This window comes from Alphaproteobacteria bacterium, assembly GCA_024244705.1.
GTDB lineage: Bacteria > Pseudomonadota > Alphaproteobacteria > JAAEOK01 > JAAEOK01 > JAAEOK01.
The window spans coordinates 115,344-213,596 of the sequence record JAAEOK010000098.1; the positions used below are offsets into that span (position 1 = coordinate 115,344).

Consider the following 98,253-nt stretch of genomic DNA (forward strand, 5'->3'; position numbering starts at 1 on the left):
TGCTTGACCCGCGGCAGGGACTGGGCGGTCATCGACAGATCGCGGATACCGAGACCGAGGAGCAGAGCCGTATAGCGCGCGTCGCCGGCCATCTCACCACACAGACAAACCGGGATTCGGGCCCGCAGCGCGGCCTCGGTGGAGAACTGAATCAGACGCAGCACCGCCGGGTGCAGCGGATTGTAGAGATGGGCCACCTGATCGTCGCCGCGGTCGATTGCCAGCGTGTACATGGTCAGGTCGTTGGTGCCGATGGCGAAGAAATCCGCTTCGTGAGCGAGTGCATCGGCGGCGAGCGCGGCGCCCGGCACCTCGATCATCACGCCCAAGGGCGGCAGCGGATCGGCGAACTTGACGCGGCGGCGGTTGAGCCGCGCGGCCACCCGCTTCATGCGCTCGCGCACCTGTTTGAGCTCGCCCAGGTTGGAGATCATCGGCAGCAGGACACGGATCGGACCGTGGGCTCCGGCGCGCAGCATCGCCGCCAATTGGGCGTCGAGCAGGCGCTCGTCTTTCAGCGACAGCCGAATGGCCCGGAGCCCGAGCGCCGGGTTCACGCTTTCGCCGATATGCCCGCCCAGCGAATAGGCCAGCTTGTCGCCGCCGACGTCGAGGGTGCGCATGGTGATCTCGGGTCCTCCCATTCCGCCGACCACCTCCCGCAACGCTTGATACTGCTCCTCTTCGTCGGGCAGCGTGTCCCGGTTCATATAGAGGAACTCGGTGCGCAACAGACCGACGCCCTCGGCGCCCATGCGGACCGCGTTCTCCATTTCGCGCGGCAGCTCGACGTTGGCCTGCAAACGAATGGCAACATCGTCGAGGGTGATCGCCGGCAACGCGCCGAGCCGCGCCAGGTTGCGCTCCTCGCGGCGCCACGCCCGGCCGCGACTGGTATAGTCCGCCACGGTCTCGTCGCCCGGATCGACGATCACCACGCCGTCCGTACCGTCGACGATGACCGTGGCCCCGGGTTCGACCAGCCCGACCAGCCCGGGGACGCCGAGCACCGCCGGCAGACCTAGTGAACGCGCCATGATCGCGGTATGGCCTTCGACACCGCCGAGGATGGTGGCGAACCCGGCGATCCCGGCGGGGTCGAGGAGCGCGGTGTCGGCCGGCGTTAGTTCCTCGGCGATGATCACCGAACCTTCCGCCACCCGTGAAAATGCCTGGTAGGGCGTATCGGTGAGGTTGCGGATGAGCCGGTTGCCGACCTCGCGGATGTCGTCGATGCGGGCCGCGAGATAGGCATCTTCCATCGCCGCGAAGCCATGGGCGATCTCGGAAATCACCGCCTGCACCGCGGCTTCGGCGTTGAGCGCGTCACGGCTGATGCGCTCGGCCACGCCACGCGTCAGGCGCGAACCCGACAGCATCTGACCGTGGGCATCGAGAAGGAAACCCATCTCTTCGGCCGCCGCCGGTGGCAGGTCTTCGGTCTTCGTTCTGAGCCGATCGACCTGGCGGCGGGAGGTCACGACAGCGGCTTCGAACCTAGCCTGCTCGCCGGCAATGGCGGCTTTTGGAATACGGTATTCCGGCACGTCGGGGGCGCCGATTTCGCGGACATGGGTTCGGCCGATGGCGATACCGGCCGAGACACCGAGGCCGGTCAGGCGGCGCTCCTTCGCCGCCTTCTTGGCGCCGCCCTTGCGGCCCGGATGACGTTTCTCCTTAGCCTTCGCCAAAACGATCACTCACCATCTTCGCCAATGCGGCGACCGCCGCCGCCGCCTCGCGTCCGCGCGCCACGATTTCGATGGCGCACCCCGGTCCGGCCGCCAGCATCATCAGCCCCATGATCGATCCGCCCGAGACTTCGATGCCGCTGCGGATGACCGTGATCTCGGCGTCGAAAGTCTCGGCCAATTTGACGAATCGGGCGGCCGCACGGGCATGCAGACCGCGATCGTTGACGACTTCAACCGACCGCCGCACGGTGGCGATCGCCGGCTCTTGCGTGGCATCCATGGCGCGCCTACGAATCTTCCTGCAACAGGCTGGAGGCGATGTTGATGTATTTGCGGCCGGCTTCCTGGGCTTCGGCCGCCGCCTTCGCCAGATCTCCGGCCTCGCGGGCGCTGGCCAGCTTGATGAGCATTGGTAGATTGATGCCGGCGATGACCTCGACGTTCGCGTTTTCCATAACCGAGATTGCCAAGTTCGACGGCGTGCCGCCAAACATATCGGTAAGCAGCACGACACCGTCGCCGCCGTCGACCGTCTCGATACTGTCGAGGATGTCCTTGCGCCGTTTTTCCATATCGTCGTCGGGACCGATGCAAATTGCCGCGACCCGTTCCTGCGGCCCGACGACATGTTCGAGAGCGGCGATGAATTCTTCCGCTAGGCGGCCGTGGGTAACGAGGACCATTCCTATCATCGGCCAATCCCTTTCAAACTATCGATGGCTCAAGTCGCGGTGGCGCACGGTCACCGGGACACCGGTTTGACGCAAAGTCGCCGCCAGTCGTTCCGCGACATAGACCGACCTATGCCGTCCGCCGGTACATCCCGCCGCGATCGTCAGGTAGCTCTTCCCTTCCCGCTCATAACGCGGCAGCAGAGGCAACAACAACTCGGTCAAGTTGTCAAAAAAAGTTTTGAAGCCCGGCGACTCGGCAATGAACTCGGCGACCCGCTGATCGAGTCCGGTAAGCGGCCGCAAGGCGGAATCGTAGTACGGATTGTCGAGAAACCGCACGTCAAACACCAGATCGGCACCACGCGGCAGGCCCTTGCCATAAGAGAACGAGGTCACGATGACGTTGAGCCCGGGGGTGTAATCGCGTGCAAAACGGTGGGCCAGATCGCTCCGCAGGTCGGCAAGGCTGGAGGTCGTCGTATCGATGACCAGATCGGCTCGCTCACGCACCGCATTGAGCACGATTCGTTCGTCCCGGATCCCGTCGGCGAGCGGCCGGTCCATGGCCAGCGGATGGCGGCGACGGGTCTCGGTGAAGCGTCGGCCGAGCACTTCATCGTCACAGTCGATAAAGATCAGCATGACATCGAGGCCGGGGGTGTTCTTCAGGCGGTCGATCTCGCGGGTAAGCCGGGCGACGCCGAAATCGCGGGTCCGGATGTCAACCCCAATGGCCGCCGGGCGCGACAGCTCTTTTTCGCTGTGGACCAGGGTCTCAAGAAGAGTCAGCGGCAGATTGTCGACCGCTTCATAGCCTTGATCCTCGAGCGCGCGCAGGACCGAGCTTCTGCCGGCGCCCGACATGCCCGTTATCAGCAATACCGGGGTCGTCGCGGCCTCTTTGAGCGCCTCCGCCGCCATCGGCGTGTCATCCGTGGTCGTCATCGCCAGGCACTATACCACGCCCAATTGCCGCTGCCGCGAGCCTAAGCTTGGCCGGCGCCGACGGCTCGAACGGCGCCACCGCGAGCCGCGGCACGGACACGCCCGCGATCACTGCGCTGTCGGGCGACGGCAAACGATCGATCTGTTCCGGCGCCATCAAATCGCAAACCAGCGCGACCCGGACGGAGGCAACCGCCGGCATCCGCATGATGCCGAGACCACGCACCTCGATCCGGCCGGCCAGGGCTTTCGGCGCACTGGCCCGCAGGCCGTCATCCGCCGCCGCCAGGTCGACGCGATCATCGGCGACCAGGCGTCCACCACCGTCGATCAGGCGCAGCGCGAGGTCGCTCTTGCCGCTACCCGGGGCTCCGCGGAGCAGGAGTCCGATCGCCGCGACCTCGATGCATGTGCCGTGGATTTGGGCCACCGCCGTTCCTACCCGCGCCGGTCGCCGCCGGCTCAGACCGCCGGCATCAGCACGGTGAAGCACGCGCCGATGACGACGCCTTCGCGATGCCGGTTGACAGCCTCGATGGTTCCGCCATGGGCCTCGACGATCTGCCGCGAAATGCTGAGGCCGAGGCCCGAGTGAATGCCGAATTTCTCGCCCTCCGGGCGCTCGCTGTAGAAGCGCTCGAAAATGTCGTCCTCCTTTCCTTCGGGGATGCCCAGTCCGTCGTCGGCAATTTCGACGCGAACCTTGTCGCCGGAGCGGGCGGCGGAGACGACGATCTTGCCGTCGGGCGGAGAGAACGAGATCGCGTTTTCGATCAGGTTGCGGAACACCTGAACCATCTGCCCGTCCTGCGCCTCGACCACCAATGCGCCGGGATCGATGTCGAAGACGAGCTCGGGGCCGCTGTCGGCGGTCTCACTGTGGATGTTGGAAAGCGTTTTCAGCATCGACCCGACGTCGACCCGTTCTGACTGCACGCGTGACAGTTCGGCATCCAGGCGCGATGCATTGGAGATGTCCGTGATCAGCCGGTCGAGGCGTTGCACATCCTCGAGGATGATCGTCATCAGCCGCCGCTGCTGGTCCGGGTCCTTGACCCGGGCGGCGGTCTCGACGGCGCTCCGCAAGGAGGACAGCGGGTTCTTGATTTCGTGGGCGACATCGGCGGCGAAGCGTTCGATCGCATCCATCCGCCGCCACAGTGCCTCGGTCATCTCCCGCAACGCGCCCGACAGGTCGCCGACCTCGTCATCGCGGGAGGTGAAATCGGGGATCGTGACCTTGCGGCCGCGGACTCGTTTCATCCGTTCCGCCGCCGAGGCCAGCCGCCGGATCGGGTGGGCGATGGTGCCGGCGAGATAGATCGACAGGATCACGGTAATGGTGAGGGCGACGGCGAACACCTTGAGAATGTCGAGGCGGACCGCGCGCACCGTGCGCTCGATCTCACGGCTATCCATGGTCAGCATGAGGGCGCCCAGAACCCGCCGGTAGCGCTGCACCGGAACGGCAACGCTGAGCACGAGATGGTCTTCCGGATGACGCCGCACCTCGGCGGTGAAATCGCCCGATAGGGCGGATACCACCTCGTGATAGTCGCGGGCCAACGGCACCGGTGTTTCGATATAGAGCGGCGGCACCTCGTCGGGGCCGACCAGGGCCAACAACCGGCCATAGAGATCGACGAAGAACCGTCCTATGCCGTCGCCGCTTTCGGGCGGCGGCAACTCCTCGACGATTACGGCCCGGCTGGCGCCGGCCAGCTGCCGGCTGTCGGCGACCAGATTGCCGCCGGGATCGAACAGTCGCGCCCGAACCCGTCCCGACTCCGTCAGCCGCCGCACGAGCTGTTGCGCGATGACCTGGTCGAGCGCCCTTTGCACCCGGCGATCCTCGCTGAACGCACCTTCGGCTATGGCGCCCGCGATCAGTTCGCCCTGGGTTTTCAGGCCTTCGAGCGAGGTCTGCACCAGACTGCGCTGGTACTCGCCGAGATAGAGCAGCCCGGCGACCAGGATGGCCAGGGCGAGGATATTGACCGCGGTGATGCGGAGCGTGATCGGAGAAAGCCGCCGCCGCTTGCGGCGCGGTCCGGTCGTCCATTCGGCATCGGCCACCCGTTCGGTTCCCATATTCCGGGATCGGCCCGCCGCCGCATCGGGCTGTGACCGATCACCACCGTCGGGTGCCATGCCTGGGTCCTATTCTTCCTTGTAGCGGTAGCCGATCCCGTACAGCGTTTCGATGTGGCCGAAATCGACGTCGACAACTTTGAACTTCTTGCGCAACCGCTTGATGTGACTGTCGATCGTGCGGTCGTCGACATAGATGTGCTCGCCATAGGCGGCGTCCATCAGCTGGTCGCGGCTCTTGACCAGGCCGGGGCGCTTGGCCAGCGCCTGCAGAATGAGGAACTCGGTCACCGTGAGCGTCACCACATCACCCTTCCAGGTGCAGACGTGGCGCGCCGGATCGAGCACGAGCTCGCCCCGGACGATGGCGCTCTCGGCCTTGTCCGGACCTTCGCCGACCGGGTCCGAGCGGCGCAGCAGGGCGCGGATGCGCTCGATCAGCAGGCGCTGTGAGAACGGCTTGCGAATATAATCGTCGGCGCCCATGCGCAGACCGAGCACTTCGTCGACCTCTTCGTCCTTCGAGGTCAGGAAAATCACCGGCATGTTCGACTTGCGCCGCAGCCGGTTCAGCAATTCCATGCCGTCGAGACGCGGCATCTTGATGTCGAGAATGGCGAGGTCCGGCGGCCGCGCCGAAATCCCGTCGAGCGCCTCCGCGCCGTCCTTGTAGGTTCGAACCTTGAAGCCTTCGGCCTCCAGTGCCATGGTCACCGAGGTCAGGATATTCCGGTCGTCATCGACGAGCGCAATGGTCTTAGACATGGTTTGCCCTCTTCCCGGCCGCGCGCGTCACTCCGTCGCATCGACGGTCGAATTGGCCGCACGTTAGCCTAACATAATTTCGTCATAGATATGTCTAGAACCCAGTCATTACGAGGATTTATGGCTTTTTCCGGCGGGTCCGCTATCGCGCCGACCGGGCGCAAGGAGGACAATTGAAGCGGATATTGGACTGTTTTGTGGTGGTCGTTGCCATAATTCTGCCATGGGTGGCGGCGGCCGAGGGTCCCGAGATCATCGTCGAACGGCCATGGTCGCGGGCCTCGGTCTCGAAGACCGGCGCGGTCTACCTCACCATCGTCAACATCGGCAACGCCGCCGATACGCTGATTGGTGTTTCGTCCGCGGCCGCGAAGAAGGCCGAGGTGCATACCACGATCGACGACGGCGGCGTGATGAAGATGCGCCCGGTCGAGCGTATCGAAATCGCCCCCGGCGAACATATTATTCTGGAACCGGGCGGCAAACATATCATGCTGATCGGCCTGACCGGCGCGCTACAGGAAGGCGGCACGGTTCCGCTGGCGCTGATGTTCGAAAAGGCGGGACCGGTGGCGGCCACCGCGGCCGTCCATAAGGCTGGGGCGACCATGCCGGCCGGGATTCATGGGCACGGTGAGGAACATTTGCACGACGCAGGGCACATGAGCGACGATGGGCATATGCAGGATCACGAACATCAACACGGCCATGGCACCACCGAATGACGATCGCGGGGCCGGGCGGGAAGGCCCCGGTCCGGCGGAGATCGGCGCGCACATCCGGCGCCTTATGCGCGGCGCCGAGCGCGCTGCCCTGAGCACGGGTCTGGGCGACCGCGACGGCTGGCCTTACGGTTCCCTCGTGCTCACCGCGAGCGATGTCGACGGAGCGCCGATCCTGCTGATGTCCGCCCTCGCCGTCCATACCATCAATATCAAGACCGACGACCGCGTGTCGCTGCTGTTCGACGGCACCGCCGGCTTCGACGATCCGCTCGCCGGCCCGCGGGTGACGGTGCTGGGCCGCGCCATCGTCAGCGACCTCCCCCATCATCGCGCGCGATTCCTCGCCCGCCATCCGGGCGCCCGGGAATACGCCGATTTCGGCGATTTCGCCTTCTACCGGGTGGACCCGGTGCGCGCCCACAGCGTCGCCGGGTTCGGACACATCCACTGGCTTTCCGAGGAAGATCTGGCGTTCGATGTTGCGGGCTGCGGCAACTTGATCGACGCCGAGGCAGAGATCGTCGACCACATGAACGCCGACCATAGCGACGCCATTGGCCTCTATGCCATGGAATTGCTGGGCCGCGACGGCAGTGGGTGGATCATGACCGGGATCGATCCCGAGGGCTGCGACCTGCGCTGCGGCGGTAACGTCGCGCGGCTAAACTTCGAGGAACCGATATTCGGGCCCGACGATGCCCGCCGCGCGCTCGCGGCGCTGGCCGCACGGGCGCGCGAAAGCCGAGACTCGGCGCCCATTCCAGACTAGAATGCATCAAATTCGGAATTGAGGCCAAAGCCGGTTGCCGGTGCCGATTGGCCCGTATAAGGTGCCGCGTTTTTTGCGCGCGAAATCCGGTCGAATCGTACAGCCAGGGAGGCGAGGGTGCCGCAGGTCGGACCTGTCATCAGCAAATTCGGATTGGACACTTGCGGAGTATCCGATTACCGGACCGCGTATTGGAATCTGACGACACCATTGCTCTATGAGCAGGCGATCCGGCGCGACGAAGGCCATATCGCGGCCGGTGGCGCCTTCGTCGCGTTGACCGGCCAACACACCGGTCGCGCGCCCAAGGACAAGTTCCTCGTCGACGAGCCGTCGAGCCGCGACGACATCTGGTGGGGCGACATCAACCGGCCGATCACGGAAGAGAAATTCGACGCCTTGCTGGCGCTGGTTCTGTCCTATTACGGCGATCGCGACCTGTTCGTGCGCGATTGTTTCGCCGGCGCCGATGCCGATTACCGGCTGCGCGTGCGCGTGGTCACCGTCGAGGCGTGGCACAACATGTTCGCGCGCAATATGTTCCTGCAGCCGCCGGCCGCCGAACTGGCCGAATTCGAGCCCGATTTCACCATCCTGCAAGCACCGAAACTGCAGGCCGATCCGGCGCTGCACGGCACCGATTCGGGGGTCTTCATCGTCGTCCATTTCGCGCGCCGCATGGTCCTGATCGGCGGCAGCGGCTATGCCGGGGAGATCAAGAAGTCGGTCTTCGGGTTGCTCAATTATCTGCTGCCCGAACGCGGCGTACTGCCGATGCATTGTTCGGCCAACATCGGCCGGGGCGGTGACACGGCCATCTTCTTCGGCCTATCCGGCACCGGCAAGACGACGCTTTCGGCCGACGGCACACGAAAACTGATCGGCGACGACGAACATGGCTGGTCGGAGAACGGCATCTTCAACTTCGAGGGCGGATGCTACGCCAAGGTGATCCGGCTGAGCCCCGACGCCGAGCCCGAGATTCACGCCACCACCGGGCGATTCGGCACCATCCTCGAGAACGTCGTCATGGATCCGATAAACGGCGTGCTCGATTTCGACGACGCCTCGCACACCGAAAACACGCGTGCGTCCTACCCCATCGACTATATTCCCGACATCGCCGAGGACGGCCGCGGCGGACACCCCGAGAACATCGTCATGCTGACCGCCGACGCCTTCGGCGTCCTGCCGCCGATATCGCGGCTGACCGCCGCGCAGGCGATGTATCACTTCCTGTCCGGCTACACCGCCCGCGTCGCCGGCACTGAGAAGGGTCTCGGCAGCGAGCCCCAGGCGACCTTTTCGACCTGTTTCGGCGCGCCGTTTATGCCGCGTCATCCGTCGGTCTATGCCCGGTTGCTGGGCGAGAAGATCCAACGCCACGGCGCCCGCTGCTGGCTCGTCAATACCGGCTGGTCGGGCGGCAGCTTCGGCGTTGGCGAGCGCATGAAAATTGCCCACACCCGGGCCATGGTGCGGGCCGCGCTGGACGGGCAGCTCACCGAAGTGGCGACGACGCCGCATCCCGATTTCGGCTTGGCGATGCCCGATTCGTGCCCCGAGGTGCCGGGCGAGGTGCTCAACCCCAAGAACACCTGGGCCGACAAGTCAGCCTACGATACGACGGCGCGCGAGTTGACCAAACGGTTCGAGACCAACTTCAAGCAGTTCGAGCCCTATGTCGATGACGGCGTCAAGGCGGCCGGCATTCACGCCGCGGCCTGAGCGGTCCAACCCCTAACCGGCCAGCAGGCGGCTGCGCTCCTCGAACTCTTCCTTGTCGATTTCGCCGCGCGCGAAGCGTTCGCGCAGGGTCGTCATGGCGGCGTCGTGGCCGCCGGCGCCTTGCCCCGCGATCCCGAGCCAGCGCAGGATCAGGATGACGACGCCGATGATCACCGCCAGGAACAGGATCATCATCAACGGGCCGAAGACCCAGCCGAAACCGCCGCCCCACATATGTTCGCGATAATAGGGGCCGCTCTGCTGGGCCCAGGCCGCGGCTGTGGCGAGCAATACGGTTGTGGTCGCCGACGCCGATGCCCAACCCGCATTCACGTATGCTGATCTCATGGCAAATCTCCCTACGGCCCGCCACCCGAGACGGACCGGCGCATGAACAAAGTTGCCTATATTTTCCAACAATCGGCGCGCGCCCTCGTTGACATGGGTCAACCGCTGCCAACACACTGAGTAACCAATCGAATCTGGGCGGCCGCGGGGGCCTGGCCGTCCCCCAAAGGAACGCGCACGGTGGTGAGGAGGAAGCGATGAGTGACGTCGTTGTCTATGGGTTTCCGCAGAGCACATATGTCCGTACAACGCGAATCTGCCTGCAGGAAAAGGGCGTCGCCTATACGATCGAGAGCGTGGATCTGAGCGCCGACGACTACCCAACCCTGCACCCCTTCCGCAAGGTTCCGGCGTTTCGCCATGACGATTTCCACCTCTACGAAACGGCGGCCATCGCCCGATACGTCGATATGGCCTTCGACGGCCCGGCGCTGACGCCCGCCGATGCGCGGGGGTGGCGCGCATGGCGCAATGGATCAGCGCGATCAACGACTACGTCTATCCGGCCATGATCCGGCGCTGCGTTCTCGAGCGGTTCGCACCGGTGATCAGGGGGCGCGACCCGGACGAGGCGACGATCGCGGCGGCGCTGCCCGACATCGAATACCAGCTCGGCGTGTTCGACGCCGCGCTCGGCGGCAGCCCGATGCTGGTCGGCGATGCGCCGTCGGTCGCCGACTACTTCCTTGCCCCGATCCTGTTCTACATGTCGATCACGCCGGATTCGGCGGGCCTTGTCGAGGCGCGGCCCAACGTCGTCCGCTGGCACGCGGCGATGCAATCCCGCGCCAGCTACCAGGACACGATTCCCGAACTGCCGACCTAGCAGCCCGATCCGGGTCTCGCTCCGCCCACTTGCCGATCGGCTCAATGCGCCTCGGCCCAGTTGTCGCCGACGCCGGCATCGACGACCAGCGGCACGGAGAGCTCGACCGCGGGTAGCGCCGCCCCTTCCATCACCTGCTTCATCGCCGTGATCGTCGCCTCGACCTCGTCGGCGGCGACCTCGAACAGCAATTCGTCGTGGACCTGGAGCAGCATGCTGGCGCCGAGCCCGACTTCGTCGAGCGCGCCGGGCACCCGGATCATCGCCCGCTTGATGATGTCGGCGGCGCCGCCCTGCAGCGGGGCGTTGATCGCCGCGCGCTCCGAAAAGCCGCGCCGCGCCGGGTTCTTGTCGCGGATGCCGGTGATGTGGATGCGGCGCCCGAACGGCGTCTCGACATAGCCGTGCTCGCGGCAGAACACCTTCATCGCGTCCATGTAATCGCGGATGCCGGGGTAGCGTTCGAAATACATCTTGATATAGGCCGCCGCCTCGTCCTGGGGGATGCCGAGATTGTTGGCCAGGCCGTAGGCGCTGATGCCGTAGATGATGCCGAAATTGATCGCCTTGGCGTTGCGCCGGACCATCGGGTCCATGCCCTCGATCGGCAGGCCGAAGATCTCGCTGGCGGTCATGGCGTGGATGTCGAGCCCGGCATGGAAGGCGTCCTTGAGCGACGCCACATCGGCGACATGGGCCAGCAGGCGCAGCTCGATCTGCGAATAGTCGAGCGAGACCAGCTTGTTGCCCTCGGCGGCGACGAACGCCTCGCGGATCTTGCGCCCGGCTTCCGTCCGCACCGGAATGTTCTGCAGGTTGGGGTCGGTCGACGACAGCCGGCCGGTCGAGGCGATGGCCATGCCGTAGGAGGTGTGGACGCGGCCGGTGTCGGGGTTGATGTAGCGCACCAGCGCGTCGGTATACGTGCTCTTGAGCTTGGCCAGTTGGCGGTGATCGAGAATCCGCGCCGGCAAGTCGTGGCCCTGGGCGGCGAGGCCTTCGAGCACGTCGGCGCCGGTGCCGTAGGCGCCGGTCTTGGTCTTGCGGCCGCCGGAAATGCCCATGCGGTCGAACAGGATCTCACCGAGCTGTTTCGGCGAGCCGATGTTGAACTCGCCGTCGGCGAGCTTGTAGATTTCCTTCTCGAGGACGCCGAGACGCTTGGTGAAATCCTTGCTCAGCTTTTCGAGGACCTTACGGTCGACCAGGATGCCGGCGCATTCCATCGCCACCAAGACGTCGATCAGCGGCCGTTCGATGCGCTCATAGACCGCGGTCTTGTGCGCGGTCGCGAGCCGCGGCTTGAGCACCTGGTGGAGGCGGAGCGTGATGTCGGCGTCCTCGGCCGCGTAATCGCAGGCCTTGTCGAGCGGCACGTGATCGAAGGTGACCTGGTCCTTGCCGCTGCCCGCGACTTCCTTGAACTTGATCGTGCGGTGGCCGAGATGGAGCTCGGCGAGTTCATCGAGGCCGTGGCCGTGCATCCCCGCCTCCAACACATAGGACAACACCATCGTGTCGTCGACCGGCGTCACCGGCACGTCGTAGCGGTGCAATAGCTGCATGTCGTATTTCAGATTGTGCCCGACCTTGAGGATCGACGGGTCCGCGAGCAGCGGCCGCAGCAGACCGAGCACGGTGTCGAGGGCGATTTGGGGCGGCCGTTCGGTCTCCGACGCCGGGCCGTCGCCAAGGTCGAGGTTGCCCTGGACGCCGCCGCCCTTGTGGCCCACCGGGATGTAGCAGGCCTCGCCCGGGACCACCGCCATCGAGATGCCGACCAGCTCCGCCTGCATGGCATCGAGCGACGTCGTTTCCGTGTCGACACCGACGATCCCGGCCGCGTATGCGCGATCGATCCACCGCGTGAGCGCGTCCTCGGTCTGGACCAACTCATAGCTCGCATCGCCGGCCGGTGCGCCCGCCGCCGTGCCGCCGGTCGCCTCGACGCCGAGTTCGCTCTCGAGCCGGGCGATGATCGACTTGAAGGCCTGCTCCTCGAGGAACGGCATGAGGAGCTCCGGGTCGAGCGCGCGCTTGGCGAAATCGTCCAAGGTCTCCGCGACCGGGACGTCGTCCCGCAGGCGCACCAACTCCCGCGACATGCGCGCCTGGTCGGCGAACTCGATCAGGTTCTGGCGCCGTTTCGGCTGCTTGATCTCTTCGGCCCGGTCGAGCAACGTATCGAGGTCGTCATATTCGCCGATTAGCTGCGCCGCGGTCTTGACCCCGATGCCCGGCACCCCCGGCACATTGTCCGTCGAATCGCCGGCGAGCGCCTGGACATCGACGACCTTTTCGGGACCGACGCCGAATTTCTCCACCACTTCGTCGGGGCCGATGGCACGGTTGTTGATTGGGTCCATCATGTTGACCCGGCCGTCGACCAGTTGCATCAGGTCCTTGTCCGACGACACGATGGTGACATCGGAGCCAAGGGCGGCCGCCTGGCGGGCATAGGTCGCGATCAAATCGTCGGCCTCGAAGCCTTCCATTTCGACGCAGGGCAGGTTCATCGCCCGGGTGGCATCGCGGATCAGGTCGAATTGCGGAATCAGGTCTTCCGGCGGCGCTTCCCGGTTGGCCTTGTAGTCGGGATAGATGTCGTTGCGGAAATTCTTGCGCGCATGATCGAAGATGACCGCGATGTGGTCGACCTCGGCATCCTTGAGCAGCTTCAGCAGCATGTTGATGAAGCCGTAGACCGCGCCCACCGGCGTCCCGTCGGGCCGGTTCATCGGTGTCTTCAACGCATAGTAGGCACGGAAGATATAACCCGACCCGTCGACCAGGAAGAGGTGCTTGAGCGGCGACTTCTGAGTGGCGGTCACGGGCGTCTCGGCGGCAGTCATCGACGGCCTCAGATTGCCGGATGGAAGGCCGCGAGTCGAGCGACCAGAAACCGCGTGCGGTGCGGTCGGCGGATCAACTGGTCAGCGGCCGGCGGTCGCTCAGAATACCGTCGAGACAGGACTGCACCGTCGGCGGCACCCCGCCATCGACCCGCGACGGTCGCGCCTCGACATATTCGACGTAGTGACGCCTGCCGTTTTCGTAGAGGAACAGGTCGAGGATGCAGGCCTGATCGACGTATTGCCAGATTTGCGCCGGGCCGTCGCGCCGCAGCAGGCCGGGCGTGCCGAGCAGGCGGTTGAGGTTGTCGCTGTCCATGCCCTGCAGCCGGTCCGCGGCGAAGCTCTGCGGCACCGAGGTGATCCGCGGCGCCGCGCTCGTCGGTTCGGGCGCGGTCGCGGTTTTGGCGGCGCAGCCAGCGACCAGGAAAAGACTGCAAGCGAGCCCAATCAGGCGGCCGGCTGGTGCGCGGAGCGATTTCGTCATCGGGTTCCGGAGTTTTGAAAGAGGTGGACCAGAAAGGCGGTGGCGATGATGGGCATGATCAGGTTGAGGACCGGGATTGTCATCAGGAAGGCGATCACGAGCCCGGCGGTGAACCAGCGCAGACGACCGCGCCGCCGCATCTCGATCGCCGATTTTTCGTCGAGGCGGCGCAACGCCACCAGCTCGAAGTACTCGCGGCCGAGAAGATAACCGTTGAGGGTATAGAAGACCACTATGTTGACCACCGGGATGAGGTACAGCGGCAGCACGATCAGGTTGGCGAAGACGAGCACGCCGGCGAACTTGGCCGTGGTGCGGATTATCTCTCCCCAGCCCTGCTCGCGCGGCGGCGGCAGGTCGGGGTAGTCCCGTGCCTCGACCGCCTTGGCGACGCCTTCCAGCAGCACGCCGCTGACCAGCCCGACGACGCCGGGAAACAGCAGCCATGACAGCACCAGGACGGCGACCCCGCCGAGAACGTCGATCGCGGTATCGAGCCACGGGATCGCGGTGATCGCCGACTGGGTCAGGAGAAGCGTGACCAGAACCCAGAGCAAGACGAGGATGGCGATGGCGCCGCCCACGCTATACCAAATGAAGCGGCGGAGACCGCGGTCGCCGAGATTGTCGAAGGCGCGGAAGAGCGCGGTGATCATGTCTTCTGGCCCCCCGTCGGTGCTGCGGCGGCAGGGCCGGAAACGCCCGCCGGCGGCGTGATCGGGCTGGGAATGACGGCCTTCATCATGGGACCTGTTCTGGGTGGACGTGCATCGGTCATCATGTTTAGTCGGCTGTCCGGCGCCGAACAAGGGCCGCGCTTGCCCGCGCCCGGTCGGCGGCTATACTGCGCCGCGCAATCCAGCCCAAAGGAGCTAAATTTTGGCGCCAGCCCCGACCCATGATGTCCTCGGCATCGGCAATGCGATCGTCGACGTCATCGGCCAGACCGACGACGCGTTCCTGTCGTCTTACGGCCTCGTCAAAGGCGCGATGACCCTGGTCGATGCGGCGGGCGCAAAGCGGCTCTACGATGCCATGGGGCCGGCGACGGAGATGTCCGGCGGGTCGGCCGCCAACACCATCGCCGGGCTCGCCTCCCTGGGCGGCCGCGGTGCCTTCATCGGCAAGATTAGCGACGATCAACTGGGCGGCATTTTCCGCCACGACATCACCTCGGTGGGCATCGATTTCGCGACGCCGCCGGCCGCCGCCGACGGCACGCCGACGGGCATGTGCCTGGTCTATGTCACGCCGGACGGCGAACGCACGATGCAAACCTTCCTCGGCGTCTGCGGCGAGCTCGGCCCCGAGGATATCGACGGCGCCCAGGTCGCCGCCGCTTCGGTCACCTATCTCGAGGGCTATTTGTGGGATCCGCCGGACGCCCGCGAAGCCTTTTTCACGGCCGCCACGGCGGCCCACGAAGCCGGCCGGCGGGTCGCGTTGACGCTCTCCGATCCCTTCGTCGTCGATCGTCACCGCACGGGCCTCCGCGAATTCACCGAAAACCATGTCGACATCCTGTTCGCCAACGAAGCCGAGATCACATCGCTTTATGAGGTCGAGAGTTTCGACAGCGCGCTCCAGCACGTGCGCGGTCATTGCGAAATCGCGGCGCTGACCCGCAGCGCCAAGGGCTCGGTGATCGTTTCCGGCGACGAAGTCCACATCGTCGACGCCGAGCCGGTCGCCGCGGTGATCGACACCACCGGCGCCGGTGATCTCTATGCCGCCGGGTTTCTGCACGGCCTGACCCAGGAGCGGCCGCTCGCCGGCTGTGCACGGATCGGCAGCATCGCGGCGGCCGAGATCATCTCCCATATCGGCGCCCGTCCGCAGCGCGGGCTGGCGGAACTGGTGGCCGAAAAACTTGGCTGAGCGGGGCATGGCGACGGGCGCGGCGCCGGCGCGGAGCTGGCGGGCGGCGTTTCTCGTCTACCTCCATCCGCGCGTCGTCGGCATGCTGTTCCTCGGCTTCTCCGCCGGCCTGCCGTTCCTTCTTGTCTTCACCACGCTGCAGTTCTGGCTCGCCGAATCGGGTTACGACCCGGCCACCATCGCGTTCTTCTCGTGGATCGGCCTGACCTATTCGATCAAATTCTTCTGGGCCCCGGTGGTCGACCGCACGCCGCTGCCGGTTCTGACCCGGCGCCTGGGGCGGCGACGCAGCTGGATGCTGCTCGCCATGGTGGGTATCGCTCTCGGCCTCTGCGGGATGGCGCTGACCGATCCGCGCACCGATCTCACCGCGATCGCGCTGTTCGCCCTGCTCGTCGCCTTTTCCTCCGCGACCCAGGATGTCGCCCTCGATGCCTATCGCATCGAGGCGGTCGAACGCACGCTGCAGGGGGCCATGGCCGCGACCTACCAGCTCGGCTACCGGATCGCGATCCTGGTCGCCGGGGCGGGCGCCCTCTACGTCGCCGAGTTCGGCTCGTGGGCCGTCGCCTATCTGACCATGGCCGCCTGCACCCTGGTCGGCATCGTCACCGTGCTGATCGTCCGCGAACCCGACCATGTCCGCGATGCCGACGCCTGGGCCCGCGAGGAGCGGGTCGTCGCCTTCCTCGCCCGCAACGCTGCCATGCCGGCGCGCTGGCGGGCGATCTCGGCGTGGTTCATCGGCGCCGTCGTCTGCCCCTTCGTCGACTTCTTCACCCGCAAGGAGGCGTTGGCGGTGGTCATCCTGATCTTCATCGGATTGTTCCGCATCAGCGATATCACGATGGGCTCGATGGCGACCAAGTTTTACTACGACCTCGGCTTCACCAAGACCGACGTTGCCAACGTGGCCAAGGTTTTCGGGCTCGCGATGACGATCTTCGGCGCCTTCGTCGGCGGCACCCTGGTGGTCCGCTTCGGTATCATGCGGCCGCTGGTTCTCGCCGCCGTGCTGATCGCCGCGACCAACCTGCTGTTCGCGCTGCTAGCGCTGGCCGGCGACAACATCTGGATGCTGACGGTCGTAATCAGCGCCGACAACGTCACCGGCGGGCTCGCCGGTTCGGTCTTCATCGCCTATCTGTCGAGCCTGACCAGCGCCAACTACACCGCCACCCAATACGCCCTGTTCAGCTCGCTGATGACGCTGCCGGGCAAGCTCATCGGCGGCTTCTCGGGTCTCGTCGCCGAAGGCCTGGGCGTGCAGGTGGCCGCCGACGGCAGCGTGCTCAATCCCGACGCCTATGCCTACTTCTTCGTCTATGTCGCGGTGATCGGGGTGCCCTCGGTGCTACTCGCGCTTTATCTGGCCCGGGTCTCCCGCCGCGCGGCACCCGCATGACGGGACCCGGCGGCAGCGATCGAAGGAAGGGATGGCGCCGCCCCCGGTGACCGGCGTACCATTGTTGAACCGGCCCATCGAATCGGGCATGAACGGGGGTACAACCGACATCCGCAGGGGAGTACAAGAACATGCTCATCGGCGTTCCCAAAGAGATCAAGAAGCAGGAAAACCGTGTCGGCCTGACGCCGGCGAGCGTTCGCGAATTGAACGAACACGGGCACAAGATCCTGGTCGAGACAACGGCCGGCGAAGGAATCGGGTTCACCGACGCCGATTACCGCGCCGTCGGGGCCAAGATTTCCAAGACCGCTACCGAGGTTTTCGCCAAGGCCGAGATGGTGGTCAAGGTCAAGGAACCGCAGCCGAGCGAGATCCGGATGCTGCGCGCGGGACAGGTGTTGTTCACCTACCTGCACCTCGCCCCCGACCCGCGTCAGACCAAGGGGTTGGTCAAGTCGGGTTGTATCGCGATCGCCTATGAAACCGTGACCGGACCGGGCGGCAAGGGATTGCCGCTGCTGTCACCGATGAGCGAGGTGGCGGGGCGGATGTCGATCCAGGCCGGCGCCCATTGCCTGGAGAAACAACAGGGCGGGTCCGGCATGCTGCTCGGCGGCGTGCCCGGGGTCGCGGCGGCGAAAGTGGTCATTCTCGGCGGCGGCGTTGCCGGCACCAACGCGGCGCGCATGGCGATGGGCCTCGAGGCCCATGTCACGGTCGTCGACATCAGCTTGCAGCAGCTCTATGCGCTCGATCTCCAATTCGGGCCGATGCTCAACACCATTTACGCGACCCGCGATTCGATCGAGCAGCACGTCCTCGGCGCCGATCTGGTGGTCGGCGCGGTGCTGGTTCCGGGCGCGGCGGCGCCGAGGCTGGTCACCCGCGACATCGTGCGGCGGATGAAGAAGGGATCGGTCCTGGTCGACATCTCGATCGATCAGGGTGGCTGCTTCGAGACCAGCCGGGCGACGACCCACGCCGACCCGACCTACCTGGTCGACGACGTCGTCCACTATTGCGTCGCCAACATGCCGGGTGCCGTCGCCCGCACGTCGTCGATCGCCCTCAACAACGCAACGCTGCCGTTCGCCTTGGCGCTCGCCGACAAGGGCTACCGCCGCGCCTTGGCCGAGGACCACAACCTGATGCGCGGCCTCAACGTCCATAAGGGCCTCGTCACCTACCCGGCCGTGGCCCAGGCGCTGGGCTACGATTTCGTCCACCCCGAGGAGGCCATCGCGGCATGAATCTCGACCACATCGCGACCGGCGAGAACCCGCCCACGGACCTCAATGTCATCATCGAGATCCCGCTCGGCGGCAACCCGGTCAAGTACGAGGTCGACAAAAGATCGGGCGCCATGTACGTCGACCGCTTTCTCCACACGGCGATGTTCTATCCGTCGAATTACGGCTTCCTGCCGCACACGTTGTCGGATGACGGCGATCCTTGCGACGTGATGGTGGTCAGCACGGTTCCGGTGGTCCCCGGTGCGGTCATTCGCTCGCGCCCGATCGGCGTGCTGATGATGGAGGACGAAGCAGGGATGGATGAAAAGATCCTCGCCGTGCCGGTCGACAAGCTCCACCCGTTCTATTCCAATGTCGCCTCCTACCGCCAGCTGCCGCCGATCCTGATCGAGCAGATCGGCCACTTCTTCGAACACTACAAGGACCTCGAGAAAGGCAAGTGGGCCAAGGTCGTGCGCTGGGGCGAAACCGAGGAGGCCTGCCGGCTCATACTGGAAGCGATCGAACGGGCCAACGGCGAAGGCTGAATCCGGTCCGTGATGCGTTGCAAGGCGAAAGGGAGATGACGGCCGACCCGCGGATCACCATCGTCGAAGGCGATATCACGACGCAGGAGGTCGATGCGATCGTCAATGCCGCCAACGAGAGCCTGCTCGGCGGCGGCGGCGACGGCGCCATCCATCGCGCGGCCGGCTCGGACCTGCTCGAAGAATGCGGCGCGATCGGCGGCTGCCCGACCGGTCAGGCACGAATCACCGCGGGCTACCGTTTGCCGGCCCGTCACGTCATCCACACGGTGGGGCCGGTATGGCGCGGCGGCGGCCACGACGAGGACGCGCTGCTCGCCGCGTGTTACCGAGAGAGCCTGCGGCTGGCACAGGAACACGGTCTGCGCCGCATCGCTTTTCCCGGTATCAGCACCGGAATCTACGGCTTTCCCGCCGAGCGGGCGGCGCGGATCGCGATCGCCACGATCACCGCGGAACTCGCGGACGACGCCACGCTAACGGAAGTGCGGCTGGTCTGCTTCGGTGACCAGGCACGGCGGATCGCAGTGGCCGCCCAGGGCGCGCATGGTCTCGATTAAATTCCGAACGACGGTGGGCAGTCAGGCCGCTTCGAGGTCGAGAGCGTAGCCTGCGGAGCGGACCGTGCGGATGGGGTCGGGCGCCTGCTGGTCGTTGAGCGCCCGGCGCAATCGACGGATATGGACATCGACCGTGCGCGGCTCGATATAGGCGTCGCGGCCCCACACCGCATCGAGCAGCTGCTCGCGCGAGAACACCCGGCCCGGGTGTTCGAGGAAATGGCGCAGCAGACGGAATTCGGTCGGGCCGAGGTGGACGCGGCGGCCGCCGCGGATGACGCGGTGAGATCCATCTCGATGTCCTCGAAGCTCAGCATGTCGGCGGCCAGCGCCGGCCGCGACCGGCGCAGCACCGCGCGAATGCGGGCGACCAACTCTTCCGGCGAGAACGGCTTGGTTACATAGTCGTCGGCGCCGCTGTCGAGACCGCGCACGCGGTCGCCCTCCTCGCCCCGCGCGGTCAGCATGATGACCGGGATGTTCCGGGTTTCGGGCCGGCGCCGCAAACGGCGACAGACCTCGATGCCCGAGACCACGGGCAGCATCCAATCGAGCACGATAAGGTCGGGCAGTTCCTCGGCCACGACCATCAAGGCTTCCTCGCCGTCGACCGCCTCGGCGACGCGGAACCCGGCCTTTTCCAGATTGTAGCGCAGCAGGGTGACCAACGAGGCTTCGTCCTCGACCACTAGAATCAGTGGAGTCATTCGCTGTCGCCCTCCAGCTTCTGGACGATCAAATTGTCGTTTTCGCCGGCTTCGACGTAGGCGCCGTCTTCGCGGATCGTGTGGCAGACCGCCTTGTACTGGTTCTTGTCCGATTTCTTCAGCGCGGCGATTGACCCGAAGGTCTTGCAGCCGCCCTCCATCGCCAACTCGACGAAGGCATCGCGGGTGCCCGAGGTCGGCGGCGGGCCGAGGACCTCGATCTTGTGCGCCGGCAGGGCCGGGTCGATCTCGCCCCACGTCTTGTAGGGATTGGGGGCCAGGTTGCCGTCGGCGTCGGGAACATCCTTGGCCAGAGCCTGCCACAGCTGCTGGAGGGTGACGGTCATCTGCGGCGTCGACTTGGCGTTGGCCAGCACGATGCCGTCAAAGCCGATCTTCACTTCGGTGATATCGGTGACGCCGTTCTTGGCGCAGGATTCGATCTCGGAGTCCTTGATCTTACGCGAAGCGTTGGTCATGTCCGGGTGCTGCGTGCCGACGCCGGAGCAAAACAGCTTCAGGCCGCCGCCCGATCCCGTGCTCTCGACGACCGGAGTCTTGAACCCGCTGGTCCGGCCGAACCGCTCGGCGACCGCGGTCGAGAAGGGAAATACCGTCGACGAACCGACGATTCGGATCTGGTCGCGCGCCTCGGTGGCGCCGGCGGCCAGGATAACGCTCGCCATGGCGGCGAAAAGCATGGTTTTCTTCAACACGTCGAGTCCTCCTGCGCGGGAACGGGGAATATCCGGCCGCCCGGCGGCCGTCCGGCGAGCCGCACCCTAATCGTTCCGCGCTTTAGATTTACTACAGTTGGATGACAGTTTCGTGACACCCCGACCGAACCGGCCGCGGTGTCGGCCGCTGGCTAGTCGGGATAGGGCACCGAGAAACTGTAGACGCCGTCCTTGCCGGTGAAGAGGCCGGGGCCGGATTTGATCTCGTCCGGCCCGTCATAGGCGAAATCCTCGCCGCCGACGCAGGCCGAGAGGGCCACAACGAGGGCGGGAATAATCAGGTATCGCATTTTCGATGTCATGGCCGTGTTTCCCCCGTGCTCTAGAATTTCTGCCGCACGCCGAGGAGGCCGACCCAGATGTCCTGGTAGGGATCCTCGGCCGGATCGGTGACCGAAAAATAGTTACCGCCGAAATAGATTTCGGTGCCGCTGGCGTCGACGTTCTGCACCAATTGGACGCCGTAATTGTCGGATTCGCTGCCGTTGTTCAAATAGTCCCAGCCCATCCACACATTGCCGGAGACGGCGGTCTTGCCGAAGCTGAACCATTTCTGCTGGATGCCGCCCTTGACATAGTAGAAAGACGGTTCCGGATCGGTGCCGGTCGCGGTGTCGAGTACCGTGCCGTAGGCGCCGGTGACGAACAGGCCGGTCGGCACGTGCAGCACAGAGGCCGAGCCGCTGATGCCCTCGACGCCTTCGTTGTTGGGGACATCGGTGTCGGTGTACCAGCCCGCGGCGGCGACCACCTTGAGGCCGCCGGCGACGTCGAGCTTTTGCTTGTACTGGCCGCGCGCATCCCACTGTCCGCCATCGCCGTAGCTGGTCGACAGGGAGAAACCGGCGAAGGTCGGCGTGTCGTAGCGCACCCGCTGTTGCCGGCTGAGGCCGTCGAGGTTGTCGAAATAATCGTTGACCGTATTGCCGCTCAGCACGCCGGAGGGGTCCAAGCGGAAGTCCAAACCGCCGCCGATCGTTTCGACCTCGGACTTGCCGGCGACCGTGGTTCCGGAAAGATCCTGCTCGCTGATGCCGTTCGAGGCCATGTCGCCCTGGCCAACGGTGATCTTGCCGTATTCCTTGTTCTTGATGAAAGCCTCGGCCTTGCGCAAATTGAAATCGAAACTCCGCGTCTCGTCGTCGTCCTGGTTGACCTCGTTGCTGGCGTTCTGCTCGACCTCCAGTTCCATCGTGGCGCCGGCGCTCCAGTGGTCGTCAATCGGCGCCCTAACCTTGAAACGGAAGCGCGATGACGAGTTGTCGTTGTCGACGACCCAGACCTTGCGGTCATTGTCGGTGATGCCGGGACCGTCGCCGCTGTCGGCGGCCATGACGCCCATATTGACCTGGCCCGACAATTCGAAGGTCATGCCCTTCTTCCCGCTATTGACCAGGGAGCCCTCGTCCGGAATGCGGTCGGGATTGACCGCGGTTCCCGAAATCTGTTCGACCCGCTGGTTGATATTCTGGGTCTGCCCCTCCTGGAGCCTAAGGTTCTGCGCGTTGTCCTGGACCTGGGACTCGAGCTGGTTGAGCCGCGGCAGGAGATTTTGCAGCGTCTCCCATTGCTCCTTGGTCATGGTCACGGTGACTGTTTCGCCGGCGTCGGCGGCGCCGGCGCATATCAATGCGGCCAGCGATACCGAGCCGAACACCGGGCCGAGCCGCGGTCTCTTGGGTTTCCACCTTGTCATCCTATCCCTCCTTGGCATGGAATAATTGCAATATCGGACGCGCGCTGTTTTGACCTCGTCCGAATCATTCCGGCGCCGGTCCGCTGGACGCTGTGGCGCGTTTTCGGCGGCGACCAGATAAACCGAAAAAGTGGCGCCGCGACCCGGCGAACTTTCGATGGTCAGCGAGCCGCGATGCCGATTGACGATGTGTTTGGCGATGGCCAGGCCGAGGCCGGTGCCGCCGAGTTCCCGCGAGCGTGCCGGATCGATCCGGTAAAACCGCTCGGTGAGCCGCGGCAGATGCTCGGGAGCGATACCGTCGCCGGCGTTGTGGACCGAGACCGAAACGACACTTTCACCGGGCGCGAGCCTGTCGAGCGGGCCGCGGCCGCTGGTGGCGACTGTCACCGTGACCGCGGTGCCGGCAGGGCCATACTTGATCGCATTGTCGACCAGGTTTTGCGCCACTTGCTCGAGTTGGTCGCCGTCACCGATCACCGGAGCCGGATCGAGTTCGAGACGGAGATCGATCGACATCTCCTTCTCCTGCGCTTGCAATTGCAGGCTCTCGGCAGCGCGGCGCATGGCGGCCACAAGATCCACGTGTTGCGTCGGCCGCGCATGCTCGCTGAGTTCGATCCGTGACAGCGACAACAGGTCATTGATCAGGCGCGCCATGCGCCCCGCCTGTTCCTGCATGATGCCGAGGAAACGTGCCCGCGCGCGCGCGTCGCCCGCGGCCGGACCGCGCAGGGTTTCGACGAAGCCGATCAACGCCGACAACGGCGTCCGCAACTCATGGCTGGCGTTGGCGACGAAATCGGCCCGCATGCGGTCGGCGCGCTTGACCTCGGTCAGATCATGAAGCGTTAAAACGAGAACCGCACCGTCCGCCGATTGCTCGCTCAGCCGCCGGACGCGGGCGCTGAAAGCGCGGTCGACGACCCCCGGCAGCGTGAACTCGGCCTCTTGTCCGGTTCCCTCCTCGAGCGTCCGCTGAACGGCGTCGATGACATTCGGGTGACGCAAAGTGGCCAATAGATCCTGCCCGGCGGCGACCCGGCTCAGCACCGACCGCGACGCCGCATTGGCCCGCACCAGCCGCATTTGCTGGTCGAGGGTCAGGATCGGATCGGGCAGACTGTCGATGATGATTTCATCGGCCGCCAATTGCGTCCTCAGGTGTTCGTCCTGGGCGCGCCACTCCCGCCGATGGCGGCGCAGCGATCCATCGAGCCCGGCGACCAACGAACCTTCGGCAACCGCCGGAACCTGTTCGCGTTCGGGGCTCCTGAGCCCATCGGCGACGTGGCGTAAAATCTCGATATCCCGGAGATGACGCCAAACCAACGCGGCGACAACGAGTGCGCAGAACGCCGCCGCCGCCAGTGCCGGCAGCGGCGCCAGCCAGCCGACCACCACGAGCACGCCGAGGGCCGCCGCGACCGGCAGGGTCAACAGCGTGGTGGTGAGCAAAACGTCATTTTTCCGCGGCCGCGGCGCCATCACGAACCCTTGTGTAATCCCTGTCACTGTTCGCCGCCCCAGGGTCCTCTACCATATCGCACTTCTTGCGCAAGAAAACGCGCCATGGCCGATCGAGTAAATTGAGGGAGGCACCGCGATGAGAAACCACCACCCCATGCTCGGCTTGATCGTTGCCGTCGGCGTGTTCGCCGGCGCCGCAGACGCCACGGCCCAGAGCAACCCGCCGTGGCTGTCGCCGGCCAACTCCGACAAGTTGCTGAGCGAATTGAAGGCATTGATCGATAAGGGCGCGAACGAAGGCCTGGCCAAGAAGAAGTACATCAAGGAACTCAGGCAGTTGACCGCGCGCTACGACTGGCCATGGTCCCGATTGCTGATGATCGAGGAGTTCGCCGACGGCAATTACAGCGCCAACCCGCCCTGGACCGTGCGCTCCGGCCGCTTCGAGATGAACCGGGAATTCGGCTTGGTCAGCATTCAAAATCAAGCGCAGCAATCGACCAGTCAGCCGGGTCAGCCCCAAGGCACGGTCGGCCAACAATTGCTAGGCGCCGTATTGCAACAGGTGCTGCCGCCGCAAAATCAGCAGCAGCAACAGCAGCCGGCGGCGACCCGTGGCGACATCTATACCGCACTGGGCATTGCCAACGGATTTGATATCCGCCTCGTCCTCCGCACCCGCAACGAGCCCGGCCGCTTCGAGTTCGGCCCCTATATCGCCGGGCAGAGCGACGAAGGCTATCGCATCGTCTATGCCCCCGGCGGCAATCCGTCACTGGCCCTGGTCCGCTATTCCGCGATCGGCAGCGGCGTCGTCGAGACAGCCAAATCGCAAGTCCAACTCACCGAGGGACAGGACCAATACATCCAATGGTTCCGCCACCCCAACGGCGACATGGCGGTCTATGTCAACGGCAAGGAAACCATCGTCGCCAGCGACCGCACCTTCACCAAGGGCTTCGACGGCATCATCATGAGCAACCTGGGCGGCACCTACGCGGTCGGCGAGGTCGCCGTCTACGGCACCAACTGAGCAAGAAGCCACCTCCGGCGTCGCTGCGACTCCGTCGCCGCGTGGTTAGAAAAGCGTCCCGTCGATCGCGTCATGGGCGGCGACGGCGGCCAGATTGACCACGTCCGAAACGGTCGAGCCGATAGGCACGATCTGCACCGGCTTCGACAGGCCCTGCAGAATCGGCCCGATGACCGTGCCGCCGCCGAGTTTCTGCAACAGTTTGGCGGAAATGTTGGCGCTGTGCAGCCCGGGCATGATGAGAATGTTGGCGGGCCCCGACAGGCGGCAGAACGGGTAGAGTTGCATGATCTCCGGGTCGAGCGCCACGTCGGCGGACATTTCGCCGTCAAATTCGAAATCGACTTGCCGCGAATCGAGATGCCGCACCGCGTCGCGCACGCGCTCGGTGACCTCGCCGATGGGGTTGCCGAAATTGGAGAACGATAGCAAAGCGACCCGCGGCTCGTGCCCCATCTGACGCGCCAAGGCTGCGGTCTGGCTGGCAATATCGCAGAGCTCGACCGCCGTCGGCAGCTCGTGAACCGAGGTGTCGGCGATGAAGACCGTGCGCCCGCGCGCCAACGCGATAGTCACGCCGATGACCCGTTGGCCGAGCTGCGGGTCGAGAACGCGGCGCACCTCGTCGTAGCAAACGGCGAAACGCCGGCTCAGCCCGGTCACCATGGCGTCGGCGTCGCCCATCTGGACCATGCAGGCGGCGAACACGTTGCGGTCGTTGTTGACCATGCGCTGGCAGTCGCGATAGAGCGAGCCCTTGCGCTGCAGGCGCGAATAAAGGAACGCGGTATAGGCCTTGTTGTGCTCCGATAGGCGCGCGTTGTGGATCTCGAACCCGTCGGCCTTACCGAGGCCGATGCGCGCCATGGTCTCGACCACTTGCTCTTCGCGGCCGACCAGAATCGGCGTCCCGTAGCCGCCGCTGTAGAACGCCGCGGCGGCGCGGATCGCGCGTTCGTCCTCGCCCTCGGCGAAAACGATGCGCCGCGGGTGCTGGCGCACCTTGTCGAAGATCGCCTGCAGGCCGGCCGCCGTCGGGTCGAGACGAGCCGACAGCTCCGCCCGGTAACGGTCCATATCGATGATCGGTCGGCGGGCGACGCCGCTGTCCATCGCCGCCTTCGCGACCGCCATCGGCACCGCTTCGATCAACCGCGGGTCGAACGGAGCCGGGATGATATATTCGGGGCCGTATTGCAGGCGCCGGCCGGAATAGGCGGCGGCGACCTCGTCGGGCACGTCCTCCCGGGCGAGGTCGGCCAACGCATTGGCGGCGGCGATCTTCATCTCGTCATTGATGGTCGAGGCGCGGACGTCGAGGGCGCCGCGAAAGATGTAGGGGAACCCGAGCACGTTGTTGATCTGGTTGGGGTAGTCCGACCGCCCGGTGGCGATGATCGCGTCCGTGCGCACGGCGACGATGTCCTCGGGGTCGATCTCGGGTTCGGGATTGGCCATCGGGAAGACCAACGGCCGGTCGGCCATCGATTTGACCATGGCCTGGCTGACCGCGCCGGCCACCGAGAGCCCAAAGAACATATCGGCGCCCTCGATCGCCTCTTCGAGCGTGCGCGCCTTGGTGTCGACGGCATGAGCGGACTTCCACTGGTTCATGCCGTCTTCCCGGCCCTGGTAGATGACGCCGCGCGTATCGCACATGACGACGTGTTCGTGGGGCATGCCCATCGATTTGAGCAACTCGGCGCAGGCGATCGAGGCCGCGCCGGCGCCGTTGATCACTAACTTGGTCTCCGCAATGTCACGGTCGGTGAGATGCAACGCGTTGATCACCCCGGCGGCGGCGATGATGGCGGTGCCGTGCTGATCGTCATGAAACACGGGGATATCGAGCAACTCCCGCAGTTCCTGCTCGATAACGAAACAGTCGGGGGCGCGGATGTCCTCGAGGTTGATGCCGCCGAAGCTCTTGCCGAGGAACCGCGCGCAATCGATAAATTCGCGGACGTTGGAGGTATCGACCTCGAGATCGATGCCGTCGATGTCGGCAAACCGCTTGAACAGGACCGCCTTGCCTTCCATCACCGGTTTCGATGCGAGCGCGCCGAGATCGCCGAGGCCAAGCACCGCGGTGCCGTTCGAGATCACCGCGACCAGATTGCCCTTCGCCGTATAGTCGTAGGCCAGCGCAGGATCGTCATGAATGCGCAGGCACGGCGCAGCGACGCCCGGGGAATAGGCGAGCGACAGATCGCGCTGCGTGGTCAGCGGCTTGGTCGGCGCGATCTCGATCTTGCCGGGACGGCCGGACGCATGCAGCAGCAGGGCCTCTTCTTCGGTGATGCGGTTGGACTTCACGGACATTGTTGGCCTTTCGATCGGGAGCCGCGACAAACGCTCCTAGCTTCTACGAGGTATACGGTATCCGCTTCAGCCGGCGCAGCGGCTGGGAATCTTAGCACCCCGGCCGCGGCGCGCAACGTGTGGCTTGATCAAGCATCCTTGCCGGCATCGCGCTCGTGGAGGTGAATGCGGTCGCCGCCGTTGGCGGCGAGAATTTCCTTCGCGGCCGCGATTTGCGCCTCGTCGCTGACGCGCACCCACAGAATAACGCCACCGGTCTCGAACGCATGGGCGAACGACTCGGCATGCTCGACCGAGGTCAGGTCGTCGAGCAACTCCTTGGCTGCATAACCGCCGACGGCGGCGGCCACCAGCCCGGCGAAGAAAATTCCGGTCGGCCCGGTCGCGACGGCGATCATGCCGGCGGTCGCCAGCGGGCCGATATACTTGACCTCGCCGCCCAGCGAGGACAGCCAACTGCTGAACGGCGACTTGGCCGCGTCCGTGATCTCTAGCGAATCATGCGACCCCAGCACGCTGAGGTCGTTGCGGTCGACGCCGGATTCGACGAGGGCGTCGACCGCCGCCCGAAACGATGGCTCGTCGGCGAAGTGCGCAATCACCTCTTTGATGACTTCCTGGCCCACTAAATTCCTCCTTGAACGGCACCGCCCCACCGGCCGGCGATGGATGTCGGCGCCACGGCTATGCTAATACCATCCATATCACCTGCCGCCGCATATCATGTCAAAGCCCGAGACGCAAAACTCCCCCGATCCGGCCCCCGCCGCAAAACGCGATAATGTGTCGCCGATGATGGTGCAGTATCTGGAGATCAAGGCGGCCCATCCCGACTGCCTGCTGTTCTATCGCATGGGCGACTTCTACGAGCTGTTCTTCGAGGATGCCGCGACCGCCGCCCGCGCACTCGACATAACGCTGACCAAGCGCGGCTCCCACGACGGCAACCCGATCCCGATGTGCGGCGTCCCGGTGCACAGCGCCGATGGCTATTTGCAGCGGTTGATCCGCGATGGATTTCGTGTCGCCGTCTGCGAGCAGACGGAGGATCCCGCCGCCGCCAAGAAACGCGGCAGCAAGTCGGTCGTCCGCCGCGAAGTCGTGCGCCTGGTCACCCCCGGCACGCTGACCGAGGACGCCCTCCTCGACGCCCGCCGCCACAATTACCTGGCCGCCCTGGCCGATGCCCACGGCGCGCTCGGGTTGGCCTGGCTCGACATGTCGACCGGCGACTTTTCGGTCGAGCCCGTCGAGCCCGCGGGGCTTGGTGCCGCGCTCGCCCGGCTCGAGCCCGGCGAGTTGCTGGTGCCGGAACGGCTGGTTCAGCGTCCCGATCTGTTCGAGACCTTCGCCGAGTGGACGGAAATCCTGACCCCGCAGCCGGACAGCCGGTTCGATAGCGAAAACGGACGGCGGCGTTTGGAGGCAACCTATGGCATCAAGGCGCTCGACGCCTTCGGCGCTTTCGGACGCGCCGAGATCGCCGTCGCCGGCGCCCTCCTCGATTATGTCGAGCTGACCCAGAAGGGACGGCTGCCGCGCCTGAATGCGCCACGCCGCACCGGCTCGGGCAGCGTCATGGAGATCGACGCTGCGACGCGGCGCAACCTGGAACTGCTGCGGACCCTGTCAGGCGATCGCAAGGGCAGCCTGCTGTCGGTGGTCGACCGCACCGTAACCGGGGCCGGCGCGCGGTTGCTGGCGGAATGGCTGGCGGCGCCGCTGACCGAGCCCGAACCCATCCACCGGCGGCTCGATATGGTCGGCTACTTCGTCGACGGCGCGGCGGTCCGCGACCGGGTCCGGGCGTTGCTGCGCAAATGCCCCGATATCGAGCGGGCGCTGTCCCGGATCACCATCGGCCGCGGTGGACCGCGCGATTTGCAGGCGATCGCCATCGGACTGGGCCAGGCCCAGGACCTGCGCGCCGCATTCGCCGGCGGCGGCCTCGACACGCCACCGGCGGAGCTTGAGCGCTGCCTGAACGAGATCGGCCACCACGACCCGTTGATCGATCGCCTCGACCGCGCCCTGGCGCCGGAACTGCCGGTGCTCGCCCGCGACGGCGGCTTCATCGCCGCCGGCTACTCCGAAGCGCTCGACGAACAGCGCACGCTGCGCGACGAGAGCCGCAAACTGATCGCCGGCCTCGAGGCGCGCTACCGCGAGGAAACCGGCGTCGCCTCGCTCAAGGTCCGCCACAACAACGTCCTCGGCTATTTCGTCGAGGTCACCGCACTGCACGCCAACAAGCTCGCCGAGCCGTTCATCCACCGTCAAACCATGGCCAATGCGATGCGCTTCACGACGGTCGAGCTGGGAGATCTCGAAGAGCGCATCGGCCGCGCCGCCGACAAGGCATTGGCCATCGAATTGGCATTGTTCGAAGACCTCGTCGGCGACGTCGCCGAGTACGGCGACCCGATCGCCCAGGCGGCGCGGGCGTTGGCCCGCATCGATGCCGTGGCCGGCCTCGCCGAATTGGCGGTCGATGGCCGCTATTGCCGTCCGGTCGTCGATTCCGGGACCGATTTCGAAATCCGCAACGGTCGTCATCCGGTGGTCGAGGCGGCGCTATCGGCGCGTAGCGAGGCCGCCTTTGTCGCCAACCACTGCGACCTCTCCAAAGACGACCGGATTTGGCTTGTGACCGGGCCCAATATGGCGGGCAAGAGCACGTTCCTGCGCCAGAACGCGCTGATCGCGATTCTCGCTCAAATGGGCTCATTCGTGCCCGCCGAAGAAGCCCACATCGGAATCGTCGACCGGCTGTTCAGCCGCGTCGGCGCCGCCGACGACCTGGCGCGCGGCCGCTCGACATTCATGGTCGAGATGGTCGAAACGGCGGCGATTCTCAATCAGGCGGGAAGCCGCGCCCTGGTCATACTCGACGAGATCGGACGCGGTACGGCGACATTCGACGGCCTTTCGATCGCCTGGGCCACGGTCGAGCACCTGCACGGCGTAAACAAATGCCGCGCCCTGTTCGCCACCCACTACCACGAGCTCACCGCGTTGGCGGCCCGCCTCGACGCGCTCTCCTGCCACACCATGAGGGTCAAGGAATGGCAGGGCGACGTCGTCTTCCTGCATGAGGTCGCGCCCGGCGCCGCGGATCGCTCCTACGGTATCCACGTCGCCCAGCTCGCCGGCCTGCCGGCCGCCGTCATCGCGCGCGCCGAGGAGGTGTTGACGACCCTCGAGCAGGGCGAACAGGCCGGGGCGCTGAGCAAGCTCGCCGACGACCTGCCCCTGTTCAGCGCCGCCCCGCGGCCGCGCTCGGGGATTGCGGCCAAGGGCCCATCACCGGTCGAGGAGAAACTCGCCGCCGCCAACCCGGACGCGCTCAGCCCCCGGGACGCCCTCGAATTGCTCTACGAACTGCGACGGCTGCTCAAGCCGTAAAACGGCGCTTTTCTATTCCTTGGTCAGACTGAAGTTGATCTTGTCGAGGGCGGCCACCGGATCGATCTCCGCCAAATCCGAGAGTTCCATCAGGTTGACCGGCGCCGCCGGCGCCAGCTTGAGGGTCAACCGGCCCGGCGACTTGACGAACTCCGCCAAGGCCACTCCCGCCATCTGCAACCGCGTATCGGGGATGTCGGCGGCCGATAGACCGATCATCATCACCGCCTGCTCCCTGACCTCGTCCACCGTGAGGCCGTTCTCGGCCGCCACCAGGCGCAGGACCCGGTCGAAGAAGGCATGATCGTCATAGGTGAAGGTCAGGTGGCCGATGGTGAGGGTATCGAGGTTGGCCATTGCCGCGAACGGCTGGTCCGGGTTGGGCCATACGAAATAACCGCCGAACTTGGCCGAGAATTCGAGGGCGCCGATATTGTCCATGTCGATTTCATAGTAGGGGATATCGACCTCACCGCTTTCCGGATCGGCCGAATAGCGAAGCCGAAGATTGCCGCGAACGGCGGTGTCGCCGAACAGCGTCTCCATTGCCGCTCTTTCCTCGCCGGGAAGAAAATCCGCGAAATCGAAGGTGAAGCCCTGCACTTCTTGGGTCATGAAGAGCGGCGGGTTGTGATCCAGATCGACGTCGGAGATGAGCCAAGTGTCGGCGCTCACCGAAAGGACCATGTCCTCCATCTCGCTGAGCGCTTTCGCGGCTTCCGGGTCGTCGGCCGCCAGCTCCCCGATCTCGGCGCCGTAGGCGGCGACGAATTCGGCGAGATCGACGTCGATGCGAAGCTTGGTCACGGTAAGCTCGCCGCTGATGGCGGACGCCTCGGCGTCGTCGTAGGTCACCGTGTAACCGGGCGGCAATTCGGCAAACAATTGGTCGAGCGTTTCGGTGGCGCGGCGATCGACATACCAGTCGTCAAACAGCCAGACGGCGAGGGCCGCGCCGACGGCGAGCCCGATGATCACGATCAGGATGTTCCGACGGTTCATGGGTCGTCCTCCTAGAGCGAAGCGCCCGTCGTGGTTGCGAGCATGCGCACACAATGACGGCTCGGCGTGGCGAGCGCAATCTCGGACACCCTAAACCAACAGGGTTAAGCCATCGTAAGGCATGCAATCATCGGAGGAACGTCCGCCGTGCTAGGGCGGGATCGGCTCACATCGAAACGAAATGAGCCGTGAATCACGCCCCAACATATTGAGTTAGAGCAAGATTCACGTTTCAGGTCGATTCGATCCGGAACGATCTTGCTCTAGGGCCGGGGAGCGCCGATCACGACGTTGTCAAAGCCGCCATTGGCCCGCGCGATCGTGATCCGAATCTTGTAGAAGCTCCAATTGATATCGTAATCGCGGCTATCCTGGATTTCGATTTCGGCTTCGGTCCGGATTTCCTTGGTGACCGTCTCGGTCGTGGTCGTCGTCCGGCTGCCGCCGCCGAAAATCGGGAAGCCGAAGCCGATCCCGACGCCGCCCCCACTATAACCGCCGGTGCCGAAGCCAAAGCCGACACCGGCCCCCGGGCTTGCGCCGTAATTGTCGCTGGTCACCGTCCTCGTTTCGGTCACGGTGTCGGTGTCGAGGCGTTCGGCGCGAACGCTGCCGCCTTCGGGCAGGACCAGCTCGACATCGCTGATCCGGTCCTCGGGCAGGTCGTGGCTGATCGAGACCTTTACTGCCGGCGGCGGGCCGGCCCAATAGGTCGCGGTGGCGTCGAACCCCGGCGCCATGGTCTGGGCGTAGAGCGTTCCGCCGATCAACGCCGCGGCGCTCGCGGCGGCGAAGCCGGCTACTCGAGAAAGGTTCCTAATCATGCCCAAATCATAACACGGCGGCGGGGCCCAAAATATGACATCTGTCACAACCCGTGGACGATCTGGTCGCCGCCGATGAACCGGGCCAGCAGCAGCAACCCGGCCTGATGGCATTCGGGGCCTCCATGGCTGGCGCAATAATCCGCCATTACCACCGGCTCGATGCCGCGTTCGAACAAATCGACCGCCGTCTTGAGGACACAATTGTCGGTCGCAATACCGCAAAGATGGGCGCGCTCGATACCGCTCGATGTCAGGAATTCCGCGACCTCGGCCGTCAGGCAGGAATATTGCGCCTTGTCGACGATCCGCGCGTCGACCCGCGGCGTGAAGGCCAGGGCGATGTCATCGCTGCCCGGGGCGAACCGATCCCATCCGATCAGGCGGCGATAGAACGAGCCTTCGGGATTGTAGAATCGGGTCGCGACGAGATGGTCGAATCGGTTCTGCAGGGCCTCGACCCGGGCCGGAATGTCGCTGGTCCACCGGTTGATGAATCCGCTTTGCACATCGATGATAAACAGGCAACTGGGCGGCATTGGATTATTGGGATTGGTGGGGCCGGCATAGGATTTACGGCCGATAGGCCGGATCCTGTATTATATGGTATCACGACACGGCCAAGAACGGCGGCAGCGGGAAACGGAGCGTCATGGGCACGATTCCGAAGCAACGCGAGATTATCGACCGGCGCGAGATTATCGCCCGGCTCGATGAGGTGCGTGACCGGTGCCGGGCGCGCCCCGAGGACTCGCGGTCGGCTGTCCTGAATCTCCTCAAGGACGCACTGAAAGGCGGCCGGGACGAGATCCGGCGGCGCTACGAGGATGGCGCCAGCGGGACCGAAAACGTCCGCGCCACCGCGTTCCTGATGGATCAGATCCTGCGTGTTTTGTACGATCACGCCTTCGAGGACGTCTACCCGCGGGCCAACCCGACCGCCGGTGAAAGGCTGTGCGTGACGGCGGTCGGCGGCTATGGACGCGGCGAGCTCGCGCCGTGGTCCGACCTCGATCTGCTTTTTCTCCACCCCTACAAGGCGACCGCTCATACCGAGCAGGTCATCGAATACATTCTCTATATGCTGTGGGATCTGGGTCTCAAGGTCGGCCACGCCAGCCGTTCGGTCGACGACTGCATCCGCCGCGCGCTCAACGACATGACGATTCGCACGTCCGTTCTCGAGGCGCGCTATATCTGGGGCGACCAAAAGCTGCACAACGAGCTCCGCCATCGCTTCGGCACCGAGGTAATCGCCGGCAGCGAAGCGGCGTTTGCCGAGGCCAAGCTCGCCGAGCGCGACGCACGCCACCAGCGGATGGGCGATTCGCGCTACGTGCTCGAGCCCAATATCAAGAACGGCAAAGGCGGTTTGCGCGACCTCCATACCCTGTTCTGGATCGCCAAGTATATCTACCGCGTCGATGACGTTCGCGACCTGGTGGCGAAGGGCGTGTTCACCGAAAAGGAGGCGCAGGACTTCGCCAAGGCGCAGAACCTGCTGTGGACGATTCGCTGCCACCTGCATTACCTGGCGGGACGGCCCGAGGACCGCCTGACCTTCGACCTCCAGCCCGAGATCGCGCAGCGGATGGGCTATACGGATCACGCCGGCACACAGCGTGTCGAGCGTTTCATGAAGCGGTACTACCTGACCGCCAAGGAGGTCGGCGACCTGACCCGCATTTTCTGCGCGGCGCTGGAATCGGAGCAAAAGCGCGAGCGCGTCTCCGGTCTACGCCGGCTGATCACCCGCCACCGCGAGGTCGAGGGCTTTCCCCTGGAAGGCGGGCGGCTGACCGTGAAGAGCGAGGCCGCGCTGGCGGCGGCGCCGGTCGACATCTTGCGCCTGTTCCACGTTGCCCAGGCGCACGACCTCGATATCCATCCGACCGCGCTCAGGGCGATCACCCGAACCCTCGATCGCATCGGGCCCGAATTGCGCCGCGATCCCGAGGCCAACCAACTGTTCCTGGAAATGCTCGCCTCGCGCCACGATCCGGCGACAGCCCTCAAGCGGATGAACGAGGCCGGCGTGTTCGGCAAGTTCGTCACCGATTTCGGCCGCGTCGTCGCCCAGATGCAACACGACATGTACCATGTCTACACGGTCGACGAGCACACCATCCGCGCGATCGGCATCCTCGCCGCGATCGAGGCCGGCGAACTCAAGGAGGACCACCCGCTGTCGACCGACATCATCCACAAGGTGGTGTCGCGGCGGGCGCTCTATGTCGCGGTGCTGCTCCACGATATCGCCAAGGGCCGGGGCGGCGACCATTCCGTACTCGGCGCCGAGATCGCCGAGCGGCTCGGCCCCCGCTTCGGCCTCAGCGAGGAGGAGACCGAGAACGTGGCGTGGCTGGTCCGCCATCACCTGCTGATGAACAACACCGCCCAGAAACGCGACATCAACGACGCCAAGACGATCTCCGACTTCGCCGCGATCGTCCAATCCCCCGAGCGGCTGCGCATGCTGCTGGTGTTGACCGTGGCCGATATGCGCGCCACCGGACCGACGGTTTGGAATGGGTGGAAGGCGGCGCTCCTGCGCGAGCTCTACTGGCGCACCGAAGAGGTGCTGTCGGGACGCTTCGACGACGCCAGCGTGCAATCGCGCGCGCGCGACGTCGTCGATCGCCTGCGGCCCGAGCTTTCGGACTGGTCCGAAGCCGAGTTCGACGCCCATATCGCGCGCGGCAACTCGACCTATTGGCTGGGCCACGAGATCGCCACCCTGGTCCGGCACGCGCGGCAAATCCGCGCCGCGGAGCAGGACGGGCAAGCGATCTCCGTGGCGACCCATATCGACGCGGCGCGGGACGTCACCGAGGTTTCGATCTACGCCCCCGACCATCCGGGGCTGTTCGCCCGCATCGCCGGCGCCCTGGCGATGAGCAACACCAACATCGTCGTCGCCTCGGTCTGCACGCTGACCAACGGCAAGGCGCTCGACACCTTCTGGGTGCAGAACCAGGACGGCGAGGCGGTGGGCCGCGATGACCGGTTGCCGCAACTGCCGCGGCTCATCGCCGACAGCCTGTCGGGCAAGATCAATCCCGAACGGGCGCTCCACGGCTGGGAGCGGCTGCCCGAACGGGCCCAGGTCTTCACCGTGCGGCCGCGCGTGCTGATCGATAACCAGGCCAGTGCGACCCATACCATTATCGAGATCAACGGCCGCGACCGTCCCGGCTTTCTCTATGACGTGACGCGAACGCTGGCGGCACTCAACCTGCAGATCAATACCGCCAAGATCGCCACCTATGGCGAACGCGCGGTCGACGTTTTCTACGTCAAGGACGTCTTTGGCATGAAGGTTCAGCACGACCGCAAATTGGAAGAAATCCGCGAACGGATCGGCGCGGTGATCGGCGATGACGACGGCTCCGCCGGCGATGCCGCCGCGACGGCGGAGGGCGCCAAGATCGCCGCCGCCGAATGACGCCGATGGCGGCCGTTTCAGCTCCCCCCCTGTGACCGGCACCCGATGCGGCTTTTCCGTTCCTTCGCCACCGTCAGCGGCTTCGTCGCCCTCAGCCGGGTTCTTGGATTTACGCGGGATATCCTGATCGCCGACGTGCTCGGCGCCAAGGAAGTCGCCGACGCCTTCTTCGTCGCCTTCCGCTTTCCCAACATGTTCCGCAACTTGTTCGCGGAGGGCGCCTTCAACGTCTCCTTCGTGCCGGTTTTTTCGGCCATCCTCGAGCAGCGCGGACGGGCCGAAGCGCAGGTCTTCGCCGAGCTGGTGCTGGCCGGCCTGCTGTCGATTCTGGTCTTGTTCCTGTTCGCGGTCGAAGCGGCGATGCCGTGGTTCCTCGCAATCGTCGCGCCCGGGTTCATCGACAACCCCGAAACCCTGGCGCTGGCGGTCGAATATACCCGCCTGACGTTTCCCTATCTGTTGTTCGCCGCCCTCGGCGCGATGCTCAGCGGCGTGCTCAATTCGCTCTATCGTTTCGCCGCCGCGGCGGCGGCGCCGATCGCCCTCAACGTGGTTATGATCGCCGTGCTGCTGATCGGCTGGGCGTCGCAGGAAGAGGCCGGGTTTTCGCTTTCGCTCGGTATCGCCTGCGGCGGCGTCTTTCAATTCCTTATCCTGGTCTGGGCCTGCCACCAAGCCGGGATCGACCTCCATCTGCCCCGCCCCCGCCTGTCGCCCGACGTCAAGCGCATGCTGCGGCTGATGGTGCCGGCGGCGATCGGCGCCGGCGCGGCGCAGATCAATCTCCTGGTCGGCACGGCGCTGGCGTCGATCGTCGGCGTCGGCGCCATCTCCCACCTCTATTACGCCGAGCGCGTCACCTGGCTGCCGGTCGGCATCGTTGGCGTCGCCATGGGCACCGCGCTGCTGCCCCGGGTCGCCCGGCTGCTCAAGGCCGGCGAGGCGGACGCCGCGCTCAACGCCCAGAACCGGGCGCTCGAGCTCGGCCTGCTCCTCGGCATGCCGGCGATGGCGGCGCTGATCGTGATTCCGCTGCCGATCCTGACCGTGTTGTTCGTCCGCGGCGCCTTCACGATGACCGACGCGCTGGTCTCGGCGGGCGCGCTCGCCGCCTTCGCCATCGGGGTCCCGGCCTATGTCTCGGTCCGCGTCCTGGCGCCCGGGTTCTTCGCCCGCCAGGACACCAAGACCCCGGTCAAGGTGGCCTTCGTCGCCGTCGCCGTGAACGTGCTCGCCAGTATCGCGCTGATGGGGCCGTTCGGCGTCCTGGGCCTCGCCTTCGCCAACGCCGTGGCGGCCTGGACCAACGCCGCCCTGCTGACCGTCCTGCTGCATCGCCGCGGCTATCTCAGCTTCGATGCCCGCCTCAAACGCCGCGCCCCCCGGATCGTCTTGGCCAGCGCCCTGATGGCGGCGGCGTTGTTCGTCGCGGCCCCGCTGGTGGCGCCGCTGCTCAGCGCGACACTGGTCGTCAAGATCGCCGCCCTGGCCGCGCTCATCGGCGGCGGCGTCGTGGTCTACGGCCTCGCGGTATTGGCGACCCGGGCGGCGACGCTGGCCGACATGCGGGCGGCGCTCAGCCGGTCGTAATCATTCTTCCTCCGGCGCGCGGCAGTAATCGAGATCGAGGTCGGTCCGCGCGGCGGCATGGAACCGCACCGTGACCCGCCGCGGCAGCGAGCTGCGCTTGATGCGCCGGCGTTCATAGGACGGCCGGCGTACGTCGCGCTTGGTATTGGGGTCTTCGGTCAGGATGCCGGGAATGTTCATGTCGATCAGGCCCGCCTGGACCGTCGACCCGGAACCGTTCCAGGTCGCCGCCAGCGTCGCCGTGGCGCCATCGGGAAACGCCGCCTCGACCCTACAGGCCGGTTCGCCGTAGCGCCCGCCGAGGGCATCGACCACCGCCGCCATGACCCGGTCGGGCGCCTCGAGGCGGCGGATATCCAACAGCACCTGGGCCAGCCGCGCGGTCGAGCGGTCCATCTGCAGGAAGGCGGTGAAGCGATAGCCGCCGAGCTCGACACCGCGCCACAGACGGTCGACATACAGCGGCCCGAAATCGAGCGGCGCCGAGAGTCGCGTCAGGTCGGACCCGAAGACGCGGTCGAGCGCCGCCCCATCCATGCCCCATTCGGCGCCGCGCCAGCCGGCTTCGTCCTGGGCCGCGGCCGGGGCGAAGCAAGCGAGAACGAGACCGAACGCGAACCCGCCGGCGGTGCGGCCCAATGCCCGGCGCGTGGTCATCTGTCCCATGCCCCGACCTTTCCACATCGGCGACGCGGTTTCGAGTCCGCCGCGCGCGGGCCGCATTACCGATGATTTCTTGAATTCCATGACCGAGCCGCGCGCGTGGCCAACCCAGCCATCCCCACGCGCGCGGTATTGAACCGCTCCTTGACCCGGGCCGGGGGAGCGGCGATAAAGCCGGCGGAATTCCCGGCCAGTCGAAAGACCCAGCCCATGAATCGCGTCTTCTCCGGCGTCCAGCCGACCGGCAATTTGCATCTCGGCAACTATCTCGGCGCGATCCGCAACTTCGTCGCCTTGCAAGAGACGCACGAATGCATCTATTGCGTCGTCGACCTCCACGCCATCACGGTGTGGCAGGACCCGGCCGAACTGCGCGCCAACACCCGCGAGGTGACCGCCGCCTTCCTCGCCGCCGGCATCGACCCGGCGCGCAGCATCATCTTCAACCAGAGCCAGGTCTCGGCCCATGCCGAGCTGGCCTGGATCTTCAATTGCGTGGCCCGGCTCGGCTGGCTCAACCGGATGACCCAGTTCAAGGAGAAGGCGGGCAAGAACCGCGAGAACGCCTCGGTCGGGCTCTATGCCTATCCCGACCTGATGGCGGCCGACATTCTCGCCTACAAGGCGACCCACGTGCCGGTCGGCGAAGACCAGAAGCAGCACCTCGAGCTGACCCGCGACATCGCGCAAAAATTCAACAGCGATTACGGCGTCGATTTCTTCCCGATCACCGAGCCGTTGATCCTCGGCGAGGCGGCGCGGGTGATGAATTTGCGCGACGGCAGCAAGAAGATGAGCAAGTCCGATGCCTCCGACTACACGCGCATCAACATGACCGACGACGCCGACACGGTGGCGCAAAAGGTCCGAAAGGCGCGCACCGATCCCGACCCGGTGCCCGAGCCCGACACGCTCGACGAGGCCGGGCGGGTGCTCGACGACGCCCGCGCCGCACGCCCCGAAGCCTTCAACCTGGTCGGCATCTATGGCGCGCTGGTCAACCGGCCGGTCGCCGACGTGTTGGACGAGATGGGCGGCAAGCCGTTCTCCGAGTTCAAGGCCGCGCTGACCGAGGTCGCGGTGGCAACGCTCGGCCCGATGGGCGCCGAGATGCAACGCCTGACCGCCGAGCCGGAGCTCGTCGATGCGGTGCTCCGCGACGGCGCCGCCCGGGCCCGCGAACTGGCCGGCCCGATCCTGCGCGAGGTCCATGACATCGTTGGGTTACTGCGCGCTTAAGTCTGCTCCACGAACGTAGATCGGGCGGCACCCAGAGACATTCATAGCTGGGTGGCGCCGACCAAAAAAACTTGCCGAATGGCGGCCTGGCAAAAGGCAGGGGTGAATGCGCTATGATCCGGCGATCAATCCCAGCGGAGATTGGCAATGTTTACGACCCCGGCAATCGTCAGCGACCGGCTCTATTCGCGACACCTGGAAACCATCATCGCCCTGGTCAGCTATCTGGCGATAACGTCCAGCAAAAGTCGAACCGCCGTGTTGATGGCGAACGATTTGGGCCTCGAAGCAGGCGAGGTGAAGACAGTTGTCGAAACGTTTAAAGCACTGTTCCGGGAGGCGCCCGACCCGCAAGGCGGCCCGCCCTATTATACACTGCATTTGCGCTATGCGATGCGGTCTCAGGATGGCAAGGACGTGGAGGGAGAGGCCGAGAAATCTCGCGAGCCCATTAGCGACGCCAAGCTCGATTCGCTGCTCCGTTTCGTTGTCCATAAATCGGAACAGGAAACCGCTCTTGTGGTAGCCCGGCGATCTCAATGGATCAGCGTCACCTGCGCCGTCATCGCGGCCATGGCGGCCCTCGTTGCTACGGTCGGCTAGATTCCCAGGCCGAAATAATCCGCCGCTAAGGCCGCGATGCAACGGAATTCGCTTTCCCGCCGCGAATCGGGGGAGTAAGGTGGGCAGCGAAATTCGTTAAGGAATCCAGGCCTTTGCCGGTCAGTTCCTGCGAAGCTCTGTCCGTGGGCCTTCTCACCTTTCGAAGCGCGTATGCAGATCTACCTGCCGATTGCCGAGATGTCAGTGGATATTTTTCTGCTGCTCGGCATGGGCGGCGCGGTCGGTATTCTGTCCGGCCTGTTCGGCGTCGGCGGCGGTTTTCTGATGACCCCGCTGCTGATCTTCATCGGCGTACCGTCGCCGGTGGCGGTCGCGACCGAGGCCAACCAGATCGTTGCGTCCTCGGTTTCCGGCGCCCTCGCGCATTGGCGCCGCGGCAACGTCGACTTCAAGATGGGGCTGGTGCTGCTGTTCGGCGGCATACTCGGCTCGACCTTCGGCGTCGTCCTGTTTACCTGGCTGCGGTCGCTGGGACAGGTCGATTTGGTTATCAAGCTGTCTTACGTGATCTTCCTCGGCATCATCGGCGCGCTGATGTTCGTCGAAAGCCTGCGCGCGATCTTCCGCCGCCGCCAACAAACCGGCGGCCGGAGGCGGCTTCATGAACACATGTGGGTTCACGGCCTGCCGCTGAAGATGCGCTTTCGCAGGTCCAAGCTCTATATCAGCGCCCTGTTGCCCCTTGGCGTCGGCTTCCTGGTCGGCATCCTGGCCGCGATCATGGGCGTCGGCGGCGGCTTCCTGATGGTCCCGGCGATGATCTATCTGATCGGCATGCCGACCTCGGTCGTCGTCGGCACGTCCCTGTTCCAGATCATTTTCGTCACCGCCAACGTCACCTTCCTGCAGGCGATGAACAACCAGACCGTCGACGTGGTGCTGGCGCTGATCCTGTTGATCGGCGGCGTCGTCGGCGCCCAGATCGGGACCCGGCTGGGCGCCCGCCTGCGCGGCGAGGAATTGCGCGGGCTGCTCGCGCTCATGGTCCTCGGGGTGTGCGGAAAACTGCTCTTCGATTTGGTCACGACGCCGGACGACCTTTATTCGATCGGCGTGGAGATCGGACATTGATGCCCCGCCTGCTGCGCTATATCGCCCTCCTGCTGGTGCTCGCCATCGGTCCCGCGTCGGTCCACGGCAACGGGCTGGTCGCCGACCTTTCGAAACATTTGGTCGCCATCACCACCGGCTTCAGTGGCGCCGATGTGCTGTTGTTCGGAACCACCGAGGAAGAGGGCGACATCGCGGTCGTCGTCCGCGGCCCGGGCGAGGACATCGTGGTCCGGCGCAAGCAGCGGGTCGCCGGCATCTGGATCAACGGGCGCAGCCTCACCTTCGGCCACGTGCCGGCGTTCTACGCCGTGGCGGCGACCGGCGACGTCGAGGGTTTCGCGCCGCCGTCGGTGCTCCACCGCCACCAGATCGGAGCGCAGTATCTGCGCTTCATCAATCCGAAGCGGGCCGAAGACGACGAAATCCAGGAATTTCGCGAGGCTCTGCTGCGCAACAAGGCGGCGCAGGGCCTCTATCCCCATCATGTCGGCGAGGTGCAACTTCTCGGCGGCCGGCTGTTCCGAACGCCGGTCGTGTTTCCGGCCAACGTGCCGACCGGAACCTATGTCGTCGAGGTCTTCGTCCTCAAGGACGGCAACGTCATCGCCGCCCAGACGACCCCGCTTCTCGTCAGCAAGGTGGGCACCGAGGCGGAGATTTTCGACTTCGCCCACGACCAGAGCGCGCTCTATGGCATCGTTGCCATCATCATCGCGCTGGTGGCAGGATGGTTGGCTGGCGCGATCTTCCGAAAGGCTTAGAGGCCTATGTGTTCATATAGAAGCAATTCTGTTGCGGGTTGGGCGCGGCCGCCCGCAAGGCGCCGCCCGAAATGCGATGCCGAAGCATCGGGTGAGGACGGCAACGAAGCGGAGGCCCGCCCAAACGCAACCCTGTCGGGCCGGGGCCTGTTTCGCCATGACCGCGTCAACCACCTCGACCGTATGCCGGATACGCTCCGCGGTGCTTTCCTGGTCATGGCGAAACATGCCTTCGGCAAAATGGTTCTACATGAACACATAGGGCTCTAGCCATGGCAGAACCAGCCACGAGCAGCAGCGATGGTCGTATCTTCCTGGTCGTCGTCGATGACACGCCCGAGCTGCGCGTCGCGCTCCGCTTCGCCTCGCGGCGGGCCAAGAGCACCGGCGGCCGGGTTGCCATGCTCTATGTCATCGAGCCGGCCGATTTCCAGCACTGGGCCGCGGTCGAGAATTTGATGGAACAGGAGCGCCGCCAGGAGGCCGAGGAGATCCTGCAAAAACACTCGGAAATGGTCCAGGAGTGGTCGGGCTCGATGCCGATGCTCTATGTCCGCGACGGCCGCCCGCAGGACGCGTTGCTGGCGTTGCTCGAGGAGGAACCGGGGATCTCCATTCTTGTGCTCGGCGCCGATACCGGTCCGAAAGGTCCCGGGCCCCTGGTCTCCGCCTGTGCCGGCAAGCTGGCGGGGAAACTGCGCACCCCGGTCACCATCGTACCGGGCAGCCTCGACGACGACGAGGTCGACGCCCTGACTTAGGGACCGTCCCGTGAAACAACCTTGCACGCAATAGTCGGCACGACACCGGACACGCCTTTCGCACGGGCGCCGACGAACGCGGCGGTCATTGCCGGACGCCGTCAAGACAACCATATGAACATGCGCGATATAAGCCGCCGGAACCGGCCCCGCGGGCGGCCTTGGGGTGCGAGATAACACAGCGCGTGTGCGGAACGAGGGTGAAAACTGGTTCATCAAAGACTGACCCGTTGAATCGCATGAGCGCCAAATCCCTCGCCCTTCGATTGAGTTATCCGTTGGCGATGTTGGGCGCCTTCACGGCGTTCGGCCTATTGATGTCGCTGACCGACATCGTCTGGATCGCCGCCTATGGCGCCGGATTGTTCGCCGCCATCTGGGTCACCGGGCATGAGTTGAGTTTCCCCCATCGCATCGAATGGACGCCGAGCCGCCAAAGCATCGCGACCGATGCGGCCTATATGATCGGCGTCCAGGTTCTCCTGGCGAAGGGCCTCGCGATTGCCACGGTGGCGGCATTGACGATTTGGTGGACGTCCGACGGCGGCGCGCCGAGCCGGTTATGGCCGCATGACGGACCGATCGTTCTCCAGGTCGTGTTGATGATCTTGGCGGCCGATTTATTCCGCTACTGGCTGCATATCGCCTGCCACCGCCTCGCCCCGCTGTGGCGATTGCACGCGGTCCACCACTCGGTAAAACAATTGTACTGGTTGAACGTCGGGCGATTTCATCCCTTCGAAAAATCGATTCAGTTCGTGTTCGATACCCTGCCCTTCATCGTCCTGGGTGTCGCCGACGAAGTCGTCGCTCTCTATTTTGTCTTCTACGCCGTGAACGGCTTTTTTCAGCATTCCAACTGCGATGTCAGGCTCGGCATTCTCAACCAGATCGTCGCCGGGCCGGAATTGCACCGCTGGCATCATGCGTTGGACCTTGAGAAGGCGAACCACAATTATGGCAACAACCTGATCGTCTGGGATCGATTGTTCGGCACGCGTTACCTACCCGCCGATACGGCGGTCAAAGAACTCGGCTTGGATGAGCCGGCCTATCCGCAATCGTTTCTCGGACAGATGCTCGCACCATTTCGAAACAAGGCGCCGGGAACGCAGCGGTGATCCCCAATTTCTTGTCGGCCGCCGCGCTGGGCCTCGCAATGACCGCCGTCCGGTGGACGAGCTGGCGACGATTGATGGCCGCCAGCAAACAGCCAAGTGACGCACAGGCAGCTGTCCTGCGATCGATCCTAAGACGCCAGGCGGAAACGACGTTCGGCCGCGAACATGGTTTTTCCACGGTCGCCGATCACGCCGATTTCGCCCGCCAGGTCCCGGTCCAGACCTATGAGACCTTGGCCCCGCTAATCGCTCGCCAACGCACGACCGGCGAGCCCGCCCTGACGATGGAGCCGCCGGTACGCTATGCACGGACCAGCGGCACCACGGGCGAGCCCAAACTCCTGCCATTGACCGCCGGCGGCATCGAACAGGCGCGACGGTTGCAGCGCGTCTTCGCATTCCCGCTGTTTCGCGATACCGCCATGTTCGACGGCAGGATCCTGGGTATCGGCGGCGCGGCAATCGAAGACGAAGTCGATCCCGGCCTGCCGATCGGATCGGTCACCGGGCACATCTATGCGACCATGCCATGGCCGGTGCGGCGCAAATATGTGCTCCCGAGCGAAGTCTTCGGGATCGAAGATTACGACCAAGAATACTATACGATTGCCTTGCTGGCCCTCGCCGAGAGAAATTTGACCGGCATCGCCACGGCCAATCCGTCAACGATCGTTCGCGTCATTTCGACAATCGCCGAGAGGTGGGAGGATTTGCTTGCCGACATAGAAGCGGGGACGATTTCGGACAACGCTCTGCTCTCCACCGCCCAGCGCACGGCGATCCTAGGGCGGATGATTTCCGACCCGGAGAGAGCCGATACGCTGTCCGCGCGACGCCGGTCCGGAACCCCGGTCATGATCAAGGATCTGTGGCCCGACCTCAGAGCCGTCGTCACGTGGACGCGGGGAAATTCGGCCATTCCCTTGGCTGCGCTCAGCCGACAATTCCCGGCCGCCACCAAAGTCATAGACGCCGGCTACATCGCCAGCGAACTGCGCGCGACGATCGCGGTCAATCCGTCGGAAGACGGCACGATGCCGCTTTTGAATGAACATTTCTTGGAATTCGTCGAGCGCAACGAGCGCGGATCCGGGGGCGGAGATTTCAAAACCGTCGACCGCCTGGAAGGCGGGCGCCAATATTATGTTTTCGTGACCACCGGTGATGGGCTCTACCGCTACGACATGAATGACATCGTAGAGGTGACGGGCCGGTTCAACGCGACGCCGCTTCTGTCATTCGTGCAAAAGGGGCAGGGCATAACCAACATCACCGGAGAAAAGCTTTCGGAAGCGCAAGTCATCGAAGCGGTGACCGCGGCCGCGAAGCAATTTTCCTTGAGCCCGGCATTTCTCCTGATGCTGGCCGACGCCGAGCATGCGACCTACCGCCTCTATGTCGAGGCGGAGGCCGGCCGGCCGGCGACGGATGAATTCGCCGGGATCGTCGAGGTGCAATTGCAGGCGCTCAATATCGAATATCGCGAGAAGCGCCGAAGCGGCAGACTGTGCCCGGTCGTCTGCCGCTGGCTCCGTGTCGGGACGGCGGCGGACTATCGTCGATTTTGCGTCGCCGGCGGACAGCAGGACGCCCAGTTCAAAATACTGGCATTGCAAAATCGCCGGGATCTGACCTTCGACATAGATCGCCACGTGGCATCGGGAATATGAGACTCGCGGCCCTTGAATTGCGCCGATTCGCGGTCCGGTTTCGCACCCCCGTGGCCCACGCGGCCGCGACCCGCCGGCAGACGAGCAACATTATCGTCATCGCCCGGGGCGCCGACGGATCCGTGGGCTTCGGCGAGGGCTGTCCGCGGCCCTACGTGACCGGGGAGAGCGAGCACAGCGCCGCTTCCTTCGTTGCCGCGGCCGCCGATGATGTGATCGCCAACGTCACCGATCTTGACGATCTCCGCGCGTGGATCGACGCCCATGAAGCGGATATCGATGACAACCCCGCCGCGTTTGCGGCTTTGGAGCTGGCGATACTCGATTTGCTGGCGCGGCAGGATACACAACCCGTTGAGACGCTTCTTGGCCTACTTGGACCAACGCGGGCGTTCCGCTACTCGGCGGTGGTCGGAGACAGCAGCGCGACGAAACTGGTTTTGCGCCTGCTACGATATCGCTTGGCGGGCTTCGCCGATTTCAAGATCAAGATAATCGCCGACGCGACACGCGACCGCAGAAAGGAAGCGCTCCTGCGGCTGATCCATGGAACCGGATGTCGCCTCCGGGCGGATGCCAACAACGCCTGGTCGGACGCCGAAGGCTTTATCCGCGATCTCGGTCCAATGAAGGACCTGTTCGTTGCGATCGAAGAGCCGGTCAAGGCCGGGGACTTGGATGGCTGCCGGTCCATCGCCAAGGCGCTTCGGGTCCGCATCGTCCTCGATGAGAGCCTCTGCAGATTGGCTCAGGCCGAGGCGCTTTCGCGGGATCCCGAAACGTGGATTGCCAACATCCGGGTGTCAAAAATGGGTGGCCTCATTCGTTCGCTGAGGGTCGCCGATCGGCTGGTATCGATGGGCGTGACCCTGATCGTGGGCGCCCAGGTCGGCGAGACGAGCCTGCTGACACGAGCCGGCCTGGCCGTCGCGGCAGCGCATCAAGAGCATCTATTCGCGCAGGAGGGCGCCTTCGGCACCCACTTGCTGGCGCACGACCTTTGCGACCCGCCAGTGATGTTCGGCCGCCGCGGATTGTTGGCCGACGCCGGGGCGATCTTGAAGCGACCGGGATGGGGGGTCGAAGTGCGGCAGGAACGTCTCACCGATTGACCGCGGCGCGGGTCTGTCGCGGTTACTCGTAGAGTCCTTCGCCTAGCCCTCGATGACACCAAAGGCCCGCGCCCGCTCGAGCAGTCGCCTGGCGTTGTGCACCGACGGAACCTCAATCAGATTTCCATCCACTTCGACCCGGTCGACACCGTCGGCGCGAGCCCGTTCGAAAGCGGTGACCATCGCTCCGGCTCGATCGACCTCGGACTGGCTGGGCGTCAGGATTCGGTTGACGACGACGGCATGCGACGCCATGACCGCGCTTTTCGCGGTGTAGCCGAGACGGCGCGCGGTCCTGGCCTCGGCTTCGACACCGGCCTCGTCGGACCAGGTATAGGGACAATCCACCGACACCACACCGGCGGCAACGCATTCGAGATGGAAGCGCGCCCTGACATAGGCCAGCTCCTGTCCGTCGCGGCCGCGCTCGGCGCCGAGGTCGGCGGCCATATCCTCGCTCGCCACCAGACAGGCGGTGACGCGCGGGCTCGACACGGCGATCGCGTGGGTCTGCATCAGGCCCTGGGCCGATTCGATATTGGGCAACAATTCGGTGCTGCCGGAGGGCAAGCCAAAGCGATCCTCGAGGTCGGTCACCGCGCGGTCCAAATCGCGCACCTGTTCCGGTGTCGAAACCTTGGGCAGCGCGACCAGGTGGGGGGCCGCCGCCATCACCGCCTCGAGATCATCACACCCGCCGTCCCAGAACGGATTGATCCGAACGCCGGCGACGGCCTGCGCGGCTTTCCAGGCGGCGACGACTTCGCCGCACAGCGCCCGGGCCTCGCCGCGCCGGCCGCGGGGCACGAAGTCCTCCATCTCCTGTATCAGGACGTCGGCCTGCGAAGCCGGCCCGGAAAGTAGCATTTCCCGCTCGGCGCCGGGCACGAACAGCCAGCTTCGTCGCAGGGCCGGCGGTCGGCGATCACGTTGATTTGCATTTGACATCGGCCTCATTCCCATAATTTGTAGGGCAGTATTTCTCGCCGCCAAGAAGATTGCCCGCGCAGACCAATGTCGCCGCAACCGCGTTCGAAATCCAAGACCCATTCGACCTCGATCCGGCACCGCCGGATGGTGATCGGCGGCGGCATCGTCCTGGTTATCGGCCTGGCCGTCGGTTTCTGGGTTGTCTATCAGGGTCTGAGCGAGGATTTGCGCATCCAATGGGCGCGCACCACGCCGCCTTTTGTCGGCGATCTCGCCGTCGCCAAACCCCGCGGAATAGTCTTGCCGCGCGCCGCCGACGCCGCCGAATTGCTGGCCGTCATCGACCTCGATGCGGTCCGCGAACAGGGCGCCACGGTGCCGACATTTTACCTCGCCAAGATCCCCGATGACCTGCTCGAGTTCGCCGAGAGCAACGACCAGAAGCAATTGTTCTTCAAGTTCATGTTGCCGATCGTGCTCAAGGTCAATGCCGAGATCGCCCGATTGCGGGACCGGCTGCTGTTCATCAAGAATCGCCGCAACGGTGTCCTATTGCCCGAAGACCAGGAATTCATCGATCGCCTGGGCGACTGGTACGGCGTCAAGGACGGCGACCTCGACGAGCTGATCCGCCGCGTCGACGCGGTGCCGCCGTCGCTGGCCCTGGCCCAGGCCTTGGAGGAAAGCGGCTGGGGCATGTCACGCTTTGCGCGGATCGCCAACGCTTTGTTCGGCCAGCATGCGTTTCGGCCCGGCCGGCCGCAAGTGCCGCATCCGGTCGACGGGACGCCGCCGATCCGAGCGTTTCCCGATCTCATCAGCTCGATCAGCGCCTATATGCACAACCTCAATACACACAAGGCCTATGAGGAATTCCGAGCGCTGCGCGGACAGGCGCGGGATGGGGGCCAACCGCTCGACGGCAATATGCTGGCGGCGGCGCTGGTCCGTTATTCCGAGCGCGGCGAAGACTATATAGCGACAATCCAGAACCACATCGCCGCCAACCGGTTGAAACAGTTCGACAAAGCAAGCCTTGCCGAGTAGCTGCCGACGGCCGACGTTTCCCACGCGGCCACCTCCTTGGGGCTTGATCTCGAACCGGCGGCGTCCCAGATTAGAGGCCATGCGCCCACGCGCGGCGCCGAGGAGATTGCCGATGTTCATCCAGACCGAAGCCACGCCGAATCCGGCGACATTGAAGTTCTTGCCGGGACGCGCCGTACTTGAGAATGCGACCGCCGACTTTCCGGATGTGGATTCGGCGGCGCGATCGCCGCTGGCCGAACGTCTGTTTGAAGTCACCGGCGTGACCGGCGTATTCCTGGGCGCCGATTTCATCACCGTTACCAAGCAACATGACAGCGACTGGCAACTCCTCAAGCCCGCCATTCTCGGCGTAATCATGGAGCATTTCACCGCCGGCCGGCCGACCCTTCTCGACGCCGCCGAGGCGGTCGACGAGGCGCTCGACGACGATCCGGTCATCGTTCAGATCAAGGATCTGCTGGACACCCGCGTCCGTCCGGCGGTGGCGATGGACGGCGGCGATATCGTCTTCGATCGCTTTGAGAACGGGGTCGTCTATCTGTACATGCAGGGCGCCTGTGCCGGTTGCCCGAGTTCGACGGCGACCCTGAAGATGGGGATCGAGAACATGTTGCGCCACTACATCCCCGAGGTCATGGAAGTCCGTCCCGTAATGTAGTGTCGCCGATCGGCGCCGCGCCAATCGGCGGCGGTCACTCCATCGGCTGCGCCGGCGCGCTGTCCGAAAGCAGCGGATAGCCGCCGAACGGAATTCGCCGCCATGATGATCCTTGCCTTACACTGTGCCACGGCCTCCTGCTCGGTCGCGCTATGGCGTGACGGGCGGGTGGTGGCCGATCGCTTCGAAGCCATGGCTCGCGGGCAGGCGGAGGCATTGGTGCCGATGATCGTCGCGACGATGGACGCCGCCGGCTGGGACTACGGTGATCTCGATCGGTTGGCCGTGACCATCGGACCGGGGACGTTCACCGGGCTTCGCATCGGATTAGCGACGGCGCGCGGCCTCGCCTTGGCCACCGGGCTGCCGCTGCTCGGCATCACCACATTCGATGCGATCGCCTTCCGCGCCGAGCCGGAAGACACCGTGGACGGCGCTTTACTGGTGGCCATCGAATCGAAGCGCTCGCCAATCTATGTGCAACGCTTCGTCGACGCTCGGACACCGGTTTCGGTGCCGGCCTTGATCGCGCCGCAAGACCTCGCCCGCTGGGTCGACGGCCGCGCCCAAGTTGTCATCGGCGATGCCGCCGTCCGGGCCGCCGCCGCCCTCCGAGCCGATGGCGTGCCGGCGACAGAGTCGGCGGCGCCGTCGGAGCCCACGGCCTCGGCGGTGGCGGCGATCGCGGCAAATCGGGACGTGGCCGCTGACGCTCCCCTGCCGCGGCCGCTCTATCTCGCCGAGCCGCAGACCACACTGCCGCCGCCAGACCCCCGCCGCGCCGTCCGATGACGGTCCGTATCATCGACTTGAACGCCACCGCCGCCGGTCCGATCGCCGACCTGCACCGGCTTTGCTTTGATGACGGGTGGAGCGCCGATGCCGTCGACCGGATACTCGGCCTGCCCGGCGTCGCGGCACGCCTGGCGGTAGACCCCGGCTCGGCCTCGGCGATCGGCTTTGTTATTTGGCGCAACGCGGCAGACGAAGCGGAAATTGTAGCGCTTGGCGTCGCACCGGTTTCGCGCCGCCGGGGCATCGCCGGAAAATTGATCGCGGCGGCCGAATCCGAAGCCGCTGCGGCCGGCGCGCGGCAATTGTTTCTCGAAGTCGCCGACGACAATGTGGCCGCGTGCGCCCTCTATGCCAATCGCGGCTATCGCCAGGTCGGACGACGGTCCGGCTACTATCGCGACGGCGACGGGCGGCCCCGCGATGCCCGGGTCATGATGCGCGCGCTTGATGCGGACGAGCGCGGTGATGTGGGCGGCGGTGAACGCCCACCGACACCATTCGCCGACTGAGAAGAGCGGGGCATGACCGACCGCGACGCGCGGAATCTGGAGGTTCGCGGCGGATACCGTGAGCAGGCGGGGGAATCTGACTTCACCTATGCGCGACCTTGATTATCCTTTATAATCCCAGCCCTTGTCGCCCACCGATTCCAGGAATCAATGCGATCACGAATTGAACAGCTGTGCGTCGATAAAGGCTTGAAGATGACCGAGCAACGACGCGTCATCGCGCGCGTCTTATCCGAATCGGAAGATCATCCGGATGTCGAGCAGGTTTATCGGCGAGCAACCGAGTTCGATTCGAATATCAGTATCGCGACCGTCTACCGGACGGTGAGGTTGTTCGAGGAGGCAAGCATCCTGACGCGTCACGATTTCGGCGATGGACGCGCCCGCTACGAGGAGCTGCCCGAACAACATCACGATCATCTGATCGATCTCAACACCGGTGAGGTTATCGAATTCAGCAGCGTCGAGATCGAGGCGTTGCAGGAGCACATCGCGCGCAACCTGGGCTACGAGCTCGTCGACCACCGGCTCGAGCTTTATGCACGCAAGATGAAGTCGCCATGCGGGGCCGAGTGAGTGGCGCAATGATAGTCGAAGGGGTCACATGACAGCTGCAGAAGAAAGTGGCATTCCTATGGAATCGACTGCCCCATCGGAGACCAAGACCGTTCACGTCCGTTCCGGCAACCTCGAAATGCGGCTCGCCCAGACGACGGATGAAGTCGCGGCGGCGCAAGCCCTGCGTTATCGGGTGTTCTACGACGAAATGAAGGCCCAACCGACGCCCGAGATGGCGGCGCAGCACCGCGATTTTGACCATTTCGACGCTTATTGCGATCATTTGCTGACCATCGACCACGACCGCGGCACGGGGCCCGAATCGGTTGTCGGCACCTATCGGCTGTTGCGTCGCGAGGCGGCCGATCGCGCCGGCGGGTTCTATACGGCGGACGAATTCGACATCGACAAGCTGTTGGCGATGCCGGGTGAAATTATCGAGCCCGGGCGTTCCTGCGTCGATGCCGCCTACCGCAACCGGCCGACTCTTTCACTGCTTTGGAATGGACTCGCCGCCTACTGCCTGCATTACGGCGGCACCTTGTTCTTTGGCTGCGGTAGTCTGCACAGCACCGATCCGGAAAAGCTCGCCGTGCCGTTGAGCTACCTCTACCATTATCATTTGGCGCCGGAATCGATGCGTCCGCGCGCGGTTCAAAGCCGCTATGTCGATATGAACATACTGCCGCGGGAAAAGGTTGATCCGCGCAAGGCGATCGCCGAATTGCCGCCGCTGCTGAAGGGCTATCTGTGGGCCGGTGGATTCGTCGGCGACGGCGCCGTGATCGACGAGCAGTTCAATACCGTTGACGTCTGCATCGTCGTCAAGACCGACCTGGTCACCGATCGGTATCTCAAACGGTTCGCGGGCAACGAATAGAACCTTGTTTGGTCAGACTGAAACACTATCGCATTTAGCCGGCCGCGGTGACGCGCCGCGGGAGCGGCGGCAGAGCGAGGCCGCGCTTCGACCGACCGCGGTCCGCGTCTTGGTAGCGGTTGCGGAGAGCTCGCTCGGAGTGGGCGGAGTGTTCCGCTTTCCGGCGCCGGCGCACTAGGAACGCGATGCCCTCGTTCTTTCTCGCAACCGGACGCCTCACACTCTACGCATCGCTGACCGCGATTCTGGTGCCCATACAATTGGTGGCTATGGCCTTGAACCTGCCGCTGAAGAAGAAGGTTCCGTTCTTCTACCACGGTATGGTTTGTCGAATTCTCGGAATTCGGCGGATTGTCCGCGGCCGGATGTCGACCGTCCGGCCGACCCTATTCGTGTCGAACCACAGTTCCTACATGGACATCGAGGTGCTCGGCGCCGTCATCAACGGTTCATTCGTGGCCAAGAGCGAGGTCGCCGACTGGCCGGTCTTCGGAACCTTGGCGAAACTCCAGAATACGGTCTTCGTCGAACGCCGACCGCGTCAGGTCGGAGCGCAGCGCGAGGTCATGGCCGCGCGCATCGCAGTTAAGGAAAACCTTATCCTTTTCCCCGAAGGAACGAGCAACGACGGCAACCGGACTCTGCCCTTCAAGAGCGCACTGTTCAGCGTCGCCGAACTCGAGCACGAGGGACAGCCGATCACCGTGCAACCAGTCAGTATCGCTTATACCCACCTCGATGGCATACCGTTGGGACGCGATCTGCGCCCGCTCGTCGCCTGGTATGGGGATATGGACCTCGCGCCACACCTATGGACATTGGTCGGGCTTGGGCGGCTGACCGTTCGAATCATCTTCCATGAACCGGTAACGATGGCGGATTTCAGCTCCCGCAAGGCGATGGCGGAATATTGCTACCGGGTCGTTGCCGGCGGCGTCGCGGCGGCACTCTATGGCCGTCGGCAGCCCGAGATCGAGCTTCAAGCGGCGGCATGATCGCGTCATCAATCCGCTTGACTCCGGGTTTCGCCCTGATAGGGTGCGCGCCCTCTCAACAGGACGGTGCGACCGGTAAGTGCGGGGAACGCTCGTGACCAAGCGCGTGTTCATAAAGACCTATGGCTGCCAGATGAACGTCTACGATTCGGCGCGCATGACGGATATCCTGCGCTCGCTCGGCTACCAGCCCGTAGACCGCCCGGACGGCGCCGACATGGTCATCCTCAACACCTGCCACATCCGCGAGAAAGCGGCGGAGAAGGTCTATTCGGAATTGGGCCGACTGCGGCCGCTGAAGGTGGAACGCCGACGTCGGGGTGGCGATATGATCGTCGCCGTCGCGGGGTGCGTGGCGCAAGCCGAAGGTGAGGAACTGCGCCGGCGCGCGCCCTATGTCGACATTGTTTTCGGGCCCCAGACCTATCACCGGCTGCCGGAAATGATCGCCCGCGCCGCCCGCACCGCGGGCGGCGAAGCGGTGCTCGATACGGAGTTTCCGGTCGAGAGCAAATTCGACCTCCTGCCGCGCCAAATCGGCCCACGGGGGCCGAGCGCCTACCTGACCATTCAGGAGGGTTGCGACAAGTTCTGCACATTTTGCGTCGTCCCTTACACCCGCGGCGCCGAATTTTCGCGGCCGGTCGCCGACATCGTCGCCGAGGCTGAACGTCTTGTCGCCGCCGGGGCTCGCGAGGTCACGCTGCTCGGTCAGAACGTCAATGCTTATCACGGCGCCGCGCCGGCCGACGGCGGCCAAAACGAGTGGCGACTCGGGGCGTTGGTCCGCCGCGTCGCGGAGATCGACGGCCTCGACCGTATCCGCTACACGACGTCGCACCCACGTGACATGGATGACGACCTGATTGCCGCCCACGGCGACGTACCGGCGCTGATGCCATTCCTGCACCTTCCGGTCCAGTCGGGCTCCGACCGGATCCTGGCGGCGATGAACAGGCGCCACACGGCGACCGATTACTTGCGGACCGTCGACCGGCTTCGCCGGGCCAACCCCGATCTCGCCCTGTCGAGCGACTTCATCGTCGGCTATCCGGGCGAAACCGACGACGACTTCGCGGCGACGATGGCGCTGATCGAGCGGGTGGGATTCGCGCAGGCCTATTCCTTCAAATACAGTGCGCGGCCCGGAACGCCGGCGGCGCTCGATGTTCAGGTTCCCGAACACGTCAAATCGGCGCGGCTCGACGCCTTGCAAAGCCTCCTGGGACGGCAGCAGGACGCCTTCAACGAAGCGCTGATCGGCCGTACCGTCGATGTGCTGTTTGATCGCGCCGGGCGTCATAGCGGCCAGTTGGTGGGCCGCTCGCCATACAACCAGGCGATCCATGTCGAGGCGCCCGAAACCTATTATGGCGATATCGTCCCTGTCACCATTCTCGATCGCACCACGCACAGTCTGAGGGGTATCATCGCCAGCCCTTCGGCGAGCGCGGCGACAGCCAGTGCGGAAAGGACCTCTGCTTGACCAGCGCGATCGCGGCCACCCACGACAATCCCATTTTGCTGCAATTCGATGACAACAGCTTGCTGCCGCCCTTGTTCGGCGAGCATGACGAGCATCTGGCGCGCATCGAAGCGGCGCTCGGCGTTTCGGTGACGTCCCGCGGCAACCGGGTCGCCATCACCGGACCGGCGGATTCGGCGGATCTTGCCCGGGTCGCGCTTCAGCGCCTGTATCGCCGCCTCGAAGACAACCTTGCCGTCGACGCCGCCGAAGTCGATGCGGCGATCCGATTGGCCGGTCACAGCCAAGCCACCGGTGGTCCGGGCGGAGATCTCACGGTGCGGACACACAAGCGCCAGGTTTCGCCGCGATCGCCGGCACAAGCCGCCTATATCTCGGCGCTGAGGGACACCGAGCTGGTATTCGGACTGGGCCCCGCCGGCACCGGCAAGACCTATCTTGCCGTCGCAACCGCGGTCGAGATGATGTCGACCGGGCAAATCGATCGCATCATCCTTTCGCGGCCCGCGGTCGAGGCCGGTGAAAGGCTTGGCTTCCTGCCCGGCGATGTGCGCGACAAAGTCGATCCCTATCTGCGGCCCCTTTATGATGCGCTGCACGACATGATGCCGTCGGACCACGTGATGAAGAGGCTCGATAGCGGAGAGATTGAAATCGCGCCTCTCGCCTTCATGCGCGGCCGCACGCTAAGTCACGCCTTCATTATTCTCGACGAGGGGCAAAATACGACCGCGGTTCAGATGAAGATGTTTCTTACCCGCATCGGCGAAGGGTCGCGAATGGCGGTAACCGGGGATCTGAGCCAGATCGATCTGCCGGCCGGCACAAAATCCGGGCTTCATGAGGCGGTTGCGGTCCTGGAAGGTGTTCCTGGCGTCTCGACTATCCGTTTTACCGACGCCGACGTCGTACGGCATTCGCTGGTCACTCGGATCGTACGCGCCTACGACGAGGCCGAACGGAACCGATCGTCGGGAGACGACAGGACGTGACCGTTTCCGTCGACGTGACTATCCCCTGTGGCGACTGGCGCCAGCACCTGCCTCAAGCAACGGCGATTTGCCGCGCCGCCGCCCGTGCCGCCGTGGGTGGGAGTGTCGCCGCACCCCGCGGCGGAAACCTGGAAGTGAGCATCGTGCTCGCCGACGATCAATTGGTGCGGGCGCTCAACCGCGACTACCGCGGCTTCGACAAGGCGACCAATGTGCTGTCCTTTCCGTCCGACAAACTGGACTCGCCGCCGTTAACCGAACCGTTGCTTCTCGGCGATATCGTGCTCGCCCATGAGACGATTATCCGCGAAGCCGGGTCGCGTGGGATCAGCATTCGCGATCACGTGTCGCACTTGGTTGTTCATGGCGTTCTGCACCTATTGGGCTATGATCATGAACGGAACAGCGATGCCGAGGCGATGGAGCGGGTCGAGGTTCGCATCCTGGCCGGGCTCGGTATCGGCGATCCATATCGGGTTGTTTCCATGCCCGCATTGGAGGCATAAGATCGGCCACGCAAAATGAGCGACGGCGACAGTAGCAGCATATCGCGATCCAACGGAACGGTGCACGATTCGTCGATCGTGCAAACGATTTTGGAGTGGCTGCGCTTGCGGCGGCGGTCGCGCAACGGCGAAGCTTGGCGCGACACGATCGAAGAGCTGATCGATGAGCGGGAAGGCCCCCAAGCCGATATCGAGCCCGACGAACGGGTCCTTATCAAGAATATCCTCAATCTCCACGACCTGACCGTGGAGGACGTGATGTGGCCGCGGACGGACATCGTCGCCATCGATGCGGATACTTCCTTGCAGGAGACCGTGGCGATCATGGTCAAGGCCGGACACTCCCGGTGTCCGGTCTATCGCGGCGTCCTCGACGACACCATCGGGATGATTCACATCAAGGATATCGTGCCGTTCCTCACCACCGCCGAGCTGGATTTCAACCTCGCCAAATGCGTCCGCCGGGTGCTGTTCGCGGCGCCGTCGATGCGGGTCTTGGATCTCCTGCTGCAGATGCGAAACAATCATATCCACATGGCGCTGGTGGTCGACGAGTACGGCGGTATCGACGGCCTCGTGACGATCGAGGATCTGGTCGAGGAAATCGTCGGCGACATCGAGGACGAGCATGACGATCCGGATGTCCCGTTGATTTCGGTCGGCAGCGATGAAACGATCACCGCCGACGCGCGGATCACGATCGAAGAGTTTGAGAATCTCGCCGGCGCGGTGCTCAACGAAGAAGAGCGCGAGGAGTTGGATACCCTGGGCGGGCTCGTTTTCTCCCTGGCCGGGCGCGTTCCCGGCCGCGGCGAATTGATCGCCCATCCGTCCGGCCTCGAGTTCGAAATCGTCGATGCCGATCCGCGGCGGATCCGGCGCCTCCGAATTCGCAACCTGTCTGCTGCCAAGCAAACCGTTGACTGAGGCGACAGGCAAGGTGCAGGCGGTCGCCCTGCCCGCGCGCCTCGGCAATCTCGGCGGTTGGCGGCGACGCGGCGCTGCTTTGTTTCTCGGCGCGCTGATGACGGCGGCGCTGACCCCCATTCACGTGGTCGTTGTGCTTGTGCCCGCCTTCGTCGGCCTGTTGTGGCTGCTCGACGCCAGCCGGACCCCGGTTTCGGCATTCGGTGCCGGATGGTGGTTCGGCCTCGGTTATTTTGTCCTCGGCCTTTATTGGATCGCCTTCGCACTGCTGACCGACGCCGCAAAGTTCGGCTGGATGGTGCCCTTCGCGGTCTTCGGGTTGGCCGCCGGGTTCGCGATTTATACCGGCCTCGTCACCCTCCTGGTGTGGTGGAGCGGGCTTCGCGGTCTACCCCGCGTCGTCCTGCTGGCCACGGCGTGGACGCTCGCCGAATTCGTCCGCGGCCAGCTCTTCACCGGATTCCCGTGGAACCTCATGGGCCAAGTATGGGCGTTTTCCGATCAGGTCATTCAGGCAACAGCGATCGTGGGTGTCTACGGGCTCGGTTTCTTGACCGTGCTGGCGGCGGCCCTGCCGGCGCTGTGGTGGGAGTGGGAGCGCCCCGCCGCCAAGACGCTGGCTTGGGCCCTGCCCGTGGTCATCGTCGGTGTGTTGTGGATCGGCGGCAGCGCCCGGTTGGCCAATGCCGAGGTCACTCTGGTTCCCGACGTCAGACTCCGCATCGTCCAGCCGAACATAGAGCAGACCGAGAAATGGAAGCCGACGATGCGCGACAACCATCTCATCAAGACCATGCGGTTGACCGCGGGCCCCGGTTGGGATCAGGTGTCGCATGTCATCTGGCCCGAGGCCGCCATACCATTTTTCATTGCCCAGGACGACGCCCGCCGCGCCGCGCTGGCACAGGTCATTCCCGGCAATGGTTTGTTGCTGACCGGCGCCCCGCGAATCGACCAACAGGCGGCCACGGCGCGCGTATGGAACGCGCTTCATGCGATCGATCCGCAGGGCACGGTCGTCGCCACCTACGACAAGTTTCACCTCGTCCCCTTCGGCGAATATGTGCCGTTTCGTTCGGTCTTGCCGATCGACAAGATTACCGCCGGCGCCGGCGACTTCTCTGCCGGTCCCGGGGTTCGCACGCTGTCGCTGGCCGGGCTACCGCCGTTCAGCCCGCTGATTTGCTATGAGGGCATTTTTCCCGGCGCCGTCGCCGATCGATCCGATCGTCCCCAATGGCTGCTCAATGTCACCAACGACGCCTGGTTCGGCATCACCGCGGGGCCGCATCAGCATTTCGCCGCGGTGCGGCTGCGGGCGATCGAAGAAGGTTTGCCACTGGTCCGTGCAGCCAACAATGGCATCTCGGCCGTCGTCGACCCTTTCGGACGCGTCTTGGCGCGGCTCGAGCTTGGCGATGAGGGCGTGCTCGATGTCGAACTTCCGCGTCCGCTGGCCACCCCAACGCCTTTCGCCGGCTATGGAAATGGGCTCGTAGTTGGAGGGCTGGCCATTCTTGGCGTGCTGCTGCTGCTCTACGCGATTTCCACACGCCGGCGGAAATCGCAGTTGTCCTAAAGAGCTAGAAGGTACCTTTTAGATTCCGCAAAGCACGTAACGGTTGACTGACAGTTTTGTAAAAAATACAAACACTCCGTGGACTGACATTCAATGTCGAGAGAATCCAATGGCAAAACCAAAACGAGGCCGGGGTGCCCGCAAGGCACGCTACAGTAGCGAGCGGCCAAACCCGGTCGATATCCACGTCGGAGGTCGGGTTCGATTGCGTCGAACGATGCTTGGCATGAGCCAGGAAAAATTGGGCGAGGCGATCGGGCTAACCTTTCAGCAAGTTCAAAAGTATGAACGCGGCACCAATCGTATCGGGTCGAGCCGGCTCTTCGAGCTCAGCCGTGTGCTCGACGTTCCGATAACCTTCTTTTTCGACGATATGGCGCCGCAAGTCGCAAGCAAGTCGCACCGAGCCAGTGCCGGCTTGGCCGAGAAGGCCGGTCCGGCATATGAGACAGAGACCCTCGCACGGCGCGAGACTCTGGAACTCATGCGCAACTATTACCAGGTCGTCGATCCGACCGTGCGCAAGCGCATCTTCGAGCTGGTGAAAGCGTTGGCCAGGGCCACCGGCGGAAAAAAAGGGAAGAAATAGCAGAGGGGTGAGGTGACCGGCGCCTGCCGCAAGCCACCTCACCGCCAATTCGGGAAACCGCCAACCACCCCGGACCGCCGCCCGATTTCGCGGCGCACGTTCGGCGATTTGTCGCGACGGCGATGGGCGACCGGTGTCGGCCATGAAACCGACTCGAAAGCTCTTGACGTGCCAGGGGCGGGGCTGCAACAAGATCGCGCCGTTGCCGACGCCGGCTGCCCATCGCCGGACGACCGCGGCGCCAATTTGTGCCCGTTGCAAGCATCGAGAAGTTCTGTGACCAGATCCTCTTACCTGTTTACCAGCGAATCGGTTTCGGAAGGCCATCCGGATAAGGTTTGCGACCGGATATCGGATGCCATCGTCGACGCCTACCTGACGGCGGACCCGTTATCCCGTGTCGCCTGCGAGACTCTCGTCACGACCAACCGGATCGTGTTGGCCGGCGAAGTGCGTGGCCCGGATTCGGTTACCCGCGACCTCGTGGAAGATATTGCCCGGGCCAGCGTGCGCGAGATCGGCTACGAGCAGGAAGGCTTCCACTGGAAATTCGCCGAATTCGAAAACTACATCCACGCGCAATCGAGCGACATCGCCCAGGGTGTCGACGCCAGCGGCAACAAGGACGAAGGCGCCGGTGACCAGGGCATCATGTTCGGCTATGCCTGCGATGAAACCGAAGCGCTAATGCCGGCGCCGATCCACCTGGCGCACAGCATTCTGAGATCGCTGGCCGAGGCGCGTCATTCGGGCGCCGAGCCCGGCCTCGGGCCTGACGCCAAGAGTCAGGTTACGCTGCGCTATGAGAACGGCAAGCCCGCCGCCGCGGCCTCGATCGTCGTTTCGACCCAGCACGCCGAGGATCTGGATCAGGACCAGGTGCGCCAAGTCGTGCGGCCTCACGTCGAGAACGTGCTTCCCGACGGCTGGATGTGCGCCGAGGACGAGTTCTACGTCAATCCAACCGGCCGGTTCGTGATCGGCGGTCCCGACGGTGACGCCGGACTGACCGGTCGCAAGATTATCGTCGACACCTACGGCGGCGCGGCCCCTCATGGCGGCGGCGCCTTTTCGGGCAAGGACCCGACCAAGGTCGACCGCTCGGCGGCCTACGCCGCGCGGTACCTGGCCAAGAACGTCGTCGCCGCAGGCCTGGCGCGGAAATGCACGATCCAGCTATCCTACGCCATTGGCGTATCGAAGCCGCTGTCGGTCTATCTCGATACCCATGACACCGGAGAGGTCGACGAGACGAAGCTCGCCCGCACGCTGTGTGATGCCGTCGACCTTTCGCCGCGGGGGATTCGCGAGCACCTCAAACTCAGCCGCCCGATCTACGCCCGCACCTCGGCATACGGCCATTTCGGTCGCACGCCGGAGCCCGATGGCGGATTCTCCTGGGAGCGCACCGACCTCGTCGATGATTTGCGTTCTGAATTCGGCGAACGCTAGAGCCATCGCCGCGACGTCGCAGGAGCGTTCGCGCCACCGCTGATGTCCGATCAGCGCCGCCCACCCCGCGATCACGATTTTCACGGCCGCCGTCACGGCCGCCGCCTGCGGCCGAAACGCCAAGCCTTGCTTGATCGGGAATTGCCGCGATTGGCGATCACCCTGCCGCCGCGGCCGTACCTCGATCCGGCGACGTTGTTCGGAGCCTCCTGCCGCCATTTCGAGATCGAGATCGGGTTCGGCGCCGGCGAGCATCTGGTGGCGCGGGCCGAGGCCCTGCCCGCGGTCGGTTTCATCGGTTGCGAAGCCTATATCAACGGCGTAGCCCGGCTCATCGACCACATATCGGAGCGCGGCGTGACCAATATTCGCATCTGGCCGGACGATGCGCGGCGGCTGTTGCCGATGCTGGCTACGGCCTCATTCGCCCGCGCCTGCATCCTGTTCCCCGATCCGTGGCCCAAGGCCCGCCATGCCAAGCGCCGGCTGATCTCGGCCGAGACCCTGGATGCTTTGGCCCGTATTCTGGCCGACGATGGAGAACTCCGTTTGGCAAGCGACGACATGGCCTATATTCGCGCCATCCTGCTCCACCTGCGGCGCCACCCGGAATTCACCTGGTCGGCTAGCGGGCCGGCCGATTGGCGGCACCGGCCCGACGGCTGGCTGGAGACCCGCTACGAGCGCAAGGCCATCGAGCAGGGGCGCCGGACGATTTACCTCACCGCCCGCCGGGAACCCCGCCAGCCGGTGCGATAGACCTTGAAGAAACGCTTGAAATGCGTATATTCACCGGCAATCCCATAGGGTCGATCGTCATCGACCAAGAAAAACAAAGGGTGGGCCCTGGGCCCGCCTTTTTGTTTGGGAAAGCCGTAATAGGAGACCCACTTGGCGGAAGCAGCGCTTGCCGACCGCGTCGCAGACCTGATCGCCCCGTCGCTCACCGCGTTGGGTTACGCAATCGTCCGCGTACAGCTGACAGGAACCAAACGCCGGACGCTGCAGATTATGGCCGAACGCAGCGACGCACGGCAGATGACCGTCGATGATTGCGCCGAGATCAGCCGCAACGTATCGGCGATCTTGGACGTCGATGATCTCATTCACGGCTCCTACACGCTAGAGGTGAGTTCGCCCGGCATCGACCGGCCGCTGGTCAAGCCGCAGGATTACGAAACCTTCGCGGGTCATCAGGCGCGGATCGAGTTGGTCGATCAAATCGCCGGCCGGCGCCGGTTTCAAGGCCGACTGATGGGCCTCGATGCGGGAAACGTGAGAGTTGAACTGGCGGATGGGACGGTTGATCTGCCGATCGATCGAATCGCCCGTGCCAAATTGATCCTGACCGACGAATTGCTCGCCGAGTCACAGCAACAACAGAAAGATTGAACGGATAGATTATGGAAGCGACAACAGCCCTTCCCAGATTGGAACTCCTTCAGGTCGCGGACGCCGTCGCCCGCGAGAAAAGCATCGAGCGCGATGAGGTTCTGGAGGCGATGGAGCAGGCGATTCAAAAGGCGGCGCGCTCGAAATACGGCCATGAGCTGGATATCCGCGCCACCATAAACCGGCAGACCGGTGAGATCAGCCTGTTCCGCTACCGCGAGGTCGCGGAAGAGATCGAGAACGAATCGACGCAATTGACGCCCGAGGAAGCTGCCGGCATCGAGGCCGGGAAAGAGATCGGCGATTTCATCATCGACCCCTTGCCGCCCGTCGATTTCGGCCGCATCGCCGCCCAGACCGCCAAGCAGGTGATCGTGCAAAAGGTCCGAGAGGCCGAGCGCGAGCGGCAGTACGCCGAATACAAGGACCGCGTCAGCGAGATCGTAACCGGCGTCGTCAAGCGGGTCGAATTCGGCAACGTCATGGTCGACCTCGGCCGCGGCGAGGCGGTGCTCCGCCGGGAAGAGGTCATCCCACGGGAAATGCTGCGCAACGGCGATCGCGTACGCGCCTACATCTTCGATGTCCGGCGGGAGCAACGCGGGCCGCAGATTTTTCTGTCGCGGACCCACCCCGAGTTCATGTCCAAGCTGTTTGCCCTCGAGGTGCCCGAAATCTACGACAGCATCATCGAAATCCGGGCGGTCGCCCGCGACGCCGGCAGCCGCGCCAAGATCGCGGTTATCTCCAACGACGGCAGCATCGATCCCGTCGGCGCCTGCGTCGGCATGCGGGGCAGCCGCGTCCAGGCCGTGGTCGGCGAATTGCAGGGCGAAAAGATCGATATCATTCCGTGGTCGAACGACCCGGCGACGTTCGTGGTCAATGCGCTGGCCCCGGCGGAAGTGGTCAAGGTCGTGCTCGACGAGGAGGCCAATCGAATCGAAGTCGTCGTCCCCGACGATCAGCTCAGTCTGGCGATCGGCCGCAAGGGGCAAAACGTCCGCCTCGCTTCTCAGCTTTCGGGCTGGGACATCGACATCATGACCGAGGCCGAGGAATCGGAGCGGCGACAGGAAGAATTCCGCGTCCGTTCGCAACTCTTTATCGACGCGCTCGACATCGATGACGTGATCGCTCACTTGCTGGTCACCGAAGGCTTCACCTCGGTCGAGGAAGTTGCCTATGTCCCGGTCGAGGAAATGTCCAATATCGAGGGCTTCGACGAGGACGTTGCGTCGGAGCTGCGTGATCGCGCGCGGCGCTATCTCGACGAGCAGAATGCCATTTTCGAGAGCCGCCGACAGGAACTCGGTGTCAGCGACGAGTTGGCCGCCAGCGAAGGATTGACGCCGGCGATGCTGGTCGCGCTGGGAGATGCCGGCATCAAGACTCTCGATGATCTCGGCGACCTGGCGAGCGATGAATTGATTGAAGTCCTGCCCGTCGACACGGTGACCACGGAGGACGCCAACAAGATCATCATGGCCGCGCGCGCGCATTGGTTCGAGGACGATGACGAGGTTGCGGCCGAGGAGGTGGCAACCGACGCGGAGGCCCCAGCCGAGGAGGAAGAGGCATAGGGCCGCGGATCATGGCGATACCGGCGATTGATATTGCGGTTACGGAAACCGGCACGGCCGACGTGCCGGGCGAAGCCGAGCGGCGTTGTGTGGCAACCCGCAGCGTCCTGCCGAAGGGACGGCTCATCCGTCTCGTCGCCGGCCCCGGTAACGAACTTGTCCCCGATCTCGCCGAACGGCTACCCGGCCGCGGTTTGTGGATCACCTCGTCCCGCGATATAGTCACCGCTGCGACCGACCACGTCTTTTCCAAGGCGGCGCGGGCACGGGTTACGGTGCCCGATGGATTGGCCGACAGCATCGAAACCTTGCTGGCGCGGCGCTGCATCGAAACGCTCGGATTGGCCCGGCGCGCCGGGCAGGCCGTGGCCGGCTTCGAGAAGGCTCGCGAGTGGTTGCGCAATGGCCGCGGCCATGTGATTTTGGCGGCGACGGATGCGGCCGCCGGCGGACGCGAAAAGGTTGCCAGGCTGGCGCCGTCGGTACCGGTTCTGGAGGTCTTGACGCGCGACGAACTGGGGTCGGTATTTGGGCGCGACGAATCTGCTCACGCGGTCGTCTCGGCCGGTCGCTTGGCCGAGCGGCTGCTGTTCGACGGGCGGCGTCTGGCTGGATTCCGTGTGCGGACCAAAGATTAAATGAGCGAAAGATCGGACAGTAGAAGATGACAAAAGTAACAGAGAGAGACGGCAAGAAGCCGCTGACACTGTCCAAGCCGGGCAAGCTTTCGCTCAAGAAACGCGAAGAACGGACCCAGGTGGAACAGAAGTTCCCGCACGGCCGCCGCAAGACCGTCGAGGTCGAGGTGCTCAAGAAGAGGACCTTCCAACGCGACGAAGGCGGCAAGATGCGACGGGTGTCCGAGGTCGAACAACAGGCCGAATCGGCCGCCGAAAGGGCGGAGATCAAGGCCCCGGCGCGAACCTTGACCGAAAAGGAGCGCGAGGCGCGGGCGCGGGCGCTGCAAAGCGTCGGGCAGGATGGCGAGCCCGAGCGGGTACAGCACGACCTCGAGGCGGCGCGCGAGATTGAGCGCGCCGAAGGCGACCAACTGCGCAACGAAGAGGAAGAGCGCAAACGCGAAGAGGAAGAGGCGCAGCAGCGTCGCGAGGAGGAGGAGCGGCGACGGGCCGAGGAGGAGCGGCGCAAGACCGAGGCCTCGCGGCTCGCCGCCAAGGCCGAAGCGGCCGCGGCCGCACGCGGCGAAGCGGAAACCGCGGTTGCCGAGGAAGACGAGCGCAAATCCCGTGCCCGGCGCGCCGATCAGCGCCGGCAGGCACCGGCCGCGCGGCGCAACGAACCGCGTCGGCGCGACGGCAAACTCACCATCAGCCAGGCCTTGAGCCAGGAAGACGGCGCCCGCCAACGCAGCGATGCGGCGTTCCGGCGCAAACAGGAGCGCGAACGCAAACGCGCGATGGAGGAAGCCGGCTTGGCGCCGCTGAAAATTGTTCGCGAGGTGATCATCCCGGAAACGATCACGGTCCAGGAATTGGCCGGCCGGATGGCCGAGCGCGGCGCCGAAGTCGTCAAGACGCTGATGAAAATGGGTGTCATGGTGACGATCACCCAGAACATCGACGCCGACACCGCGGAGCTCGTGGCGACCGAGTTCGGTCACAACGTCAAGCGCGTCTCCGAAGCGGACGTCGAGATCGGCCTCGACGGTGCGCCCGACGACGAATTGTCGATGGAGCCGCGGGCGCCGGTCGTGACCGTCATGGGACATGTCGACCACGGCAAGACGTCGTTGCTCGATGCGCTTCGCGAGACCGACGTGGCGGGACGCGAGGCCGGCGGGATCACGCAGCACATCGGCGCCTATCAGGTGACGCTGAAGAGCGGCAGCAGGATCACCTTCCTCGACACGCCGGGTCACGAGGCTTTTACCGCGATGCGATCGCGTGGCGCGAAGGTGACCGATATCGTCGTCCTGGTCGTGGCCGCGGATGACGGTATCCAGCCGCAAACCGTGGAGGCGATCAATCACGCCCGCGCGGCCGAGGTGCCGATGATCGTCGCCATCAACAAGATGGACAAGCCCGAGGCCGACGCCAACCGCGTACGCCAGGAGTTGCTGCAGCATGAGATCGTCGTCGAGCAAATGGGCGGCGAGGTCATCGACGTCGAGGTTTCGGCGACCGAGAAAATGAATTTGGACAAGCTCGAGGAACTGATCCTGCTGCAGGCCGAGATCCTCGAACTCAGGGCCAACTCGGATCGTCCGGCGCAGGGCGTAATCATCGAAGCCAAGCTGGAACAGGGCCGCGGTCCGGTGGCCACCGTGCTGATCGAACGCGGCAAGCTGCGCGTCGGCGACATCTTCATCGCCGGCGGCGAATGGGGCCGCGTCCGGGCGCTGATCAACGACCATGGCGATCACGTCGAAGAAGCCGGCCCGGCGATGCCGGTCGAGGTTCTGGGGTTGAACGCGACGCCCTCGGCCGGCGACGATTTCGCCGTCGTCGACAGCGAGGGCCGGGCGCGTGAGATTTCCGAGTTCCGCCAACGTCAGACCAAGAATCTGAACCAGGGCGCGGGCGCCGTCAGTTCCGTCGAACAGATGTTCTCCCAAATTCAAAACGGCGCCGCCAAGGAGCTCGCCGTCGTCGTCAAGGGCGACGTCCAGGGTTCGGTCGAGGCCATTGTCGGCTCGCTCGAGCGACTGGTCGCCGACAACGAGGAACTCAATGTCCGCGTCCTGCATGCGGGGGTCGGCGGGATCAACGAATCCGACGTGTCGCTGGCCAAGGCATCGAACGGTCTGGTGATCGGGTTCAACGTGCGCGCCAATCCGCAGGCTCGTGAAGTCGCCCGGCGCGACAATCTGGACGTCCGCTACTATTCGGTCATTTACGACATCATCGATGACATCAAGGGTGTGCTCACCGGCATGCTGGCGCCGAGCAGGCGGGAAAAGACGCTTGGCAACGCCGAAATCCGCGAAGTCTTCAAGATCAGCAAGGTCGGGCGGGTGGCCGGCTGCATGGTGACCAACGGCACCGTAAAACGCGGCGCCCGGGTCCGCCTGCTGCGCGACGATGTCGTCATCCACGAAGGCGGACTGTCGACGCTGAAGCGGTTCAAGGATGACGTGCGCGAGGTCAAGGAAGGTTTCGAGTGCGGCCTTGCCTTGGAAAACTACCAGGACATCAAGGAAGGCGACATCATCGAGTGCTACGAGGTCGAGGAGGTCGCGCGCGAATTGTAACGCGCCGACAGCGTGGATCGCGATGCCGAGTTCGCACCGTCGACGTGCGAATATTCCCGCGCCACCCGAGACAAGAAACGAGGCCATTATGGGAAAAGGGCGGGCATCGGCGCCGAGCCAGCGTCAATTGCGTGTCGGCGAGGAGCTGCGCCACGTCCTGGCGCAGATTATCGGCCGCGGGATCATCCGCGACCCGGATCTGACCGGCGTCGCGATCACCGTGACCGAAGTTCGGGTCAGCCCCGATCTGCGCAATGCGACCGTTATGGTGGTTCCGCTCGGCGGCGACGAGATGGACCAGATGGTGACCGCATTGGGCCGGGCGGCGTCTTTTTTGCGGCGCGAGGTGGCCCGCGAGATCACCCTCCGCAATGTGCCGGCATTGACGTTTCAAGGCGACGCATCGTTCGACGCCGCGGCGCGGATCGACGATTTGCTGCGCCGGCCGGAAATCGCCCGCGACCTGATTGGCGTGGAAGAAGACGATGGCGCGTAGGCGTAAAGGCGACAAGATCGACGGCTGGCTGGTTATCGACAAACCGTGCGGCCTGACTTCGACGGCGGTCGTCAATCGGGTCAGGCGCCAAACCTCGGCCGCCAAGGTCGGCCACGCCGGCACCCTCGACCCGATCGGCACCGGTGTCTTGCCGCTCGCCTTCGGTGAAGCGACGAAGACGCTTCCCTATGTGGTCGATGCGGCGAAAACCTACCGGTTCACGGTGCGGTGGGGTGAGGCGCGCACCACCGACGACCGTGAGGGGGAAGTCACCGCCACCTCGCCGGAACGGCCGACGGCGGCCGAGATCGTGGCCGCATTGCCGCAATTCACCGGACTCATCGAACAGGTGCCGCCGGCCTATTCGGCGATAAAGGTCGATGGCGAGCGCGCCTACGATCTGGCTCGCGCCGACCTGGTGCCGGACTTGGCGTCACGCCCGGTGATGATCGACAGTATCGAGCTGGCGGAAACTTCCGATGCGGACCACGCGATATTTCTTGTCACCTGCGGCAAGGGTGCTTATATGCGCGGCTTGGCGCGTGACCTCGCGGTCGCGGTCGGCACGGTTGGACATGTCACGGCGTTGCGCCGGCTGTCGGTCGGGCCGTTCGACGAAAGCCTAGCGATTCCGCTGGAATGTGAAGGTGAAGTTGGGCATAGTGCGCGCCTCTTGGAGCATTTGCTCGCGGTTGAGACCGCGCTGGACGACATCCCGGCGCTGGCCGTGACCGAGAGCGAGGTGGCCCGTATCAGACGCGGGCAAGCCGTGCCGGTGGTTCGAACCGCCGACCGCGACCTCATCGGTAACCTGGACGACGGTGCGACGATTTGCGCGCTGCGCGACGGCAAGCTGGTGGCTTTGACGCGGCTCGACGGTAGGCAGATCCGACCGGTACGGGTGTTGAACCCATAGACATGGAGTTACACGATGTCGATTACCGCCGAGCGGAAGCGCGAACTCATCACCGAGTTCGGAGGCAAGGAGGGCGATACCGGTTCGCCGGAAGTTCAAGTCGCAATCCTGAGCGAGAGAATCCGCAATCTCACCAGTCATCTTGGCGACCACAAGAAGGACCATCACTCACGTCGTGGTCTCTTGATCATGGTCGGCAAGCGCCGCCGCCTACTGGACTACGTCAAGAAAAGCAATCAGGAGCGTTACCAGACCTTGATCCAGCGGCTTGGAATCCGGCGCTAAGTGCCCGCGGTCGATGAGCCCGGCGATACCGTGCTGGCCGAGGCGGGTGCTCCTGCGGAATGAAATCTGTGAATCGGTGCGGACGGCCCTGCGACGTCCGGACGGGCAATGGTGTCCGCCCGCCGCCGCACCGACAATGACCGTAGACGTCGCGCAAGGCCACGGCCCATGGGGGGCCGCGGCGAAGGAAGGAAGCAAATATGTTTACCATTCATCGTAAGGAATTGGATTGGGGCGGGCGCAAGCTGGTCCTCGAGACCGGAAAGATCGCTCGCCAGGCCGACGGCGCCGTCGTCGCCACCCTGGGCGAGACGACCGTGCTGTGCACGGCGGTCGCCCAAAGAACAGCGCGGGAGGGGATCGACTTCTTTCCCCTGACCGTCAACTACCAGGAAAAGACATTCGCCGCCGGCAAGATCCCCGGCGGCTTCTTCAAGCGCGAAGGGCGCCCGACCGAGAAGGAGACGCTGACCTCGCGACTCATCGACCGTCCGATTCGGCCGCTCTTCCACCCGAATTTCCGCAACGAGACCCAGGTCATTTGCACCACCATGAGCCATGACCTGGTCAACGACCCCGATATCGTCGCCATGGTCGGCGCCTCGGCGGCGTTGACGCTTTCGGGTATCCCCTTCATGGGCCCGATCGGCGGTGCGCGGGTCGGCTATATCGACGATGAATACGTCCTCAACCCGGCGCAGGACGAACTCGCGCAATCGGCGCTCGACTTGATCATCGCCGGAACCGAAGGCGGCGTTCTGATGGTTGAATCCGAGGCCCACGAATTGTCCGAGGAAATCATGCTGGGCGCGGTCAAGTTCGGCCATCAGCAGATGCAGCCGGTAATCCAGGCAATCGTCGAGCTGGCTGAAATGGCGGCCAAGGAACCGTGGCAGGTTCCAGAAGCGGCTCCCGATACGGAGACCGTGGCGGCGCGCCTCAAGGAAATCGCCGAGGCGCCGCTGCGCGAGGCCTATGGCGAGACCGTCAAGCTGGATCGCCAGGAAAAGGTCGCCGCCGTCAAGGCCGAGGCGGTGAGTGCACTGACCGAGGACGGCTTCGACGAATCCCTCGTCTCGGGCCAGTTCAAGCGGCTCGAAAAATCGATTGTGCGCGGCAATATCCTCGACACCCGCCACCGCATCGACGGCCGCGATACGAGCACCGTGCGACCGATTGTCAGCGAGGTCGGCATCCTGCCCCGTGCCCATGGCAGCGCGCTGTTCACCCGCGGCGAAACTCAGGCCGTCGTTACCGCCACCCTTGGCACCGGCCAGGACGAGCAGATCATCGACGCGCTCGAGGGGGAATATCGGGAGCATTTCATGCTGCACTACAACTTCCCGCCCTATTCGGTCGGTGAAGCAAGCTTCCTGCGCTCCCCGGGTCGCCGCGAAATCGGCCACGGCAAGCTGGCGTGGCGGGCGGTGCGGCCGGTGATGCCGTCGAAGGAAGACTTCCCCTATACCGTTCGCGTGGTGTCCGAGATCACCGAATCCAATGGCTCGTCTTCGATGGCCACGGTGTGCGGAACCTCGCTCGCGTTGATGGACGCAGGCGTGCCGCTGCCGCGGCCAATCGCCGGCATCGCCATGGGGCTGATCAAGGAGGAAAACGACTTCGCCGTGCTGTCGGACATCCTCGGCGACGAGGATCATCTCGGCGACATGGACTTCAAGGTCGCCGGTACCGAGAACGGCGTAACTTCGCTGCAGATGGACATCAAGATTACCGGGATCACCGAGGAAATCATGGGTGTCGCACTCAACCAGGCGAAAGACGGGCGGCTCCATATCCTCGCCGAGATGGCCAAGGCGCTGACCAGGGCGCGCGAGGGAGTCAGCGACCACGCGCCGCGGATCACCACCATCAACATCCCGATCGACAAGATCCGCGAGGTCATCGGACCGGGCGGCAAGATGATCCGCGAAATCGTCGCCGAAACCGGCGCCAAGATCGATATCGAGGACGATGGCACGGTCAAGGTGGCGGCGGTCGACGAGAACGCGAGCCGTGCCGCGATCGAGCGTATTCGCGAGATCACGGCCGAACCGGAAATCGGCGTCATCTACACCGGCAAGGTCGTCAAGATCGTCGATTTCGGCGCCTTCGTGAATTTCCTCGGCGCCAAGGACGGCCTCGTTCACATCAGCGAATTGGCCGATTACCGTGTCAGCAAGGTCACCGACATCGTCCAGGAAGGGGCCGAGGTCAAGGTCAAGGTCCTCGACCTCGACGACCGCGGCAAGGTCCGCCTCAGCATGCGTGTCGTCGACCAGGAGACCGGCGAGGACATCAGCGACAAGGTCAAGCCGAAGCGGCCCGCCAAGGCCGCCAACGAGTAGCGTGACAAGGTGGGGCGGCTTTCAGCCGCCCCGGTCCCTTCCGCCGTCTTGATTGCATCCATGATCGCTCTTCCGCGCGTGATCGGCCATCGGGGCTGCGCCGGAACGGCGCCCGAGAACACACTCGCCGGACTGCGCCGAGCGCGGGACCTGGGCTGCACCTGGGTCGAGTTCGATGCCCGCATCGCGGCCGATGGCACAGCCGTATTGATGCACGACGCGACCGTCGACCGCACCACCGACGGCAAGGGCGCGGTCGCCGACAAGACGGCTGCCGACCTGGCGCGACTCGATGCCGGGTCGTGGTTTGGCCACGGCTTCGCCGGCGAATCCCCACCATCCCTCGAGGCCGTGCTGGCCCACTGCATGGCGCTTGGTCTCGGCGCCGATATAGAAGTCAAGGCCGACCGCCGGGGGCCGGGCCGCGATCGCCGCGCGGCGGTCGCTGCGGTGGCGCGGGCGATCGCTGCCAGCGGCGCGCGGGACACAATGCCAATATTGCTCTCGAGCTTCGACGTCGAGGTGATTTCCTGGGCCCGGCGCTTGCTGCCGCAACTGCCCCGCATGCTGGCGGCGGGGTCGCCGGGCGGTGAATCGCTCCCTACCGCGCAGAGGCTTGATTGCATGGCCATCGCCTGCAATGCGGAGCGCGCGCGGCCCGATGATGTCAACCGGATCCGGGCCGCGGGCCTGGCCGTCGTGACCTATACGGTAAACCAGGCCGCGCGGGCGACGGCCCTCTATGCCATCGGCGTCGACGCCATCGTCAGCGACCACCCGGACCGCATCGGCGGCGCAGGGTGATCTCGACGGATCGCGGGAATGAACGGCGTCGCGTCAACGAACGGCGGCCCTTGCCCCGGCTTCCTATGCCTCTGATTTCCGCGCGTTGATGCGGTCGGGCGAAGGGATGGCGATGGCATGGAAGCCGCAATCGACATGGTGGACCTCACCGGTAACGCCGCGCGACAGATCGGAGGCCAAATAGAGGCCCGCGGCGCCGATGTCCTCGAGGGTGGCGTTGCGTTCCATCGGGGATTGGTCGGCGGTCCAGCGATAGACGAAGCGGGCATCGGCGATCGCCGATCCGGCGAGCGTGCGCACCGGCCCGGCAGAGATCGCGTTGACTCGGATCCCCTGCGGTCCGAGGTCGTTGGCGAGGTAGCGTACGCTGGATTCGAGCGCCGCCTTGGCCACCCCCATCACGTTGTAGTTCGGGGTGACCCGTTCGGCGCCGAGATAGGTCAAGGTGATGAGACTGCCCCCGCTGTCCATGACCGAGCGCGCGGCGCGGGCGACGGCGGTAAAGGAATAGCAGGAGATCTGCAAGGTACGGGTGAAATTGGCCTTGGTCGTGTCGAGGTAGGCACCCTTGAGCCCGGCCTTATCGGAATAGGCGATCGCGTGGACGATGAAATCGAGCTGGCCCCACTGCGCGGCCACGGCATCGACCGCGCCCTGGATCTCGTCGTCCTTCTCGACGTCGCACTTGACGACGATTTCGGCGCCCACCGATTCGGCGAGCGGGCGAACCCGCTTGACGAAGGCGTCGTCCTGGTAGGTAAAGGCCAGGGTGGCGCCGGCCTCGCTGAGCGCACTGGCGATGCCCCAGGCGATCGACCGGTCATTGGCGACGCCCATCACGACGCCACGCTTTCCGGCCATCAGGCCCTGGACATTGCTCATCAAAGATTCCTCAGGCATCAAATTTCTTGAACACCAGCGAAGCGTTTGTCCCGCCGAATCCGAACGAGTTGGTCATCACGCAGTTGAGATCGACATTGTCTTCGACCTCGCGCACGATCGGCATGCCCTCGGCCGCCGGATCCAGGTTCTCGATGTTGGCGGACGCGGCAACGAAACCGCGCTCCATCATCAGCAGCGAGTAGATCGCCTCATGGACACCGGTCGCGCCCTGGGAATGGCCGGCCAGCGACTTGGTCGACGAGATTCGCGGGACGTTGTCGCCGAAAACTTCGCGGACCGCGTCGAGTTCGACGATATCGCCGACCGGGGTCGACGTACCGTGGGCATTGATATAGCCGACCGGTGTATTGCCGATGCCCTGCACCGCCATCCGCATGCACCGCACCGCACCCTCGCCCGACGGCGCGACCATGTCGACGCCGTCGGAGGTGGCGCCGTAGCCGACCAGCTCGCCATAGATCTTGGCGCCGCGGGCGCGGGCATGCTCCAGCTCCTCCAGCACGACGGCACCGCCGCCGCCCGAAATGACGAAGCCGTCACGGTCGCGATCATACGCGCGTGACGCGCGGTCCGGGGTGTCGTTGTACTTGCTCGACAACGCTCCCATCGCGTCGAAGAGCACGGTCAGGGTCCAGTGCAATTCCTCTCCCCCGCCGGCGAAAACGATGTCCTGTTTGCCGAGTTGGATCAACTCTGCGCCGTTGCCGATGCAATGCGCCGAGGTCGAACATGCCGACGAGATCGAATAGCTCAGCCCCTTGATATGATAAGCGGTCGACAAATTGGCCGAGTTGGTCGAGCACATTGTCCGCGGCACCATATAGGGCCCGACCCGCCGCGGACCTTTCTCGCGGGTGATGTCCGCGGCCGCCACCTGGTTCGATGTCGACGGCCCCCCGGAGCCCATGACCAGCCCGGTGCGCTCGTTGGAGATGTCGTCCTGTTCGAGGCCCGCATCGGCGATCGCCTCTTCCATCGCGATATAGTTGTAGGCTGCGCCGTCGCCCATGAACCGTCGCAGCTTGCGGTCGACGGCGGCCTCGAGATCGACGTCGATCGAGCCATGGACGTGGCTGCGGAACCCAAGTTCTTTGTAGGTCTCGCAGAATTCGATGCCCGACCGGCCCGCTTTGAGCGACTCGACAACCTCATTCTTGTTGTTGCCGAGGCTCGAGACGATTCCCAAGCCGGTCACGACGACTCGCCGCATGCCTCGGGCCCCTATGCCGTATTGGACGAGAACAAGCCGACTTTAAGGTCGTTGGCCTCATAGATCGGCTTGCCATCCACGGTCATGATGCCATCGGCGATGCCCATGACCAAACGGCGCATGACGACGCGCTTGAGGTTGAGGTGATAGCTGATGAGTTTGGCCCCGGGTTCCACCATGCCGGTGAATTTCACGTGACCGACACCCAACGCCCGGCCCTTGCCCGGCGCTCCGAGCCAGCCGAGAAAGAAACCGACGAGTTGCCACAGCGCATCGAGACCGAGGCATCCCGGCATGACGGGATCACCTTCGAAATGACAACGGAAGAACCAGAGGTCATCCTTGATGTCCATTTCGGCAACGACTTCGCCCTTGTCGTGCTGGCCGCCTTTGTCGACGATCTTGGTGATGCGATCGAACATCAACATCGGCGGCAAAGGCAGCTGCGCATTGCCCGGCCCGAACAGCTTGCCGTGCGCGCAAGCGATCAGATCGTCATAGCTAAAGCTGTGTTTCCGTTTCGCCAAACCAGACCCCGCAAAATGCCTGCGCCGTGCCGATCCGCCAATCAGAGAAATGTGGCCGGCACGGCCTTGCTGTCGTCCACGCGCGGACTATAGCACAAGCGGCGGCCACGCAAACCATAGCGATCAGCCACCCCTGTCATCGATTTTGCACGCTCCCCGTCATGCATCCGCAACGTGTATTCAACAATTTTAGGCATTCAAAAAAAATGCCGAGCCCATTGAGTTCATGCTTTTCCATCGCAGCAGCCGTCCCTATATTGCAAGTGATGAGCAGCAAACGGCCCTATACCGATTCCGTCAACCGGCTGCGCGAAGCCGGCCTGCGGCCGACCCGACAGCGCCTCGCCCTGGCCCGGCTGTTGTACGACGGTGGCGACCGGCACGTTACCGCGGAGCAACTTCATGATGAGGCGATGCGCTCGAAGGTGCGCGTGTCGTTGGCGACGGTCTACAACACCCTGCACCAGTTTTGCACCGCGGGCCTGTTGCGGGAAGTGGTGGTCGAGCCTGGCCGATCCTATTTCGATACCAATACCAGCGATCATCATCATTTCCTCAATCAGAGCAATGGGGCGCTGTGGGATATTCCTGCCGATGCGCTACGCATCAACTCCTTGCCCGATGCGCCGGATGGCGCCGAAATCGATCGCGTCGATATCATTATCCGCTTGCGCGACGCCTAACCGATCAAAGTCAGTTCTATCGAGCCTTCAATAGTTTAGAACAATTCTAATCTATTGACAGCGCGCGCGCGCACGGTCATATTAGGGTCGAGCCGCCGCAACGACGGCCCACTGCATCGCGACAACCTGATTATCGAGGAGGAGATCATGGCTGACCTTAGCGGGTCCAAGACCGAAGAAAACCTCAAGGCGGCATTCGCCGGCGAATCGATGGCCAACCGCCGTTATCTCTATTTTGCCCAGAAAGCCGACATCGAGGGATACAACGACGTTGCCGCCGTGTTCCGGTCGACCGCCGAAGGCGAAACCGGCCACGCGCATGGCCACTTGGAATATCTCGAGGCGGTCGGCGACCCGGCCACCGGAGAGCCGATCGGCGGTACCGACCTCAACCTGAAGGCGGCGATCGTTGGCGAAACCCATGAATACACCGACATGTATCCGGGTATGGCGCGGACCGCCCGTGACGAAGGTTTCGACGAAATCGCGGACTGGTTCGAGACCCTGGCCAAGGCCGAGAAATCCCACGCCGGACGCTTTACCAAGGCGTTGAACGACCTCGACTAACGGCACTCGAAACCGCATGACCGATGGCGTCAGGGGATCCGGCCGCGGATCCCCGGGCGACGTTAGAGCACTATATGTCGGCGATCCGGAGGGGACATGAGCGAGGGCAGCCTCGAGGCACCAATCCGCCATCCCATCGATTGGAACGACCCGGATTTCTATGATGCGGAAAAGCTCGACGCCGAGATGCGCCGGGTCTTCGACATCTGCCACGGCTGCCGGCGCTGTTTCAATCTGTGCGATTCGTTCCCGCGCCTGTTCGACCTGATCGACGAATCGGCGACCGAGGAAGTCGACGCCGTCGCCAGCGCCGACTTCAAGCCCGTCGTAGATGCGTGCACGCTGTGCGACATGTGCTTCATGACCAAGTGCCCCTACGTGCCGCCCCACGAGTTCGACCTCGACTTCCCCCACCTGATGTTGCGCTACCGTGCCGTCGAAGCACGCAACGGCCAGGTCCCGTGGGCGGAGAACCAGCTCATACAAACCGACCGCAACGGCAAACTCGCGCGCCATGCCGCGGGGCTCGCCAACTGGGCCTCGGACACCGGCAACAAGACGACGCGCGGCGCGCTCGAGGCGGTCGCCAAGGTCGATCGGCAGGCCCATTTGCCGCCGTTCCACAGCAAGACCTTCGCCATGCAGGCGCGCGACTCCCGGCTCGACATCAAAACCGAAGCGCCGGCCCATGGCCGCAAGGCGGTGCTCTACGCGACCTGTTTCGTCAATTACAACAATCCCTCGATCGGGATGGCGACGCGAGCGGTCTTGGCCCGCAACGGGGTCGAGACCGAAGTCGTCTACCCGCGCTGCTGCGGCATGCCGCAACTCGAAAAAGGCCAGCTCGACAAGGTCGCGGCCAACGCCAAGGCAATAGCGGCGGAGATGTCCGGCTGGATCGACCGCGGCTACGACGTCGTGGCGCTCGTGCCGTCATGCGCCCTGATGCTGAAATTCGAGTGGCCGCTGATCGTCCCCGACGATGACGACATCAAGAAATTGTCCGAGCACACCTACGATGTCAGCCAGTACGTCGTCGATATCGCGAAGAAGGCGGGCCTGGCAGAGGGTCTGAAGCCGCTCGACGGCGGCGTCACCCTGCACATCGCCTGCCACGCGCGAGCCCAGAACATGGGCCAAAAGGCGGCCGAGATGCTGCGCCTTCTGCCCGACCCCGACCTCCAGGTCATCGAACGCTGCTCCGGCCATGGCGGCTCGTGGGGCATCATGAAGGGCAACTTCGAGACCGCGCTCAAGATCGGCAAGCCGGTCGCCCGTGACGCGCGCAAGGCGGACAAGACCTATGTCGTCTCGGAGTGCCCGCTGGCCGGGGCTCACGTCCTGCAGGGGATGGAACGGCTCGACGGCGAGGGCGCGGTGCCGGATCATGCGCCGCATCCGATCGAGCTCTTCGCCAAGGCCTATGGGATCGAGGTCTAGAACCAAGTCCGTCGGCTGCTGCGAAGCGCGGACCGGCACGGTCGAGGGTTACGGAAGAATATGATGGCGGCGAAAACCGAGATCACGCGAGACGACATCATGGCGGTCGAGGACTACGCCCGCGAACGCAGGCAGCGGCGGACACGGGTGGCGGCGATCAAGAAGGACCGCCGCATGGATGTCGGGCCCTATGCCAGTTTCTATTTCGAGAACTACGAAACGATGTGGCATCAGATCCACGAGATGCTGTACATCGAACGCGGCGGCGCGGAGCAGGTCGAAGACGAGTTGCGGGCCTACAACCCATTGATCCCCAAGGGGCGCGAGTTGGTCGCCACCATCATGTTCGAGATCCCCGACGAGACCCTGCGGCGTTCGATCCTGGCCCGTCTCGGCGGCGTCGAGGATACGATCTTCATCGCCCTCGGCGACGACACCATCGCCGCCCGGCCCGAGGCCGACGTCGACCGCACGACCGCCGACGGCAAGGCGTCGTCGGTGCAATTCGTCCATTTCCCCTTCACCGGCGAACAGGTCGCCCGTTTCACCGAACCGGCAACCCAGGTAATCGTCGGCATAAAGCATCCGAATTATGCCCACATGGCGGTCATGCCCGATAACGTTCGGGCTGCGCTGTCCGAGGATTTCGACTGACGTGAAAAGCCGCGGGTGGCGGTGCTCGGTAGCGAGGTTCGCCGATGAATGCAAAATCCAAGACCACGACCATCCCCCTCGAATCCGGCGCCAAGAAGATCGAGCTCCATTGTTTCGACAACCCGGCCTCGCGTTCGATCGCTCGCGGTATCGTCAGCGGCGAAACCTACCCGCCGGTCGACTTCCTGACCAAGATTCGGACCGTCGTCGACGTGGGCGCGAATATCGGCAGCGCAGCGCTTTATTTCGGCTTGAGATACCCGAAGGCCAGGGTCGTCGCCCTCGAACCGGGCGGCGAGGCGTTCGAACTGCTGGCCCGGAATGCGCGGCAATTGCCGAACGTCGATGCATTCAACATCGGCCTTTATTCCGAGGACAGAACGGCGCGGCTCTATTCGGGTGCGGTCGACAGCGTCACCGCATCGGTTGGCGACAGCGTCCTCAATACGCGGCATTCGGAGACCATCAACCTCCGCCGCGCCAGCGACTGGATGGGCGAAAACGATATCGACACCATCGACATCTTGAAGATCGACACCGAGGGCTGCGAGGTGCCGATCCTGCGCTCGCTGGAGGCGTGGCTACCGCGGGTCAAGGTCCTCTATGTCGAATATCATAGCGAAGACGACCGCTTGGCGATCGACACCATCATGCGGCGGACCCATCTCCTGTTCGCCGGCACCATCGCTGCCGTTCATCGCGGCGAGTTCACCTATGTCGCCGAGCGGGCCTTTCCTTCCCGCCGCGACCGCGACCGCCAACGCATTACCGTCGATCTCGCATGAGCGCGGTGGACCCGGCCGATGCCGCCGCGTAGCCGGCGGCCAAGCAAAAAGGGCGCCATGTCGGCGAGGTGATCGCGTGCCGTGCCGGCATGATCACGCCCGCCCGGATGCGGCTATGGCTCGGCGCGGCCCTGCGCCGAGGCGAGTGCGTACGTCGCGCCGGAAGCGTCCCCGACCGGCACCTCGTAGAGGACGAAATCGGTGCGCGCGGCGAAACGGTCGTAGAGCCGCCGCGCCGCTTGGTTGGATTCATGGCCGAGCCAGCGCACGTTGCGACAGCCATGCGCGCCGGCAACTTCGAGCACCGCCGCGACCAGCCGCCCGCCGATGCCGCGGCCGCGGGACGACGGGGCGACATAGAGATCGCTGAGGTAACACGACATCGATCCGGCGAGCGAGCGGTACATTAGCTGGTAGTGGACGATACCGACGATTTCGCCGGCACTGTCAACGGCGACCAGCGCTTTCAGCGAAGCCCGGCGGTCGGCGATCCACGCCCACGTCGTCTCGATGGTCGCCGTGCCCAGGTCGAGGCCGTAGGTCCGGCCGTGAGCCATTAGAAGGGCCGCCCAGCGCGGACGGTCGGCGAGCGCGATCGGCCGGATGCTGATGTCGTCTGATGCTGTCATGGGACCCTCCCTGGCGTCGCGCCGGAGGTTGGGTCGCGCAAAAAAAATCGCCGGGTCCGAACCTCCGGCGATGCTTGAGACCTAGTTGTCGTAGAAAAGAGCGATCACATAGGCAAGCCCGCCGTCCTGTCGGGACGGCGTCGCGGGCAACGGCCGATGTCGATCCATATGGTCATGGCCTATTCCCTAATGCCAATCGCAACCGATTTCAAGCGTCACGGACGCCGAGATCCGGCGGGCGCGCGGGTCCGCCGTTTCCCGCGCCGTGTCATTTCGTCCTGAGGGCGAACCGCGCCGTCATCATCGGGTGAAAGCGGCAGTAATAGGGTCCGCTGGTATTTTCCCCAACCGTCATCCGCCACTCGGCGCCGGTGGCGATCTCACCGGAGTCCCAGGTTTCGTCATCCGCGGTAACGGTGTGCGGCACGAAATCGCGATTGATCCAGATAATCGTGTCGCCGGCCGCCGCTTCCAGCCTATCGGGGTGGAATTCGAGGCCGCGGATCTCGACCACGTGTTCGCTCGGTGCCGTCGCCGGCAGCACGGCCGCCATGATGAGAACCGCGGCGGCCAACACCGCCGCGGCTCCCGTCCGTACTATCGATACGCGTATCACCGACTAATCCCCGATCGCTTCGACCATCTTGCCGGCATGTCCCTCATGCGCCTTGAAGATGACCAATGCCTGTTCGAACAACGCCTTGACCTCGGGGTTTTCGATGGCGGGGATGAAGGTTCCTTCGACCAGGCCGTTGACCGCCTGATGGTAGGCGAGTTCGTTGGCAGCGTACCGCCGGTCGAAATCGGCGCCGCGCAGCTGGCTCAATTCGTCGATGAGTTGGGCCGCCTGGGTATTGAGCTGGCGGCTGAGGAAATTGTCCTGCGGCGCCACCTCGAGTCTGGCGACCAAAGCCAAGGCCTGATCGTTGACCGCGCTGTGGTCACGGATCATGGTATTGGCGAATTCGTGCACCGCCGGATTTTCCGACAAGGCGAGCGCCAGATGCGCGTAGCGGATGTCGATCGAATCGGCGGTATAGGCCACATGGGCGATTTCCAGGTCATTGAGTTCGGCCCGCGATTCGGCGGCCGCGGCACCGGTCCATAGGGTCAGCGCCATGGCGCCGGCGGCAAATAAGGTCTTGGGGCTCATATCGCTCTCCGTGGTTGGTTGTTGAGGCTCGATCGGGGCGTCCGAACCGGCCCCGGTCGATGCCCGCCGTGACCGGCGAGCGCCGCATGACGGATTTGCCCGCCCTGCAACTACGACAAATATCGAGCGTTTCGGCGTACTTCCAATGATCGATCGTCCGTGTTAATTGACCAATCGTACAAACCGATGGCAGATAACGATTCGGATGCCATATTTCTCCGGTCAACGGTGAAGAGACGGATATGGACGTTCTAAGCGACGTATTGGGACTGATGAAGCTGGCCGGGACGTTGTATTTCCGCACCGCATTCAGCCCGCCCTTCGGCGTCGAGGTGCCGGCGTTCGAGAACGTGGCGCGTTTCCATATGGCGAACCGCGGCCGCTGCTGGGTGCGGGTCGCCGGCGATGCCGAGCCGGTATTGCTCGAGCCCGGTGATCTGGTGATCATCCCGCACGGGGCGGCGCATTTCCTGTCGGAGCCGCTCGACACCCCGGCGCAGACCGTCGACAAGGTCGTCGAAATGGCCGGCTTCACCGGCCAGGGCGCCCTCCACTACGGCGGCGATGGCAGCGGCGGGGAAAGCCAGTTGGTGTGTGGTCATTTCGCATTCGACCGCGATGCCACGCATCCATTGCTCGAGGCCTTGCCGCGCCTGATCCATATCCGCAATTCCGGCGACGCCTCCCAGCATTGGCTCGACAGCACCCTGAAACTGATCGGCGCCGAAGCCGGCGGCGCGCGACTGGGCGGCGATCTCATCACACTCAAGCTTTCGGAGATCATTTTCGCCCAAGCCATCCGCGCCTATCTCGCCGCCGAAGGCCGTGACCGGCAGGTTTTCCGCGGTCTCGCGGACAGTCAGGTCGGCCGCGCGCTGAGCGCCCTTCATCGCAAGCCGGCCGCACCCTGGACGGTCGAGAAGATGGCCCGTGCCGCGGGCATGTCGCGGACCGCCTTCGCCAACCGCTTCCACGACCTGATGGGGATGACTCCGATGCACTACCTCACCGGTTGGCGCATGCAAATCGGCCGGCAAATGCTAGCCGAATCCGACCTGCCCATCATCGGCGTCGCCGAACGCAGCGGGTACAAGTCCGAAGCCGCCTTCGGCCGCGTGTTCAAGCGTCATTTCGATGTCGGGCCGGCCGGCTACCGGCGCCGGCGCCAAGCCGGCGAAGGCGCCCGGTCCTGACCCCATTTTCGATCGTCCTGAAAGTCCGGCCGTCCTTCCATCGCTTCACAACCGCATAAGCGGTAACATACCGGACCGAGGCGCAGTGCGGCCCAATCGGCCGGCCTTGGCGGCGATGATGCCGGTTCCTTTTGGGGAATGGCGTGTTATGAGGAGTGTTCTTCTCGCGACCTGGGCGCTCTTCTTCGGGTTCGCCTTTACGCTTCAGAGTACTGGGCTTCAGGGGCCGCTCCCGGCCGTGCGGGCCTTCGGCGAGGGTTTCGACACCTCGAATACCGGCCTCATCATGGCCGGCTTCTTCGCCGGCTATCTGGTCGGCGCGCTGATGGCGCCGCGAATGATCCGCAACGTGGGACACACCAAAGTATTCGCGGCGGTTGCCTCGATCGCCTCCGGTACGGCGCTGCTCCACGCTGTCTTCGTGGACCCCGTCGTGTGGTTCGCGCTTCGACTCGCGACCGGCTTTTGCCTCGCCGGTATCTTCATCGTCACCGAGACCTGGCTGAACCTAAGGAGCCCCAACGAGGTCCGCGGCAAAATCATGAATCTCTACCTCATGGTTACCTATCTTGGCTGGGGCACCGGCGCTCTGCTGCTCAACCTCAGCAGCCCGCTCGGCTACGACCTGTTCATTCTGGCCTCGGTGCTGATTTCCTTCGGGATCGTGCCGATCCTGCTCAGCACGCAACCGACCCCGTCCTTCGAAGCGCCCAAGCCGCTCGGCGTTCTCGCGCTATATCGTCGCTTCCCGCTCGGCGTCGGCGCGATCTTCATGGCCGGTCTCGCCGTCGGGGCCCTGATCGGAGCCGGTCCGATCTTTGCCCATCAATCGGGCTTCATCACCGCCCATGTATCGCTCTTCATGGCCGCCATTTTCCTCGGCAGCCTGATTTTCATGTGGCCGATCGGCATTCTCAGCGATCGATACGATCGTTCCAGGGTCATGATCGCGGTTGCATCGCTGGCCGCGTTCGCCGCCTTGCTATTGGCGGCGACGCCGGTCGATATCGAGATTCTCATCTTTCTACTGACCGCACTCTTCGCCGGACCTTGTTTTTCGATTTACGGCATATGTCTGGCCATCACCAATGACCATCTGGAGCCCGATGAGATGGTCGGCGGCGGCACGACCCTTTTCATCTGTTTCAGCGTCGGCATGATATTGGGGCCGGTAATTTCCACCGAGATCATCGAGGCTTGGCAGCCATCAGCCTATTTCCTTTTCCTTGCAACGGTCCAGGTCCTGATCGTCGCTTACGCGATTGCCGTCATCGCCCGTCCCGGCGGGGCACCTGCTCCCGAACGGCGGCCACTGGGGAGCTGGGCGCATCGGCATGGGCATTGGATCACGCCGCGCGCGATGAAATGGTCGTCCGAGCCCGAGCGGCGGGACACCTGATCCCGGGTCGGGAAACCCGATTGAGTGGCGGCGGTCGAGGCCTGATATGAGCAAGGCAGAGAACACCATCGCGCGAGCGGCATGGAACCGGTGCGCAATGAAAGCGACACCACGAATTTGATCGGCGACGGCATTTTGCCTTAACACCACGCCGACATCGACGACGCCGGCGCTCGATTCCCCGCCGCGCCCAAAAGCCGCCCCAATTCCGCCCCCCTATCGCCGGATTGGCGGCCGACGCTTTCCCTGCCCCCTTCCGGGGCGGAGGCTCCCGATGGTCCCACGATACCTTCTTGGCGGTCTGCTCGCGGCAGCGATGCTTGCCGCGACTACCGCTTCGGCCCATGCCTTCTGCGGCTTCTATGTCGCCAAGGCGGATACCAAACTCTTCAACAAGGCCTCGAAAGTGGTGATCGCGCGGCACGGGCCGCGGACCGTTATCACCATGGTCAACGATTATCTCGGCGATCCCGAGGAATTCGCCATCGTGGTCCCGGTACCGCAGGTACTCGAGCGCTCCCAGGTCCATGTCACCGAAGGCGCCATCGTCGACCATCTCGACGCCTACACGGCGCCGCGGTTGGTCGAGTACTACGACGACAATCCGTGCCTGCGCCACTACCTGCGGGAGCGCATGGCGACGGCGGGAGTGCCGCAATCGAGCGCCGCATTCGAGGACGCGGCGGCGCTCGGCGTCACCATCGAGGCGCAATACACGGTGGGCGAATACGACATCCTGATCCTGTCGGCCGAGCAAAGCGCCGGGCTCGGGACATGGCTCACGCGCAACGGCTATCGCGTGCCCGACAAGGCTGGCTCGGTCCTCGACCACTACCTCGCCAACGGCATGAAATTCTTCGTCGCCCGGGTCAATCTGGCCGAGCGGACCAAGCTCGGCTACACCTTTCTCCGCCCCCTTCAGTTGGCCTTCGAGTCGGATGGCTTCATGCTGCCGATCCGCCTCGGCATGGTCAACGCGGACGGTCCCCAGGACCTCTTCGTTTTCGCGTTGACCCGCGACGGCCGCGTCGAGACCGCCAACTACCGTACCGTTCGGATCCCGAGCGGGCAGGAAGTGCCGCTTTACGTCAAAGACGATTTCGGCCGCTTCTACAACGCCGCCTTCGATCGCATGGTGGCGCGCGAGGATATGCGGGCGGTGTTCCTGGAATACGCCTGGGACATGGCCTGGTGCGACCCCTGCGCCGCCGATCCGTTGTCGGTCGCCGAACTCCAGGAGCTCGGTGTCCATTGGCTGCCCGACGATTTCGGGATCCAGGCACCGACCCCGAAGCGCCAGGCGCGCGATGTCTTCGTCACCCGGCTCCATGTGCGCTACGACGAGGACCACTTCCCCGACGATTTGATGTTCCGCGAGATCGCCGATCGCAGCAACGTCCAGGGCCGCTATGTCCTGCGCCACCCCTGGCGCGGCGCGGCGATGTGCCCCGAGGCGCGGTCCTATGCCGCCGGTCTGCCGCGACGCTTCGCGACCGAGGCCGCGACCCTCGCCAACCTGACCGGCTGGCCGATCGACGAGATCCGCGCGCGGATGGCCGCAACCGGCCAAACGGCTTCGGCTTGGCCGCTACCACCCGGCGACCCGCCGGGCCCGTGGTGGCGATCGGTGTGGCCCGACGATTAGGGCATGCTCTCATGAATCAAACATACGGGCTCATTTGGAAGTTTGCCCGCTTGATGTCCTAAAGCAGACGCCGCACGACAACCTCTCAGAGGTCGGCTTGTGGCCAAATGCGGTCCTTCATCAGACTGCGTTGCTCGAGCTCATCCAAACGATTTTTCGTCAATACCCAAGAGGCGCTGCGCCGCATTGACCACGATTTGCAGCGCATCAGTCGTGCCGTCCGCGTGACCTTTCTCGAAATCCCCCTCGATTCGGCCCATCTGGTTGGTAACGTGCGCAAAGCAGATCACCGATCTGCTACGCGCCTTGGCGAATGCATAGAGCGCGGCGGCTTCCATCTCGACAGCAAGCAGACCGCGCTGACGCATGGTTTCAATGGCATCGTCAGTCTCGCGGAATGGTGCATCGGTCGTCCAGGTCGCGCCCCGCAGCACAGAAACGCGAAGATCGTCAAAGGCGCCCTCAAGAACTCCGATCAAGGCTTCGGGTGCGTCGCTATAGGTCGACGGCGGCAGGTAGTGATAGCTCGTGCCTTCGTCTCGCAGCGCGCGGTCAATCATGATGAAATACGGCGGCTCTTGAACGGGCATGATCTGCCCCGACGACGTAACGCTGATCAGCAGCGCACACCCCGATACGAACAGCTCTTCGGCCACCAAGACGGCGAAAGATGAGCCGACGGCGCGGCCGACGATGCCTACCGTGAGGCCGCTCACTTCGAAGACATAGAGATCGGTGTGATAGCAGACCCACCCGTCATGGCGCCGCGCACGCCCTTCCGCTTTCAATCGGCGGACGATATCGCCGTCCGGATCGAGTAGGCAGATATCCGGCACCGGCTGGATTGAGGCTGACTTCTGACGCCGTGCCTCGCGCAGCAGGCTCTCGGGGGTGAAGGATGACGGCGAATCAAAACGCTTGCCGGCCAGGATCGGCGGTAACTCGTCATCGGTCATCAGCATCGTTCTCCAATCGGCTGAGCCCAACAGTTTACCTCCGTCGAAAGCCTCGTCGACGTCGGCTTTCTTGGCGAAACTGAAGTTCGGCCGGGTCGCGCTAAACCGCGGCATTTAGCCAGTTACGGTCATCGTGGCGCTCACAGGTTGTTGGTAATAGGGCGGGACGGACATGAGTAAGCGCCTCACTTCGTAAAGCTGGGCCCGTGGCGGCGGGGCTGTTCCCATCGTCCATGAGAAATGGCGTAGAGCAGGGGTGCGACAATGCACCCTATGGCCGCGGCACCAAATGCCACGATTCTGCCGGGTACTGCCGAACAAAATGCTCAAGTTGATTTATGAACTGGTCCAACATCGACTTGATCGCGGCGTCTTTGACAGCAACGTCGGACTTCAGAGCCGGGGAAACGAGCACTCGGTAGCCATCGGCATGCCGGTGCGCGAATACAGGCAACAATGCGGCCCCTGTCGCCAGCGCCATCCGAGGCGGTCCGCCTGCTAATTCGATCTCGCCATCAAGGAACCGGCGGCGGAATGGTTGGTCGGTCAACGCCGCAGCCACGATTGCGACGACGCCGTTCTCACGCAATACACGTCGCAAGGTTTGGATCGCGGCCTGCCCGTCGTCGGTCATGATAACGCGACTTACGTGGCCAGAATCATCACCAATGTTGGCAAGGCGGTTGAGAAAGTGCTGTCCGAACACGGTTGGGGAAAAGCCATGCTCCAACCGTGATAGAATGTGCACGGTATAGCCGGCCCGACAAAGCGCTTCTGAGCCAACGATTCCGGTGAAATTCTGGGGCGATAGCCACAGTATTACGCCCCGGCCGCGGTTTAGGCCGCTTTCGATATGTTGTTGCCCAAGCAACTCCAGCGGCGTCTGCCATTCGGCCGGAGATGTCAGCTTCCGCAGACAGAGTTCAAAACTGCCAGAACGGATGCTGTGCAAGACCGCGCGACCGTCAGCTTGCCTGGCATAGCCGTCGAACTGGCTCGCGATCTGCTGAGAGAGCGTGCGATGTCGCCACGGCCGCAGCAGGGTCAGAAAGAGGCCGTACAGGTCGGCGATCTGCCGCCAGCGCGATTCCGGCACGAGTTTTGCAACCAGTATCGCCGCAGGAAGCAACGTTAGTATTGCGATGTCCTCGCGCCCAAGAAGTCTTCGCCGGTTTACGTAACCGGGTGTACGGGCGTTTTTATGCGCGGGCGTCGAAGGAGGGTGCCGACATGGCTCGGAATAGGCATCGGCCCGCCGAATGATCCGGGCCAAGGCGCCGACCGAGTGTGCTCCGGACCATAAGACTTCCATCGGTACGTCGACTCCGAATTCCTGGTCGATCGCGGCAGAGATTTCAACGGCAGTCAACGAGTCCGCGCCGTGCTCGAAAATGTCATCATCGATGCCAAGTTTCTCGACTTGCAAGACGCGCCGCAGCACCTCCGCCAATCTCTTCTCGACCGTATCGTGCGGGCCGACATCGGGTGTTGCTTCCGGGACGATCTCGTGCGCTGCAAGTGCCTTGCGGTCGATCTTACCGTTCGGCAAGCGCGGCAGCGCTTGCAGTCGCACGAACACCACCGGTACCTCGGCATGGGGTAGGACGTCCGCCAACTGCCGTCTCAACCTGTTGGCGGACAACGTGTCCTCGGAACTCACGAAAAACGCTACGAGTTGGGTCTGGCCGCCTCCGCCGGTGCGCGCCGCCACGGCAGCTTGATCGACGTGTTCGAGGCCGGCCAGTGTCGCTTCTACCTTGGCAACCTCAACGCGGCGTCCGCGGAATTTCACCTGGTTGTCCTTGCGGCCCAACGAATACAAACAGCCGTCGGCATCCATGCGGCCCAAATCGCCGGTGCGGAACAAACGCGCACCGTCCGGCCCATGCGGGGCTGAGAACACGGATTCACTCAAGGCAGGCTGTTTCCAATAACCGAGCCCGATATAGCGACTCCTGACGATAATCTCGCCAATTTCTCCCGGCCTCACCTGTGCGCCGTGCTCGTCGCACAACAGGACATCTTTGTCTTCCACAGGGTAGCCTAGAGGCAAGACGCCCGGTTCAACCGTTGCGGTGCGGTCGATCGGATAACGCCGATAGCTACCAGCTTCGGTAGAGCCGATGTGATTTATGAAAATACTGGTTGTCGGAAAACGTTCGCGCCAGATCGTCACGTCTGTGTCGTAAACCGGCTCGCTCGACAGCATCAGCGCGCGAACCCGAGGAAACCGCACATCCGGTTGGACGGCGCTCATGCACTGGCTGAACGCGCTGCGAAAGATATACAACACCGAAATTCGTTGAGATTGCAGCCAGTCAGCCATGGGCGCAGCCCCGTTCTGGGAAACGTCCCATGGGCACAGTGTCGCCCCAGTGAGCAAGCCGCTGAAGATATTCATTACCGAGGCATAGGTGCTGCCGTGATAACCGAGCAGCAAGCGATCGTCCGGCCCGATTCCCGTGGCGTTTATGAAGCTGCGCGCGAGTTGCAGGAAATTGCGCTGTGTCTGCATCACGCCTTTCGGCTTACCCGTAGTGCCGGAGGTATAGAAGAGGCCGGCAAGATCGCCGCCGCAGATCTCGGGGCTGTCGGCCGTATCGGGCGTCGTCCCTTCGGCGCGATCGATGTCCTCAACGTGACATAGGGTTCCGCCAATACACTTTGCGACTTCTGCGTAGTTGCTATCTGTCAGAAGCAAGCCGGCCTCGGCATCGAGGAGAATTTGTTGATTTGCCTCGACATGGTTAGCTGGATTGAGCGGTATGTAATAGTGGCCGGTCTTCAGCGTCGCCAGCAGGGCCGCAATGAACGGCACCCCCTGGGTCAGCAGAAGGGCAACGGCACATTTCTCGCCAGAGACAGACGCTTGGATAATGGCGGCGACCTGCTCGACCCGGGTCCCGAGGTCGCGAAAGGTCACGTTGCCGGTTTGGTCTGCAATGGCGACACGATCAGCAAACCGGGCAAAGGGCTCCTGCAATGCCCTCCACACCGACTGCTCTACCAGAGCCGCTGGGATGGTCCCTGCCGACGTGGCGGCGATCATCGAGTCCATATCCTATCCCGGAGGGTGCAAGCGGAACCACCGCCGACCCATTGCGAAGGTCCGTCGTTTCTTTGACAATATTTGAGTTTCAATGCGTTTTGAACCCTGTACCACTCGTGGCACAAGAGCCGTTGGATTGAAGGGATTCGGTGAGCCAGGTTCGTTGCTTTGTCAGCTCTGTGGGTTGTGCAGGGAGTCCGGTTTGGGTCAAGAGCGGTCGTCGCCTGGACTGGGGGGAATGCTCGGTGCGCGCCCTATCGATCCACATTGACGAGCTTCTTCTCGTCGAGGGCAAGGATGGCGCCGACACCCGCGATCGCCAAGGCGAAAGCAAGCCAGAACGAAGCGTGGAAGCCGGTCATGAAGGCGTCTCGAACGGCGTCCGTTATCCTGCCGGCGGTCTCGGGGCTGAATTTGCCGAGTATGGCTTGCGATGCCTGCGTCCCCGCGGCGCTGCCGTCGAGCGTCACTCGATCGGCGGCGGACAGGGTCACGTCCATCGCCGTCAGACTGTGTTGCAGCTTGGCGCCGCCGATTCCTGACATGATGGCGGTGGCACCGGCGACGCCGATGGCGCCGAGGCCGAGATGGAACATGAACGACAGCGCGCCGGCGAGGCTGGCCCGAGACGGGTCGGCGGCACCGACCGCGGCCGTGCCGGCGGTGCCGACGCACAATCCGGGCCCAATCCCGAGCAGCAGCATGGCGGGAACGGTTCCGGCATAGCCCCATGACGGGTCGCTTAGAATGACCGCAAGGGTGCCGAGCACGGTCAGGCCGTAACCGACGGACAACAGCAACCGGGGCCCGGCACTGTTGTAAAAGCGGCCGGAAATCAGCGACGTCGCCGACAGGCACACCATCAGCGGCAGGGTTCCGATCGCGGCCATCAAATCCGACCAGCCCAAGGCCTTGTGAAAATATCGTGGCAGGTAGAGAAACAACAGGAAGACGGCCGGAATGCAGAGGCCATTGGCCGACAGGGCGAGCAAGAATTGCCGGTTGCGCATCATCGGCGGCGGAACCAGCGGCCCGGCGACCCGCTTTTCGATGACAGGAAAGGCGGCGAACGATACCGCCGCCAGCACCAGCAGCCCGATCAGCGCCGCCGAACCCCAACCCCAGGCGCCGCCGACATCGAGCGCATAGAGCAGGGCCAGGATCGCCGTCGACAGGACGGCGATGCCGGCATAGTCGATCGGCTCGTCGGTCTTGTCCGGCGTGTCGGACGGCAAACAGCGCAGGACGAGCAGGATCGAAATCGCGCCCATCACCAGGTTGGCGGTATAGAACAACCGCCATTCCCCGAGGCCGCCGACGATGCCGGCGAAGACCGGGCCGACGACGTTGCCGCTGGTGACCACGGCAATGAGCACGCCGATGGCGACGCCGCGATCGTCATCCCCGGCCGCATTCGATGCGATGCCGAGGATGCAGGGCCAGAGAATCGCCGATCCGACGCCCTGGATGGCCCGGGCGCCGATCAGCCAACCGACGGATTGGGCCGCCGCGCAGGCGAGCGACGCCAACACGAACACCGTCAGGCCGATCACCAGCAGGCGACGGCGGCCGTACCTGTCGGCCAGGCGGCCGGCGGTCACCATGCCCATGGCGAAGGTCAGCGCATAGATGTTCAACACCCACTGGGTGGTCGTGATGTCGGCGCCGAATTCGCGCTCGATCGGAATGATCAACATCAAGGCGCCGGTGAAGTCCGTGCCCAGCGTCAAGGTGGGTACGGACAGCGTGGCGATGACGACTTTTGTCCGTCTATCCATAGAACAGCCCGGTAGCGTGATTCCGCCGCATCAACCGGCGACTTACAGGGGTATTCCTACTCGCTGCCCGCCGCCGTCGGAGCCGGACACCCGCGCATTAGGGAGATTCTGTCGGGTGTGCATATTGCCCCTCGTCGAGACGAATGTTGAGCTTGGCACCATGGTTCGTCAATATCGCGCGCCTGGGCGGTGACAGGACGACCCGCCGACGGGCCAATTCATTTGACGGGAGAGTGCGATATGCGGAAGTACATTATCGAACGGGACATCCCCGAGGTCGGCAGCTTCGAGCGCGAGCAGCTTCGCGGCGCCGCCGCCAAGTCGAACGAGGTGCTGGCCGAGCTCGGCCCGAACATCCAGTGGGTCGAGTCGTTCGTTACCGACAACAAGACCTTTTGCGTCTACCTTGCCGAGAACGAGGACATCATCCACAAGCACGCCGAAATCAGCGGATTTCCGGCGACCAAGGTGACGGCGGTCAAGCGCATGATCGACCCCACCACCGAAAAGGAATAGACGCCGCCACTGCGAGCCGGCGTTGCCGGTCGGCCGGGTGGCGGCGCGCTCAGCCGTCATCGCCTTCGTCCTCGCCGACCAGCACCAGCGTGCCGCCGTCGCCGCTGCCGTGCTTTTCCATCAAATAGGCGGTCATTTCGCGAGCTTGATTGGCGGCCCATTCGATCTTCGCCGCAGCATTGTCCTGGCCGCCGCCGGCGGCTTGTTCGGACAACGTCCGCATCGCCGCCTCGAGCACCGTGAAGACATGCGATAGCACCAGCGCTTGATCGGCCGCGAACTCGAAGCCACCCGAATTCTCAAACGCGTCGGTGATTTCGCGAAGCACCGCCGGCAGGCGGTCGAGCCCTTCGGGAAGCTCGGTTTCGCCGTCGTCATCGGCCATGGTGGCGGCGATATAGCCGACCACCTTGGCGAAGATCAGGTTTTCGCTGTCGCGGGCCATTTCGCCTCCCCTATCGACCTCCGCCCACCGGTGTTAGAAAGGTGCCATGGTCAAGCCTCATCACCCTCCGTCCGATCGCGCGCTTCGTTTCGTTGTCTGGCAGTTCGTGCGCGTCATGGTGCAGCTTGAGAAAATCGGCGTGAAGAGCCACGCCTTTCGGGCCTGGCGCGACCAGTGGCAGAAGCTCGACCGCCGGCTGACCCGGCTCGGCCAAAGCAACCGGGCAGGATTTTCGAAGCTCATGATGGAGGAAGAGGTCGTCATCGACAAGCTCTCCCCGGAGGAGGTCTCGGATGTCCGCCGCGCCCTCGACACCGTGATCCGCCAAATCAACGGCGAGGTGCAGAGCCGCGACATCGACGACGAGACCTCGGCCGGTTTGGAGTTCGAGCTCACCGAACTGGCCACGCTTCGCGACCAGGTGCGGGCGATGGCGCCGGCACCAAGGCGACGGGCCGCGTCACGGCGCCCCGCGAGACCGGCGCGAAAGGCGAAACCGGCGCCAGAGTGAACGCCCGGCTCCCGCGCTCACTCGACGGTTTCGTTGGCGTAAACGCCCCAAAACTCGGTTCGTTCCAGCCAGCCGTCATAGCCGGCAATTCGGATTCGGCACCACGCACCGACGCATCGCTTGAGTTCGCCGACGACTCCGGGTTCGGCATGGGCGACGGCGGCCGACCCGGCGCTCGGCTCGCGGCGCAGCGTCCGACGCTGCTTGGTGACCAGCGCGGTGCGCTTGCCCGCCAGCATGCTCTGGTGGACCCAGCCCTCGGTGCCCTCCCAGTCACGGATTTTGCGCCAGGTATCGAACTCGGCGGTGATCTCGACCGGCAGGCCGCTCCGCTGGTAGACCCAGTCGATGGGATAGCGCACGCCGGGACCGGTGCGCACGTTGACCTCGTCGGCCCGCATCGAGACGAAGCGCGGCAGCGGCAACCCGGTCTGCGCATGGCCCGCCGCCGCCGCGGCGACAACCAGCGCCGCGGCGAGAAACCCGTGTCCGGCTCTTTGTGCTATGTTCATTTTCGTCACCCGGCGAAACGCTGGCTGGCAGGCGGAATCCTTATGGATGCGGGCCGCGCGCGGGTCAAGGGCGGCGCGACCCAATGGCCGCTGGACAAGACGGACGGGGCTTGCTATCCGCTTGGACGGGCGCAGCTCGGAGGGATCCCATGGCAAAGCCGAAACCGGTCGTCTACGTGACGCGAAAGTTTCCGGACGCGATCGAAACGCGGATGATGGAACTGTTCGACACGCGGCTCAATCGCGACGACCGGCCGATGTCCCAGGCCGAACTCATCGAGGCCGCCAAGGTCGCCGACGTGCTGGTCCCGACCGTCACCGATTCGATCGACAAGGCGGTGCTCGCCCAGGCCGGGCCGAAGCTCCGGCTGATCGCTTCGTTCGGCACTGGCGTCGACAACATCGACCTCGCCACCGCGCGCCAGCGCAACATCACCATCACCAACACGCCCGGCGTGCTGACCGAGGACACCGCCGACATGACCATGGCGCTGATCCTGGCGGTGCCGCGCCGGCTCACCGAAGGTGAGCGGATCGTCCGCGCCGGCGATTGGCCGGGCTGGGGGCCGACCTGGATGCTCGGCCATCGCATCTGGGGCAAGCGGTTGGGTATCATCGGCATGGGCCGCATCGGCACCGCCGTCGCCCGTCGCGCCCGTGGCTTCGGCCTGTCGATCCACTATCACAACCGGCGCCAGGTCCATGCCGACCTCGAAAAGGAGCTCGAGGCGACCTACTGGGAAAGCCTCGACCAGATGCTCGCCCATATGGACATCATCACGGTCAACTGCCCGCACACGCCGGCGACCTATCATTTGCTGTCGGCCCGGCGGCTCGCATTGCTCAAACCGTACACCTATATCGTCAACACCTCGCGCGGCGAGGCGATCGACGAGAACGCGCTGACGCGGATGCTGGCCAGCGGCGAGATCGCCGGGGCCGGGCTCGACGTCTTCGAGCACGAACCGGCGATCAACCCCAAACTGCGCGACCTCGACAACGTAATCCTGCTGCCGCACATGGCTTCGGCGACGCTCGAAGGCCGCATCGACATGGGCGAGAAGGTGATCATCAACATCAAGACCTTCATCGACGGCCACACTCCGCCCGACCGCGTGCTCGAAACGATGTTCTAGGTCGGTGACGCGCACGCCCTCGATCGCCACCATCGGTTACCAGGCCGCCGACCTCGACGATCTCATCGCAACGTTGAAGAGCGCCGGCATCGCGGTCGTCGCTGACGTTCGCGCAGCACCGGTCTCGAAGCGGCCGGAATACGCTAAGAACGCGCTCGCCGCGTCGCTGGTCGCTGCCGGGATCGATTATGCTCACTTCGGCGTTTTGGGCTCGCCGCCGGCGGCGCGCGCGGCCGCCGCAGCGGGCGACATCGCCGGATTCGAACGTCTGTTCGCCGCGCATCTCGCTTCGCCACCGGGCCAAGTGGGACTGGATCGCGCCGCTGCGCTGGCGCGAGAGAAGCCGGTTTGCCTGATGTGCCTTGAGCGCGACCCCGACCACTGCCACCGCCGCTTCGTCGCCGCCGCGATCGTCGCGCGAACGGCGTTGTCGGTGAACCATCTTGCCGTCACCGCCCCATCCGGCCCGTTGTTCGGCGACTGATCGAAATCAATGAGCGGCGCCGTCCGCGCTGGGACAATTGCCGTCTCAAGCTGTTACCACATCGCGGGGTATCACGAATGTTCAAGACCATCCTGGCGGCCACCGACGGTTCCGACCACGCCGACAAGGCGGTCGGCCTCGCCAGCGACCTGGCCGCAAAGTACGACGCCAAGCTGATCCTGCTTCATGTCCTGCTGTCGGGGGACCGCGCCGACCAGCTGCGGCACTGGGCCGAGATCGAGAATATCGTCCCGGCCCGGTCCGGCAGCATCGCCACGGCGCTGGCCGAGATCCCGATGGCCAAAGCGCCGGCGCCGGGAGACGGGACCGAATTCCTCGCCCAACGGGCGTCCGAACAGGTCGGCGAGCATCTGACCAAGGCTTGCGCCCGGCTAGCCAGGGAGAAGGGCGCCAAGACGGTCGAGACCGTGGTCGCCGAAGGCGACCCGGCCAAGTGTATTCTGGAAACCGCGAAAAAAGAGGGCGCCGACCTCATCGTCCTCGGCAGCCGCGGGCTCGGCGATCTCAAGGGGCTGCTCCTCGGCAGCGTGTCGCACAAGGTCTCGCACCTCGCCGACTGCACCTGCATTACGGTGCGGTAGGTCGGTCGACATTCACCGCGTGGCCGTCGTCCCGTGCGCGACGCGGCACCCGAGTGACGCCGCGCAGACACGGGATCCCGGTTCCGCGACGCATCGCTCCGCGCTGCACCGCGCCCGGGATGACGAAGGGCGGCGCGCCGCGCCCGGTTGACAAGCGAAGTCCGATTGTCGGTCGACGTTAGTGCCCTGACCCCGCCTTCGCACCCGTCTTGAGGAAGAACCGGCGGCCGCAATAGGGGCAATCGATGTCGTGCCGGTCGCCCATATTGAGGTAGACGCAGGGATGGCCGAGCGGGCCGTTGCCGCCGTCGCAGGCGACGACCGTGTTCTCGACCTCGATATTCTCGACTGGTTCCACGCGACGCCTCCCCCGGCTGGTGTCCGCGGCCCTCCACGGAGTGCCGTTGACCGCTCCATCCGGCGGATGATACCCATTGCCGCGCATCATTCAACAGTCCAGAACGGCCCCGCCGATCCCGATGACCGTGCCGCATGCCGAGACGGCCACCACCGCCGAATTGCCGGAAAACGCAATCGAGACGGTGGCCCTGACCAAAATCTATCGCGGCAGCGAAACCCGCTCGCGGCGCACCGCGCTCGACGCCGTCGATCTGGTCGTGCCGCGCGGTTCGCTGTTCGGGCTGCTCGGCCCCAACGGCGCCGGCAAGTCGACCTTCATCAACATCCTCGCCGGACTGGCGACCAAGACCTCGGGCAGTGTGCGGGTCTGGGGCCGCGATCTCGACGCCGACTCGCGCAATTGCCGGGCCGCGATCGGCGTCGTGCCCCAGGAACTCAACATCGATGCCTTCTTCACGCCGCGCCAGTTGCTCGACGTCCAGGCCGGCCTCTACGGCGTGCCGGCGGCCCAGCGCCGGACCGACGAATTGCTCGAACGGGTCGGCCTGACCGACAAGTCGGACGCCTATGCGCGGTCGCTGTCGGGCGGCATGCGGCGGCGCATGCTGATCGCCAAGGCGATGGTCCACGACCCGCCGGTGCTGGTTCTCGACGAGCCGTCGGCCGGGGTCGATGTCGAGTTGCGCCAGCAGCTCTGGGAATACGTCCGCGAGCTGAATGCGCGCGGCACCACCATCGTGCTGACCACGCATTATCTGGAAGAGGCCCAGCAGCTCTGCGACCGCATTGCCATCATCAACCACGGGCACGTCATCTGCTGCGAGGACACCGCCGACCTACTGCGCCGCCTCGACCGCAAGGAGCTGGCGATCAACGTCGCCGAGGACCTCGACGCGGTGCCGGAATCACTCGGCGGTTTCGACGTCGCCCTGGCCGGGCCGCGGCGGTTGAACTTCCACTACCGGCCGAGCGAGACCCGTATCCGCGACCTGCTGACCGCGGTCCGCGACAGCGGCCTGACGATCACCGATCTGACCACCCAGGAGGGCGACCTCGAAGACATCTTCCTGGAGCTGACGCGGCGGCCGGCGGAACCGGACGCGACGGGCGCATGAGGCGGGTCGCGGCCCTTTGTCTGCCGCTCGCGTTGGGCTGCGTCCTCGGCGTCGTTGCCTGCGCGCCGCGGGTGCAGCCGCCGGGACCGGTGGTGCGCGCGCCGGCGCTCGAGACCGATCGTATCGTTGCCCACGACAACATTTCCCTGCCGCTCAGGGCATGGCTGCCCGACCAGCCGCCGACCGCGGTGTTCGTGGCACTCCACGGTTTCAACGATTATTCCAATGCCTTCACCGCGCCCGCGGCCTACTGGCGCGACAACGGCATCGCCACCTACGCATACGACCAGCGCGGTTTCGGCGGCACCGTCTATCGCGGCCAGTGGGCCGGCGCCGACGTCATGGCGCGCGACCTCACCGACGCCGTCGCCCTGGTCCGGGCGCGCCACCCCGCGGTGCCGGTCTACCTGCTCGGCGTCAGCATGGGCGGGGCGGTGGCGATGCACGCGGCGACCGGCGACACCCCGCCCGATGTCGACGGCATGGTGCTGGTCGCGCCCGCCGTGTGGGGGCGGTCGACGATGCCGCTGCACTACCGGGTCGCGCTGTGGCTCGGCGCCCACAGCCTGCCGTGGGCGACAGTCACCGGGCGCGGGCTCGGCATCAAGCCGTCGGACAATATCGAGATGCTGCGCGCGCTGTCAGCCGACCCGATGGTGATCAAGGAGACCCGGGTCGACGCCATCGACGGTCTGGTCGATTTGATGGACGAGGCGCTGGCCGCCGCCGACCGCGTCGATTTGCCGGTCTTGGTGCTCTACGGCGAAAACGATCAGATCGTGCCCAAGGCGCCGACCCGCGCCATGCTCGAGCGCCTGCCCGCGGCCAACAGCACGATCGCCATCTATGACGGCGGCTACCACATGCTGCTGCGCGATCTGCAGGCGGAGATCGTGCACCGCGACGTCGCCGCCTGGGTCGCCGACCCGGCCGCGCCGCTGCCATCGGGCGCCGACGGCAACGCGGGCGCCCTGTTCGCGGCCGAGGAGTAGGGGGCGGGCTCGATTCCCCTTGGCACTCACGTCATCCCGGACGCGACGCGGCACGACGTGCTGCTTCGCTGATCCTGGATCGATCCCGGGCTGGCGGCGCACCGCCGAACGAATTGCCCCGGGGCGCGATTTCGGTTAGGGTCCGCGCCCCTGCACCCGTAGCTCAGCTGGATAGAGCGCTGCCCTCCGAAGGCAGAGGTCAGAGGTTCGAATCCTCTCGGGTGCGCCAGTTTCCCGGCCCAACGCCGCGCCGTACTACTCGTCCGCCGTCCACGACCCGCGCGGGTCGCGGGATTTGACTCATGTCAATGCCCGTATTGCGGGCGCGCGTTAGGAGTCGCCAGCAACCCGCAACCCCGACCCGAGGCAATACGATGGCCGATCCGGCAACCGTCGATGGCGGCACCAGCCGCGCCGCGTCCGGCAGCAGCGTTTCCGTCTGGGACCCGCTGGTCCGCGTCTTCCACTGGTCGCTGGCGGTCGCCTTCTTCGTCGCCTTCCTGACCGACGACGACGCCATGACGATCCACGCCTGGGCCGGCTATGTCGCGGGCGGTGTTATCGTGGTTCGCCTGGTGTGGGGCGTCATCGGCCCGCGCCATGCCCGCTTCGTTGACTTCGCCTACGGTCCCGGCGCCGCGCTGCGCTATCTCGGCGCGTTGATCGCCTTCCGCGGACGGCGCTATCTCGGCCACAGCCCGGCCGGCGGCGCCATGGTGTTCGCCCTGCTCGCGGTCGTCGCCGCCACCGTGGTCACCGGCCTCGTCGTCTACGCCGTCGAGGAGAATGCCGGCCCGCTCGCCGGGATCGTGGCGACGGGCGAGTCCGTCACCGGAGCCTTCGAGGAGGCCCACGAGATCCTCGCCAATCTGGCGCTGGCGCTGGTCATTGCCCATGTCCTCGGCGTCGTGTGGGCGAGCCTCGTTCATCGCGAAAACCTGACCCGGGCCATGGTCACCGGCCGCAAGCGCGCCGCCACCGGCGACGACGTCGGCTAGAGTTCTTTCGACTTATGTCGAATCGGCGCCAGCCCGCAACCCCGAACCGAGGCAATGCGATGGCCGATCCGGCGGCCGCCGATGGCGGCACCAGCGGCGGCGTTTCCGTATGGGACCCGCTGGTCCGGCTCTGGCTCAATGACGGCTCTTGCATCCGGCTCAGGCCAAGCTGGCCAAACCATGTCTGGGCTTACGACTTCGTCCAGGCCAGGACCCATGATGGGAGAGCACTTAAGATGCTGACAGTGATCGATGAGTTTACCCGCGAATGCCTGGCCATCGAGGTTGCCAGGCGGCTGAGATCCGAC

The 98,253-nt window shown here is 64.6% G+C and carries 95 protein-coding genes, 1 tRNA gene and 2 pseudogenes (1 of these 98 cut by a window edge); 64 read left to right on the plus strand and 34 right to left on the minus strand.

Features of this window, described 5'->3' with window-relative positions; all coding sequences use genetic code 11:
* From ptsP to GY791_18570, 7 genes are all read right to left on the minus strand, one after another.
* On the minus strand, nucleotides 1–1,691 hold the 5' portion of the coding sequence (gene ptsP / locus GY791_18540) for a phosphoenolpyruvate--protein phosphotransferase (GenBank protein ID MCP4330426.1). Its footprint begins 115 nt before the window's first position; 1,691 of the gene's 1,806 nt are visible here — the first part of the coding sequence; the start codon lies at nucleotides 1,689–1,691; its stop codon lies off the left edge, out of view.
* The gene (locus tag GY791_18545) at nucleotides 1,678–1,974 is read right to left on the minus strand and encodes an HPr family phosphocarrier protein (protein MCP4330427.1); all 297 of its coding nucleotides are present in this window, start codon (nucleotides 1,972–1,974) and stop codon (nucleotides 1,678–1,680) included. The genes ptsP and GY791_18545 overlap by 14 nt, the downstream gene beginning before the upstream one ends.
* A 7-nt stretch (nucleotides 1,975–1,981) precedes the next feature.
* Complete coding sequence (locus tag GY791_18550) at nucleotides 1,982–2,386, minus strand: PTS sugar transporter subunit IIA (protein MCP4330428.1); 405 nt, start codon at nucleotides 2,384–2,386, stop codon at nucleotides 1,982–1,984.
* Between the two features lie 18 nt (nucleotides 2,387–2,404).
* Nucleotides 2,405–3,313 carry an RNase adapter RapZ gene (rapZ, locus tag GY791_18555; protein MCP4330429.1) on the minus strand — a complete coding sequence of 303 codons (909 nt, stop codon included), beginning with the start codon at nucleotides 3,311–3,313 and terminating at the stop codon, nucleotides 2,405–2,407.
* Entirely contained in the window at nucleotides 3,297–3,743 is a 447-nt protein-coding gene (locus tag GY791_18560) for a hypothetical protein (GenBank protein ID MCP4330430.1), read from the minus strand. Before GY791_18560 ends, rapZ begins: the two co-directional genes overlap by 17 nt.
* 32 nt (nucleotides 3,744–3,775) lie before the next feature.
* Nucleotides 3,776–5,404 carry a HAMP domain-containing protein gene (locus tag GY791_18565; GenBank protein MCP4330431.1) on the minus strand — a complete coding sequence of 543 codons (1,629 nt, stop codon included), beginning with the start codon at nucleotides 5,402–5,404 and terminating at the stop codon, nucleotides 3,776–3,778.
* Between the two features lie 69 nt (nucleotides 5,405–5,473).
* Complete coding sequence (locus GY791_18570; GenBank protein ID MCP4330432.1) at nucleotides 5,474–6,169, minus strand: response regulator transcription factor; 696 nt, start codon at nucleotides 6,167–6,169, stop codon at nucleotides 5,474–5,476.
* Between the two features lie 173 nt (nucleotides 6,170–6,342).
* Between GY791_18570 and GY791_18575 the strand changes: the two genes are divergently transcribed.
* The 3 genes from GY791_18575 to GY791_18585 all read left to right on the plus strand — a co-directional run bounded on the left by GY791_18575 (nucleotide 6,343) and on the right by GY791_18585 (nucleotide 9,391).
* A complete protein-coding gene (locus tag GY791_18575) occupies nucleotides 6,343–6,894 on the plus strand; it encodes a copper chaperone PCu(A)C (protein ID MCP4330433.1) in 552 nt (183 codons plus the stop codon).
* Between the two features lie 64 nt (nucleotides 6,895–6,958).
* Nucleotides 6,959–7,663 carry a DUF2470 domain-containing protein gene (locus tag GY791_18580; protein ID MCP4330434.1) on the plus strand — a complete coding sequence of 235 codons (705 nt, stop codon included), beginning with the start codon at nucleotides 6,959–6,961 and terminating at the stop codon, nucleotides 7,661–7,663.
* 117 nt (nucleotides 7,664–7,780) lie between these two features.
* A complete protein-coding gene (locus tag GY791_18585) occupies nucleotides 7,781–9,391 on the plus strand; it encodes a phosphoenolpyruvate carboxykinase (protein ID MCP4330435.1) in 1,611 nt (536 codons plus the stop codon).
* Nucleotides 9,392–9,403: 12 nt separating this feature from the next.
* On the opposite strand, the gene GY791_18590 is transcribed toward GY791_18585, so the two are convergent.
* Nucleotides 9,404–9,625 (minus strand): hypothetical protein, encoded by a 222-nt coding sequence (locus tag GY791_18590; GenBank protein MCP4330436.1) that lies wholly within the window; start codon nucleotides 9,623–9,625, stop codon nucleotides 9,404–9,406.
* Nucleotides 9,626–9,936: 311 nt separating this feature from the next.
* On the opposite strand from GY791_18590, the gene GY791_18595 reads away from it, so the two are divergent.
* Both GY791_18595 and GY791_18600 read left to right on the plus strand, forming a co-directional pair.
* Nucleotides 9,937–10,251: a hypothetical protein gene (locus GY791_18595; protein ID MCP4330437.1), complete on the plus strand. Its 315-nt coding sequence runs from the start codon at nucleotides 9,937–9,939 to the stop codon at nucleotides 10,249–10,251.
* Nucleotides 10,203–10,565 (plus strand): glutathione S-transferase domain-containing protein, encoded by a 363-nt coding sequence (locus GY791_18600; protein MCP4330438.1) that lies wholly within the window; start codon nucleotides 10,203–10,205, stop codon nucleotides 10,563–10,565. The genes GY791_18595 and GY791_18600 overlap by 49 nt, the downstream gene beginning before the upstream one ends.
* 41 nt (nucleotides 10,566–10,606) lie before the next feature.
* On the opposite strand, the gene polA is transcribed toward GY791_18600, so the two are convergent.
* From polA to GY791_18615, 3 genes are all read right to left on the minus strand, one after another.
* Nucleotides 10,607–13,417, minus strand: coding sequence for a DNA polymerase I (gene polA / locus GY791_18605; protein MCP4330439.1), 2,811 nt, complete (start codon nucleotides 13,415–13,417; stop codon nucleotides 10,607–10,609).
* 73 nt (nucleotides 13,418–13,490) lie between these two features.
* Entirely contained in the window at nucleotides 13,491–13,904 is a 414-nt protein-coding gene (locus GY791_18610; protein ID MCP4330440.1) for a hypothetical protein, read from the minus strand.
* On the minus strand, nucleotides 13,901–14,560 hold the full coding sequence (locus GY791_18615) for a hypothetical protein (GenBank protein ID MCP4330441.1): 660 nt from the start codon (nucleotides 14,558–14,560) through the stop codon (nucleotides 13,901–13,903). The genes GY791_18610 and GY791_18615 overlap by 4 nt, the downstream gene beginning before the upstream one ends.
* Before the next feature lie 223 nt (nucleotides 14,561–14,783).
* Here GY791_18615 and GY791_18620 point away from each other — a divergent pair, with 223 nt between their 5' ends.
* From GY791_18620 to GY791_18640, 5 genes are all read left to right on the plus strand, one after another.
* Entirely contained in the window at nucleotides 14,784–15,782 is a 999-nt protein-coding gene (locus tag GY791_18620; protein ID MCP4330442.1) for an adenosine kinase, read from the plus strand.
* 7 nt (nucleotides 15,783–15,789) lie between these two features.
* Nucleotides 15,790–17,187, plus strand: coding sequence for an AmpG family muropeptide MFS transporter (locus tag GY791_18625; protein MCP4330443.1), 1,398 nt, complete (start codon nucleotides 15,790–15,792; stop codon nucleotides 17,185–17,187).
* Between the two features lie 131 nt (nucleotides 17,188–17,318).
* Nucleotides 17,319–18,440: an alanine dehydrogenase gene (ald, locus tag GY791_18630; GenBank protein MCP4330444.1), complete on the plus strand. Its 1,122-nt coding sequence runs from the start codon at nucleotides 17,319–17,321 to the stop codon at nucleotides 18,438–18,440.
* The gene (gene ppa, locus GY791_18635; GenBank protein MCP4330445.1) at nucleotides 18,437–18,970 is read left to right on the plus strand and encodes an inorganic diphosphatase; all 534 of its coding nucleotides are present in this window, start codon (nucleotides 18,437–18,439) and stop codon (nucleotides 18,968–18,970) included. Before ald ends, ppa begins: the two co-directional genes overlap by 4 nt.
* A 35-nt stretch (nucleotides 18,971–19,005) precedes the next feature.
* Nucleotides 19,006–19,530, plus strand: coding sequence for an O-acetyl-ADP-ribose deacetylase (locus GY791_18640; protein MCP4330446.1), 525 nt, complete (start codon nucleotides 19,006–19,008; stop codon nucleotides 19,528–19,530).
* Between the two features lie 21 nt (nucleotides 19,531–19,551).
* On the opposite strand, the pseudogene phoB reads toward GY791_18640, so the two are convergent.
* The 4 genes and pseudogenes from phoB to GY791_18660 form a co-directional block, all read right to left on the minus strand.
* Nucleotides 19,552–20,237: pseudogene (gene phoB / locus GY791_18645) on the minus strand (phosphate regulon transcriptional regulatory protein PhoB).
* Nucleotides 20,234–20,938, minus strand: coding sequence for a hypothetical protein (locus tag GY791_18650; protein ID MCP4330447.1), 705 nt, complete (start codon nucleotides 20,936–20,938; stop codon nucleotides 20,234–20,236). The pseudogene phoB and the gene GY791_18650 overlap by 4 nt, the downstream one beginning before the upstream one ends.
* Nucleotides 20,939–21,105: 167 nt before the next feature.
* A complete protein-coding gene (locus GY791_18655; protein ID MCP4330448.1) occupies nucleotides 21,106–21,276 on the minus strand; it encodes a hypothetical protein in 171 nt (56 codons plus the stop codon).
* A gap of 20 nt (nucleotides 21,277–21,296) precedes the next feature.
* Nucleotides 21,297–24,185 (minus strand): PAS domain-containing protein, encoded by a 2,889-nt coding sequence (locus GY791_18660; protein MCP4330449.1) that lies wholly within the window; start codon nucleotides 24,183–24,185, stop codon nucleotides 21,297–21,299.
* A 91-nt stretch (nucleotides 24,186–24,276) separates the two neighbouring features.
* Between GY791_18660 and GY791_18665 the strand changes: the two genes are divergently transcribed.
* The gene (locus tag GY791_18665; protein MCP4330450.1) at nucleotides 24,277–25,173 is read left to right on the plus strand and encodes a hypothetical protein; all 897 of its coding nucleotides are present in this window, start codon (nucleotides 24,277–24,279) and stop codon (nucleotides 25,171–25,173) included.
* Between the two features lie 45 nt (nucleotides 25,174–25,218).
* Here the strand turns inward: GY791_18665 and GY791_18670 are convergent, their stop codons facing one another.
* Together GY791_18670 and GY791_18675 are read right to left on the minus strand one after the other, a co-directional pair.
* Entirely contained in the window at nucleotides 25,219–27,495 is a 2,277-nt protein-coding gene (locus GY791_18670) for an NADP-dependent malic enzyme (GenBank protein ID MCP4330451.1), read from the minus strand.
* A gap of 128 nt (nucleotides 27,496–27,623) precedes the next feature.
* Complete coding sequence (locus tag GY791_18675; GenBank protein ID MCP4330452.1) at nucleotides 27,624–28,121, minus strand: hypothetical protein; 498 nt, start codon at nucleotides 28,119–28,121, stop codon at nucleotides 27,624–27,626.
* A gap of 97 nt (nucleotides 28,122–28,218) precedes the next feature.
* Between GY791_18675 and mutS the strand changes: the two genes are divergently transcribed.
* Entirely contained in the window at nucleotides 28,219–30,900 is a 2,682-nt protein-coding gene (gene mutS / locus GY791_18680) for a DNA mismatch repair protein MutS (GenBank protein ID MCP4330453.1), read from the plus strand.
* Nucleotides 30,901–30,912: 12 nt separating this feature from the next.
* Here mutS and GY791_18685 read toward each other — a convergent pair whose 3' ends face one another.
* The 3 genes from GY791_18685 to GY791_18695 form a co-directional block, all read right to left on the minus strand.
* Nucleotides 30,913–31,902, minus strand: a complete 990-nt coding sequence (locus GY791_18685) for a hypothetical protein (GenBank protein ID MCP4330454.1) — start codon at nucleotides 31,900–31,902, stop codon at nucleotides 30,913–30,915.
* A gap of 263 nt (nucleotides 31,903–32,165) precedes the next feature.
* Entirely contained in the window at nucleotides 32,166–32,726 is a 561-nt protein-coding gene (locus GY791_18690) for a hypothetical protein (GenBank protein ID MCP4330455.1), read from the minus strand.
* Between the two features lie 44 nt (nucleotides 32,727–32,770).
* A complete protein-coding gene (locus tag GY791_18695) occupies nucleotides 32,771–33,265 on the minus strand; it encodes a cysteine hydrolase (GenBank protein ID MCP4330456.1) in 495 nt (164 codons plus the stop codon).
* Between the two features lie 113 nt (nucleotides 33,266–33,378).
* On the opposite strand from GY791_18695, the gene GY791_18700 reads away from it, so the two are divergent.
* A complete protein-coding gene (locus GY791_18700; protein MCP4330457.1) occupies nucleotides 33,379–36,171 on the plus strand; it encodes a [protein-PII] uridylyltransferase in 2,793 nt (930 codons plus the stop codon).
* A 45-nt stretch (nucleotides 36,172–36,216) separates the two neighbouring features.
* Nucleotides 36,217–37,761 carry a murein biosynthesis integral membrane protein MurJ gene (gene murJ / locus GY791_18705; GenBank protein ID MCP4330458.1) on the plus strand — a complete coding sequence of 515 codons (1,545 nt, stop codon included), beginning with the start codon at nucleotides 36,217–36,219 and terminating at the stop codon, nucleotides 37,759–37,761.
* On the opposite strand, the gene GY791_18710 is transcribed toward murJ, so the two are convergent.
* Nucleotides 37,762–38,508: a hypothetical protein gene (locus GY791_18710; protein ID MCP4330459.1), complete on the minus strand. Its 747-nt coding sequence runs from the start codon at nucleotides 38,506–38,508 to the stop codon at nucleotides 37,762–37,764.
* A 126-nt stretch (nucleotides 38,509–38,634) separates the two neighbouring features.
* Here GY791_18710 and trpS point away from each other — a divergent pair, with 126 nt between their 5' ends.
* The 8 genes from trpS (at nucleotide 38,635) to GY791_18750 (ending at nucleotide 46,765) form a co-directional block, all read left to right on the plus strand.
* Nucleotides 38,635–39,663, plus strand: a complete 1,029-nt coding sequence (trpS, locus tag GY791_18715; GenBank protein ID MCP4330460.1) for a tryptophan--tRNA ligase — start codon at nucleotides 38,635–38,637, stop codon at nucleotides 39,661–39,663.
* A 147-nt stretch (nucleotides 39,664–39,810) separates the two neighbouring features.
* Nucleotides 39,811–40,266 (plus strand): hypothetical protein, encoded by a 456-nt coding sequence (locus tag GY791_18720; protein MCP4330461.1) that lies wholly within the window; start codon nucleotides 39,811–39,813, stop codon nucleotides 40,264–40,266.
* A gap of 171 nt (nucleotides 40,267–40,437) precedes the next feature.
* On the plus strand, nucleotides 40,438–41,358 hold the full coding sequence (locus GY791_18725; GenBank protein MCP4330462.1) for a sulfite exporter TauE/SafE family protein: 921 nt from the start codon (nucleotides 40,438–40,440) through the stop codon (nucleotides 41,356–41,358).
* Complete coding sequence (locus GY791_18730) at nucleotides 41,358–42,101, plus strand: hypothetical protein (GenBank protein ID MCP4330463.1); 744 nt, start codon at nucleotides 41,358–41,360, stop codon at nucleotides 42,099–42,101. Before GY791_18725 ends, GY791_18730 begins: the two co-directional genes overlap by 1 nt.
* A gap of 272 nt (nucleotides 42,102–42,373) precedes the next feature.
* Nucleotides 42,374–42,862 carry a universal stress protein gene (locus GY791_18735; protein MCP4330464.1) on the plus strand — a complete coding sequence of 163 codons (489 nt, stop codon included), beginning with the start codon at nucleotides 42,374–42,376 and terminating at the stop codon, nucleotides 42,860–42,862.
* A gap of 239 nt (nucleotides 42,863–43,101) precedes the next feature.
* On the plus strand, nucleotides 43,102–43,983 hold the full coding sequence (locus GY791_18740; protein ID MCP4330465.1) for a sterol desaturase family protein: 882 nt from the start codon (nucleotides 43,102–43,104) through the stop codon (nucleotides 43,981–43,983).
* Complete coding sequence (locus GY791_18745) at nucleotides 43,980–45,653, plus strand: GH3 auxin-responsive promoter family protein (protein ID MCP4330466.1); 1,674 nt, start codon at nucleotides 43,980–43,982, stop codon at nucleotides 45,651–45,653. The genes GY791_18740 and GY791_18745 overlap by 4 nt, the downstream gene beginning before the upstream one ends.
* Nucleotides 45,650–46,765 (plus strand): hypothetical protein, encoded by a 1,116-nt coding sequence (locus GY791_18750; protein MCP4330467.1) that lies wholly within the window; start codon nucleotides 45,650–45,652, stop codon nucleotides 46,763–46,765. The genes GY791_18745 and GY791_18750 overlap by 4 nt, the downstream gene beginning before the upstream one ends.
* A 42-nt stretch (nucleotides 46,766–46,807) precedes the next feature.
* On the opposite strand, the gene GY791_18755 is transcribed toward GY791_18750, so the two are convergent.
* Nucleotides 46,808–47,713 (minus strand): CoA ester lyase, encoded by a 906-nt coding sequence (locus GY791_18755; GenBank protein ID MCP4330468.1) that lies wholly within the window; start codon nucleotides 47,711–47,713, stop codon nucleotides 46,808–46,810.
* A 66-nt stretch (nucleotides 47,714–47,779) separates the two neighbouring features.
* On the opposite strand from GY791_18755, the gene GY791_18760 reads away from it, so the two are divergent.
* The 24 genes from GY791_18760 to GY791_18875 all read left to right on the plus strand — a co-directional run bounded on the left by GY791_18760 (nucleotide 47,780) and on the right by GY791_18875 (nucleotide 71,703).
* Nucleotides 47,780–48,742, plus strand: coding sequence for a hypothetical protein (locus GY791_18760; GenBank protein ID MCP4330469.1), 963 nt, complete (start codon nucleotides 47,780–47,782; stop codon nucleotides 48,740–48,742).
* Between the two features lie 112 nt (nucleotides 48,743–48,854).
* Nucleotides 48,855–49,403 (plus strand): NifU family protein, encoded by a 549-nt coding sequence (locus GY791_18765; GenBank protein MCP4330470.1) that lies wholly within the window; start codon nucleotides 48,855–48,857, stop codon nucleotides 49,401–49,403.
* A 102-nt stretch (nucleotides 49,404–49,505) separates the two neighbouring features.
* Complete coding sequence (gene tsaB, locus GY791_18770; GenBank protein MCP4330471.1) at nucleotides 49,506–50,195, plus strand: tRNA (adenosine(37)-N6)-threonylcarbamoyltransferase complex dimerization subunit type 1 TsaB; 690 nt, start codon at nucleotides 49,506–49,508, stop codon at nucleotides 50,193–50,195.
* Nucleotides 50,192–50,707, plus strand: coding sequence for a GNAT family N-acetyltransferase (locus tag GY791_18775; protein ID MCP4330472.1), 516 nt, complete (start codon nucleotides 50,192–50,194; stop codon nucleotides 50,705–50,707). The genes tsaB and GY791_18775 overlap by 4 nt, the downstream gene beginning before the upstream one ends.
* Before the next feature lie 150 nt (nucleotides 50,708–50,857).
* Complete coding sequence (locus GY791_18780; protein MCP4330473.1) at nucleotides 50,858–51,283, plus strand: transcriptional repressor; 426 nt, start codon at nucleotides 50,858–50,860, stop codon at nucleotides 51,281–51,283.
* 58 nt (nucleotides 51,284–51,341) lie between these two features.
* Complete coding sequence (locus GY791_18785) at nucleotides 51,342–52,145, plus strand: GNAT family N-acetyltransferase (protein MCP4330474.1); 804 nt, start codon at nucleotides 51,342–51,344, stop codon at nucleotides 52,143–52,145.
* Between the two features lie 185 nt (nucleotides 52,146–52,330).
* Entirely contained in the window at nucleotides 52,331–53,140 is an 810-nt protein-coding gene (locus GY791_18790; GenBank protein MCP4330475.1) for a 1-acyl-sn-glycerol-3-phosphate acyltransferase, read from the plus strand.
* A 94-nt stretch (nucleotides 53,141–53,234) separates the two neighbouring features.
* Nucleotides 53,235–54,626, plus strand: a complete 1,392-nt coding sequence (gene miaB, locus GY791_18795) for a tRNA (N6-isopentenyl adenosine(37)-C2)-methylthiotransferase MiaB (GenBank protein ID MCP4330476.1) — start codon at nucleotides 53,235–53,237, stop codon at nucleotides 54,624–54,626.
* Entirely contained in the window at nucleotides 54,623–55,618 is a 996-nt protein-coding gene (locus GY791_18800) for a PhoH family protein (GenBank protein MCP4330477.1), read from the plus strand. Before miaB ends, GY791_18800 begins: the two co-directional genes overlap by 4 nt.
* Nucleotides 55,615–56,124 carry an rRNA maturation RNase YbeY gene (ybeY, locus tag GY791_18805; GenBank protein ID MCP4330478.1) on the plus strand — a complete coding sequence of 170 codons (510 nt, stop codon included), beginning with the start codon at nucleotides 55,615–55,617 and terminating at the stop codon, nucleotides 56,122–56,124. Before GY791_18800 ends, ybeY begins: the two co-directional genes overlap by 4 nt.
* A 15-nt stretch (nucleotides 56,125–56,139) precedes the next feature.
* Entirely contained in the window at nucleotides 56,140–57,051 is a 912-nt protein-coding gene (locus GY791_18810) for an HlyC/CorC family transporter (protein ID MCP4330479.1), read from the plus strand.
* On the plus strand, nucleotides 56,981–58,630 hold the full coding sequence (gene lnt, locus GY791_18815) for an apolipoprotein N-acyltransferase (protein ID MCP4330480.1): 1,650 nt from the start codon (nucleotides 56,981–56,983) through the stop codon (nucleotides 58,628–58,630). Before GY791_18810 ends, lnt begins: the two co-directional genes overlap by 71 nt.
* A gap of 109 nt (nucleotides 58,631–58,739) precedes the next feature.
* A complete protein-coding gene (locus GY791_18820; GenBank protein ID MCP4330481.1) occupies nucleotides 58,740–59,219 on the plus strand; it encodes a helix-turn-helix transcriptional regulator in 480 nt (159 codons plus the stop codon).
* A gap of 276 nt (nucleotides 59,220–59,495) precedes the next feature.
* Complete coding sequence (locus tag GY791_18825) at nucleotides 59,496–60,671, plus strand: methionine adenosyltransferase (GenBank protein MCP4330482.1); 1,176 nt, start codon at nucleotides 59,496–59,498, stop codon at nucleotides 60,669–60,671.
* A gap of 42 nt (nucleotides 60,672–60,713) precedes the next feature.
* On the plus strand, nucleotides 60,714–61,430 hold the full coding sequence (gene trmB / locus GY791_18830; protein ID MCP4330483.1) for a tRNA (guanosine(46)-N7)-methyltransferase TrmB: 717 nt from the start codon (nucleotides 60,714–60,716) through the stop codon (nucleotides 61,428–61,430).
* 132 nt (nucleotides 61,431–61,562) lie between these two features.
* The gene (gene rimP, locus GY791_18835; protein ID MCP4330484.1) at nucleotides 61,563–62,063 is read left to right on the plus strand and encodes a ribosome maturation factor RimP; all 501 of its coding nucleotides are present in this window, start codon (nucleotides 61,563–61,565) and stop codon (nucleotides 62,061–62,063) included.
* Between the two features lie 11 nt (nucleotides 62,064–62,074).
* Complete coding sequence (gene nusA, locus GY791_18840) at nucleotides 62,075–63,646, plus strand: transcription termination/antitermination protein NusA (GenBank protein ID MCP4330485.1); 1,572 nt, start codon at nucleotides 62,075–62,077, stop codon at nucleotides 63,644–63,646.
* An 11-nt stretch (nucleotides 63,647–63,657) separates the two neighbouring features.
* Entirely contained in the window at nucleotides 63,658–64,284 is a 627-nt protein-coding gene (locus GY791_18845; protein ID MCP4330486.1) for an RNA-binding protein, read from the plus strand.
* Between the two features lie 26 nt (nucleotides 64,285–64,310).
* On the plus strand, nucleotides 64,311–66,857 hold the full coding sequence (gene infB, locus GY791_18850) for a translation initiation factor IF-2 (protein MCP4330487.1): 2,547 nt from the start codon (nucleotides 64,311–64,313) through the stop codon (nucleotides 66,855–66,857).
* Nucleotides 66,858–66,945: 88 nt separating this feature from the next.
* Nucleotides 66,946–67,353, plus strand: coding sequence for a 30S ribosome-binding factor RbfA (rbfA, locus tag GY791_18855; GenBank protein MCP4330488.1), 408 nt, complete (start codon nucleotides 66,946–66,948; stop codon nucleotides 67,351–67,353).
* Entirely contained in the window at nucleotides 67,343–68,269 is a 927-nt protein-coding gene (truB, locus tag GY791_18860) for a tRNA pseudouridine(55) synthase TruB (GenBank protein MCP4330489.1), read from the plus strand. Before rbfA ends, truB begins: the two co-directional genes overlap by 11 nt.
* Before the next feature lie 15 nt (nucleotides 68,270–68,284).
* The gene (gene rpsO, locus GY791_18865; protein MCP4330490.1) at nucleotides 68,285–68,554 is read left to right on the plus strand and encodes a 30S ribosomal protein S15; all 270 of its coding nucleotides are present in this window, start codon (nucleotides 68,285–68,287) and stop codon (nucleotides 68,552–68,554) included.
* Nucleotides 68,555–68,754: 200 nt separating this feature from the next.
* Entirely contained in the window at nucleotides 68,755–70,899 is a 2,145-nt protein-coding gene (gene pnp / locus GY791_18870; protein MCP4330491.1) for a polyribonucleotide nucleotidyltransferase, read from the plus strand.
* Nucleotides 70,900–70,959: 60 nt separating this feature from the next.
* Nucleotides 70,960–71,703, plus strand: coding sequence for a glycerophosphodiester phosphodiesterase (locus GY791_18875; GenBank protein ID MCP4330492.1), 744 nt, complete (start codon nucleotides 70,960–70,962; stop codon nucleotides 71,701–71,703).
* Nucleotides 71,704–71,766: 63 nt separating this feature from the next.
* Here GY791_18875 and GY791_18880 read toward each other — a convergent pair whose 3' ends face one another.
* Genes GY791_18880 through fabA form a run of 3 tightly spaced genes read right to left on the minus strand, consistent with a single transcriptional unit; the run spans nucleotide 71,767 to nucleotide 74,343 of the window.
* Complete coding sequence (locus GY791_18880; GenBank protein ID MCP4330493.1) at nucleotides 71,767–72,585, minus strand: SDR family oxidoreductase; 819 nt, start codon at nucleotides 72,583–72,585, stop codon at nucleotides 71,767–71,769.
* A gap of 10 nt (nucleotides 72,586–72,595) precedes the next feature.
* Nucleotides 72,596–73,816, minus strand: a complete 1,221-nt coding sequence (gene fabB / locus GY791_18885) for a beta-ketoacyl-ACP synthase I (protein ID MCP4330494.1) — start codon at nucleotides 73,814–73,816, stop codon at nucleotides 72,596–72,598.
* An 11-nt stretch (nucleotides 73,817–73,827) separates the two neighbouring features.
* Complete coding sequence (gene fabA / locus GY791_18890; GenBank protein MCP4330495.1) at nucleotides 73,828–74,343, minus strand: 3-hydroxyacyl-[acyl-carrier-protein] dehydratase FabA; 516 nt, start codon at nucleotides 74,341–74,343, stop codon at nucleotides 73,828–73,830.
* A 266-nt stretch (nucleotides 74,344–74,609) separates the two neighbouring features.
* Between fabA and GY791_18895 the strand changes: the two genes are divergently transcribed.
* The 5 genes from GY791_18895 (at nucleotide 74,610) to GY791_18915 (ending at nucleotide 78,472) form a co-directional block, all read left to right on the plus strand.
* A complete protein-coding gene (locus GY791_18895) occupies nucleotides 74,610–75,026 on the plus strand; it encodes a transcriptional repressor (protein MCP4330496.1) in 417 nt (138 codons plus the stop codon).
* A gap of 147 nt (nucleotides 75,027–75,173) precedes the next feature.
* On the plus strand, nucleotides 75,174–75,593 hold the full coding sequence (locus tag GY791_18900; protein MCP4330497.1) for a rubrerythrin: 420 nt from the start codon (nucleotides 75,174–75,176) through the stop codon (nucleotides 75,591–75,593).
* A 96-nt stretch (nucleotides 75,594–75,689) separates the two neighbouring features.
* Nucleotides 75,690–77,033: a glycerol-3-phosphate dehydrogenase gene (locus tag GY791_18905; protein MCP4330498.1), complete on the plus strand. Its 1,344-nt coding sequence runs from the start codon at nucleotides 75,690–75,692 to the stop codon at nucleotides 77,031–77,033.
* A 63-nt stretch (nucleotides 77,034–77,096) separates the two neighbouring features.
* Nucleotides 77,097–77,687: a DUF3501 family protein gene (locus GY791_18910; protein ID MCP4330499.1), complete on the plus strand. Its 591-nt coding sequence runs from the start codon at nucleotides 77,097–77,099 to the stop codon at nucleotides 77,685–77,687.
* Nucleotides 77,688–77,731: 44 nt separating this feature from the next.
* Nucleotides 77,732–78,472, plus strand: coding sequence for an FkbM family methyltransferase (locus tag GY791_18915; protein MCP4330500.1), 741 nt, complete (start codon nucleotides 77,732–77,734; stop codon nucleotides 78,470–78,472).
* Between the two features lie 113 nt (nucleotides 78,473–78,585).
* Here GY791_18915 and GY791_18920 read toward each other — a convergent pair whose 3' ends face one another.
* From GY791_18920 to GY791_18930, 3 genes are all read right to left on the minus strand, one after another.
* Nucleotides 78,586–79,101: a GNAT family N-acetyltransferase gene (locus tag GY791_18920; protein ID MCP4330501.1), complete on the minus strand. Its 516-nt coding sequence runs from the start codon at nucleotides 79,099–79,101 to the stop codon at nucleotides 78,586–78,588.
* Nucleotides 79,102–79,369: 268 nt separating this feature from the next.
* The gene (locus tag GY791_18925; GenBank protein MCP4330502.1) at nucleotides 79,370–79,717 is read right to left on the minus strand and encodes a copper-binding protein; all 348 of its coding nucleotides are present in this window, start codon (nucleotides 79,715–79,717) and stop codon (nucleotides 79,370–79,372) included.
* Between the two features lie 3 nt (nucleotides 79,718–79,720).
* Nucleotides 79,721–80,254, minus strand: coding sequence for a DUF4142 domain-containing protein (locus tag GY791_18930; GenBank protein MCP4330503.1), 534 nt, complete (start codon nucleotides 80,252–80,254; stop codon nucleotides 79,721–79,723).
* Nucleotides 80,255–80,496: 242 nt separating this feature from the next.
* Here GY791_18930 and GY791_18935 point away from each other — a divergent pair, with 242 nt between their 5' ends.
* From GY791_18935 to GY791_18945, 3 genes are all read left to right on the plus strand, one after another.
* Nucleotides 80,497–81,447 (plus strand): AraC family transcriptional regulator, encoded by a 951-nt coding sequence (locus tag GY791_18935; protein ID MCP4330504.1) that lies wholly within the window; start codon nucleotides 80,497–80,499, stop codon nucleotides 81,445–81,447.
* A 148-nt stretch (nucleotides 81,448–81,595) separates the two neighbouring features.
* Complete coding sequence (locus GY791_18940) at nucleotides 81,596–82,846, plus strand: MFS transporter (protein MCP4330505.1); 1,251 nt, start codon at nucleotides 81,596–81,598, stop codon at nucleotides 82,844–82,846.
* Nucleotides 82,847–83,120: 274 nt separating this feature from the next.
* Nucleotides 83,121–84,491: a DUF2330 domain-containing protein gene (locus tag GY791_18945; protein MCP4330506.1), complete on the plus strand. Its 1,371-nt coding sequence runs from the start codon at nucleotides 83,121–83,123 to the stop codon at nucleotides 84,489–84,491.
* A gap of 140 nt (nucleotides 84,492–84,631) precedes the next feature.
* Here GY791_18945 and GY791_18950 read toward each other — a convergent pair whose 3' ends face one another.
* The 3 genes from GY791_18950 to GY791_18960 all read right to left on the minus strand — a co-directional run bounded on the left by GY791_18950 (nucleotide 84,632) and on the right by GY791_18960 (nucleotide 90,274).
* On the minus strand, nucleotides 84,632–85,447 hold the full coding sequence (locus GY791_18950) for a nucleoside phosphorylase (GenBank protein ID MCP4330507.1): 816 nt from the start codon (nucleotides 85,445–85,447) through the stop codon (nucleotides 84,632–84,634).
* A gap of 271 nt (nucleotides 85,448–85,718) precedes the next feature.
* Nucleotides 85,719–88,505: an AMP-binding protein gene (locus GY791_18955; GenBank protein MCP4330508.1), complete on the minus strand. Its 2,787-nt coding sequence runs from the start codon at nucleotides 88,503–88,505 to the stop codon at nucleotides 85,719–85,721.
* Between the two features lie 245 nt (nucleotides 88,506–88,750).
* The gene (locus GY791_18960) at nucleotides 88,751–90,274 is read right to left on the minus strand and encodes an MFS transporter (GenBank protein ID MCP4330509.1); all 1,524 of its coding nucleotides are present in this window, start codon (nucleotides 90,272–90,274) and stop codon (nucleotides 88,751–88,753) included.
* A 240-nt stretch (nucleotides 90,275–90,514) separates the two neighbouring features.
* Here GY791_18960 and GY791_18965 point away from each other — a divergent pair, with 240 nt between their 5' ends.
* Nucleotides 90,515–90,790 (plus strand): DUF4242 domain-containing protein, encoded by a 276-nt coding sequence (locus tag GY791_18965; GenBank protein ID MCP4330510.1) that lies wholly within the window; start codon nucleotides 90,515–90,517, stop codon nucleotides 90,788–90,790.
* A gap of 49 nt (nucleotides 90,791–90,839) precedes the next feature.
* On the opposite strand, the gene GY791_18970 is transcribed toward GY791_18965, so the two are convergent.
* Nucleotides 90,840–91,235, minus strand: coding sequence for a hypothetical protein (locus GY791_18970; protein MCP4330511.1), 396 nt, complete (start codon nucleotides 91,233–91,235; stop codon nucleotides 90,840–90,842).
* Nucleotides 91,236–91,281: 46 nt separating this feature from the next.
* Here GY791_18970 and GY791_18975 point away from each other — a divergent pair, with 46 nt between their 5' ends.
* Complete coding sequence (locus GY791_18975) at nucleotides 91,282–91,746, plus strand: hypothetical protein (GenBank protein ID MCP4330512.1); 465 nt, start codon at nucleotides 91,282–91,284, stop codon at nucleotides 91,744–91,746.
* Between the two features lie 17 nt (nucleotides 91,747–91,763).
* Here the strand turns inward: GY791_18975 and GY791_18980 are convergent, their stop codons facing one another.
* Entirely contained in the window at nucleotides 91,764–92,258 is a 495-nt protein-coding gene (locus tag GY791_18980) for a hypothetical protein (GenBank protein MCP4330513.1), read from the minus strand.
* A gap of 149 nt (nucleotides 92,259–92,407) precedes the next feature.
* Here GY791_18980 and GY791_18985 point away from each other — a divergent pair, with 149 nt between their 5' ends.
* The 3 genes from GY791_18985 (at nucleotide 92,408) to GY791_18995 (ending at nucleotide 94,480) form a co-directional block, all read left to right on the plus strand.
* Nucleotides 92,408–93,394, plus strand: coding sequence for a D-glycerate dehydrogenase (locus GY791_18985; GenBank protein MCP4330514.1), 987 nt, complete (start codon nucleotides 92,408–92,410; stop codon nucleotides 93,392–93,394).
* Between the two features lie 4 nt (nucleotides 93,395–93,398).
* A complete protein-coding gene (locus GY791_18990) occupies nucleotides 93,399–93,878 on the plus strand; it encodes a DUF488 domain-containing protein (GenBank protein ID MCP4330515.1) in 480 nt (159 codons plus the stop codon).
* Nucleotides 93,879–93,955: 77 nt separating this feature from the next.
* Nucleotides 93,956–94,480, plus strand: coding sequence for a universal stress protein (locus GY791_18995; protein ID MCP4330516.1), 525 nt, complete (start codon nucleotides 93,956–93,958; stop codon nucleotides 94,478–94,480).
* Nucleotides 94,481–94,658: 178 nt separating this feature from the next.
* Here GY791_18995 and GY791_19000 read toward each other — a convergent pair whose 3' ends face one another.
* Complete coding sequence (locus GY791_19000; GenBank protein ID MCP4330517.1) at nucleotides 94,659–94,925, minus strand: zinc-finger domain-containing protein; 267 nt, start codon at nucleotides 94,923–94,925, stop codon at nucleotides 94,659–94,661.
* A gap of 34 nt (nucleotides 94,926–94,959) precedes the next feature.
* Here GY791_19000 and GY791_19005 point away from each other — a divergent pair, with 34 nt between their 5' ends.
* The 5 genes and pseudogenes from GY791_19005 (at nucleotide 94,960) to GY791_19025 (ending at nucleotide 98,253) form a co-directional block, all read left to right on the plus strand.
* On the plus strand, nucleotides 94,960–95,955 hold the full coding sequence (locus tag GY791_19005) for an ABC transporter ATP-binding protein (GenBank protein MCP4330518.1): 996 nt from the start codon (nucleotides 94,960–94,962) through the stop codon (nucleotides 95,953–95,955).
* Nucleotides 95,952–96,947, plus strand: coding sequence for an alpha/beta hydrolase (locus GY791_19010; GenBank protein MCP4330519.1), 996 nt, complete (start codon nucleotides 95,952–95,954; stop codon nucleotides 96,945–96,947). Before GY791_19005 ends, GY791_19010 begins: the two co-directional genes overlap by 4 nt.
* Nucleotides 96,948–97,099: 152 nt before the next feature.
* Nucleotides 97,100–97,176, plus strand: a tRNA-Arg gene (locus GY791_19015).
* Nucleotides 97,177–97,321: 145 nt separating this feature from the next.
* Entirely contained in the window at nucleotides 97,322–97,945 is a 624-nt protein-coding gene (locus GY791_19020; GenBank protein MCP4330520.1) for a cytochrome b, read from the plus strand.
* 125 nt (nucleotides 97,946–98,070) lie between these two features.
* Nucleotides 98,071–98,253 (plus strand): annotated as a pseudogene (locus GY791_19025) (IS3 family transposase).

Bases quoted from the DNA above. Each gene is read 5' to 3' on its own strand.
- GY791_18545 (MCP4330427.1), bottom strand. From the start codon at position 1,974: ATGGATGCCACGCAAGAGCCGGCGATCGCCACCGTGCGGCGGTCGGTT.
- GY791_18550 (MCP4330428.1), bottom strand. From the start codon at position 2,386: ATGATAGGAATGGTCCTCGTTACCCACGGCCGCCTAGCGGAAGAATTC.
- rapZ (MCP4330429.1), bottom strand. From the start codon at position 3,313: ATGACGACCACGGATGACACGCCGATGGCGGCGGAGGCGCTCAAAGAG.
- GY791_18565 (MCP4330431.1), bottom strand. From the start codon at position 5,404: ATGGGAACCGAACGGGTGGCCGATGCCGAATGGACGACCGGACCGCGC.
- GY791_18570 (MCP4330432.1), bottom strand. From the start codon at position 6,169: ATGTCTAAGACCATTGCGCTCGTCGATGACGACCGGAATATCCTGACC.
- GY791_18580 (MCP4330434.1), top strand. From the start codon at position 6,959: ATGCGCGGCGCCGAGCGCGCTGCCCTGAGCACGGGTCTGGGCGACCGC.
- GY791_18590 (MCP4330436.1), bottom strand. From the start codon at position 9,625: ATGTGGGGCGGCGGTTTCGGCTGGGTCTTCGGCCCGTTGATGATGATC.
- GY791_18595 (MCP4330437.1), top strand. From the start codon at position 9,937: ATGAGTGACGTCGTTGTCTATGGGTTTCCGCAGAGCACATATGTCCGT.
- GY791_18600 (MCP4330438.1), top strand. From the start codon at position 10,203: ATGGCGCAATGGATCAGCGCGATCAACGACTACGTCTATCCGGCCATG.
- polA (MCP4330439.1), bottom strand. From the start codon at position 13,417: ATGACTGCCGCCGAGACGCCCGTGACCGCCACTCAGAAGTCGCCGCTC.
- GY791_18610 (MCP4330440.1), bottom strand. From the start codon at position 13,904: ATGACGAAATCGCTCCGCGCACCAGCCGGCCGCCTGATTGGGCTCGCT.
- GY791_18615 (MCP4330441.1), bottom strand. From the start codon at position 14,560: ATGATCACCGCGCTCTTCCGCGCCTTCGACAATCTCGGCGACCGCGGT.
- GY791_18625 (MCP4330443.1), top strand. From the start codon at position 15,790: ATGGCGACGGGCGCGGCGCCGGCGCGGAGCTGGCGGGCGGCGTTTCTC.
- ald (MCP4330444.1), top strand. From the start codon at position 17,319: ATGCTCATCGGCGTTCCCAAAGAGATCAAGAAGCAGGAAAACCGTGTC.
- ppa (MCP4330445.1), top strand. From the start codon at position 18,437: ATGAATCTCGACCACATCGCGACCGGCGAGAACCCGCCCACGGACCTC.
- GY791_18640 (MCP4330446.1), top strand. From the start codon at position 19,006: ATGACGGCCGACCCGCGGATCACCATCGTCGAAGGCGATATCACGACG.
- GY791_18650 (MCP4330447.1), bottom strand. From the start codon at position 20,938: ATGCTTTTCGCCGCCATGGCGAGCGTTATCCTGGCCGCCGGCGCCACC.
- GY791_18655 (MCP4330448.1), bottom strand. From the start codon at position 21,276: ATGACATCGAAAATGCGATACCTGATTATTCCCGCCCTCGTTGTGGCC.
- GY791_18665 (MCP4330450.1), top strand. From the start codon at position 24,277: ATGAGAAACCACCACCCCATGCTCGGCTTGATCGTTGCCGTCGGCGTG.
- GY791_18670 (MCP4330451.1), bottom strand. From the start codon at position 27,495: ATGTCCGTGAAGTCCAACCGCATCACCGAAGAAGAGGCCCTGCTGCTG.
- mutS (MCP4330453.1), top strand. From the start codon at position 28,219: ATGTCAAAGCCCGAGACGCAAAACTCCCCCGATCCGGCCCCCGCCGCA.
- GY791_18685 (MCP4330454.1), bottom strand. From the start codon at position 31,902: ATGAACCGTCGGAACATCCTGATCGTGATCATCGGGCTCGCCGTCGGC.
- GY791_18690 (MCP4330455.1), bottom strand. From the start codon at position 32,726: ATGATTAGGAACCTTTCTCGAGTAGCCGGCTTCGCCGCCGCGAGCGCC.
- GY791_18695 (MCP4330456.1), bottom strand. From the start codon at position 33,265: ATGCCGCCCAGTTGCCTGTTTATCATCGATGTGCAAAGCGGATTCATC.
- GY791_18700 (MCP4330457.1), top strand. From the start codon at position 33,379: ATGGGCACGATTCCGAAGCAACGCGAGATTATCGACCGGCGCGAGATT.
- murJ (MCP4330458.1), top strand. From the start codon at position 36,217: ATGCGGCTTTTCCGTTCCTTCGCCACCGTCAGCGGCTTCGTCGCCCTC.
- GY791_18710 (MCP4330459.1), bottom strand. From the start codon at position 38,508: ATGGAATTCAAGAAATCATCGGTAATGCGGCCCGCGCGCGGCGGACTC.
- trpS (MCP4330460.1), top strand. From the start codon at position 38,635: ATGAATCGCGTCTTCTCCGGCGTCCAGCCGACCGGCAATTTGCATCTC.
- GY791_18720 (MCP4330461.1), top strand. From the start codon at position 39,811: ATGTTTACGACCCCGGCAATCGTCAGCGACCGGCTCTATTCGCGACAC.
- GY791_18725 (MCP4330462.1), top strand. From the start codon at position 40,438: ATGCAGATCTACCTGCCGATTGCCGAGATGTCAGTGGATATTTTTCTG.
- GY791_18730 (MCP4330463.1), top strand. From the start codon at position 41,358: ATGCCCCGCCTGCTGCGCTATATCGCCCTCCTGCTGGTGCTCGCCATC.
- GY791_18735 (MCP4330464.1), top strand. From the start codon at position 42,374: ATGGCAGAACCAGCCACGAGCAGCAGCGATGGTCGTATCTTCCTGGTC.
- GY791_18740 (MCP4330465.1), top strand. From the start codon at position 43,102: ATGAGCGCCAAATCCCTCGCCCTTCGATTGAGTTATCCGTTGGCGATG.
- GY791_18750 (MCP4330467.1), top strand. From the start codon at position 45,650: ATGAGACTCGCGGCCCTTGAATTGCGCCGATTCGCGGTCCGGTTTCGC.
- GY791_18755 (MCP4330468.1), bottom strand. From the start codon at position 47,713: ATGTCAAATGCAAATCAACGTGATCGCCGACCGCCGGCCCTGCGACGA.
- GY791_18760 (MCP4330469.1), top strand. From the start codon at position 47,780: ATGTCGCCGCAACCGCGTTCGAAATCCAAGACCCATTCGACCTCGATC.
- GY791_18765 (MCP4330470.1), top strand. From the start codon at position 48,855: ATGTTCATCCAGACCGAAGCCACGCCGAATCCGGCGACATTGAAGTTC.
- tsaB (MCP4330471.1), top strand. From the start codon at position 49,506: ATGATGATCCTTGCCTTACACTGTGCCACGGCCTCCTGCTCGGTCGCG.
- GY791_18775 (MCP4330472.1), top strand. From the start codon at position 50,192: ATGACGGTCCGTATCATCGACTTGAACGCCACCGCCGCCGGTCCGATC.
- GY791_18780 (MCP4330473.1), top strand. From the start codon at position 50,858: ATGCGATCACGAATTGAACAGCTGTGCGTCGATAAAGGCTTGAAGATG.
- GY791_18785 (MCP4330474.1), top strand. From the start codon at position 51,342: ATGGAATCGACTGCCCCATCGGAGACCAAGACCGTTCACGTCCGTTCC.
- GY791_18790 (MCP4330475.1), top strand. From the start codon at position 52,331: ATGCCCTCGTTCTTTCTCGCAACCGGACGCCTCACACTCTACGCATCG.
- GY791_18810 (MCP4330479.1), top strand. From the start codon at position 56,140: ATGAGCGACGGCGACAGTAGCAGCATATCGCGATCCAACGGAACGGTG.
- lnt (MCP4330480.1), top strand. From the start codon at position 56,981: ATGCCGATCCGCGGCGGATCCGGCGCCTCCGAATTCGCAACCTGTCTG.
- GY791_18820 (MCP4330481.1), top strand. From the start codon at position 58,740: ATGGCAAAACCAAAACGAGGCCGGGGTGCCCGCAAGGCACGCTACAGT.
- trmB (MCP4330483.1), top strand. From the start codon at position 60,714: ATGTCCGATCAGCGCCGCCCACCCCGCGATCACGATTTTCACGGCCGC.
- nusA (MCP4330485.1), top strand. From the start codon at position 62,075: ATGGAAGCGACAACAGCCCTTCCCAGATTGGAACTCCTTCAGGTCGCG.
- GY791_18845 (MCP4330486.1), top strand. From the start codon at position 63,658: ATGGCGATACCGGCGATTGATATTGCGGTTACGGAAACCGGCACGGCC.
- infB (MCP4330487.1), top strand. From the start codon at position 64,311: ATGACAAAAGTAACAGAGAGAGACGGCAAGAAGCCGCTGACACTGTCC.
- rbfA (MCP4330488.1), top strand. From the start codon at position 66,946: ATGGGAAAAGGGCGGGCATCGGCGCCGAGCCAGCGTCAATTGCGTGTC.
- truB (MCP4330489.1), top strand. From the start codon at position 67,343: ATGGCGCGTAGGCGTAAAGGCGACAAGATCGACGGCTGGCTGGTTATC.
- rpsO (MCP4330490.1), top strand. From the start codon at position 68,285: ATGTCGATTACCGCCGAGCGGAAGCGCGAACTCATCACCGAGTTCGGA.
- pnp (MCP4330491.1), top strand. From the start codon at position 68,755: ATGTTTACCATTCATCGTAAGGAATTGGATTGGGGCGGGCGCAAGCTG.
- GY791_18875 (MCP4330492.1), top strand. From the start codon at position 70,960: ATGATCGCTCTTCCGCGCGTGATCGGCCATCGGGGCTGCGCCGGAACG.
- GY791_18880 (MCP4330493.1), bottom strand. From the start codon at position 72,585: ATGAGCAATGTCCAGGGCCTGATGGCCGGAAAGCGTGGCGTCGTGATG.
- fabB (MCP4330494.1), bottom strand. From the start codon at position 73,816: ATGCGGCGAGTCGTCGTGACCGGCTTGGGAATCGTCTCGAGCCTCGGC.
- GY791_18895 (MCP4330496.1), top strand. From the start codon at position 74,610: ATGAGCAGCAAACGGCCCTATACCGATTCCGTCAACCGGCTGCGCGAA.
- GY791_18900 (MCP4330497.1), top strand. From the start codon at position 75,174: ATGGCTGACCTTAGCGGGTCCAAGACCGAAGAAAACCTCAAGGCGGCA.
- GY791_18905 (MCP4330498.1), top strand. From the start codon at position 75,690: ATGAGCGAGGGCAGCCTCGAGGCACCAATCCGCCATCCCATCGATTGG.
- GY791_18910 (MCP4330499.1), top strand. From the start codon at position 77,097: ATGGCGGCGAAAACCGAGATCACGCGAGACGACATCATGGCGGTCGAG.
- GY791_18915 (MCP4330500.1), top strand. From the start codon at position 77,732: ATGAATGCAAAATCCAAGACCACGACCATCCCCCTCGAATCCGGCGCC.
- GY791_18920 (MCP4330501.1), bottom strand. From the start codon at position 79,101: ATGACAGCATCAGACGACATCAGCATCCGGCCGATCGCGCTCGCCGAC.
- GY791_18930 (MCP4330503.1), bottom strand. From the start codon at position 80,254: ATGAGCCCCAAGACCTTATTTGCCGCCGGCGCCATGGCGCTGACCCTA.
- GY791_18935 (MCP4330504.1), top strand. From the start codon at position 80,497: ATGGACGTTCTAAGCGACGTATTGGGACTGATGAAGCTGGCCGGGACG.
- GY791_18940 (MCP4330505.1), top strand. From the start codon at position 81,596: ATGAGGAGTGTTCTTCTCGCGACCTGGGCGCTCTTCTTCGGGTTCGCC.
- GY791_18945 (MCP4330506.1), top strand. From the start codon at position 83,121: ATGGTCCCACGATACCTTCTTGGCGGTCTGCTCGCGGCAGCGATGCTT.
- GY791_18950 (MCP4330507.1), bottom strand. From the start codon at position 85,447: ATGACCGATGACGAGTTACCGCCGATCCTGGCCGGCAAGCGTTTTGAT.
- GY791_18955 (MCP4330508.1), bottom strand. From the start codon at position 88,505: ATGGACTCGATGATCGCCGCCACGTCGGCAGGGACCATCCCAGCGGCT.
- GY791_18960 (MCP4330509.1), bottom strand. From the start codon at position 90,274: ATGGATAGACGGACAAAAGTCGTCATCGCCACGCTGTCCGTACCCACC.
- GY791_18965 (MCP4330510.1), top strand. From the start codon at position 90,515: ATGCGGAAGTACATTATCGAACGGGACATCCCCGAGGTCGGCAGCTTC.
- GY791_18970 (MCP4330511.1), bottom strand. From the start codon at position 91,235: ATGGCCCGCGACAGCGAAAACCTGATCTTCGCCAAGGTGGTCGGCTAT.
- GY791_18975 (MCP4330512.1), top strand. From the start codon at position 91,282: ATGGTCAAGCCTCATCACCCTCCGTCCGATCGCGCGCTTCGTTTCGTT.
- GY791_18980 (MCP4330513.1), bottom strand. From the start codon at position 92,258: ATGAACATAGCACAAAGAGCCGGACACGGGTTTCTCGCCGCGGCGCTG.
- GY791_18985 (MCP4330514.1), top strand. From the start codon at position 92,408: ATGGCAAAGCCGAAACCGGTCGTCTACGTGACGCGAAAGTTTCCGGAC.
- GY791_18995 (MCP4330516.1), top strand. From the start codon at position 93,956: ATGTTCAAGACCATCCTGGCGGCCACCGACGGTTCCGACCACGCCGAC.
- GY791_19000 (MCP4330517.1), bottom strand. From the start codon at position 94,925: ATGCGCGGCAATGGGTATCATCCGCCGGATGGAGCGGTCAACGGCACT.
- GY791_19005 (MCP4330518.1), top strand. From the start codon at position 94,960: ATGACCGTGCCGCATGCCGAGACGGCCACCACCGCCGAATTGCCGGAA.
- GY791_19010 (MCP4330519.1), top strand. From the start codon at position 95,952: ATGAGGCGGGTCGCGGCCCTTTGTCTGCCGCTCGCGTTGGGCTGCGTC.
- GY791_19020 (MCP4330520.1), top strand. From the start codon at position 97,322: ATGGCCGATCCGGCAACCGTCGATGGCGGCACCAGCCGCGCCGCGTCC.